Origin of the sequence: Marinomonas sp. SBI8L (assembly GCF_001624705.1) — a bacterium.
GTDB lineage: Bacteria > Pseudomonadota > Gammaproteobacteria > Pseudomonadales > Marinomonadaceae > Marinomonas.
The window spans coordinates 57672-168877 of the sequence record NZ_JSEO01000013.1 but is presented as its reverse complement, the minus strand read 5'-3'; the positions used below and the strand labels follow the sequence as shown (position 1 = coordinate 168877).

97 protein-coding genes and 1 riboswitch are annotated in these 111206 nt (G+C 41.8%); of the genes, 45 read left to right on the top strand and 52 right to left on the bottom strand.

All coding sequences use genetic code 11. The annotated features are described in order from the left end of the window. Positions 1 to 522: 522 nt before the first annotated feature. Both purL and tadA read right to left on the bottom strand, forming a co-directional pair. Positions 523 to 4428 (bottom strand): phosphoribosylformylglycinamidine synthase, encoded by a 3906-nt coding sequence (gene purL, locus OA91_RS18705; RefSeq protein WP_063339458.1) that lies wholly within the window; start codon positions 4426 to 4428, stop codon positions 523 to 525. Positions 4429 to 4525: 97 nt separating this feature from the next. Then, complete coding sequence (gene tadA, locus OA91_RS18700; protein ID WP_046016060.1) at positions 4526 to 5035, bottom strand: tRNA adenosine(34) deaminase TadA; 510 nt, start codon at positions 5033 to 5035, stop codon at positions 4526 to 4528. Positions 5036 to 5127: 92 nt separating this feature from the next. Here tadA and OA91_RS18695 point away from each other — a divergent pair, with 92 nt between their 5' ends. Then, positions 5128 to 5556: a CBS domain-containing protein gene (locus tag OA91_RS18695; RefSeq protein ID WP_052701892.1), complete on the top strand. Its 429-nt coding sequence runs from the start codon at positions 5128 to 5130 to the stop codon at positions 5554 to 5556. A gap of 48 nt (positions 5557 to 5604) precedes the next feature. Here the strand turns inward: OA91_RS18695 and OA91_RS18690 are convergent, their stop codons facing one another. The 10 genes from OA91_RS18690 to OA91_RS18645 all read right to left on the bottom strand — a co-directional run bounded on the left by OA91_RS18690 (position 5605) and on the right by OA91_RS18645 (position 18677). Continuing rightward, positions 5605 to 5844 (bottom strand): cold-shock protein, encoded by a 240-nt coding sequence (locus OA91_RS18690; protein WP_063339457.1) that lies wholly within the window; start codon positions 5842 to 5844, stop codon positions 5605 to 5607. Between the two features lie 77 nt (positions 5845 to 5921). Continuing rightward, positions 5922 to 7883 carry a Fe(3+)-hydroxamate ABC transporter permease FhuB gene (gene fhuB, locus OA91_RS18685; protein ID WP_082828009.1) on the bottom strand — a complete coding sequence of 654 codons (1962 nt, stop codon included), beginning with the start codon at positions 7881 to 7883 and terminating at the stop codon, positions 5922 to 5924. Beyond that, on the bottom strand, positions 7880 to 8815 hold the full coding sequence (locus tag OA91_RS18680; protein WP_063339456.1) for an iron-siderophore ABC transporter substrate-binding protein: 936 nt from the start codon (positions 8813 to 8815) through the stop codon (positions 7880 to 7882). Before OA91_RS18680 ends, fhuB begins: the two co-directional genes overlap by 4 nt. After that, positions 8809 to 9576: an ABC transporter ATP-binding protein gene (locus OA91_RS18675; protein WP_063339455.1), complete on the bottom strand. Its 768-nt coding sequence runs from the start codon at positions 9574 to 9576 to the stop codon at positions 8809 to 8811. Before OA91_RS18675 ends, OA91_RS18680 begins: the two co-directional genes overlap by 7 nt. Further along, complete coding sequence (locus OA91_RS18670) at positions 9564 to 10307, bottom strand: siderophore ferric iron reductase (RefSeq protein WP_063339454.1); 744 nt, start codon at positions 10305 to 10307, stop codon at positions 9564 to 9566. Before OA91_RS18670 ends, OA91_RS18675 begins: the two co-directional genes overlap by 13 nt. Positions 10308 to 10345: 38 nt before the next feature. Then, positions 10346 to 12478, bottom strand: a complete 2133-nt coding sequence (locus OA91_RS18665) for a TonB-dependent siderophore receptor (RefSeq protein ID WP_063339453.1) — start codon at positions 12476 to 12478, stop codon at positions 10346 to 10348. A gap of 106 nt (positions 12479 to 12584) precedes the next feature. Then, a complete protein-coding gene (locus OA91_RS18660; RefSeq protein WP_063339452.1) occupies positions 12585 to 13478 on the bottom strand; it encodes an AraC family transcriptional regulator in 894 nt (297 codons plus the stop codon). A gap of 146 nt (positions 13479 to 13624) precedes the next feature. Beyond that, positions 13625 to 16408, bottom strand: a complete 2784-nt coding sequence (locus tag OA91_RS18655) for a valine--tRNA ligase (protein WP_063339451.1) — start codon at positions 16406 to 16408, stop codon at positions 13625 to 13627. Between the two features lie 144 nt (positions 16409 to 16552). Then, on the bottom strand, positions 16553 to 16951 hold the full coding sequence (locus OA91_RS18650; protein WP_157203867.1) for a hypothetical protein: 399 nt from the start codon (positions 16949 to 16951) through the stop codon (positions 16553 to 16555). 268 nt (positions 16952 to 17219) lie between these two features. Next, complete coding sequence (locus tag OA91_RS18645; protein WP_046016050.1) at positions 17220 to 18677, bottom strand: leucyl aminopeptidase; 1458 nt, start codon at positions 18675 to 18677, stop codon at positions 17220 to 17222. Between the two features lie 121 nt (positions 18678 to 18798). Here OA91_RS18645 and lptF point away from each other — a divergent pair, with 121 nt between their 5' ends. Next, positions 18799 to 19926: an LPS export ABC transporter permease LptF gene (gene lptF, locus OA91_RS18640; protein WP_063339449.1), complete on the top strand. Its 1128-nt coding sequence runs from the start codon at positions 18799 to 18801 to the stop codon at positions 19924 to 19926. Continuing rightward, positions 19923 to 20984 carry an LPS export ABC transporter permease LptG gene (gene lptG / locus OA91_RS18635; RefSeq protein ID WP_063339448.1) on the top strand — a complete coding sequence of 354 codons (1062 nt, stop codon included), beginning with the start codon at positions 19923 to 19925 and terminating at the stop codon, positions 20982 to 20984. Before lptF ends, lptG begins: the two co-directional genes overlap by 4 nt. Before the next feature lie 88 nt (positions 20985 to 21072). Here lptG and OA91_RS18630 read toward each other — a convergent pair whose 3' ends face one another. Together OA91_RS18630 and OA91_RS18625 are read right to left on the bottom strand one after the other, a co-directional pair. Further along, positions 21073 to 21501: an RDD family protein gene (locus tag OA91_RS18630; RefSeq protein WP_046016047.1), complete on the bottom strand. Its 429-nt coding sequence runs from the start codon at positions 21499 to 21501 to the stop codon at positions 21073 to 21075. 112 nt (positions 21502 to 21613) lie between these two features. Continuing rightward, a complete protein-coding gene (locus tag OA91_RS18625) occupies positions 21614 to 22780 on the bottom strand; it encodes an aminotransferase class I/II-fold pyridoxal phosphate-dependent enzyme (RefSeq protein ID WP_063339447.1) in 1167 nt (388 codons plus the stop codon). A gap of 185 nt (positions 22781 to 22965) precedes the next feature. On the opposite strand from OA91_RS18625, the gene dksA reads away from it, so the two are divergent. The 10 genes from dksA (at position 22966) to OA91_RS18570 (ending at position 33322) form a co-directional block, all read left to right on the top strand. Then, positions 22966 to 23400 (top strand): RNA polymerase-binding protein DksA, encoded by a 435-nt coding sequence (dksA, locus tag OA91_RS18620; protein ID WP_438462854.1) that lies wholly within the window; start codon positions 22966 to 22968, stop codon positions 23398 to 23400. A 31-nt stretch (positions 23401 to 23431) separates the two neighbouring features. Further along, complete coding sequence (gluQRS, locus tag OA91_RS18615) at positions 23432 to 24283, top strand: tRNA glutamyl-Q(34) synthetase GluQRS (RefSeq protein WP_063339446.1); 852 nt, start codon at positions 23432 to 23434, stop codon at positions 24281 to 24283. A 67-nt stretch (positions 24284 to 24350) separates the two neighbouring features. Then, positions 24351 to 25763 (top strand): sigma-54-dependent transcriptional regulator, encoded by a 1413-nt coding sequence (locus tag OA91_RS18610; RefSeq protein WP_063339445.1) that lies wholly within the window; start codon positions 24351 to 24353, stop codon positions 25761 to 25763. Between the two features lie 502 nt (positions 25764 to 26265). Next, on the top strand, positions 26266 to 27699 hold the full coding sequence (pcnB, locus tag OA91_RS18600) for a polynucleotide adenylyltransferase PcnB (RefSeq protein ID WP_063339443.1): 1434 nt from the start codon (positions 26266 to 26268) through the stop codon (positions 27697 to 27699). Next, positions 27692 to 28168: a 2-amino-4-hydroxy-6-hydroxymethyldihydropteridine diphosphokinase gene (gene folK / locus OA91_RS18595; protein WP_046016040.1), complete on the top strand. Its 477-nt coding sequence runs from the start codon at positions 27692 to 27694 to the stop codon at positions 28166 to 28168. The genes pcnB and folK overlap by 8 nt, the downstream gene beginning before the upstream one ends. Before the next feature lie 24 nt (positions 28169 to 28192). After that, a complete protein-coding gene (panB, locus tag OA91_RS18590; protein ID WP_063339442.1) occupies positions 28193 to 29017 on the top strand; it encodes a 3-methyl-2-oxobutanoate hydroxymethyltransferase in 825 nt (274 codons plus the stop codon). Then, entirely contained in the window at positions 29017 to 29871 is an 855-nt protein-coding gene (gene panC / locus OA91_RS18585; RefSeq protein ID WP_046016038.1) for a pantoate--beta-alanine ligase, read from the top strand. Before panB ends, panC begins: the two co-directional genes overlap by 1 nt. 105 nt (positions 29872 to 29976) lie before the next feature. Then, entirely contained in the window at positions 29977 to 31623 is a 1647-nt protein-coding gene (gene pgi / locus OA91_RS18580) for a glucose-6-phosphate isomerase (protein ID WP_063339441.1), read from the top strand. A gap of 182 nt (positions 31624 to 31805) precedes the next feature. Next, positions 31806 to 32345 carry a heme NO-binding domain-containing protein gene (locus OA91_RS18575; protein WP_063339440.1) on the top strand — a complete coding sequence of 180 codons (540 nt, stop codon included), beginning with the start codon at positions 31806 to 31808 and terminating at the stop codon, positions 32343 to 32345. Then, a complete protein-coding gene (locus tag OA91_RS18570; protein ID WP_063339439.1) occupies positions 32342 to 33322 on the top strand; it encodes a sensor histidine kinase in 981 nt (326 codons plus the stop codon). The genes OA91_RS18575 and OA91_RS18570 overlap by 4 nt, the downstream gene beginning before the upstream one ends. Before the next feature lie 98 nt (positions 33323 to 33420). Here the strand turns inward: OA91_RS18570 and OA91_RS18565 are convergent, their stop codons facing one another. From OA91_RS18565 to OA91_RS18510, 12 genes are all read right to left on the bottom strand, one after another. Further along, complete coding sequence (locus OA91_RS18565; protein WP_063339438.1) at positions 33421 to 34536, bottom strand: response regulator; 1116 nt, start codon at positions 34534 to 34536, stop codon at positions 33421 to 33423. A 245-nt stretch (positions 34537 to 34781) separates the two neighbouring features. Then, positions 34782 to 35258: a transcription elongation factor GreA gene (gene greA, locus OA91_RS18560; RefSeq protein WP_046016034.1), complete on the bottom strand. Its 477-nt coding sequence runs from the start codon at positions 35256 to 35258 to the stop codon at positions 34782 to 34784. Further along, positions 35258 to 38473: a carbamoyl-phosphate synthase large subunit gene (gene carB, locus OA91_RS18555; protein ID WP_063339437.1), complete on the bottom strand. Its 3216-nt coding sequence runs from the start codon at positions 38471 to 38473 to the stop codon at positions 35258 to 35260. Before carB ends, greA begins: the two co-directional genes overlap by 1 nt. A gap of 17 nt (positions 38474 to 38490) precedes the next feature. Beyond that, positions 38491 to 39633 carry a glutamine-hydrolyzing carbamoyl-phosphate synthase small subunit gene (gene carA / locus OA91_RS18550; protein WP_063339436.1) on the bottom strand — a complete coding sequence of 381 codons (1143 nt, stop codon included), beginning with the start codon at positions 39631 to 39633 and terminating at the stop codon, positions 38491 to 38493. Positions 39634 to 39930: 297 nt separating this feature from the next. Continuing rightward, a complete protein-coding gene (locus tag OA91_RS18545; protein WP_063339435.1) occupies positions 39931 to 40536 on the bottom strand; it encodes a DJ-1/PfpI family protein in 606 nt (201 codons plus the stop codon). 3 nt (positions 40537 to 40539) lie between these two features. Continuing rightward, on the bottom strand, positions 40540 to 40998 hold the full coding sequence (gene rimI / locus OA91_RS18540; RefSeq protein ID WP_082828008.1) for a ribosomal protein S18-alanine N-acetyltransferase: 459 nt from the start codon (positions 40996 to 40998) through the stop codon (positions 40540 to 40542). A gap of 7 nt (positions 40999 to 41005) precedes the next feature. After that, positions 41006 to 41674 (bottom strand): TetR/AcrR family transcriptional regulator, encoded by a 669-nt coding sequence (locus tag OA91_RS18535; RefSeq protein ID WP_063339434.1) that lies wholly within the window; start codon positions 41672 to 41674, stop codon positions 41006 to 41008. 43 nt (positions 41675 to 41717) lie between these two features. After that, positions 41718 to 43070 carry a DUF1302 family protein gene (locus OA91_RS18530; protein WP_063339433.1) on the bottom strand — a complete coding sequence of 451 codons (1353 nt, stop codon included), beginning with the start codon at positions 43068 to 43070 and terminating at the stop codon, positions 41718 to 41720. Next, the gene (locus OA91_RS18525; protein WP_082828007.1) at positions 43070 to 43909 is read right to left on the bottom strand and encodes an outer membrane lipoprotein-sorting protein; all 840 of its coding nucleotides are present in this window, start codon (positions 43907 to 43909) and stop codon (positions 43070 to 43072) included. The genes OA91_RS18530 and OA91_RS18525 overlap by 1 nt, the downstream gene beginning before the upstream one ends. A gap of 36 nt (positions 43910 to 43945) precedes the next feature. After that, the gene (locus OA91_RS18520; RefSeq protein WP_063339432.1) at positions 43946 to 46312 is read right to left on the bottom strand and encodes an efflux RND transporter permease subunit; all 2367 of its coding nucleotides are present in this window, start codon (positions 46310 to 46312) and stop codon (positions 43946 to 43948) included. A gap of 338 nt (positions 46313 to 46650) precedes the next feature. Continuing rightward, entirely contained in the window at positions 46651 to 47484 is an 834-nt protein-coding gene (locus tag OA91_RS18515; protein WP_157203866.1) for a hypothetical protein, read from the bottom strand. 81 nt (positions 47485 to 47565) lie between these two features. Then, entirely contained in the window at positions 47566 to 49116 is a 1551-nt protein-coding gene (locus tag OA91_RS18510; protein WP_197477844.1) for a 2-isopropylmalate synthase, read from the bottom strand. A 232-nt stretch (positions 49117 to 49348) separates the two neighbouring features. Further along, positions 49349 to 49578, top strand: a riboswitch (cobalamin riboswitch). Between the two features lie 63 nt (positions 49579 to 49641). On the opposite strand from OA91_RS18510, the gene OA91_RS18505 reads away from it, so the two are divergent. The 8 genes from OA91_RS18505 to OA91_RS18470 all read left to right on the top strand — a co-directional run bounded on the left by OA91_RS18505 (position 49642) and on the right by OA91_RS18470 (position 56427). Next, positions 49642 to 50319 carry an energy-coupling factor ABC transporter permease gene (locus tag OA91_RS18505; RefSeq protein ID WP_046016027.1) on the top strand — a complete coding sequence of 226 codons (678 nt, stop codon included), beginning with the start codon at positions 49642 to 49644 and terminating at the stop codon, positions 50317 to 50319. A 108-nt stretch (positions 50320 to 50427) separates the two neighbouring features. Beyond that, a complete protein-coding gene (locus OA91_RS18500) occupies positions 50428 to 51204 on the top strand; it encodes an ABC transporter ATP-binding protein (protein WP_063339429.1) in 777 nt (258 codons plus the stop codon). A gap of 31 nt (positions 51205 to 51235) precedes the next feature. Further along, positions 51236 to 52204 carry an ABC transporter substrate-binding protein gene (locus OA91_RS18495; protein ID WP_082828006.1) on the top strand — a complete coding sequence of 323 codons (969 nt, stop codon included), beginning with the start codon at positions 51236 to 51238 and terminating at the stop codon, positions 52202 to 52204. Positions 52205 to 52210: 6 nt separating this feature from the next. Beyond that, a complete protein-coding gene (locus tag OA91_RS18490) occupies positions 52211 to 53281 on the top strand; it encodes a FecCD family ABC transporter permease (protein ID WP_063339428.1) in 1071 nt (356 codons plus the stop codon). A 110-nt stretch (positions 53282 to 53391) separates the two neighbouring features. Beyond that, complete coding sequence (locus OA91_RS18485) at positions 53392 to 53970, top strand: hypothetical protein (protein WP_063339427.1); 579 nt, start codon at positions 53392 to 53394, stop codon at positions 53968 to 53970. A gap of 167 nt (positions 53971 to 54137) precedes the next feature. Further along, positions 54138 to 54932 (top strand): substrate-binding periplasmic protein, encoded by a 795-nt coding sequence (locus OA91_RS18480; protein ID WP_197477843.1) that lies wholly within the window; start codon positions 54138 to 54140, stop codon positions 54930 to 54932. Positions 54933 to 55026: 94 nt separating this feature from the next. Continuing rightward, entirely contained in the window at positions 55027 to 55839 is an 813-nt protein-coding gene (locus OA91_RS18475) for an amino acid ABC transporter permease (RefSeq protein ID WP_063339426.1), read from the top strand. Positions 55840 to 55941: 102 nt separating this feature from the next. Next, the gene (locus tag OA91_RS18470; protein ID WP_046016023.1) at positions 55942 to 56427 is read left to right on the top strand and encodes a DUF1456 family protein; all 486 of its coding nucleotides are present in this window, start codon (positions 55942 to 55944) and stop codon (positions 56425 to 56427) included. A gap of 74 nt (positions 56428 to 56501) precedes the next feature. On the opposite strand, the gene OA91_RS18465 is transcribed toward OA91_RS18470, so the two are convergent. From OA91_RS18465 to OA91_RS18455, 3 genes are all read right to left on the bottom strand, one after another. Further along, on the bottom strand, positions 56502 to 56948 hold the full coding sequence (locus tag OA91_RS18465) for an NfeD family protein (protein WP_063339425.1): 447 nt from the start codon (positions 56946 to 56948) through the stop codon (positions 56502 to 56504). Between the two features lie 2 nt (positions 56949 to 56950). Next, positions 56951 to 57883: an SPFH domain-containing protein gene (locus tag OA91_RS18460; protein WP_046016082.1), complete on the bottom strand. Its 933-nt coding sequence runs from the start codon at positions 57881 to 57883 to the stop codon at positions 56951 to 56953. 127 nt (positions 57884 to 58010) lie between these two features. Next, positions 58011 to 58937: a DMT family transporter gene (locus OA91_RS18455; RefSeq protein WP_063339424.1), complete on the bottom strand. Its 927-nt coding sequence runs from the start codon at positions 58935 to 58937 to the stop codon at positions 58011 to 58013. Positions 58938 to 59101: 164 nt separating this feature from the next. On the opposite strand from OA91_RS18455, the gene OA91_RS18450 reads away from it, so the two are divergent. Further along, positions 59102 to 60001, top strand: a complete 900-nt coding sequence (locus OA91_RS18450) for a LysR substrate-binding domain-containing protein (protein ID WP_063339423.1) — start codon at positions 59102 to 59104, stop codon at positions 59999 to 60001. Between the two features lie 73 nt (positions 60002 to 60074). Here the strand turns inward: OA91_RS18450 and OA91_RS18445 are convergent, their stop codons facing one another. Together OA91_RS18445 and thiL are read right to left on the bottom strand one after the other, a co-directional pair. Then, the gene (locus OA91_RS18445) at positions 60075 to 60554 is read right to left on the bottom strand and encodes a phosphatidylglycerophosphatase A family protein (RefSeq protein WP_046016019.1); all 480 of its coding nucleotides are present in this window, start codon (positions 60552 to 60554) and stop codon (positions 60075 to 60077) included. 85 nt (positions 60555 to 60639) lie between these two features. Continuing rightward, on the bottom strand, positions 60640 to 61590 hold the full coding sequence (thiL, locus tag OA91_RS18440) for a thiamine-phosphate kinase (RefSeq protein ID WP_063339422.1): 951 nt from the start codon (positions 61588 to 61590) through the stop codon (positions 60640 to 60642). A 228-nt stretch (positions 61591 to 61818) separates the two neighbouring features. Between thiL and OA91_RS18435 the strand changes: the two genes are divergently transcribed. Next, positions 61819 to 62232, top strand: a complete 414-nt coding sequence (locus OA91_RS18435; RefSeq protein ID WP_231870407.1) for a DM13 domain-containing protein — start codon at positions 61819 to 61821, stop codon at positions 62230 to 62232. 130 nt (positions 62233 to 62362) lie between these two features. Here the strand turns inward: OA91_RS18435 and nusB are convergent, their stop codons facing one another. The 3 genes from nusB to nrdR form a co-directional block, all read right to left on the bottom strand. After that, on the bottom strand, positions 62363 to 62866 hold the full coding sequence (nusB, locus tag OA91_RS18430) for a transcription antitermination factor NusB (RefSeq protein WP_063339420.1): 504 nt from the start codon (positions 62864 to 62866) through the stop codon (positions 62363 to 62365). 246 nt (positions 62867 to 63112) lie between these two features. Then, complete coding sequence (gene ribD, locus OA91_RS18425) at positions 63113 to 64264, bottom strand: bifunctional diaminohydroxyphosphoribosylaminopyrimidine deaminase/5-amino-6-(5-phosphoribosylamino)uracil reductase RibD (RefSeq protein WP_063339419.1); 1152 nt, start codon at positions 64262 to 64264, stop codon at positions 63113 to 63115. Between the two features lie 17 nt (positions 64265 to 64281). Next, the gene (nrdR, locus tag OA91_RS18420; protein WP_063339418.1) at positions 64282 to 64767 is read right to left on the bottom strand and encodes a transcriptional regulator NrdR; all 486 of its coding nucleotides are present in this window, start codon (positions 64765 to 64767) and stop codon (positions 64282 to 64284) included. 229 nt (positions 64768 to 64996) lie between these two features. On the opposite strand from nrdR, the gene OA91_RS18415 reads away from it, so the two are divergent. The 3 genes from OA91_RS18415 (at position 64997) to OA91_RS18405 (ending at position 68852) form a co-directional block, all read left to right on the top strand. Continuing rightward, positions 64997 to 65920, top strand: coding sequence for a DMT family transporter (locus OA91_RS18415; protein ID WP_063339417.1), 924 nt, complete (start codon positions 64997 to 64999; stop codon positions 65918 to 65920). Positions 65921 to 66084: 164 nt separating this feature from the next. Then, positions 66085 to 67746 (top strand): energy-dependent translational throttle protein EttA, encoded by a 1662-nt coding sequence (gene ettA, locus OA91_RS18410; protein ID WP_063339416.1) that lies wholly within the window; start codon positions 66085 to 66087, stop codon positions 67744 to 67746. Between the two features lie 149 nt (positions 67747 to 67895). Then, positions 67896 to 68852, top strand: a complete 957-nt coding sequence (locus tag OA91_RS18405; protein WP_063339415.1) for an ornithine cyclodeaminase family protein — start codon at positions 67896 to 67898, stop codon at positions 68850 to 68852. Between the two features lie 98 nt (positions 68853 to 68950). On the opposite strand, the gene OA91_RS18400 is transcribed toward OA91_RS18405, so the two are convergent. Continuing rightward, a complete protein-coding gene (locus tag OA91_RS18400; RefSeq protein ID WP_157203865.1) occupies positions 68951 to 70141 on the bottom strand; it encodes an amino acid aminotransferase in 1191 nt (396 codons plus the stop codon). Positions 70142 to 70166: 25 nt separating this feature from the next. Continuing rightward, a complete protein-coding gene (locus OA91_RS18395; RefSeq protein ID WP_082828005.1) occupies positions 70167 to 71123 on the bottom strand; it encodes a DMT family transporter in 957 nt (318 codons plus the stop codon). A 207-nt stretch (positions 71124 to 71330) separates the two neighbouring features. Between OA91_RS18395 and OA91_RS18390 the strand changes: the two genes are divergently transcribed. Then, on the top strand, positions 71331 to 71792 hold the full coding sequence (locus tag OA91_RS18390) for an Lrp/AsnC family transcriptional regulator (protein WP_063339413.1): 462 nt from the start codon (positions 71331 to 71333) through the stop codon (positions 71790 to 71792). A gap of 64 nt (positions 71793 to 71856) precedes the next feature. Here OA91_RS18390 and OA91_RS18385 read toward each other — a convergent pair whose 3' ends face one another. The 5 genes from OA91_RS18385 to OA91_RS18365 form a co-directional block, all read right to left on the bottom strand. After that, a complete protein-coding gene (locus tag OA91_RS18385) occupies positions 71857 to 72222 on the bottom strand; it encodes a VOC family protein (protein ID WP_063339412.1) in 366 nt (121 codons plus the stop codon). A gap of 340 nt (positions 72223 to 72562) precedes the next feature. Then, positions 72563 to 73840 carry a GGDEF domain-containing response regulator gene (locus OA91_RS18380; RefSeq protein ID WP_063339411.1) on the bottom strand — a complete coding sequence of 426 codons (1278 nt, stop codon included), beginning with the start codon at positions 73838 to 73840 and terminating at the stop codon, positions 72563 to 72565. Between the two features lie 224 nt (positions 73841 to 74064). After that, positions 74065 to 75210: a TauD/TfdA family dioxygenase gene (locus OA91_RS18375; RefSeq protein ID WP_082828004.1), complete on the bottom strand. Its 1146-nt coding sequence runs from the start codon at positions 75208 to 75210 to the stop codon at positions 74065 to 74067. Positions 75211 to 75508: 298 nt separating this feature from the next. Next, positions 75509 to 76282, bottom strand: coding sequence for a type I methionyl aminopeptidase (map, locus tag OA91_RS18370; RefSeq protein WP_063339410.1), 774 nt, complete (start codon positions 76280 to 76282; stop codon positions 75509 to 75511). A gap of 22 nt (positions 76283 to 76304) precedes the next feature. Next, complete coding sequence (locus OA91_RS18365; protein ID WP_046016007.1) at positions 76305 to 76535, bottom strand: ParD-like family protein; 231 nt, start codon at positions 76533 to 76535, stop codon at positions 76305 to 76307. A gap of 493 nt (positions 76536 to 77028) precedes the next feature. On the opposite strand from OA91_RS18365, the gene bfr (OA91_RS18360) reads away from it, so the two are divergent. Beyond that, positions 77029 to 77493, top strand: coding sequence for a bacterioferritin (gene bfr / locus OA91_RS18360; protein WP_046016006.1), 465 nt, complete (start codon positions 77029 to 77031; stop codon positions 77491 to 77493). Positions 77494 to 77507: 14 nt separating this feature from the next. After that, positions 77508 to 77975 (top strand): bacterioferritin, encoded by a 468-nt coding sequence (gene bfr / locus OA91_RS18355; RefSeq protein ID WP_046016005.1) that lies wholly within the window; start codon positions 77508 to 77510, stop codon positions 77973 to 77975. A gap of 124 nt (positions 77976 to 78099) precedes the next feature. Here the strand turns inward: bfr (OA91_RS18355) and OA91_RS18350 are convergent, their stop codons facing one another. Beyond that, positions 78100 to 78822, bottom strand: a complete 723-nt coding sequence (locus OA91_RS18350; RefSeq protein ID WP_063339409.1) for a 1-acylglycerol-3-phosphate O-acyltransferase — start codon at positions 78820 to 78822, stop codon at positions 78100 to 78102. A gap of 325 nt (positions 78823 to 79147) precedes the next feature. On the opposite strand from OA91_RS18350, the gene OA91_RS18345 reads away from it, so the two are divergent. The 4 genes from OA91_RS18345 (at position 79148) to OA91_RS18330 (ending at position 84971) form a co-directional block, all read left to right on the top strand. Next, on the top strand, positions 79148 to 80842 hold the full coding sequence (locus tag OA91_RS18345) for a methyl-accepting chemotaxis protein (protein WP_082828003.1): 1695 nt from the start codon (positions 79148 to 79150) through the stop codon (positions 80840 to 80842). A 345-nt stretch (positions 80843 to 81187) separates the two neighbouring features. Beyond that, positions 81188 to 82765: an alkaline phosphatase gene (locus OA91_RS18340; protein ID WP_063339408.1), complete on the top strand. Its 1578-nt coding sequence runs from the start codon at positions 81188 to 81190 to the stop codon at positions 82763 to 82765. Positions 82766 to 82983: 218 nt separating this feature from the next. Then, complete coding sequence (locus tag OA91_RS18335) at positions 82984 to 84060, top strand: PfkB family carbohydrate kinase (protein WP_063339407.1); 1077 nt, start codon at positions 82984 to 82986, stop codon at positions 84058 to 84060. Beyond that, positions 84057 to 84971 carry a pseudouridine-5'-phosphate glycosidase gene (locus OA91_RS18330; protein ID WP_063339406.1) on the top strand — a complete coding sequence of 305 codons (915 nt, stop codon included), beginning with the start codon at positions 84057 to 84059 and terminating at the stop codon, positions 84969 to 84971. Before OA91_RS18335 ends, OA91_RS18330 begins: the two co-directional genes overlap by 4 nt. Positions 84972 to 85051: 80 nt before the next feature. On the opposite strand, the gene rlmF is transcribed toward OA91_RS18330, so the two are convergent. After that, positions 85052 to 86035: a 23S rRNA (adenine(1618)-N(6))-methyltransferase RlmF gene (gene rlmF, locus OA91_RS18325; protein ID WP_063339405.1), complete on the bottom strand. Its 984-nt coding sequence runs from the start codon at positions 86033 to 86035 to the stop codon at positions 85052 to 85054. A 265-nt stretch (positions 86036 to 86300) separates the two neighbouring features. On the opposite strand from rlmF, the gene OA91_RS18320 reads away from it, so the two are divergent. After that, positions 86301 to 86714 (top strand): CBS domain-containing protein, encoded by a 414-nt coding sequence (locus OA91_RS18320; RefSeq protein WP_046015999.1) that lies wholly within the window; start codon positions 86301 to 86303, stop codon positions 86712 to 86714. 29 nt (positions 86715 to 86743) lie between these two features. Here OA91_RS18320 and OA91_RS18315 read toward each other — a convergent pair whose 3' ends face one another. The 4 genes from OA91_RS18315 to OA91_RS18300 all read right to left on the bottom strand — a co-directional run bounded on the left by OA91_RS18315 (position 86744) and on the right by OA91_RS18300 (position 91722). Next, a complete protein-coding gene (locus OA91_RS18315) occupies positions 86744 to 87094 on the bottom strand; it encodes a DUF6164 family protein (RefSeq protein WP_046016076.1) in 351 nt (116 codons plus the stop codon). Positions 87095 to 87238: 144 nt separating this feature from the next. After that, positions 87239 to 88711, bottom strand: coding sequence for a catalase (locus OA91_RS18310; protein WP_063339404.1), 1473 nt, complete (start codon positions 88709 to 88711; stop codon positions 87239 to 87241). Positions 88712 to 88873: 162 nt separating this feature from the next. Continuing rightward, positions 88874 to 90403 (bottom strand): malonate--CoA ligase, encoded by a 1530-nt coding sequence (locus tag OA91_RS18305; protein ID WP_063339465.1) that lies wholly within the window; start codon positions 90401 to 90403, stop codon positions 88874 to 88876. An 11-nt stretch (positions 90404 to 90414) separates the two neighbouring features. Next, on the bottom strand, positions 90415 to 91722 hold the full coding sequence (locus OA91_RS18300) for a malonyl-CoA decarboxylase (RefSeq protein ID WP_082828002.1): 1308 nt from the start codon (positions 91720 to 91722) through the stop codon (positions 90415 to 90417). Positions 91723 to 91979: 257 nt separating this feature from the next. Here OA91_RS18300 and OA91_RS18295 point away from each other — a divergent pair, with 257 nt between their 5' ends. The 4 genes from OA91_RS18295 to OA91_RS18280 all read left to right on the top strand — a co-directional run bounded on the left by OA91_RS18295 (position 91980) and on the right by OA91_RS18280 (position 96191). Then, positions 91980 to 92471 (top strand): NYN domain-containing protein, encoded by a 492-nt coding sequence (locus tag OA91_RS18295; protein WP_063339403.1) that lies wholly within the window; start codon positions 91980 to 91982, stop codon positions 92469 to 92471. 102 nt (positions 92472 to 92573) lie between these two features. After that, entirely contained in the window at positions 92574 to 92951 is a 378-nt protein-coding gene (locus OA91_RS18290) for a VOC family protein (protein WP_046015988.1), read from the top strand. A gap of 174 nt (positions 92952 to 93125) precedes the next feature. After that, complete coding sequence (gene zapE / locus OA91_RS18285; protein ID WP_063339402.1) at positions 93126 to 94325, top strand: cell division protein ZapE; 1200 nt, start codon at positions 93126 to 93128, stop codon at positions 94323 to 94325. A gap of 144 nt (positions 94326 to 94469) precedes the next feature. Beyond that, positions 94470 to 96191: a lysophospholipid acyltransferase family protein gene (locus OA91_RS18280; RefSeq protein WP_231870406.1), complete on the top strand. Its 1722-nt coding sequence runs from the start codon at positions 94470 to 94472 to the stop codon at positions 96189 to 96191. Between the two features lie 309 nt (positions 96192 to 96500). Here the strand turns inward: OA91_RS18280 and OA91_RS24745 are convergent, their stop codons facing one another. Continuing rightward, positions 96501 to 96626 (bottom strand): hypothetical protein, encoded by a 126-nt coding sequence (locus tag OA91_RS24745; RefSeq protein WP_269447921.1) that lies wholly within the window; start codon positions 96624 to 96626, stop codon positions 96501 to 96503. A 262-nt stretch (positions 96627 to 96888) separates the two neighbouring features. Between OA91_RS24745 and OA91_RS18270 the strand changes: the two genes are divergently transcribed. From OA91_RS18270 to betA, 4 genes are all read left to right on the top strand, one after another. Next, positions 96889 to 97776 carry a bile acid:sodium symporter family protein gene (locus tag OA91_RS18270; protein WP_063339399.1) on the top strand — a complete coding sequence of 296 codons (888 nt, stop codon included), beginning with the start codon at positions 96889 to 96891 and terminating at the stop codon, positions 97774 to 97776. 293 nt (positions 97777 to 98069) lie between these two features. Beyond that, on the top strand, positions 98070 to 98375 hold the full coding sequence (locus OA91_RS18265; RefSeq protein ID WP_046015984.1) for an isoamylase early set domain-containing protein: 306 nt from the start codon (positions 98070 to 98072) through the stop codon (positions 98373 to 98375). Positions 98376 to 98977: 602 nt separating this feature from the next. Continuing rightward, positions 98978 to 100435: a betaine-aldehyde dehydrogenase gene (gene betB / locus OA91_RS18260; RefSeq protein WP_063339398.1), complete on the top strand. Its 1458-nt coding sequence runs from the start codon at positions 98978 to 98980 to the stop codon at positions 100433 to 100435. An 85-nt stretch (positions 100436 to 100520) separates the two neighbouring features. After that, positions 100521 to 102188: a choline dehydrogenase gene (gene betA / locus OA91_RS18255; RefSeq protein WP_063339397.1), complete on the top strand. Its 1668-nt coding sequence runs from the start codon at positions 100521 to 100523 to the stop codon at positions 102186 to 102188. A 54-nt stretch (positions 102189 to 102242) separates the two neighbouring features. Here betA and OA91_RS18250 read toward each other — a convergent pair whose 3' ends face one another. Further along, positions 102243 to 103127, bottom strand: a complete 885-nt coding sequence (locus OA91_RS18250; protein ID WP_197477841.1) for a LysR substrate-binding domain-containing protein — start codon at positions 103125 to 103127, stop codon at positions 102243 to 102245. Between the two features lie 77 nt (positions 103128 to 103204). On the opposite strand from OA91_RS18250, the gene OA91_RS18245 reads away from it, so the two are divergent. Both OA91_RS18245 and OA91_RS18240 read left to right on the top strand, forming a co-directional pair. Next, positions 103205 to 104233: a permease gene (locus tag OA91_RS18245; RefSeq protein ID WP_082828001.1), complete on the top strand. Its 1029-nt coding sequence runs from the start codon at positions 103205 to 103207 to the stop codon at positions 104231 to 104233. A gap of 187 nt (positions 104234 to 104420) precedes the next feature. After that, the gene (locus OA91_RS18240; protein WP_046015981.1) at positions 104421 to 106244 is read left to right on the top strand and encodes an acyl-CoA dehydrogenase; all 1824 of its coding nucleotides are present in this window, start codon (positions 104421 to 104423) and stop codon (positions 106242 to 106244) included. A gap of 530 nt (positions 106245 to 106774) precedes the next feature. Here the strand turns inward: OA91_RS18240 and OA91_RS18235 are convergent. Beyond that, positions 106775 to 107761: a TIR domain-containing protein gene (locus OA91_RS18235; RefSeq protein ID WP_082828000.1), complete on the bottom strand. Its 987-nt coding sequence runs from the start codon at positions 107759 to 107761 to the stop codon at positions 106775 to 106777. Positions 107762 to 108030: 269 nt separating this feature from the next. Between OA91_RS18235 and OA91_RS18225 the strand changes: the two genes are divergently transcribed. Beyond that, the gene (locus OA91_RS18225; RefSeq protein WP_063339394.1) at positions 108031 to 108318 is read left to right on the top strand and encodes a helix-turn-helix domain-containing protein; all 288 of its coding nucleotides are present in this window, start codon (positions 108031 to 108033) and stop codon (positions 108316 to 108318) included. On the opposite strand, the gene OA91_RS18220 is transcribed toward OA91_RS18225, so the two are convergent. Beyond that, complete coding sequence (locus OA91_RS18220; protein ID WP_063339393.1) at positions 108319 to 108993, bottom strand: GNAT family N-acetyltransferase; 675 nt, start codon at positions 108991 to 108993, stop codon at positions 108319 to 108321. Positions 108994 to 109158: 165 nt separating this feature from the next. Beyond that, positions 109159 to 111111: a bifunctional 2',3'-cyclic-nucleotide 2'-phosphodiesterase/3'-nucleotidase gene (locus OA91_RS18215; protein ID WP_063339392.1), complete on the bottom strand. Its 1953-nt coding sequence runs from the start codon at positions 111109 to 111111 to the stop codon at positions 109159 to 109161. Positions 111112 to 111206 lie beyond the last annotated feature (95 nt).

Genomic DNA, 111206 nt, shown 5'->3' with positions numbered 1-111206 from the left:
AAATCATTGCTCACTCAAATCTTTACTGCTGACTTTAAAACTCGATCCAATCTAATGAATCAAACATAAAGCGTTTTAGTATCGACTCTCGTAAGACTTCAATTTTTTTGTAGTCATTCGAACATCACTTAAAAAGCAATAACTCGAATAACTTGCTGAAGTCTCTAGCGAGTGCCCACACAAATTATCTGATTAACTATTTTAAAGAGCGTCTAACTTACTAAACAATGTTCTGTTTGTAATCGCTTACTTGGTAAGCTGTCGGTGTAAGCTTTGTTTGCTACCCCGTGTCAGTGGATGCGTATAATATACATCTCAGATTTTATGGCAAGCGCTTTTTTCAATTTATTTAAAATATTTTAATCCTTTTGAATTCAAGCTGATAAGTCACTTATGCAAAATTTCACTTATCTTTCCTGCACATCAAGTTCAAAGCAAGAAAAAGGCCTTGATGCTAACGCATCAAGGCCTTTTTAAAGAAAGAGTGATCACGCTGATTTAATCAGCCTTATCTCGTTCTTACTAACCAACCCATTTACGAGCGTTTTGGAACAAACGCAACCAAGGTGCTTGTTCGTTCCACTCACTTGGGTGCCAGCTATGCTGAACGGTACGATAAACACGCTCTGGGTGAGGCATCATAATGGTCACTCGACCATTCTCAGAAGTCAGACCCGTCACACCCGCAGCCGAACCGTTCGGATTGAAAGGATAGCGTTCTGTTGCTTCCCCTTTGTTATTTACATAACGTAATGCTAACTGAGCTTTTTCAACTAGCTGATCTAGATCTTCAGCTTGCTTGTACTCGGTTTGACCTTCTCCGTGTGCGACAACGATCGGCATGGTTGAGCCTTGCATTCCAGCAAACAAGATGGAGTTAGATTCTTGCACTTCAACCTGTACTAAACGAGCTTCAAATTGAGCTGATTCGTTACGTACAAATTTAGGCCAGTGATCAGTACCAGGAATCAATTCACTGAGGTTAGATAACATCTGACAACCGTTACACACACCAAGCGCAAATGTATCTTCACGGTTAAAGAAGGCTTCAAACTCTTGACGTGCTACTGGGTTAAATAGGATAGATTTCGCCCAACCTTCACCAGCACCTAATACGTCACCGTAAGAGAAACCACCGCAAGCCACTAAACCTTTGAATTCAGATAGCTTAGTACGACCCGATAAAATGTCACTCATATGCACATCAAAAGGTGCAAAACCGGCTTGATGGAAAGCAGCCGCCATTTCAACCTGACCATTCACACCCTGCTCACGCAAAACTGCAATCTTAGGTCGGTTTGAAAGATCAATACCAGCTAACACATCTTCTTCAAGATCAAAGGTAAGTGATGCGGATAAACCCGGGTCAGTCGCATCTAATAAATTATCAAACTCTTGAGCAGAGGTATTTGGATTATCTCTTAGTGCTTGAATTTCATAACTGGTTTGCGACCAAGTACGTTGCCAATCAATACGCTTACCAGCAACAACTTCTGCACCATTGAAAGAAACTTTGATTTCATCGCTCGCATTTAACTCAGCTACCTCAACAGCAGTAACACCCGCTTTCGCATAAGCCGCTTTAACATCAGCAAGATCTGCTGTTGCAACCTGAATAACAGCACCTAGCTCTTCATTGAAGAGTGCAGCAGCCACACCCGCTGTATCTTGTGCTGCATTTTCAACTAACTGAGAGACATCAACATTTAAGCCTTTATGGCTTGCGAAAGACATTTCAGCCAATGTCGCTAATAAACCACCATCTGATCTATCATGGTAAGCTAGTAGCTTGCCTTCTGCATTTAAGGCTTGTGTTGTATCAAAGAAGCCAGCCAATACGGCAGCATCATCAACATCAGGCACCTGCTCACCCAGTTTGTTATAAACCTGAGATAAGATAGAGCCTGCTAAGCGGTTCTGTTTATTACCCAAGTCCAACAATACAAGCTTGCTGTCCGTATCCTGTAGTTCTGGTGTCAATGTTTTACGAGCATCTGCAACGGGAGCGAAAGCTGTAATAACCAAAGATAAAGGAGAAGTAACGGCTTTTTCTTCGCCTTCTTCTTTCCATACCGTCTTCATAGACATGGAATCTTTACCGACTGGAATCGCAATATCCAGAGCAGGACATAACTCCATACCAACCGCTTCTACAGTTTTATAAAGCTTCTCATCTTCACCCGCATGACCTGCAGCGGCCATCCAGTTAGCTGAAAGTTTAATATGATTACGTTTAGTAATTTGTGCTGCTGCTAAGTTAGTTAGCGCTTCACCGACTGCCATACGGCCAGATGCCGGTGCATCCAACAAGGCTAAAGGTGTTCTTTCACCCATAGTCATGGCTTCGCCAGTATAACTATCAAGTGATGATGTCGTTACAGCAACGTCTGCAACTGGCACCTGCCAAGGACCAACCATTTGGTCGCGAGCAACCATACCGGTAATACTTCTATCACCAATAGTGATCAAGAAACTCTTACTTGCCACAGTTGGGTGGCTCAATACTCTTTGAGTTGCGTCAGCAAGATCAATTTGAGCACCATCAAAGTCATCACCTTGGATATCTGCTTTAACCGCTTCACGGTGCATTTTTGGTGGCTTACCAAACAAGACAGACATAGGAAGGTCAACTGGTTCATTGGCAAAGATTTTATCAGCCACTTCTAGGTGTAGCTCTTCAGTCGCTTCACCAACAACAGCAAATGGGCAGCGCTCACGTTCACAAATTTCAGTAAACTCAGCAACACGCTCAGGGGGAACAGCCATAACATAACGTTCTTGAGATTCGTTACACCAGATCTCAAGCGGAGACATACCAGGCTCATCATTTAGCACATTACGTAGTTCGAATTTACCACCACGATCGCCATCTTTAACTAGCTCAGGTAAGGCGTTAGACAAGCCACCTGCACCCACATCATGGATAAAGCTAATCGGATTGTTTTCACCTAGCTGCCAGCAACGGTCAATAACCTCTTGGCAACGACGCTCCATTTCAGGGTTACCCCTTTGTACTGAAGCGAAATCAAGGTCTTCATTACCATCAGCAGAGGCCATAGATGACGCCGCACCACCACCTAAACCAATTAGCATGGCAGGGCCACCTAATACGATTAGAGAAGCACCCACATGAATGTCATCTTTTTCGACATGATCACGACGAATATTACCTAAACCACCAGCCAGCATAATCGGCTTATGGTAACCACGTACCTCTTCACCTTGGCTTGAAGTGATTTTTTGCTCGTAAGTACGGAAATAACCTAATAGGTTAGGACGACCAAACTCGTTATTAAATGCCGCGCCACCAATTGGGCCTTCGATCATGATATCAAGCGGAGTCACAATACGGCTTGGCTTACCATATTGGCTTTCCCAAGGTTGTACAAAACCTGGAATTTTCAAATCAGAAACCGTGTAGCCAGATAAACCCGCTTTTGGTTTAGCACCAACACCGGTTGCACCTTCGTCACGAATCTCACCACCAGAACCTGTTGCCGCACCTGAGAAAGGCGCAATCGCAGTTGGGTGGTTATGGGTCTCAACTTTCATCAAGATATCAATAGGCTGTTGGTTAAAACCATATTCTTTCGATGCTGAATCTGGGTAAAAACGACCTGCTTCATGGCCTTCCATTACCGCTGCGTTATCTACGTAAGCTGATAAAGTGCCGTCAGAGTTATGCTCATGGGTATTCTTAATCATTTTGAACAAAGAACGCTCTTGATCTTCACCATCTAATGTCCAAGACGCATTAAAGATCTTATGACGACAATGTTCAGAGTTTGCTTGAGCAAACATCATCAGCTCAATGTCATTTGGATTACGGCCCAATTCAACAAAGGCAGTTACCAAGTAATCAATCTCATCATCGGCAAGCGCTAAACCTAAAGATTGGTTAGCGTCTTCAAGTGCAGCACGACCACCCGCTAAGATATCAACTTGTGATAAAGGTGCAGGAGTTGCTTGTGCAAAAAGTTGCTGAGCTTGCGCTTCACCAGATAAGACACTCTCTGTCATACGGTCATATAGCGCAGGAATAACAAGCGCTAATTCAGCTTCAGTTAAAGGCGCATCACTATGGATAAAATACTCTACGCCACGTTCAACACGAGCGATATCTTGCAAACCACAATTGTGTAGGATATCCGTTGCTTTCGATGACCAAGGAGAAATAGTGCCTAGACGTGGAACCACCAGCACATTTTGTGAAGAAGTATTCACTGTTTCAGACTTAGCACCATAAGTAAGTGCTTTGCTCAATACGGTTTCCTGCTCAGCAGAAAGTGATTGAGCATCTAGAAGTTCGACGAAATGCAAATATTGCGCATCAATATCAATTACGGCTGGTACTGACTTTTGAACATTGGCCAGTAACTTTGTCTTACGAAACGCGGATAGCGCCGAAGAACCTTGCAAGGTAAGCATGACGTTTATTGCCTCGATTTGTGGTTTGAAGTGATGGGGCGTATTCTAAATCAAGCCAGTAAACCTAAGCTATAAAAGTCGTGTTTTTTTAACAGTTTTATGACGACTTTTTTTGTTCTTGAGCTAATTTTGAGGCGGTTCTGATCTTTTTCTTTTGATCTCGTCGATATTGAAAAAAATCGCTCAGCTTTTGTGAAGCTAAAGGCCCTAAAACACCCGCCTCAACCTTGACTGAATGGTTAAGAAAGTTCTGTTCAAAAAATCGATGCTGGGACTCAACCACTCCACTTTTTGGCTCTGTCGCGGCGTAAACGACTCGCTCAATTCTGGCATGCACAATGGCACCTGCACACATAGAACAAGGCTCTAAAGTAACGTAAAGTGTTGCCTTTGGTAGACGGTAGTTAGCCACATTTTTACAGGCATTTCGAATGGCTTGAATTTCCGCATGAGCAGTCGGGTCACAGGTTGAAATAGGCGAGTTATAACCTTCACCAATAATTTCATTATCTAATACCAAGAGAGCGCCAACAGGCACTTCCCCTTCAGTTGCGGCTTTATCAGCCAAAACTAAAGCGCGTTCCATCCAGTATTCGTCACTGAACATTGACTTACCTCACGAAAAACTTGATTGTTTACAGGTATAAACTAACTATAAGTTAGGCTTATACAGAATTTTTTATGGAAGGAGTTCACCCTGTGCAGACCGTTTCTGATCTTATGGTTACCAACTTAGTCACTTTGGCTGAGACCGCCTCCCTTGCTGATGCTAAAAAAATCATGCAAGACAAGAATATTCGAAACTTGCCAATTATTGATGATGAAGGAAAATGCATCGGCATGTTAACCCAACGAGAATATTTAAAACATGCTTTTTACCTTGTGAGCCAGTTTGGAACTGGCATGTTGAGTAAGAAAGAAATGCAAACACCCGTCAGTAAAGCAATGAACACTGACATGTTAACGATAGAAAAAGATACTCATCTTGATACTGCGGCGGAGTTTTTTGTTGAAAACAAATATGGCTGCCTCCCTGTTGTAGACAAGGGCACCTTGGTCGGTATTTTAACACCTATAGATTTTGTGAAATTAGCACGTAACCTGCTAAGTGAGAAAACAGAAAATTAGAAGATAAAGGCCTAACACTATTTTAGCGTTAGGCCTTTTTTATGAAGATTATTCAGCCACTGACGTTGCAGCTTCTTTAGCGTATAGAGCCACTTCACTCGCTTGCCGTCCAAAATCGTTTTCAGTAATAAAAAAAGACACAGCTTGGCCTTTTTTCAAGGTTTTATGGCCTTCACTGACTATCGATTTGTAATGTACAAAAACATCGGTCTCATTATCTCTTTGAATAAAACCAACACCTTTGGCGTCATTAAACCACTTTACGGTACCCTTTAGCTTCTCTGTCATTGATCGCCTCTTTTTATTATTCTCAATCAATTCGACCCACCAGCCTTAGCTGGCGAGCTTAGCTGTCACCTCGCGCCTTAAGATACACTTCTGTTTCTCAATAACAAAAGCATAAAAAACACCCCACCTATAATGGCGGCCATGGTGCCAGCTGCAAGTTGATTAGGATAAATTACCATTTGACCCAGCCAATCTGCAAGTTGAAGGAAGCCAGCACCTAAAAGTGCCGATAGCAATATCTGAGTTGAGACTTGTCGCGCACCTAACAAACTTGCTAAATGAGGAGCAACAATACTGACAAACGCAATGGGACCGAGAATAGAAGTCACTAATGAACATAAACTAACAGACAGAATTAATAACAATATAAAGGCACGTTTTACATTCACACCTCGCGCGGCTGCAACTTCACGTCCCATGGACATTAATGTTAGCCATCTGTGTAAACTCAAGCTAATCAGAATAAGCACACTCACCCCTAACATCAAAACCCATGCTTGATCTGGTTTAACCCGATAAGTAGAGCCTGCGAGCCAACGCAAGATGTCATAAACCTCCTCCGTTCCTTTCATCAAAACGCCCTGCACCAGAGTTTCAATAAAAGCGGACAGAGCCACACCTGTTAAAATCATAGGAGCAGGTGCAAAACGAAAACGCGAACCCAATACAAGCAGAATAAGCAAGATTAAAAAGCTGCCAGAGAAAGCAACTAATGGACCTAATTCGCCAATGCGCCACCCCAAGAAACCGCTAGTTGCCACAAGCGCCAGAACCGCGCCAGCAGACACTCCCAATAAATCAGGGCTTGCCAATGGGTTATGAATTAAGCGTTGCATAATCACACCAGAAACAGCCATACCAGCACCAGCGGCAAGGCTTGCGACTATTCTTGGCCAACGAATCGGCCACGCAAACTCATCTGGCCAACGAAAATTTAATCCATCATCCATATGAGTCAGCAAAGCTAGCAATACAATAGCAAGCAGCGCTAAACCACTCACTAGCAATTTAGTAGAGGTGAATGACGCTTTGCTATAGTTAGTTAAATAGGCGATTTTATCTTGCTGAGAAAGGCGTTTTTGAATTAGCCAAATAAGTAGAGGCGCTCCTAAAAAGGCGGTAGTTAACCCAGTCGGTACCACTTCAAACGTGATCGTATTGAGATATAAGGCAAGACTATCGGCAACAACAAGTAGTATGGCGCCTAATAAGGTCGAAATATACAGCTCTTTACCTGCAGCTCTTGCACCTATTAGCCTAGCAAGATTAGGGGAAACCAAACCGAGGAAACCAACAATCCCAACCATGGTGATCGCTGCTGAAAGCATCCAAAGCCCAACAAGCATAAGTACCAGAAACAGAGCTGCAACATTCAAACCTCGACCAGAAGCAGCACTTTGCCCCATCTTCAAAAGATCTAACGGCTTACCTGCAAAGCCCAGTATTGCTAACCCAAGCAGGCAATGCGGCCATAACCAATAAACCTTCTCCCAGCCATTTTGGCTCAGATCCCCAGCCCCCCAGATAAAGAGGTTCTTGGCATATTGATCATTCATTAGAATCAATGCGATGGCGATAGCGCCAAATAACAGGTTAACCGCCATGCCAGATAGCACCACAGATAAGCCTGTCAGGTTTCGTACCCCGCAAATCATCAACACTAAAGCTAAAGCGATACAGGCTCCTAACATAGCGGCAAATACTTGATATTGGCTTTGCCCTTCTGGCCAAACCACAGCAAGTATAATTAAGCCTAGCCAAGCGCCACTGGAAGAGCCAAGTGTGGCAGGAGATAACAAGGGGTTGCGGGTCAGCTGTTGAATAATACTGCCAATCAACCCCATGCAAGCACCGACTAGTAAAGCCATTACCAACCTAGGCAAACGTGAATAAGCCCAATCTATTTGTTCATAACTTTGATCCAGTTCTTGGCTAAGCAGAATCTGCCATTGCTGCCATAAGGAAAGGTCACTATCAATTTGCAAAGATAAAACACAGATAAAAGGCAAACTTACGCACAAAAGCAAAAAACGCATCATTGCTGTTTAGCAACCTCTAACAAAGAGTCTGTCATTGCTTGAGCTAAGTATTGTAAAGACATAGCGCCACCATAAGTCCAAGTAGAGGCAACCGATGCTACATTCCCTTGTTTTACAAAAGGCATACTGCGCCAAAGTGGCGACTTAGCGAGCTTTTTCTCGAAATGGAATGGTTTAAAGTAAAGGACAACACCCTCTTTAATACCTCTAAGAGATTTAAGCCGCTTTTGAGTTACTCCCCATTGTGTACTTGCTAAAGGCATAGCTGCTTGCAAGCCTAAATGCTCAAGGGCATATTGCGGCATGGCATTATCACCATATACATAAGCAGAAGTAGTACTGGCAAAACGTAAGCTAGTAACTTTAGGCAAACCTGCTGGAAAAGCGGCATTAAGCTGACCTCTTAGCTGCTCAAATACCTGCTGCCTAGCGGCCAGTTTTGCTTGGGCATGGACCTCTTTATCCAAGAGCTTTGCCAAGGTTAAGAAGACTTGGTCCGCTTTTTCCTGATTATTATGATCACGCTGATAAGTATCAAAGAAGACAACAGGTGCGATTCTCTCTAACTTAGCTTGAATATCCTTAAGTGCTGCCCCAATCAGGATAACATCAGGCTTAAGTTGGGCTAGCTTTTCAAGATTAGGCTCTGCTCGCCCACCTATATCGACACTTGATGCGGGTAATACAGGCTGCGCCACCCATTCTTGGTAAGCTTCTCGCTCAGGAATCGCCACAGGCTCAAGACCTAACTCAATCACATCTTCAACCAGCTCCCAACTCAGTGCAGCAATACGTACAGGGGATTGAGAAAAGGCCTGTTCGCCCTGACTATCTTGGATTCTAACCTCCGCCAATACTGAAACCGAAAACACTAGAGCTAGGCAACTAAGGCTTACCTTGAACCAGCTAGACACTAAATTAATCATTAACATATAAGAGCCACTTTACTATCGTTTGAAGGGTGATCAATCAAAGACATAGGTACGCCGTACATGGCTTCTAGACGCTCTGATTGCATAAATTGGGCGGGAGTGCCCTGAAAGAAACATTGCCCTTGTCGCATGGCTAATATGTGATCCGCAAAACGAGATGCCAAGTTGATATCATGTAAAACAATAATCATACCTTGGCCTGTTTCACGATTTAATTGCTGCAACAAACGCATTAATTCATATTGATGAGAGATATCCAGCGCAGATGTTGGCTCATCTAATAAAAGGACGGGAGATTGCTGAGTAAGCAACATAGCAACCCAAGCACGCTGACGCTCACCACCGGATAAGTCATCAATAAACTGATTAGCATAATGGGCGATTCCCACCTGCTCAATCGCCTTGTCGACTATGTCGCCATCCTGTTTCGTAAAGCGACCAAATGCTCCATGCCACGGATAACGCCCCATGCAAATTAACTCCCTTACACTTAGACCTGCGGCACTGGGTAGCCCCTGAGGCAAATAGCCTATTTTTTGCGCCAGTTGTCGTTGCGATAAGGACTGTATATTTTGTGTATTGAGTAGCACTTCACCCTGATCCGGTACTAATTGATTCGCTAAACTTTGAATCAAAGTCGTTTTACCGGACCCATTGTGCCCCAACACGACACACACTTGGTCACTGGGTAAACTCAGATGAGGAATAGAGAGAATGGTGCGCGATGCCCGTTCAACTTTAATATTGTTTAATTCGAACATGAGCTCTTCTTTTTTGATTTATGACGAGGACAAGCAATACATAAATCGCCATCCTCTCTTTGATAGTGCAAACAGCAGGTATGTCGAATAAAGCGCACTTCATCTTGTTCATACTTAAGTCCACGCATCGACACTAAGGGTAGATTGAGTATTTTCGCCCACAAAGGCAGATCATCAATAAGCTGCTGAGGGGAGAGCAAAGAAAAGTGTGTTGCCTGCACAAGAGACTCAATGAACTGATCCGCAAGCAACGCCTGATACATCACAGATTTACCACCAAATAAATCCATGAATGCTTCTGTTGATGATGAAAAGATTTGATTCAACTGATACCCAGCTAGGTAAATGAGCTGATCACGATTACCTGCTTGCCAAGTATCATCTTCTAGTTCGTACCCTGCGACATAATCCTGTGCTCGAGTTTGCTTCATCCGACCTAGGCTTGTGGGCACATAATTAAGCTGATACACACAAATCAAAGCAAGATAGATAGGTTGCCAGTTAATAAGCCCCCAACTTCTGATGCGCCAATATGAAGATCCGGCTTCAGGGTAATTGCGAGCCAGATCAGTATGTAATTCAACTAAGTTTTGCTCAGATAAAGTTAAAGCCAATGCCTTATCAGCATTAGCTTCTCCTTGTGCCTGAGTGTTTACTCTTGTTTCTTTACCAGCCAATGCGGGGATACATTGACTGGCACTGAGAAACAAGCGCTCCACTAATCTAGCCATGCAAACCTCTCAGAGATTGCACTGCAAATAGCAAACACCTAGAACTCATAACGCCCACTTAGCTCAAACGCTCTTTCATCACCAAACCAACAATTACTTGCGTCATAACAGCTATAGTAGGTTTCATTAAGTGCATTTGAGACAGAAAGACGCACACTAGCACCCGCTAAAGAAGCCGAGGTATTTTCTAAGTCATAGGCCATAGATAGATCGACTAAAGTAGCACTAGGTACTGTGTTTGAGTTGGCTGCATCAAGTTGCATTTTACCGATATAACGCACACCAGCCCCCACTTGCGCACCTTGCATCGTACCCTCGGTGAGTTGATAGTTTAACCAAGTAGACACTTGCTGCTCAGGCACCCAAATTGGTGTATTACCTTGAATACCACTGTTATCTTTAGTCACTTCTACATCTTGTACAGTCACTGCAACACGTACATCCATTTGTTCAGACAAAGCTTTATGCAGATCTAACTCAACACCGCGAGAGCGAACCTCTCCCACTTGGATTTTGTCATAAGCCGTACCCGCTGGATCTCGCGTTAATACATTTTCCTTTAAGATTTGGTAAGTCGTTAGGCTTGCTTGAGTACCATTACCTTCATACTTAACCCCAAGCTCTAACTGATTAGCGGTTGAGGTGTCATAAGCTTTGCCATTTTTGTCACTGCCTGAAACTGGCTCAAAGCTTTGTGCATAACTAACGAAAGGCGAAAAGCCATTTTCCATTTCATAGAGGGCACCTACTCGACCTGTTAGCTGCGCTTGATCAACTTTGGTATTAGTATTCGAACCATATTTAACACCCTGCTCTTGCGAGTGGTAATCATCATAACGGGCACCAGCAATCACAACCCATTGGTCTATACGCATCTGATCTTGCAGATAAACACCTGTTTGCTCTTTTTCAATATCAAAGTCACTGGTATAACCAGAGGCTGAAAAGTTCAAACTGCCAGCAGAAATCTGATAGTGATTTGGGTTATATAAATCAATACTGGGAGCGACGGCATCTTCATACTTGATGTCTGATTCCAATTTAAAGTAATCAACACCAACCAACACATTGTGCTCAACCTCTCCTATATCAAAGGCACCTGAGAATTGGTTATCTAAAGTAATGCCCTTGCTATCTTCATCCGTTAAATAAGCACGACGATTCAACGTTCTTTCATCTGCATTTAGGCTTGTTGAATAGGTATTTTCTTGATAAGCCGAAGCATCCATCAAGCGCACATTCTGCAAGAAACTCCAAGTATCGTTAAACCTATGATCAAACTTATAACCGAGTAATAGCACTTCTTTTTCAAAAGCTTCCCAATTAGCGTCACCAGCATAAGCATCCGAATCTAGAGGGCCATTAATGTTGCTATAGACAGTTCCCTTAGAAGGTAAGGAACTATAAACCCCCATACTTGGGTCTTTCTGATAGTACATATTAAAATTTATAAGTGTGTCTTCACTAACCTTCCAATCTAAAGATGGTGCGATAACAATACGTTCTTCTTCTGAAGTAACTGCTTGCCCATCTTTGCTTCTAACTAGCCCAACAAGGCTGTAATTAAGAGTGTCACTTAAGGCCCCACGACTTTCAAATTCGACTTCTTTTTTACTATCACTTCCCACAGACACTTCAACACTATGGGCACTTTCTGCTTGTGGGGCTTTACCAATGACATTCACCATACCGCCAGGTGGCATAGCGCCATATAAGGTCGACGTTGGCCCTTTAAAAACTTCCACCTGATCAATAGCAATCGCGTCGATTTGTGGTTGCAAGTTCCAATCATTGAACAATAACTGCAATCCGTCGTAATAATTTTGGTAGTTGGTAAAACCACGTATATTAAAAAGATCCAAACGAGTTACCGCGCCACCACGAAGCTCAGTATTAATCCCTGACACATAGCGCACGGCTTCCGCCACGCTTTCTGTACCACGTACATCGAGTTCTTCTTCTGTGATATGAGAAATTGCCTGTGGCGTTTCTGCGAATTCCAGTTGAGTCTTGGTTGCTGTATTTCGATAGGCCTGCCCTTTAATCACTAAAGGGGACATGACATAGATATCTGATTCATCTGTCTGCACATCATTTGCAGATAACTGAGTGGATGCTAAGGCCACAGAAAAAGCGATTAATGTGGGGGTGAAACGCGCAGAGGTTTTCATTAAAGCTCCAAAGAATAAAAGAAAACATTGATAATGATTCTCATTTTATTAATTTGAGCTTTTAGAAACTTAACTTTTTGGTGCATCTTTATTCACTATATAAATATTATCGTGGCGTAATAGGAAGCCAAAATTCCATATAGCTTGAAGGAGAGTAAGGATCATATTGAGGTGAGTACATTTCTAATTCATAACCTGTGACACCATTATAATTAGATTCAGGTAACCAGTGGCGGATAAACCAAGAAACGGCTGATTCCAAAGAAGTCACCTTACCTTGCACAGGGATAACAGCATATTCCTGTGCTGGAACCTGTATAGAGGCATGGTTATCTAGGTTGAGACCTTGATAACCAGCCCAGTATTGTAACTGCCCTGGGTTTTGAGCATGACCATGGGTATTAATCACACCAATTGGGTTAGTACTAGATGCATCACACTCAGAAGGTAATTCAAGTGTTCGCCAGAGGTTAGGGACTCGTTCTAGAAAATTGGGTGCCGCTGAGAAAGGACCATTAATCCAATCAAATACCCCAGACAAGGCAAACGCCTCTTTGCTTTCAATGCGAATTTGCATAAAGCTTTTAGCATCTTGGGGCAGAGTATAGGCATGTTCACGATATTGAAGCGGTGTACGCAAACCTTGGCGCTTACCACGGTTACGATATTCTCTTGGAGAACAGGTGAACATTTGTTTGAAGGCTCGACTAAAGCTTATTTCAGAGTCAAAACCACACTCTAAAGCAATATCCAGGTGCCTTTGATTTGTAGAAAGCAGGTTTTCTGCTGCCTGACTCAACCTAAGTTCACGTACATATTGTGCAACAGTAAGGCCGGTTTCTTCACCAAAAATCCGCTGTAGCTGCCAGCGAGACCAACAGCTTTTTTCTGCTAGGCTCACCACACTCAAGGATTCATCAAGATGGCAATGGATATAATCCAAAACCGCTTCAATACGGGTCAATCTGCTATGCACTGTTGGAGCTGTAGAATATGTCATGATACTAAATGATAAACCTTAATTGAGAACGATTATCATTTATTTACATGAAGTTGTCAAAACTGAAGCTTATTACACAAAAAAGCCCCTTACTCCTTCTTAAAGAGTAAGGGGCCTTCAATCAACTCAGACGAAAAACTAACCTCTTATAGAGATTCGATACTCGCCTTTTGTTCATTTAGCTTAGCAACTGTCAGTGTCAAATCAGCCAATTTGGCTTGCTCTTTTTCAACTACTGCAGCAGGTGCTTTCGCAACAAAGCTTTCATTGCCAAGTTTACCTTGGATGCGTTGAAGATCTTTGCTGGCTTTATCAATTTCTTTTTGCAAACGAGCAAGCTCAGCATCTTTGTCGATCAAACCAGCCATAGGCACAAGCACTTCCATATCACCAACAAGCGCTGTTGCAGACATAGGCACTTCATCGCCTTCATTCAGCCAAGTAACGCCTTCTAGTTTGGCGAGCTTCTGCAAGAAATTCATATTGCTTTGTAAGCGTGATTTATCTTGTTCACTACCATTACGCATAAGTACGTTCAGGGCTTTCGATGGCGCTATGTCCATTTCTCCGCGAATGTTACGAATACCAAGGATAACGTTTTTGATCCACTCAACATCCGCTTCTGCAGATTCGTCTTGCTTAGCCGCTTCCGCTTGTGGGTAAGCCGCCATCATCACGGTATCACCTTCAACACCCGCCATAGGTGCAATCTTCTGCCAAATTTCTTCGGTCAAGAAAGGCATCATAGGATGTGCTAATCGTAGGAATGACTCAAGCACTCGAACCAAGGTACGACGTGTACCTAGAAGCTGTGCTGGTGTTGCATTCTCATCCCAAAGTACAGGTTTAGAAAGCTCTAGGTACCAATCACAGTATTCATGCCACATAAACTCATAAAGCGCCTGTGAAGCAAGGTCATACCTATGGGTATCAAAAGCTTGGTTAACAGCAGCTTCAGCTTTTTGTAAACGAGAAATGATCCATTTATCCGCTAAAGACAGTTCTGCATCACCACCATTCTGACCACAATCGTGTTCTTCCGTATTCATCAGAACATAACGTGTTGCGTTCCAAATCTTATTACAGAAATTACGGTAGCCTTCCAAACGGTTCAGGTCGAACTTGATGTCACGACCACCAGACGCAAGTGAGCACAAGGTAAAGCGCAACGCATCTGTACCATAAGCTTGAATGCCGTCTGGATAAGTTTCACGAGTGGCTTTCTCAACCTTAGCGGCTAGTCGTGGCTGCATCATACCTGAAGTACGTTTGCTCACTAGGCTTTCAAGATCAATACCGCCAATCAAATCCAATGGGTCAATAACATTACCCTTGGACTTAGACATCTTATCACCGCGTTCATCGCGAATAAGACCCGTAATATAAACCGTTTTAAAAGGTACCTTGTTAGTAAACTTCAAGGTCATCATTATCATTCTGGCAACCCAGAAGAAAATAATATCGAAACCGGTTACCAAAACATCTGATTCACTGAAAGCTTTAAAATCTTCCGTTTCTTCAGGCCAACCTTGGGTAGCAAACGTCCAAAGCGCAGAAGAGAACCAAGTATCTAGTACATCGTTATCACGATTCAAAGTTACATCAGCCGCTAAACCATATTTAGCACGTACTTCGTCTTCCGTGTTAGCAACATATACCTTGCCTTCTGCATCATACCAAGCAGGAATTTGGTGACCCCACCAAAGCTGACGAGAAATACACCAATCTTGTAGATCACGCATCCAAGAGAAATAAGTGTTTTCCCATTGCTTAGGAACAAATTGAATGTCGCCGTTTTCAACTGCTTCAATCGCAGGTTTGGCTAAAGTCTCAACCGCCACATACCATTGATTAGTCAGGTAAGGCTCGATTACCGCATTACCACGTTCACCACGAGGCACTTTTAGCTTGTGATCATCGACTTTCTCTAACAGTCCAAGCGCATCAAAATCTGCAACAATTACCTTACGAGCTTCGAATCTATCTAAACCACGATATTTCTCAGGTGCAATATCATTAATCGCTGCATCATCAGTAAAGATATTCGTTAAAGGTAGGTCATGACGCTTACCCACTTCATTATCGTTAAAGTCATGGGCAGGGGTAATTTTCACGCAACCTGTACCAAAGTCTTTATCTACATAAGAGTCAGCAATAATAGGGATACGACGATCAACCAATGGCAACATAATTTCTTTGCCAACTAGATCAATGTAACGCTCATCTTCAGGGTCAACAGCAACTGCTTCATCACCTAGCATGGTTTCAGGACGTGTTGTCGCAACGACTATATAGTCTTTACCATCAGCGGTTTTAGCACCGTCGGCCAGAGGATAACGGAAATACCACATGAAGCCATTTTCTTCTTCAGAAATAACTTCCAGATCAGAGATTGCAGTGTGCAATACTGGATCCCAGTTAACCAAACGCTGACCACGGTAAATAATGCCTTCATCAAACAAACGTACAAATACTTCTTGTACCGCAGCAGACATACCTGGATCCATGGTGAAACGTTCTTTATCCCACGCAACAGAGTCACCCATGACACGCATTTGATCAGAAATAGTACCGCCAGACTGAGCTTTCCAATCCCATACTTTTTCAAGGAATTTTTCACGTCCTAGGTCATGACGTGTAATGTCATCTGCAGCTAGCTGTCTCTCCACAACCATTTGTGTTGCAATACCCGCATGGTCAGTACCTGGCTGCCACAAGGTACGCTTACCTTGCATTCTTTCACGACGAATCATGGCATCCATTAGGGTATGCTGGAAGGCATGGCCCATGTGTAAGGTACCCGTCACATTCGGTGGCGGAATCATAATAGAGAAAGGGTCACCCTCGCCCTGAGGTGTGAAATAGCCATTTTCTTCCCAACGTTGGTAAATTGGCTGTTCAATGCTTTGCGGTTGGTAGGTCTTTTCCATTGTGATGTCTTAAACTTTTTTAAATTGCGTGAATTTGATATGAAACTTAATTGCCGACTAGTATAACGCGACAGACGTTGATAAAGAATATCCACGACGAATCGATGTTCACTGTTACTAATAAATTAACTAATTTATTCTGGCTTATTGTTTCTTAGGAGTCTTTGTAAGCTCTAATTCGTTAACCACTTCTTCAATCAAGCTTGGCAGTAATTTCGCAAAAGCCTTTTCAATGGCTTGCTGCAACCTTGCAGGATCTATTTCTAGTGATTTATCAGAGGGAGATTGAGGCTCTATGACACTCTCTGTTGCAGTCGAAGACGCTGCAATGAGTTCCTCCTTCTCTTGGGGATCGTCTAGCTCGGTATCTGCACCTTGCGCTAGAACTTGGGACAGGTGCCCTTCTTGGCTAACTTTTGGCGCTAATCCTTCACCAACCACATCCATCAAGATAGGAATATCGTCTTGATTCCTAAGTGCTGATATGAGAACACTCTCATCCGGCTCAGGAATAAACTCTTCTTCTCTTGTGTGGTTAGACATAAAAGCACCCAAAAACGCTAACAGAAAATACATGTCAAAAATAACCAAGCCGCTTTAAACTCACACTTGATTTAATTATCAACACTGAGCTAACACTTTCTCATTGGAGCAAGTAAATGTCTAGGTCAAGAAAATGAAAATACGATATTTGTTAAAAATAACAAAGATTCAGTTTCCATAAGCACCTAAAAAGCAAAAAGGCCGCAATCAATGCGACCTTTTATAATAAGCTTGCCACTAATCCATATTAGATTAGCAATAGCAGTGACTAGTTTGCCTTAGACAACAAGTACTGAGTTAGCAAAGCAACTGGACGCCCACTCGCGCCTTTTTTAGCGCCACCTGTCCATGCCGTTCCTGCAATGTCCAAATGCGCCCAAGGATACGACTTAGTGAAACGAGACAAGAAACATGCTGCAGTAACAGAGCCCGCTTCTTTACCGCCTATATTAGCAATATCGGCAAAGTTACTGTCTAGCTGCTGCTGATACTCATCATCAAGTGGCATTGGCCATACTTTATCTGCTGACACCTTACTCGCACCACGAAGATCATCATGTAATGCTTCATTGTTGGTATACATAGCAGAATTAACGCCACCCAAAGCAACCACGCAAGCGCCAGTTAGTGTCGCTACATCAACAACGGATTTAGGCTCAAAACGCTCAATGTAAGTCAGCGCATCACATAAAACCAAACGCCCTTCAGCATCAGTGTTAAGAATCTCAACCGTCTGACCAGACATAGTCTTAACAATATCACCTGGTTTTGAGGCATTGCCATTAGGCATATTCTCTGCTGCTGCAATTACCGCTGTAAAATTCAGCTTAGGCTTAAGTTCACAGATCGCCTTCATAGTACCGAATACACTTGCTGCGCCACACATGTCGTATTTCATTTCATCCATGCCAGGTCCTGGCTTTAACGAAATACCACCTGTATCAAAGGTAATACCTTTACCCAGCATGACATAAGGCGCTTCACCTTCATCACCACCTTTATAAGACATGACAATTAAATAACTTGGTTGATCACTACCGCGACCAACAGACAACAGGCAATCCATACCCAACTCAGACATACGACTTTCGTCAACTAGCTCAACGTCGATACCATAATCTTCACCTAGCGTTTGCGCTTTAGAGGCAAGATAGCTTGGCGTACAAACATTACCCGGCAGATCTCCTAGGCGACGTGCAACAGCAGAACCTGCAGCCGTTGCAACACCTACATCAAGTGCACCCTGATCTGAACCTTCAAACAAGATGCTTTCAATCGTTAGAGCCTGATCATCTTGCTTAAAGCCAGTAAATTGATAAAAGCCTTCATGTAGCCATTGTGACGTTAGGCTAAGCACTTGTGCTTGTGTATGTTCTGCAACTGCTAACTCAGCCCCCGCAAAAGCGATGCTTGCATATGGTAAGCTTTTCACTTTTGCCGCAATGGCCGCCATTACTTTACGTGCGCTAGCATCCGATAGGGTGTCGTCTTTACCAATACCCACAAGCAAAACCGCTTGTGCATAGTCTTGACTAGCAACGGGTAGCAAAAGGGTTTCAGCTAACTTACCAGAAAACACTTTTGACTCGCGTAGTTGCGAAATAAGTCCAGCTGTATTTTCATCGACCCAACTGGTTGATTGGGGTAACGCTGCTTCAGTTGGTACTAGGGTAACGACCAAATCAGCTTGGACCGCAGATAGGCGATCGAATAACGCTGTATTCATGAGTGTTTCCTTTAAAATTTATTATAAAAAAACTGGATAAAGCCCTTATTACCAAGGGATAATGGGTACAAAGCTTCAACAATCAACCCCAAGCACTATACAAAATACTTAAGAGGTACGTTTGAAATTATTCAGATACTTGGCGAAAGAAGTGTTGGTGTCAACCATGGCCGTCAGTTTTATTCTTTTATTAATTATAGCCAGTGGTCGTTTCGTCAGCTATTTAGGCCGTGCAGCTGAAGGAAAAATGTCATTTGAATTTCTTTTCATCATTCTTGGGTTCCATATTCCGAGCTTTTTACAAATTATCATCCCTCTATCCTTTTTCTTATCTTTGCTCCTCGCGTACGGCAGACTTTATATAGAAAACGAGATGTCTATTTTATTTGCCTGCGGCATTAGTAAAGTAAAACTCATGCTTTACACCTTAGGCATCGCCTTAATTGCAACCTTATTAAATGGCTTTATTAGCCTTTGGCTTGCTCCGACCAGTGAGTATCAATCAAAGCTTGCTGAGCAAGAGCAGAATCAACTGACTGTTTTTGACTTTATCCAACCCGGCCGTTTTCAAGGAAAAGGTTTTAATACAACCTATGTGGCTGAATTGACTCAAGAAGAAGGCTGGATGAAGGATGTATTTATTTCAAATACCGCCGTGGTAGACGGTAAAAGAGTCCCCACCCAAACCTTAGCTACCCATGCAGAGCAGCTTAAATTGGAAGATGGCAGCACTTACCTTGTCTTTAAAAATGGCAGTCGTTTTGAAGGGACTCCAGGAGAGAAAGACTACAAAATTACCTTATTTGATACCTATGCAGTTTTAATGGACGAAAGCGATACGTTTGCCATCAATAATCCAAACACCAAACCCTCTCATGAGATTTGGGCAAGTGATGACCTTAAGGACCAAGCTGAATGGCAATGGCGTATCAGCCTTATCATTATGATTCCAATTTTAGCCATCATTGGCACGTCATTAAGCCAAGTAAACCCAAGACAAGGCCGCTTCTTTAAAATGTTACCTGCCATTATTCTCATGATCCTTTATCTAGGCATGATGATTTGGGGTCGAACTGCCCTAGAAAAAGGCAGGATTCCGAGCGAAATTGGCCTTTGGTGGATTCATGGCATCTTTGGCTTTATCGCCGCTTTTTTATTTTTAAACTTTAACGAGGTTAAACTCTTCCAAAAAAAGCCGGTCACAAGTTCTAAATCAAACCTCTCAGGCACAGGTAAACAATCAGCATGAAGCAACTTGACTCTTATATAGGCAAAGGCGTTGTCTGGTCGTTTTTTGCTGTCGCATTTGTTTTACTAGGTTTGGATTACGCTTTAACTTTTATCGAACAAGTTAAGAAAATCAATGAGTTCTATACTATTTCAAACCTGTTAGAAGTACTTGTTTTAAGGCTTCCTGGCAAGTTTTCCGAATACATTCCTATCGCATCCTTAATAGGCACACTCGTTGGCCTTGGCGCACTGGCCACCACCTCTGAACTGACTGTTATTCGAGCTGCGGGCATTCCTATTTGGCGTATTGGCTGGTCTGCCATTAAACCTATCTTAATAATCTCGTTAGTTGGTGTAGGCATTTCAGAATTTATTGCGCCAGATGCAGACCAAAAGGCAGACCTCATTGAAAAGTTGAGAAAGCAGCGCTCCTCAGAAAACATTATCGCCGGCGGGGTTTGGCTAAGATCTGATAATAACTACATTTATATTGGTGCTGCAGATAAAGAAGGCACGCTTTATGATATGCAGATTTTTACATCTAAAGAGCAAATGCTAACCAATACACAGTTCGCTAAAACTGTTCATCATGCAGACCAAGACAATTGGATTCTGAATTCTGTTAAAAGCACGACCTTCCTTGAAGATAAGGTAGAGTCCGTTGAGCTTGAGCAAAAAGATTGGCAAATGGCATTCAAGCCAGAACACTTATACCTAGCCACACAAGAACCGGAAGCACTCTCTTTAAGCCAGTCGCTATCCTATCAGGATTACCTTACAAATCAGGACTTAAACACCTCACGCTACCAGCTAGAATTTTGGACCAAGGCCCTTAGACCTTTTGCTTCGATAGCCTTAGTTATTATTGCGCTATCGAGTGTTTTCGGCCCATTACGTTCCTCCACTATGGGCAGCCGCATTTTTTCAGGTGTCATCATAGGTATCGTATTCCAAAATGGCCTTAACCTCTTCGGTCGTATGAGCTTAGCTGCGGATTTCCCGCCTCTGCTCGGTGTACTCATCCCTATCGCTATCTGCCTTATCATAGGAACAATTCAGCTCAAACGAGCCAAATAACAAGCACAAAAAAGGGCCACATAAATTAATGTAGCCCTTTCTAAAAATCGACACCCTGCTGGCTAAACCTTATATAAAAGACTCGCCATTAGGATTTCTGCTGTTTTTTATGATCAATAAAGACAAGTCGACTCTGGCTTAATTTATCGTGCCAAGTCAGGCCTTCTTTATCAAACAGTGACCACAAAAAACCCAAGCCAAATACAGCCCAAGATAAAATAGCAAACACCATACGAGCACTGGCTTGCTTAACGGTTAAAGGACCACCTCTTTCATTGACGACTTTTACTTTCCAAACCTGCATCCCCAAGGTTTGCCCCGGAGCACACCAGAACTTCACAAAAAACGCCCAACTAATAAAAAGCAACACCCAGAAAAAGAGAGTACCGTCCACTGCCTCACCATCGTTTAGCATGACAGCAGCAAGGGTTGCCACAAAATACAGTGCCAATAAAATAATACTATCGTAAACAGCCGCTGCGAGGCGACGCCACAAAACCACTTGCACCTGATTCATTAACTCATTTTTCCTAATTTAAACTAGCTCAAGTTGAAAGAGGGGCAATAATGCCCGCTCCCCATCACAGCATTCAAGCTATTTTCTTCTATTCACTAAAATTTAACTCTGATTATGACTCAAGAGACATGAAGCGCTTAATTCTAGTCAAAGCTTCTTTCAGTCGATCTAAGTCACAGATATAGGCAAAACGCACATATTTATGCGCATCTTTTATACCAAAATCAGCACCTGGCGTCAGAGCCACACCTTCTGCTTCTAATAAAGCAAGACACCAATCCATCGCATTATCTGTAATTGAAGATACATCCACATAAATATAAAAAGCCCCTTGTGCAGGCACAGCTGGTGTCAATCCCATGTCACTTAAGCCTGCTAGCAAGAGTTGTCGCCTTAAATCCAACTCACCTCGACGCCTTTCAAACTCTTGCATTGATGTATCAGAAAAAGCATCTAATGCGGCATATTGAGAAACAGAAGGCGCTGAAATAAAAAAGTTCTGCGCCAATTTAGTTGCGCCTTCAATTGCCCACTCAGGTACGACAACCCAACCCAAGCGCCAGCCTGTCATGGCAAAGTATTTTGAAAAGCTATTAATGACAAAAATATCATCAGATAAGGAAAGTGCAGTAAAGTCTTCTCCTTGATATACCAAACCTTGGTAAATCTCATCCACCATTAGATGACCACCTAATTGATTCACTTCATCAAGCGCCGCCTGTAAATACTCTTTAGAAAGGACTGCCCCCGTAGGATTAGCAGGTGACGCTAGCCAAAGACCCGCACTTTGGTCATTCCAATGACTTTTAATATCTTCAATGGGAATTTCAAAATTTTGCTTAGGCTGGGTTGCTATCAAGTTTGCCTTCGCCCCGACCTGAATCAAAAAGTGTCGATTGCAAGGATAACAAGGGTCAGGCATCAGCACATTCTTACCCGCATCAACCATTAAACTGGCTAATAATTGTAAGGCTCCTGATGCACCTGGGGTGACAATAATGCGGTTAGGATCAAGCTCAACTTGATATTTATTCAGGTAATGCTGAGCAATTTTTTGTTTTAATTGAGGTAAACCTGTCGCCGAGGTATAACCCGTTAAGCCTTGCTCAATCGCATCTACACCAGCCTTCTTTACCGCCTCAGACGCCACAAAATCAGGCTCTCCCACCTCTAAATGAATTACATCAACACCTTGGGCTTGAATTTCTTTTGCACGTCCCAATATAGCCATGACTTGAAAGGGAGAAATTTGTTCAACACGGTTCGCCAATTGACTCATCTATACTCTCTTAACATAATTAATAAACTTAACTGGTTGCTTTATTGCATTCACTTACTAAAAAAGCCATTAAATAAGTGGTTTCATGACAAATAATTTGGTAAGTTTCCGGCCGCAATAAACACCACCCAAAAAATATATGTACAGGTTACCACACGGATTACCTGCGAAGTGAGGCGCTGCATATGCCAGATATGAGTTCTGAGTCGTTAATGAAAGACTTCACCCCTTACGAAGCGAAGGAAGGTGAAGAGTACATGAACGAGCAACAGTTAGACCATTTTAGAAATATTTTGCTTAACTGGAAGCAAAATCTAATGGAAGAAGTGGATCGTACTGTTAGCCATCTAAAAGAAGAAGCGGTTAACTACGCTGACCCTAATGATAGAGCCAGCCAAGAAGAAGAGTTTAGCCTTGAGCTACGTACTCGCGATCGCGAACGTAAGCTAGTGAAAAAAATCAATCAGACTATCGAGCTAATTGATGAAGATGACTACGGTTTCTGCAATCACTGTGGCATCGAAATAGGCATACGACGCCTAGAAGCAAGACCAACAGCGACCCTTTGCATCGACTGCAAAACGTTAGCTGAGATCAAAGAAAAACAGACTGGTAGCTAATTTCTTCTAGCTACTAGCTCTATATTTGATTATGCACTCTTCGTATGTAGGCCGGTTTGCACCTTCACCATCCGGCTCACTGCATCTTGGCTCACTTGTTAGTGCGTTAGCCAGTTACCTTGACGCCAAGCACAATGGCGGCAAATGGCTTTTACGTATCGAAGATGTCGACAGCCAACGCTGTAAACCCATTCACAGTCAAGACATCATAGATACCCTTTCTAGCTACCATATGAGTAGTGATGAAACCGTCATATATCAAAGCCAGCAAACTGACATTTATCAAAAGCACCTTTCTCAGCTGATCAAGAGTAATAAGGCCTTTCCCTGCCAATGCACTCGGCAAGCTTTAAAACAAACCCAAGGTAAACATACTCAAGTTTGTGATTCGAACACAGAACAAGCACACTCCTGGCGCTTTCTATCAAGTTCAGATGACATATCCTTTGTTGATCGCCTAATGGGTCAGCAAATTCAAAACCCTCTCGCGCAAATTGGTCATAGCATTATCAAACGCAAAGACCTTGATTACGCCTATTTGCTCGCCGTTGTCATTGATGACCATATTCAAGGGGTTAATCAGATAGTGAGAGGAACAGACCTACTGGAAACAACGGCTGCCCAGATAGATTTATTACAAACCTTTGGTTGGCCTCTTCCTGAGTATTGCCATATCCCTTTAGTTAAAAACGAACATTCATTAAAGCTCAGCAAACAAAACCATGCTCCAGCCATTAAAAAAGCAGATATCGATACATTTAAGTTAGCACTTAAACATCTGAATCAACCGATCCCTGACACAAACAACCTAGCTGACGCCATGCATTTCGCGATTAAACATTGGTCACTAAGACAGGTTCATCAAACCCAGACACAAACATAAAGAGGGTGCTAGCCCACATAAACTCTGTGTGTATAATGGTGACATTAGTAGTTAATGGTGATACCCAATGAAACACATCCTGTTCATTCATGATAATACGCCCTATTTCAACGACATAGCCAGTTGGTTACAGCAGATTGATTTTCTCATTTCTGAAGCTAGCTCGATTGAACAAGCCAAAAATTATTATCAGGTATCTAGCTTTGATGCGACCTTTATCATTCAAGACTGTTTGGGCCCTGAGTACGAACAAGAAGCCAATAGCCTTACTCCTTGCCCAATCATAGTACTTGATGACAAACCTAGTTTGAACAAAGCGGTAAGCCTCATGGCAGCAGGTATAAAATATTACCTCCCTTTACCGACTGACCCTGAAACTCTATTAGAAAAAACACTCACAACCATTAATAAGCAAGTGCAAGCAAATCACTTAGCGATTAACACCTCTACTAACACCAAAACTAAAAAGCACACAGGCAAGCCCCAGACAGCTCCGTTTAGGCGCCTTATCGGTAATAGCCCACCTATGAAGCAGCTATTTAAAGATCTAGAGAAGATAGCCTGTACAGATGTAACTGTATTAGTGCGTGGAGAATCGGGCACAGGTAAAGAACTGGTAGCACAAGCGATTCATGACCTAAGTGAGCGTAGCAGTGAAGATATGATCAGCGTTAACTGTGCAGCTATCCCAGAGAGTTTGATAGAGTCAGAACTCTTTGGTCATGAAAAAGGCGCATTTACTGGTGCAGCCTCAACACGTGACGGCCTCATTGCCGCCGCTGACAATGGCACACTCTTCCTTGATGAAATAGGCGAACTACCTATAGAAGCTCAAGCTAGGCTTTTACGCGTACTTCAAGAAGGTGAAATTAGACGAGTCGGTGCGACCCAATCTTCTAAAGTTGATATCAGGCTAGTCACCGCGACCCACAGGGATCTAAGGCAGATGGTTGCTGATGGCCTTTTTAGGGAAGATTTATATTATCGTTTATATGTCATGGAAGTTCTCCTTCCTCCTTTAAGGGACAGAGGACGCGATATCAGCTTAATTTGCCAATCACTCATCACTAAAGTGTGCCAAAGACATAATAAAACCGAATTTGCTTACACAGAAGAGTTTGATCAAGCCATCATTGCTCACAATTGGCCTGGTAATGTTAGGGAATTAGAAAACGCCATTGAAAGGGCGGTTATTCTAAGTGACGACTTTCTCGACCCAGACGCTCTAAAGCTTTATAAAAGTCAGGCAAACCCATTATTACCTAACGACCAAACACCCACAGAAAAAATAGTAAACACCAACCCTGAAACTCAGTTCTCACTGCAAGGAACCAGCCTTGACGACTACTTAAAAAGTTTTGTAAGTCACAATCAAAGCAAAATGACAGAAACTCAACTAGCATTAAGTTTGGGGATTTCTCGAAAAAGTTTATGGGAAAGAAGACAAAAACTCGGAATACAACGAAAAGTAACACCTTAAGTAACAATTGATACTTAAAGGAACACGAAAAAATCTTTAAAAAATCACTTTTTTGCCCTTTAAAAATAAAAAACGTTACTTTTCAACAAGATACAAAAACTGGCACAACAAATGCCTTATAGTGATCACAACGATAATAAGATTGACCCATAATAATAATAAGTTAATCATCGAGTGTAGGTTCCTAAAATAAAAATAAAATATTGGAACACTCTGACCTCTCAAAATAAAAATAAAATCTGAGGTCAGGGAAAGAAAAATTGCTTTGGATAATTGATTTTTTTTGATATGCAAGCCTTCGGGCAATGAAAACATTGCAAAAATAAAAATAAAACTTGAGTAGAACTGCAGCAGCAGCACCAACTTTGTTTTCGGAATTAATATCTTCATGTATCCAAAGCAATTATTTTGTTTTAACAAATCCCCTCTAGCAAGCCTGTGTAATAAATTCGTTTTCCCGTGTAGAATACTCACTTTCTTTAATTGAATAATTTGTACTCTAATGCTGACAAGTTTTAAGTCTCTGGTTCGAAAGGCAACTGACCTTTTCACCCCCAAAAACGCGCAAGAATATCCTTTAATCATAGCTCGTTCAGATCATACTCTGTCACGAAAGAACCTAAGCCCAAATGCGGTAAAAGTACTTTATCGTCTGAATAAAGCTGGCTTTGATGCATTTTTGGTTGGCGGTTGTATTCGAGACCACCTTATTGATTTAACACCAAAAGATTTCGATGTTGTCACGAATGCGACACCTGAAGAAGTACATGCTTTATTCTCGAATTCACGCCTTATTGGCCGCCGCTTCCGACTTGTTCACGTCACCTTTGGCCGCGAAATAATTGAAGTATCGACCTTTAGAGCGACAGCAAGCCAAGATCAAAAAGCCAACACGAATGACAAGCAGAACGACTCTGCTCGTTCAGCTCATGGCATGATTTTAAGAGACAATATCTTTGGTGATATAGAACAAGATGCTGAGCGTCGTGACTTCACCTTTAATGCCCTGTACTACGATATCAGTGACTTTAGTATCCACGACTATTGTGGTGGTTTAGAAGATATTGCCGCTCAACAGGTACGTATCATTGGTGATGCAAGATTAAGATACCAAGAAGATCCAGTACGCATGCTCAGAGCAATTCGCTTTGCGGCAAAGCTTGGTTTTGAAATTGAAGCAGAAACAGCCGCCCCAATTAAAGAAATGGCACACCTACTCGACCACATTCCACCTGCCCGTTTATTTGAAGAAGTACTTAAGCTGCTTGGCAGTGGCAATGGCGTCATAACATATAAGCTATTACGTGAATATGGTTTATTTCGTTATCTTTTCCCAGAGACAGATGAGTTGCTTGTTAGCAAGTGGCATAGAAATGATATCGATCCAGAAAAGTTTATTCTGCAGGGTCTAATCAATACAGACAAACGTATTGCCGAAGGAAAAACCACCGCACCTTATTTTTTATATGCCTTTTTACTTTGGCCAAAAGTACTCTTTCGTCACGAAGAGTTTATGGCGCAAGGCCTACCAGCAACACCAGCCTTACACCAAGCCGCTTCTTTAGTCTTAGATAATCAGGTGACAGCAACTTCAATCCCTCGCCGTTTTTCTACACCTATGCGTGAGATTTGGGATTTACAGTACCGTTTACCTAAACGCTTTGGCAAACGAGCTTATATTTTAGAGCAACATGCCCGTTTTAGAGCCGCATTTGACTTTTTATTGATTCGAGAAGAAAGCGGTTACGAAAGTGGTAACCTAGGTGAGTGGTGGCAAGCATTCCAAGATGCAAGTGAGAAGCAACGTCGTGAGCTCATCACACTAGCTGACACAAAAAAATCTGACGACAAAGGCCCCAGAAGGCGTCGCCCTAAACGTCGCTCAAAAAGCAAAACGGATAATGCTAAGCCGAGGAAGGAAATTGATAATGAATGAGGCTTTTATTGGTTTGGGTAGTAACCTAAATACCCCCATGGAGCAGCTTCAACAAGCCATCACTCAGTTAAAGCAACATGCAGAAATCACTAATGTAGAACTCTCAAAGTTTTACTCTAGTAAGCCTGTTGGCCCTCAAGATCAACCCGATTACGTTAATGCCGTTGCCATCATTACAACTTCATTAGCGCCTATCCCTTTGCTTGATGCTTTACAAGCAATTGAGAACAGTCAGCACAGGGTGCGAGAGCGCCATTGGGGCCCTAGAACCCTTGATCTGGACTTATTAAAATACAATAACGATAAAATAGACATGGATAGACTAACCGTGCCTCATCCTTTCATGCTTGAGCGCGGATTCGTCATTAAACCTATGGCAGATTTAGCGCCAGAAATGCTATTAGATAACGGCTGTACTGTGACAGAACAGCTGTCTAGTTTAGATACTTCTGACCTTATCCCGCTATAAAAATGTTATTTAGGAAGAGCACTTATGTATTCTGATACCTCGAAAAAATCATTGTCGCGCCCAGTTACCCTGAGCCGTTTACAAGAGATGAAACAAAGCGGTGAGAAGTTCACTTGTCTAACATCCTATGATGCCACGTTTACCCACGTGATGAATGAAGCTGGTATAGAAACAATTTTAGTTGGCGACTCTCTTGGCATGGTTATCCAAGGTCAAGATAGCACTCTACCCGTTTCTATGGATGATATGTGTTACCACATAGCAGCAGTAAAACGCGGTAATACAAATGCCTTCATTCTTAGCGACATGCCTTTCATGAGCTACAGTAAGCCAGAACAAGCGCTTGATAATGCAGCACGCTTGATGCAAGCCGGTGCTAGCATGGTGAAGTTAGAAGGTGGTAGCTGGTTATGTGACACAGTTCGCTTACTTTCCCAGCGCGGTATTCCAGTTTGTGCTCATCTAGGTTTAACACCTCAGTCTGTGCATAAATTTGGTGGTTACAAGGTACAAGGTCGTGGCGATAGCGCAGCCCAAATTATCAAACAAGAGTCTATCGAATTGGTAGAAGCCGGTGCTGATATTTTATTATATGAATGCATCCCAACTGATCTTGCAAAAGACATTACTGAATCAGTAAGTGTGCCAACCATTGGCATAGGTGCAGGTCCACATACAGACGGACAAGTACTTGTTCTACATGACATGCTAGGTATTAACCTAGGTCGTCGTCCTCGTTTTGTTAAAAACTTTTTAATTGGTGAACGCTCTATTCAAATGGCTTTTGAAGCCTACGTAGATGAAGTTAAAGACCAAACTTTCCCAGCCCAAGAGCATAGTTTCGAATAATGAAAACCATACACACAGTTGCCGAACTTAGAATCGCATTAAAAAGTATTAGATTAGCCGATAAAAAAATTGCCTTTGTCCCTACTATGGGGAATTTGCATGACGGCCATATGAGCCTAATTCGCCGTGCGACTAAAGAAGCAGATGTAGTGGTGTCTTCTATCTTTGTTAACCCTATGCAGTTTTCTGCTAACGAAGATTTAGAAAGGTATCCAAAAACCTTAAAAGAAGACCAAACATTATTAGAAGCAAATGGTTGTGACTTTCTATTCGCACCCGATGCACTAGAGATGTACCCAGATGGTCGTCGCAGCCAAACCCAAATAGAAGTCTCAGGGATTTCCGATATTTTATGTGGCGCGAGTCGTCCAGGCCACTTTGTGGGTGTAGCGACCGTTGTCACCAAATTATTCAATATGGTTCACCCTGACTGCGCCATTTTTGGCACAAAAGATTTTCAACAACTCATGGTCATAGAGAATATGACACGTGATTTAAGCTCAAGTGTACGCATCATAGGCGAAGACATTGCTCGCGCTGATGATGGTCTCGCATTGAGCTCTCGCAATGGCTACCTTTCCACAGAAGAAAGACGTATTGCACCTGTCTTGTATCAAACCGCTTTGTGGGCAGCCGATGCCATCAAGCAAAAGAAAATATCCATCGAAGATATTCGTGAACAAGCACAGCAAAAGCTCGAAGCAGCAGGATTCAAACGCGATTACTTTGAAGTCCGCTCACGAGCTAACTTATTGACACCCTCAGAGGAAGAAAGCAAGTTGGTCATTTTAGTCGCCGCCTATCTAGGTAGTGCTCGTTTGATCGACAATATTCAAATCGACTTAGATAACTAATACCTTTGTCATCCAGTTAACATTTAATCTTGATATGGTTTTCAAAATTAAAATGTAACTGGATAACTGGGTATAGCTTATCCACTTATAAAGTAGGAGATTAGCATGGGGTCACCGGTTCGTTTGCCAGCATGGCAAGCACTTACAAGTCATCACGACACTTTGACAGAGCTCAATATGTCAAACTTGTTTCAAGAGAATCCAAATAGAGCAAAAGAATTTTGTGCCACTGGCGCAGGCTGGACCTTGGACTTTTCTAAAAACAGAGCCACCCAGGAAACGCTTTCATTACTAACCAAACTAGCTGAAGAAGCCGGTCTAAAAGAAGCAACTGATGCACTTTTTAGCGGTGCTGAAATCAACAATACAGAAAACCGTTCGGTTCTTCATACTGCCTTACGTGCAAGCCATAAACAAACCAGCCTGATGGTAAATGGCAGTAATGTACTTGATGAAGTGCGTGCTACCTTGGCTCAAATGAAAGATTTTGTTGCCCAACTAACTTCTAAGCAATGGCGCGGTTTTAGCGACCAAGCCATTACCGATGTTGTTTCTATTGGTATTGGTGGTTCTTACCTTGGCCCTAAAGTGGCTACTGAAGCATTAACCCCTTATGCTAATACAGGCCTTAAAGTTCACTTTGTTGCCAATATCGATGGTTCAGATATTTCAGGAAAATTGGCCAAGCTAAACCCTGAAACCACCTTGTTTTTGATCTCATCAAAGTCCTTCGGTACTTTGGAAACCCTATATAATGCGAACGCGGCGAGAGCATGGTTCCTAGAAAACGGTGGACCAGAATCAGAGGTGCACCGTCACTTTGCAGCCGTTAGTTCCAATGTTGAAAAAGCCGTTGCCTTTGGTATCGCAAAAGAAAACATCTTTCCTATGTGGGATTGGGTTGGCGGTCGTTACTCACTCTGGTCTGCAATTGGTTTACCCATTGCTATCGCTGTAGGCATGGATAACTTTGAGCAATTACTTGAAGGCGCTCATGATATGGATGAGCACTTCCAAAGTGCCCCATACGAACAAAACCTTCCTGTTATTATGGGCTTATTAGGCGTTTGGTATAGCAACTTCTATGATGCACAATCCCATGCTCTAATTCCATATGACCACTATTTGAGAGCACTACCAGCTCATATTCAGCAACTGGATATGGAAAGTAATGGTAAAGCTAACTTCTTAAATGGTGACAAGGTAGATATTAATACTGGCCCTATCATTTGGGGTGGCGCAGGAACAAACGGCCAACATGCTTATCATCAGCTATTACACCAAGGCACTCGTCTTATTCCCGTTGATTTTATTGCACCGCTAACAAGCCATAACCCTGTTGCAGACCACCATGCTCAACTGTTTGCTAATTGCTTAAGTCAATCTCAAGCACTTATGCTGGGTAAAAGTTTGGCACAAGCTGAGCAGGAGCTAAAAGATGCGGGATGCAGTGAAGCAGACATAGCCAAGATAGCACCACATAAAGTGATTAAAGGTAATCGTCCAAGCAATACGCTATTAACCGAAAAAATGACGCCAAAAACAGTCGGCGCTTTGATTGCTCTGTATGAACAAAAAACCTTTGTTCAAGGCACAATTTGGGGAATCAACTCTTTCGACCAATGGGGTGTAGAACTAGGTAAAGTGCTAGGCACAGATATCTATAATCGTCTTGCTTCTGATCAAGCTAACGACTCTCTAGACAGCTCAACTCAAGCCTTAATAGCAGCGTTTAAACTAGGAAAGCTATAAAACTATAGCGAGAGGGAGCGCTAACTTAGCCCTTCTCGCTCACCATCTATCCTTCAAATGCGTCCTCAAAGTTAATACAACTCCTTTCACTTCCATATAAATTAACCAATACAAATTTTCACAATTTTCAATATTACAAAAGTAAGCTTTAACTCTATCTTTATAAGAAAAAGGAAAAGCATATGAAAGGCGTTGTTTTTAATATCCTCGAAGAAATGGTTGAAACCAATTACGGCATGGAAGTTTGGAATGATATCCTTGATGAAGCAGAGCAAAACGAAGGCATTTTTATCGCTGGGCAGAGTTATGCAGACGAAACCCTTTTTAGATTTGTTGAGATTATTTGTAAAAAACTAGAGCTACCAAGCGCAACTGTCGTCCAAGCCTTTGGTGAGTTTATGTTTGAAGGCCTAGTAAATAGACACAAGGTCTTAATGGAAAATATGACTGACCTAGATGGCTTTCTTAAGAGTATTGACTCCATTATTCACGTAGAGGTTGGCAAGCTTTACGTCGACCCTAATCTACCAACAATAGAATGCTTCGATCATGAATCAGGTAAGATGACAATGCGTTATCGCTCACCACGCAAACTATGCCCTCTCGCTGAAGGCCTTGTAAGAGGTGCTGCCGTACACTTTGGCAAAGAAATTAACCTAGAGCACAAAACCTGTATGCACAAAGGCTCTGATTACTGCGATTTTGAGATAGAATACCTATGAGTGATGATGCCTATAAAAGAGCCTACACCCGTGAAAAAATGGCACGTCTTGCTGCCGAGCAGTTGCTTGAAGACAAATCTCGTGAGCTATACCTAAGCAGCCAACAGCTCTCGGAAGCGCATGATGAGCTTAAAAAAAATCATGCTGAGCTAGTTACCCAGCAAAGCGCTCTCGTTAAAAATGAAAAATTAGCATCAATCGGTCTTTTGTCTGCTGGTGTTGCACACGAGATCAACAACCCCCTAGCATTTGTAAACAGCAATTTAGAAATGCTGAATGATTATTGGCAAGCCATGTTCAGTCTATATAGCGCCGTTGAGCAACTTTTAAAAAGTACAGATCTTTCTAATGATAAAAAGAGTGCTCTCAAAAAGCTAATAGATGAAGAAGATTTAGAGTATATTTCTTCAGATTTTAAAAACCTATTCAATGATACACAAGATGGGCTTATTAGAGTCACAAACATCGTACAAAATTTACAGCACTTTTCTAGAATCCATGACGAGGACTGGGACAATGTTGATATCAACGCCAGCCTAGAGAGCACGCTAAAAATAATCAATCATCAGATAAAAAACTCTCTTTGCGAGATTAAGCTTAACCTAACTTGCAAAGAGCTGGTTTGGTGTAATTTGGGAGAGCTTAACCAAGTCTTCTTAAACCTATTACAGAACGCCATTCATGCAATGGAAGAGACAGAAACAAAGACATTAACCATAAGCACTGAAGAAAGCGCAAATAATATCTTAATCCGTATTTCTGACACAGGCTACGGAATTAAAAAAGATAACTACCAGAAAATATTTGATCCTTTTTTCACAACAAAAACCGTTGGACAAGGTACAGGTCTTGGACTTTATATCAGCTATAAGATAGTAAAAGACCATAATGGCGACATAGATATCAAGAGCAAAGAAGGAAAAGGATCACAATTCACTATCACCCTCCCCCTTAAGAAAGCAGATGAAACACTTTAAAACTCATTAGGATACTGACTTTTTTATTAAAGATAATAAAAAAGTCAAAGTAATTAAACTCCCTCTAACTTTAGCAAACCAAACCCAATCAGTATCTGTTAGAGCCTCTTCTGAGTCACATCAAAGTGAAGCAGGATTTTCGATCCTTTAGGAGCATGGGTCGCTTTAATCTTCACCCAAGAGTTTTCTTTCAAAAGATGCTCATTAGCATCATCGTTAAACTGACTAAACTCTTCATACCAAGCATTTTGGTCCTCTGACGCATTAGGAAAAGCTCCGTTTTCTATACAAGAACCAATAAAATCCTGCAAAGGAGTATCCATATCGGGAAAATGAAAGTCACCATAAAGATCAACCAACTTTTGGTTGTAGCGCTTAATAACTCCTGCTTTATCAATTAAAAGATAGGGACCATGGATACTTTTTAAAATTGAATCTAAACCTTTTCTTTTCACTAAATCTTCACCCAACTTCATTGAGCAAATAAATTTTTCACTGGTAAAACAAACACTAATTTCTACAGAGAAAAGTTGCTGCTCCCTTGTTTGAGCAACTCGCTTTTTAACTGGTAACTCCCAACTCTCAGACCCCTTATCAAAGCCTAACATCAACTCTAGATGCTCTTCGTAAGAGTGATCTGCAAATAACGTTGATAACCCCTCTGTAATCAACTCATCAACATCATAACCAAACAATTCAGCCAACTCTTCAGGTATTGCTATAATTTCGTTATCTTCGGAAATTTCTATTTCAAAAATTTGGTCAGAATCACCTACTTTTGGCTCTTTACTTAATTCTTTATTGACTAAGGATGCTGCCGACTTATCACCCTCTTCTCCTGGATACACACCTAGCTCTAAAGCTTTGTTAATTTGCTCGATTAACACTTCATTAACCCAGGGCTTGGCAAGAAATTTATGAACAATGCCATGCTGAATAGACTGCAATACAGTTTGAAAGTCTGAATGCCCACTTAAAATAATTCGAACTGTATTAGGCTGGATATCTGCAGCCTTAGTTAATAGCTCAGTACCGTTTAGCCCTGGCATCATATAATCAGACATAATTAAAGCCACCTCATGCTGCTTTAATATCTCTAATGCCTCTTCTCCATTATTTGCAAAATGAATATTATACTTCTGTCTTCGTAGTGCCCGCTTTAAGGCATCGAGTATCTGAGGCTCATCATCTACAACTAATATACTTTTATCCATACATTCGCCATCACATCTAATTAATTTAAACTGCCAAGCACTCCTCTCAAAAAGTGCTTACATCGAATAACAACAAGTCTAATTTGCATTTAAATACAGTATAGTCACGCCCTCTCATTAAATAACGCCATTCTGCTGTATTTTAAAAAATACTTATCAAATGAAACATAAAAACATAGTTTTTATACAAAAAAAAACCAGCCTATTAAATAGGCTGGTTTTTAAAGTGCTTTATCTTGAATTAATTAAAGGTGCTCAACACTTTCAATTTCATAGACGACTTCACCACTTGGTATCTTGATGGCAACTTCGTCACCTTCTTGCTTACCAATGAGAGCCTTGGCAATAGGTGAAGCATAAGAGATTTTTTTATCTTTCACTTCTGCTTCGTCATCACCCACAATGCGATAAGTCACCGTTTCTTCTGTGTCCACATTAAACAAGGTAATAGTACTACCAAAAATAACCTTGCCAGTGTGTGCAATGGCTTTAACATCAATCACTTGAGAGTCTGAAAGTTTACCTTCAATCTCTTTAATACGACCTTCTGCAAACCCTTGTTCTTCACGAGCGGCATGGTATTCAGCGTTCTCTTTCAAGTCGCCATGTTCACGTGCAATCGCAATATCATTAATGATACGTGGACGCTCCACAGATTTAAGGTGACCCAGCTCTTCACGTAAACGTGCTTCGCCTTCTACCGTCATTGGTACTTTTCTCATTATTTCCCCTGGTGCAAATCTTGTAATCTACGAACTTTCGTTTCTTCATTCCAGCCCAGCGCATAGCTAGTCGCTTCAGCGCCCGTTAATGTTGTAGTGTAACAAACCTTACGCTGTAATGCTGTACGTCGGATCACAGAAGAGTCAGCGATTGCTTGAGTACCTTCAGTCGTATTGACAATGTAATCGATTTCGCCGTTTTTCAGCATATCAACGATATGAGGACGACCTTCGTTTACCTTGTTGATCTTACGAACTTCAACACCTTGCTCTGTCAAGTAGCTCGCTGTACCACTTGTTGCTACCAGTTCGAAGCCGTTTTCAATCAGACGCTGAGCAACAGAAACCAGTTTAGGCTTATCCATGTCACGCACACTGACAAATGCAGTACCGCCTGTTGGCAATACAGTACCGCCACCAAGAACCGCTTTACCAAAGGCTTCAGCGAAAGTATCACCCACACCCATGACTTCACCGGTAGATTTCATTTCAGGCCCAAGAATTGGATCAACACCTTGGAACTTATTGAATGGGAAGACAGCTTCTTTCACACTTACATAAGAAGGGATAATTTCTTTAGTAAATTCAAGTTCAGCCAATGTCTTACCAGACATAACCAAAGCAGCAACTTGAGCTAAAGAACGACCAATGCACTTAGAGACAAAAGGTACAGTACGTGATGCACGAGGGTTAACCTCAATCACATAAATCTCACCGTCTTGAATCGCTAGCTGAGTATTCATCAAACCAATAACACCAAGCTCTAGGGCCATTTTCGCAATCATTTCACGAATGTCGTCCTGCTGCGCTTGTGTTAAAGAGTGTGGAGGCAAGGCACAAGCCGAATCACCAGAGTGAACGCCCGCTTGTTCGATGTGCTGCATAATGCCGCCTATCACAACCTGCTTACCATCAGAGATACAATCAATGTCTATCTCGATCGCCGCATTTAGGAAGTGATCCAATAGCACTGGACTATCGTTAGATACTTTAACCGCCGTTGTCATATAACGGGTTAATTCTGACTCGTTATAAACAATCTCCATCGCACGGCCACCTAGTACATAAGATGGGCGAACAACTAGTGGGAAACCAATTTCAGCCGCTTTGATTAGCGCTTGATCCGTACTACGTACAGTTGCGTTGTTAGGCTGTTTGTAGCCTAGACGCTGGATCATGCTTTGGAAACGTTCTCTGTCTTCTGCACGGTCAATCGCTTCTGGTGTTGTACCAATAATTGGCACACCTTCAGCTTCTAAAGCACGGGCAATTTTAAGTGGTGTTTGGCCACCGAATTGAACGATTACGCCTTTTGGTTTCTCTTTACGAACGATTTCTAATACATCTTCAAGCGTTACTGGCTCAAAGTACAAACGATCAGACGTGTCGTAGTCAGTGGATACTGTCTCAGGGTTACAGTTAACCATGATGGTTTCAAAGCCATCATCACGCAATGCTAGCGCAGCGTGTACACAGCAGTAATCAAACTCAATACCTTGACCGATACGGTTTGGACCACCACCTAGGATAACGACCTTATCTTTATTGCTTGGCTCAGCTTCACATTCATCTTCATAAGTAGAGTAAAGGTAAGCGGTATCTGTTGCGAATTCAGCCGCACAAGTATCAACACGCTTGTACACTGGGTGCACATTCATCAAGTAACGACGTTCACGTAGAGACTTTTCTGTCACATCCATTAATTGAGCAAGACGTGAATCAGAGAAACCTTTACGTTTCAGACGACGAATATAGTCACAATCAAGATCCGCTAGACCCGCTTTCGCTAAGCCCATTTCTTCTTTAATAAGATCTTCAATTTGTACTAGGAACCAGTGATCTACACCTGTTAGCTCGTACAATTCGTCAACTGACATACCTAAACGGAATGCATCGCCTATGTACCAAATACGCTCAGCACCTGGAGACTTAAGCTCGTGAATCAGTTTATCTTTACTGTTTTCATCTGCAAAATTTAACTGTGGATTAAAACCATCCGCACCAACTTCAAGGCCGCGTAATGCTTTTTGAACAGATTCTTGGAAAGTACGACCGATTGCCATAACCTCACCCACAGACTTCATCTGTGTCGTCAGACGGTCATTCGCTTGTGGGAATTTCTCGAAAGTAAAACGAGGAATCTTAGTCACAACATAGTCAATCGCAGGTTCGAAACTCGCTGGAGTACGACCGCCTGTGATGTCATTTTGCAATTCGTCTAGGGTGTAGCCAATCGCCAATTTAGCGGCGATTTTTGCAATTGGGAAACCTGTTGCTTTTGACGCAAGAGCTGAAGAACGAGAGACACGAGGGTTCATCTCGATAACAACAAGACGACCTGTTTTAGGGTCCATACCGAATTGAACGTTAGAACCACCGGTTTCTACACCAATCTCACGTAATACTTCCAAAGAGGCATTACGCATGATTTGATATTCTTTATCTGTCAGTGTTTGAGCAGGCGCAACTGTGATTGAGTCACCTGTGTGTACGCCCATGGCATCAAAGTTTTCGATGGCACAAACAATAATACAGTTGTCTTTCTTGTCACGTACCACTTCCATCTCATACTCTTTCCAACCGATCAAAGATTCATCGATTAGCAATTCGTTGGTTGGAGATAAATCCAAACCACGAGTACAGATTTCTTCAAACTCTTCCATGTTATAAGCGATACCACCACCGGTACCACCCATGGTGAAAGAAGGACGGATAATACAAGGGAAACCAACTTCACGCTGAACACCGTGAGCTTCTTCCATATTGTGCGCAATACCCGCACGAGGACACTCAAGGCCAATCGATTTCATTGCTTGGTCAAAACGGTTTCTATCTTCCGCTTTATCAATTGCATCAGCCGTTGCACCAATCATTTCCACGCTGAACTTTTCCAATACACCATGACGCTCAAGGTCAAGTGCACAGTTCAATGCGGTTTGGCCACCCATAGTAGGTAATACGGCATCTGGGCGTTCTTTTTCAATGATTTTCGCAACCGTTTTCCATTCGATAGGCTCAATATAAGTTGAGTCAGCCATCGCTGGATCTGTCATGATAGTTGCTGGGTTAGAGTTAACCAGAATAACGCGTAGACCTTCTTCACGTAGCGCTTTACACGCTTGCGCACCAGAATAGTCAAACTCACAGGCCTGACCGATGATGATCGGACCAGCACCTAAGATTAAAACGCTTTTTATATCAGTACGTTTTGGCATAATAATTTGTTTCCTGCTTAGGCTTTAGTGGCTTTGATAGAGTCAATGAACTGATCGAACAAAGGTGCAACATCATGAGGACCTGGACTAGCTTCTGGGTGTCCTTGGAAGCTAAAGGCCTGCTTGTCAGTTCTTGCGATACCTTGCAAAGAACCATCAAACAATGATTTATGCGTTGCTTCCAAGTTACTAGGAAGGCTATCTTCATCAACCGCAAAACCGTGGTTTTGGCTAGTAATCATCACAGTGCCAGCCTTAATGTCTTGCACTGGGTGGTTAGCACCATGGTGACCAAATTTCATTTTCTTGGTCTTAGCACCACTTGCTAATGCCAACAACTGATGGCCTAGGCAAATACCAAACACAGGAATATCTGTGGTTAAAATTTCTTTTATTGCCGTGATCGCATAATCACATGGCTCTGGATCACCAGGTCCATTAGATAGGAATACACCATCAGGATTCATGGCTAAAACATCAGCGGCAGGTGTTTGCGCTGGTACCACGGTGACTTTACAACCGCGCTCAACCAACATACGCAAGATATTGCGCTTCACACCGAAATCATAGGCTACAACATGGAAGTCAAACTCACTTGGTGTTGTGTGACCTTTTACTAGGTCCCAAGTTGATTCAGTCCATTCACATTGTTCTTTAACTGTTACTTCTTTGGCGAGATCCATGCCTTTAAGCCCAGGGAAGGCACGTGCAGCGGCTAAAGCTTTAGCCTGAACTTCTTCAGATAGAACGTCATCACCCGCCATAATACAGCCAGCTTGTGCGCCCTTTTCTCGTAAGATGCGTGTTAATTTACGAGTATCAATATCTGCAATGCCCACAACATTTTTACGTGTTAGGTAAGCATCTAAAGTTTCTTGTTTACGCCAGCTGCTTGCAACAAGTGGCAAGTCACGAATAATCAAGCCGTTACACCAGATGCTATCTGATTCTTCATCTTCTTCTGTCACACCGGTATTACCGATATGAGGATAAGTAAGAGTAACGATTTGTCGAGCGTAGGAAGGATCTGTAAGAATTTCTTGATAACCGGTCATAGAGGTATTGAATACCACCTCGCCAGTTGAGGAGCCATCTGCCCCGATCGACACGCCTTTAAATATAGTGCCGTCTTCTAGAGCTAGAATCGCTGATGTTGCCAAAGGAGCCTCCCGTTTTATGCCTATCTGGTTGCAAAAAAGCGAGACGCTCCCGAAGGTGCATCTCGCTTTTTTGAATAGCGGTTTCATTGGACAATCCCGCAATTGAAAACTGCCCAAAAATCTGAACAATTTTACTCTTATCTAGCTCAAGCGTCTAGCAAATAACCGATTTAATGACAGTTATTTAAGCTCTTTTTTTAAGATTCTATTGACCTTAAGGTCAAGATTAGTATACGCCCCATTGCTTTAATAATGAACAGGACAAATACCCAGAGAAGTCCCTTCAATTCGTATGGATTAACACAAAAGCCCTGCTGCAACTTCTTGCGTTTCTTCATAACCAATCAAATTCGCTAACAAACTCAATGAAAACACCATAGCTGTGGCCGGACCTTGACTTGTCATAATATTGTCATCCATTACTACAGGCTGATCAGCCACATATTGAGCGCCAGTTAGACCTTCTTCAAAACCAGGATAGCAGGTTGCCTGCTTATCCATCACAAAACCGTGAGTACCTAGTACTAAAGCAGGTGCCGCACAAAGAGCCGCTAAAATTGCATCATGAATATCATGTTTTTCTAAAATATCCACCAGCAACTCAGAATCCCTTAAATGTTCAGCACCCGGCAAGCCACCTGGTAATGCAATAGCATCAAACATGACATTTTCATCCAAAGCCTCACCCACGCTATAGTGACTACCATCAGCAAAGGTATAGTTTTCTAATTCAGACAAAAGCACATCGGCTTCTATCTTACTGCCTCTTGCTGCTGTAATTTGCAGGCTGTCATGAACACTAGCGACAACAACCTCAACTCCACCACGACGTAATACATCAATAATAGTAATAGCTTCAATATCTTCACTACCATTAGCAATTGGCACTAATACTCTTGGCATAGGCTAATCCTTAGTTAAAGTTAAATTCATTAGCACAGCGGCTTCTTTACCACTGTCTGCTACATAATAGTTTTTGCGTAAACCAACCTGAGTAAACCCCAACTTCTTATATAAGGATAAGGCAGAGTGGTTAGACTCTCTTACTTCTAATAAGCAAAGGCGTACTGGAATAGGTCGAAAACTTGTTAACCAAGTTTTCATCAAACCCTCTGCTAAACCTTGTCGTCTCGCTTGAGGCGCAATCATAATAAGCTCTAACTCAGCTTCATCTAATACTTGGCTCGCTGTTAGCCAACCACAAAGGTTTTGTGACTGATCCAATACAACCAGATTAAAGCGAGAAGATTGTTCAATTGTTTGAGTAACTATTTTTTCTCCCCAAGGGTAGGGGTTAGCACTCAGATCAAGAGCAACGATGGCTGCAAGATCATCTAGTCTAGCTTGACGATAAATGTATTCCACTGAGTAATTATTCCGCGCCTTTTTTCAAGCAGGCCACCAGGCCTTCTACTAGAATGTATCCCATATTATCAAATATATAATCGATCGATTCTTGATTCTCCATGGCAAATACCATAGGCCAACGTTCGGTTATACAAGCAGATTGGTTCATTTTTTTTGAGGATAATGCGGTTATCCCGTGACTTAAGCTCCATGCCATAAAAGTCCCTAGGGCTTCGCTTTCTTTAGAAAGAGGAATATCTCTTTCTAGCAAGAGATCGCACACTACCTTACGAGTCGTTGCTTCTGCCAACATGCCAGCTTCAATTTGTTCTACATCCACGTACTCTGGCGGTATCACATAGTCAAATAAAACACCTGCCATATGAGGGAATTCACAAGTAAAGGAATAATAGGCTTTACCTAAGCTCACGAGCTGGTCAATTGGCTTAGCATTCTCGTCATGACCTTCTTCAAGGTACTGTGCAAAGCGCTTAAGACATTCAACAGATACTGCGGCTAACAAAGCATGCTTATCAGCAAAATGGTTATACACAGCAGTGGGTGTGACTCCCACATGCTTAGCCAGTTTGCGTAAAGAAATCTCTTCTAATGTTTGCTTTTCTAATAAAGACAACATTTCAACCACTAGGGTTTCTTTCAGATTTCCATGATGATAGGCGACTCTTTTGTTCACAATATTCCTTGCTTACCTTCTACGGGTAATGTCTTAAGTTGAGTTAAAAATGATATGAATAACGCAACTTTACCACATCTTGATCGCGATAAGCATATAAGTCATCTGACTCAGAATCCGCTCGATAAACCACATATTCTGACCCAATGCTCATACCATCCTGAATATCATAGTCACTACTGAGTCTGTATATTTGGCCCTCTCCTCCCAAAAGGTTTAATACACTAAATTGAGAGGTAAGCTGATCATTTAAGGTTGTCCATCTCGCGCGAGCAAAATATCCTCTTGTTTGCTCTTTAGAGGCAACTGACTCAGAGTAATCATGGGTATAACTAGAATCTAGTTCAAACGTCAGCACCCATTCATCAATACCTGAGTATTCAAGAATCAAGGCAGCTAAAGTTTGATCATATTCTTGCCAAGGGGCCGAAGTCACACTATCTGGCTGTAAAGCCTTATCCCAGTGTTGAGCAATATCATATTTAAATAAATAATCACCTTTTACCCAACTGCCAGAGACTCCCAACACCTTTACTCTAGAAGGCTGAAACACTAACTCATTAGTATTAATAAAAGCGGCACCACTTATTTCATCCCAGTTAACATCAGCCAAGGTAATGGCAAAGTCACCACCATTAAAGCTTTTATATAAACGCCCAACAAATTCGAGAGAGTGATCCGGCTCCTGCTCACTCACCCTTAAACCTGCATTGGTATAATTTATATAAGGATCAAACGCCTCCCCTCTGCCTGCCATTTCATTCGCGTCAGCATCATAAACAAAAGCAACTTCAGCCTGCATACCTAACCAAGGGTGAGAGGCGAATAACACAGGCGCTTGCAGCCGAATGTCTTCTAGATCAGCCTGCCCTAATTGAGAGAGATCCCTTGGATTCACCACATCTGTGATAGCCAAAACATCCGACTCCCCCCAAGCAAGAATTTGATTACCCGCCCTTATCCATAAATCCTCTTTGGCCCAATCTAGATATAAGTCACGCCACATAAAATCAGTGTCGTCACTATTGTAGCTAAGCTCGCCCGTCCGCCAGTTAGCCCAATCAAGAGACAAATCAAATGAGGCTTTTAGCAAAACCTCATCAGACACATCTTTTTCTAATGCCAAATAAAGACTGGTATCTAGCTCCTCTACCCCTTTGTCATTACGATCAAAGCCCGAAGTAGAAGGTTTTTGCACGCCATAACTTACACCCTGTTTGAAGTGCCCCGTGATTTGATAATCCGCAAGAGAGGACTCTTCTTCATCATACTCAACTTCAATATCCGCAAAAAAATCGTCATTAGCATAAAGAGAGCTTGAAGAAAGCAGTATTAAGGAGATAAAACCAGCCAGCGCATTTGCGCTGGCTGGTTTCTGAAATATCGGCTTCTTCATTATAAGCCTCTCTGCAAACGGCTATTTTCAAACATTTTGTCATCAACCTTGGTTTGATAATCTACCGCATTGATTTTTAATACGCTTGAATGCTCTAGCTTATTACGCTTGGTCGTAACCATCTGCAAGGTTTTCGCCGTCCAGATACCTTGAATCTGCTCTATATCCTTAGCCTGGAAATATTTAACTCGCTTGCCTTTTTTAACCTTAATGATGGCTTTAACCTGCATAAAGATATCTTTACGCACCCAAGAAGTTGTTGTCAGGTAGCCAGTTTCTTTAATAATGGCCTTACTTTTAGGAATCGATTCAATCACCCAACAATCATGGCCGTTTACTTCTTCACTCTCTTTGATAAGACGATAGGTGAAATCTTCCACGTCCACGCCATCTATATCAGCATAAGAGAAGTCACTCCCCATAAATGCGCCAGATTTATCACTGGCCGCGATTCGATTTGTTTTCTGTAAAGCGGGCAAATAAAGCCATGAATCATCTTCTTTGACATCATCATCCCAATCAAACGACATATAAGCTGTGTCTTTCACATCCGCTGGTGATAAGAAAAAAGACACACTTTTATCAACTTCATTGTACTCTTTCGAAAAAAGCTTTAATTCCCTCACTCGCTGACGCTTTTTCTTGTCGATCAAAATCAAAACACTTTCTGACACTATAGTTTCACCCGTGTCTCTATCATCTACTTTTTGCATAATTTGCTTAGCCGTTAGCTCTACTGCATGAGTAGGCAAACTCATAAAGCTTGCAGCCATTAAACCAAGACAAACAAAGGTAAGACCTGTCTTCTTTTGCATTGTTTTATAATTAAAGATCTTCATTTCAAATTACTCCTATTTAGCTCACGGGTGCTTACACTACTTAGATAAAGGTTGGCTCGAATTTGTGTGTGTCATTTTGGCAGCCAAAGAGAGGTCTTTTTTGCCATCTATCATATAAAGCAGAGCAGGTAAGACGATGAGATCTCCTACTAATGCCAGTCCCATGATGACGGCAGAAAATAGACCAGTATTGATGTAAGGAATAAAGGAACCTAGCAACATGACGCTAAAGCCAACGACCAGGATGACAGAAGTAAAGACAACGGCACGACCTGATTCATTCATAGCTCGCCCTATCGCCTGATTCACATCGGCACCTTGAGAACGTGCAAGTAGGTAACGGCTGACCACATGAATGGCATCATCTACTGCAATGCCCATGGTCATAGCACCCACTATCATGGTGCCAAGATCTAATGAGATTCCCATCAAGGTGACAACACCACCTGCCATCAAAATAGGCACCACACTCGGAACAAGTGCAATCAGTCCATATTTAACCGAACGGAACAGCACAAAAAAGCTCAAACCTATTAATAGAAGCGCGATACTAAAGGAATTAAACATGCCTTCATTAATGTACCTATCTTGCACGTTGTACATCACCATAGGCCCTGTAATTTCAACGGTAAGATCTGAATACTCAGCTTCTATCTCTGTATTAATTTGCTCTAATAAAAGTGTCATCTGGCTAGCTGACATATTGATTAAAGGAACCGTTAAACGCAGATGCCTTTGATCAAAATCTTTCAAATCAGAAAGATCTTCATCTGGACCAGAGTTTTCATATAAAAGCAGCAGTTGGGCTGTCATTTGCGCTGAATCAGGCAAGATAAAAAAATCTGGATTATCTTCGGATACGGCTTGGCGTATCTGCTTTAAAAAGTCGAGTAAAGAGTTAGTATCTCCCGCCTCTGGCAAACCCTCTAAGTAATCTTGTAGTGATTCAACCCGACGTAAGAATTCAGGTGCCTTAACGCCGTCTTCAACACCAGAATCAACCATGACTTCTAAGTTAGAGATTCCTTTAAAATGCTCATCAAAATAATGCATATCTTGGGTGATCCAACTGTCCTTCTTAAAGTAGGTAATAAAGTTGGAATCTACAGTAATCTTACTAACAAAGAATAAGCTGAAGAGTAAGGCAATTGCCCCAACAAAAACGATCGGCAAACGCTTACGATAAGTGAAAGCAGGAATGCTTTGAGTCACTCGCCCAACTAAATCATTTTTAAAAGCTGTTTGCGTTCGTTTGGGCATCCAAGGAATAAAGCTTAACAAGGCAGGTAGACTTGTCATGGCAACCAAAAAGATAATCAGTGGCCCCATTGCCGCTAGATAGGCATATTGTTTTACGGGCAATAGCTCGGTAATGGCTAAAGCAGCAAAACCCATTGAGGTAGTTAAAGCGGTAAATAAAACAGGTTGAAACAGGTGTGTAATGGTTTCATAAGCCGCTTCTTTTGGTACTAACCCTTTGCCACGAAAATGATAAAACTCCACCAACACATGCACACTGACTCCCATACCTATGATTATCAAGGTAGGCACTAAGGCAGAGTTCACCGCGGTAAAAGGCCAAGCAAAATAGGCTTGAATACCCGTAATACTGATAATGGAGATACCTATTACCAGCCAAGGGACTAAGGTTCCAGTAATAGAACGAAAAGTAAGTAAAAGGATAACCAACATGACAAGCGCCATTGTTGGATTAATCCAAGCCATATCTTCTTTGGTTAGCGTTTCAAAACGCTCACCTATTACAGGCATACCAGCGAGATGTAATTGATAGCCTTGTTCAGCAAATTTTTGCGTTTCAATAAAATCGAGTAAATCAGTCACAATCTGTACCTTGTGAGAATTATCACCCGCCCGATACTCGGTTCTAGCTAGTATCCTAACTTGCTGAAAATCCGTTGTTATCAAGGTATTTAGCGCTAACTTTTCCCCCGCCATAATCACTCTTGCCTTAGCAAGATCTTGTGCAGTGACGGCATCTGGCTCTTCAAATAAATCATCTGTTGCCAATAAACCATCATCGTTATGGGTATATTGATATTTCGAGAGGCTTCTAACCTGAGTCACCACCTCATGCTCTTCAAGCATCTGAGTTAATGAGTCGATCAGATGAATCGTATCTTGGCTAAAAACGTCTTGATCTTGTGCCCGTGCTTCAACCCCGATAGAGAGGTATTCCGAGTCGCCAAACAAATCCGTTAGTTCATTAAATGCCAATAAACTTGGGTCATTGGGCAAGAAGTACATTTCATTCGAATTGTCATAAGGGATCGGCCTACTAACAATCGATAAAATTGCAAAACCGAGCAACAGTCCTGTCAAAGCAAAAATAGGCCAAGGCCTTGTCACCACAAAGCGTGCCCAAGATAACTTAAAGCGATTCATTTCATTCTCCTTGAGAAAGTTACAATAAAAATATTTACACTGTTTATTTGTGCCGTATATTTACATCGTATATATAAAATTTACACTGTCAATATAAAGATTAGGAATAGCTTAATTAAGTTTTTAAGCACATCTTGAGCTTGATGAAAAGAAGTCAAATAAATCAATAATTTAGATTGATTTTCATGATAGAAAGGAGGCTTTAAATAAAGAAGATAGAAGTAAAGGCTCGGTGAACCAGCACCCAATACGGTGAATGAAGAAATGACAACAGGGTATTTTCTTTTTAAGAATGCTAAAAAGGAACGGTTTAATAACCGCTAACTAAGACCGAACACTTAGACAATTAAGCTTTGCAGTGCTTTCCATGCGTCTGCTTTAAGTTCAGGAATTCGGTACAGCTGAGGCAGGCTAACAATTTCTGCTTGCTTGGTATGGATAAATTGAGGTTTATTGGCAATTTCTGCAAACACTTTCTGAATATTTTGACCCGCTAGAACTATGGATAAAGGTGCATCTTTATCTTGATGACTTTCACCTAAACGCGCTTCTATATGGCTCTCAAGTGCCCCTAATAACCAATCACTTCTATCGTCAAAGAATGGATTTCTAAGCTGTCCAGGCCAGTTAAAAGTACCTGACTGCCATTCACTCAAAGCTTGCTTAAGTAAGGCTTGGGCCATTTTCAATGCCAGCTTTTCGATTTCGGCATTATCATGAAAACCCATAGGAACATCAGATAAAATAAGCAGTTTATTTTCAATCAATAGGCTAAAACAATGTAGCTGTTGTGGAAGACCTTCGACAATAACGGGAGCAGGCTCTATCGCAACCGATAACTCTTCAATTGGTTGCAAATCCTCAACGATAACTCCCGCTTCCGCTTCTAGTTCCTGCTTTAACCCTGCCACTGTTTTATTTTGGCTGGCAGAGTCTATTTTGGCACTCACTTGAGCAGGAGAAAAACCATCTGAGCGAGTTTGCTTTGAACTTATTTCATGAGAAAAAACATCGGATTGCTCAAGGCTATCATGTGCATTGTCTGTATGTGGAGTCTGCCAAGGGTTAACTGGCCTATGGATAACAAAGGCATGTTCATTTATCGGTGTTTGCCATCGAGAAATGCCCATCTGATCTAAGCAATAAGCCTGCTCTGACGATAAGTTTGCCACTGTTTTCATTCCACCTTAATACACACTATGACGTAAATGCCCCTGATTATCAGCCAGAGCCTTTAATCAGGGGCAAGTCTATCATAAATGGTGTGGCTGGGGATGCGCCTTATCGACTTCATTCCAAAGTAGGTTTAACGCATTAATATAAGCTTTTGCTGAGGCAGCAATAACATCAGTATCCGCACTCATACCATTAACAATTCGACCATCTCTTTCTAATCGTACTGTTACTTCCCCTTGCGCTTCTATCCCCTGAGTCACAGCATTCACTGAGTACAAGCTCAGCTTCGCATGGGAATGCGCTAAAGACTCAATCCCTTTAAATAGTGCATCAACCTGGCCGTCCCCTGTTGTCTCAACACTGTGTTCCTTACCATCCACATTCATCACTATGCTAGCTTTTGGTGAGGACCCTGTTTGTGATGAGGAGGTCATAGAAACAAACTTAAAGTGATCTTTGTTATCGCTAAAACTACGTTCAGCCGACATAAGCGCGGTTAAGTCTTCATCATAAATATCATGCTTTTTATCCGCTAGTTCTTTAAATCGAGCAAAGGCGGAATTCAGCGCTTCGTCATTTTCAAAGTTGATATCCAACTCTTCCATTTTTGATTTAAAGGCATTACGACCAGAGTGTTTACCCATTATGAGTTTGTTGTTTTTCCACCCCACATCTTCGGCCCGCATAATTTCATAGGTTTCCCTATGCTTTAAAATACCGTCTTGGTGAATACCCGATTCATGGGCAAAAGCGTTAGCCCCAACAATGGCTTTGTTTGGTTGTACTGGAAAGCCTGTCACGCTTGAAACCAAGCGAGATGCAGGCACAATAAAGCTAGTATCAATATTAGTATCAAGCGCTAATAAATCATGGCGAGTTCTTAGGGCCATTACCACTTCTTCAAGTGATGCATTACCCGCCCTTTCACCTAAACCATTAATGGTACATTCGACTTGGCGCGCCCCATTGGCAACCGCTGCAATTGAGTTCGCCACGGCCAAGCCCAAATCATTATGGCAATGCACAGAAAAGATAGCTTTATCAGCATTAGGAATATTATTAAGTAGGTATTTAATTTTATCGCCAAACTCATGAGGCAAGGCATAACCCACTGTGTCTGGGATATTGATAGTTGAGGCACCAGCATCAATCGCTGCTTCGATAATCTGACATAAAAAAGGAAGCTCTGAACGCCCCGCATCTTCACAAGAAAACTCAACATCTGCCACTAAATTACGTGCACGTTTTACCGCATGTACCGCTTGTGCAACCACGTCTTCTGGTTGCATTTTTAACTTGTACTGCATATGAATCGGAGAGGTTGCAATAAAGGTATGAATTCGCCCTGAATTGGCATTTTTAAGCGCTTCTGCAGCACGGTCAATATCTTTATCTAACGCACGAGACAAAGAGCAAATGGTTGAATCTTTTACACTATCTGCAATTGCCTTTACTGATGCAAAGTCTCCAGGACTTGCAATAGCAAAACCCGCCTCAATAACATCCACTCGCATTTTTTCTAATGTTTTCGCGATACGCAGTTTTTCTTCTTGCGTCATAGATGCGCCTGGACTTTGCTCCCCATCACGCAAGGTTGTATCAAAAATAATTAAATTATTATCTGCCATAATGCTCCACCTTCATCTAGCCTTTTCTTACCCGAAAAAAGAATAGCCTGTCTGTTTTTATTCTAGTGCGGTTTGGTTAACCCATGTCAGATTAAATCTAACACAATGAATAAAGTAATATTCTCTTTAACGTGAATTTTTATCTAGTTAGATAAGTTGCGATGACCATTACAAATGGTTACTCTCTCGCCTAATTAAACTCATAAACGAGTTTATCGCGTTAGGTGCTTTAAGTTTGAATTTAAAAATAGGTTTTATTATCTAATTTAAACAAAAGTTAAACGGGAAACAGGTGCACTTCAGGAAGAAGTAAAGCCCGTACTGCCCCCGCAACGGTATATAAGAGCAAGTAGCACTGTTCAATTTCACTAGCTAGATTAAGTAACCTCTATTTAATCTAAACTGGGAAGGAATGAACTTATCTTATTCAGTCCGGAGACCGGCCTATACGTACTTCAGGGCGAAATTCGCCACCCTTTTTAACGTCATACGGGTGTGTATGATCATAATAATTGGAGATGCAAAGTGCATATCGAACCAGAAATAGTAACAGGAGCCAAGCTTCTGCTTAGCTACGCAACCGCTACAGTATCCTTTGGCCTAGTCGCTAAATCAGCGTATCAAAGTATTAAAGAAAGTGGCTTAAGCACACTTATGATCAGAAGCATGTTAGCCATTCTTTCTGTTTTCGTCTTTTTTCAGGTCTTCCCGCACCATCCAGTCGGTGTTTCAGAAGTTCACCTTATTCTAGGCTCAACTCTATTTCTGATTTTAGGCCCTGCAGCCGCAGCCATTGGCCTAATTGGTGGTTTATTAGCTCAAGGTGTTTTCTTTGCCCCATTCGACCTACCTCAATTTGGCATGAATGTGACAACACTACTTTTACCTCTCTTTGCTATGTCTGTCATCGCTCGAAAAATTATCAGTGACAATACAGCCTATGTGGACATCAAATACTCTCAAGCATTCAAGCTGTCTCTCACTTATCAAGGTGGCATTGTCGCTTGGGTCGCTTTCTGGGCATTTTACGGTCAAGGCTTTAACGCCGAAAACCTAGCCTCTGTTGGCGCCTTCTCAGGTGCTTATCTAACCGTTGTTTTACTTGAGCCTCTTGTCGATCTCGCTATCCTCGCGGCGGCAAAAGCAATTAACGGATTGCAAGGTACTGGCTTGGTATATAAGCGCCTTTATCAAGCAAGCTAATCACTAAGTATCTACTTAATGACGAGTTGATGACCATTTATTGATTGGCAATTTTTAGGCATTGCAGTTTGCTTTGCCTAATCCACTATTCACCTTAGCGAAGCAATTATGTCCTTTATTAAAGCAGAGCAAATTAGTTTGACCTTAGATAATGGTAAAACCCTATTATCTGATGTCAGCTTTGAACTTGCTAAGCAGCAAACTCTAGGCATAGTTGGCCCTAATGGTGCGGGTAAATCATCACTCATCCATTGCATTCTTGGGCTTAACGCCAATGCTACTGGGCAAATCAGTATCCAAGGTAAAACACTGTCTTCTTTTAAAGAGAAATCACGGGCCAAACTTATCAGTGCCGTGATGCAAGAGATGCCAAGTGACATTTACCTAACGGTTGAAGAAGTGATTGAGTCTGGTCGAACACCCTATCGACATTGGCTTTGGGGACACGATGATGAGGCTCAGAAATGGATAAACTACGCCATAGATAAACTAAAATTGGATTCGCTTAGACATCAAGTCTTCCACACCCTATCAGGTGGTGAGAAGAAACGTGTCTTGATCGCTCGTGCCCTTGCTCAAAACACCCAAATTTTAGTGTTAGATGAACCCGCCAATCATTTAGATATACAACATCAAATAGAACTTATGTATTTACTTAAGTCCTTGCCTATCACCTTAATCATTAGCTTGCACGACATCCAGTTAGCAGCAAGGTTTTGTGACAAGCTACTGGTGATGAGCCAAGGCAAGGTAATACAGCAAGGTCCAGCAAAAGACATACTCACCCAGTCACTGTTCAAGCAGGTATTTAAAGTAAAAGCGACTACCTATACCAATCAACATGACTGTTTAAGCATTCACACAGAGCCATTAACAAGTTACTAACCATTGGCTCAGACCATAATTTGAGAAACATATGACGTCTTTAAAACTGATTAAGCACTCTTTTCTAACACTAGGTGTATTAAGCCTTGGGGCAAGCTTTCAAGTAAATGCAAGCGACTTTCCTGTCACTGTAACCAGCTGTGATAGAAGCATTACCTTTGACCAAGCACCCACAAGAGCCGTTATTCATGATCAAAACATGTCTCAAATGGCCTTCGCACTCGACCTTCAAGACCAGATTGTAGGCCTAACAGGCATTACGGGGTGGTATAAAACCTCTCCTAGCTTTGATAAAGATCGCCAAGGCATTCCAGAGTTAGCAAGCAAAAATCCAAGCTTAGAAAATATCTTATCTGCTAACCCTGATCTCTTTTTCGCAGGTTGGAATTACGGCATGCGTATTGGCGAAGATGTGACACCACAAGGGCTTGAACGCTTTGATATCAAAACCTTAGAACTAAGTGAGTCTTGTGTTCATTTAGATAAACAAGGAGAAGATGCAAAAATGGCACTTTTATACGATGACATGATTCGTTTAGGCGCCGTTTTTGGTGTACAAGAAAAAGCGGAAAAACTAGTTAACACTTGGCAGGATGAAATCCAAGAAATTCAAACGTCAGTAAAAGACAAACCACCAGTTAAAGTCTTTTTGTATGATTCAGGAGAAGATAAAGTATTTACTTCAGGAAGGTTTGGTATGCCTACCGCGTTAATCAGAGCGGCAGGTGGTATCAATGTGATGGATCACCTAGATACGAGTTGGGGCAAGGTGAGCATTGAAGCTATTATGGACACTAACCCTGACTTCCTGATTTTGGTTGATTATGACAAAGGTGGTTGGAAACAATCTTGGAACTTCTTACAAAACCACCCGTTACTATCTCAACTAAGTGCGGTTAAAAATAAACGCTTCTTACCGCTTGAATATGGGGAAATCACACCTGGGCCATTAAACATTGGCGCCATTAAAAAGCTTTCCCAACAAATGTTCGCAGAGTAACTTAGTGTGAGCTTAATTCAGTCTCAAGGATCTCACCCTAACACAACAGTAAGTAAACACCTACTTAGTATTGTGTTACTAGGACTGCTATTACTCGGGCTTTTTTTGAATATCAGTGAAGGTGTTTCTAATATCACCTTCATTGATATTGTGAATATTTTTAAGATCAAACTGTATCACTTACTTCAGATTCCAATAGACCCAGAACTTGCCTCTGCAGTTAGCCCAATACATACCAGTATTATTTGGCAACTAAGACTACCTAGAAGCATACTAGCCATACTAGCTGGCGGTGGTTTAGCAGTAGCAGGTGCCGTATTGCAAGCCGTTACACGCAACCCTTTAGCTGACCCTTTTTTATTAGGAGCCTCTTCAGGTGCGTCTTTAGGAGCGGTAATAGTCATAGCTCATATAGGCTTATTTGCAGGTATTTACTCTCTCACCATAGCAAGTTTTTTAGGCAGTCTATTATCCCTTCTCTTCCTCTTTGCACTACTTAGCAAAAAGACCAACCAATCACCAGATAAAATCATTCTAGCCGGTGTCGCTATTTCATTTTTACTCATGGCTGGAACTAACTTTTTGATCTATCTAGGAGATCAAAGTACGGCTAATTCTATTCTTTTTTGGATGCTAGGTGGCCTTGGTCGTGCTCAATGGGGGAACTTGTTATTACCCTGTATCACAGTCATTAGCACTTGCCTCTGGTTAATTTGGCAGGCCCCAGTACTTAACACTTTAATGATGGGTAGCCAAAGCGCTCATACCTTAGGCATTCCGGTAAAACGTTACCAGATCATTTTCTTATTATGCACAGGCCTACTTACCAGTGTTATTGTCTCTTTAACTGGCTCAATTGGCTTCATCGGGCTAGTCATACCCCATATTTTACGTCACTGGATTGGTGGCAATAACCGTACACTGATTCCTCTGAGTTTCCTCGCTGGTGCAGGCTTCTTACTTTATATGGATTTATTAGCCAGAAATCTCACAGCGCCACAAGAACTACCCATCGGCATCCTATCTGGCGGCATAGGTGGAGCCTATTTTTGCTACCTGATTTTAAAGAAGGATTAATTTAGTTTCAGGTTAATGAGTTAATAACAATTACCTTGACTTACACCTCTTTCTCTAGCAATGTCCACAAGTCAAAATAATGTCAAAAAAATGTATAGGATATACCTTTTATGAGATCGCTTTTTAATATTGCCTTAACCGCCGTTATTGCTATTACCCTAGTTGGTTGTAAAACTATTTTACCTAATCCAACCTCTTCTGACTCCACTTTAGTCCTAGCCCCTTATGCTGCTGATAATGCGACCAAGTCAAAAGGTGCTTGGGGGTATGGATATATTTTAAATAATGATGAAGATCTGTTAGTAAAAATTAACGCGCGAAAAGCAAACGACACCTTTACGGTGACAGAAGACCTACCTGCGGGTGAATATACAATTACAGGCATTAAATCTTTCCCTGTAAGCGGTGGTCGTACAAAAGCTGTGGGTAAAGGTAGCTCTTATCAGCTTGAAAAAGACGAGTATGTTCCATTTGAAACCAAGGCAGGTGAAATCACTATCCTACCTATCATAATGACTTTAACTCAAGAAACAGCTCCTGATGGCCAACGAAGCTACCAGAGCCACGCTTTGAACATTCTATCGGAAAGCGAATTAGATGAACTTTCAGCGGAAGCTAAAACATTAGAGGGCTTTGAAGGTTGGAAAATGAAGGTTGGACACAAGTTTTATACAAAACTAGCGATCTAATCCAAGCAAGGGCATGTTTCTTGGCATGCCCTCACCCTTCCCTAAAAACCAAACATTTAAAACCCTCAATCACTCTCATTTCATAGCAAATTAAGTGCAGAATTTTGCATTTCAGCGTATTATTCCTCACCAAATTTGAACCCTCTTACAATGTCGATAGGAAGATTATGATCACTATGCCATTTAAACGTCTTTTAGCACTTACTCTCGCCTGTGTACCGACTGTCTTGATGGCAAATGATTTGCCTGATTTGAATGGTCAAACCATAGTGGCTGTCACTGAAAATGCCTACACGCCGCTTAACTTTGCCGATCCTGAAACAGGCAAAGGCATAGGTTGGGAATATGACGCCTTTAATGAGATTGCACACCGCTTAAATGCCAAAGTAGATTGGCAGCTAAGTAGTTGGGACACCATGATACAAGCGGTCAAACAAGGCCAGTTTGATGTAGGAATGGATGGCATCACAATCAATGAAGAGCGTGAGCAGCAAATTGACTTTACTGATGCCTATCTTGTATCTCAGCAATACATGCTAGTTCGTGCTGATGAAGACAGATTCAATAATGCCGAAGAGTTTGCCAAAGATGATGACTTTTTATTTGGCGCCCAACCTGGCACAACTAACTTCTATGTTGCTGTTTATAATGTTTTAGATGGCAACGAAGCCAACCCACGTATCGTACTGTTTGATAACTTTGGCCCTTCTGTTCAAGCCCTTAAGACAGGTGATGTTGATTCAGTACTTATGGATTCCACTTCAGCACAAGGCTACATGGGTGCTAACCCGGGTATGTTTAAAGTCATTGGCGGTCCATTAGGTACAGAGGAGTTTGGTTTTATTTTAACGCCTGGATCTGAATTACGTGCTCCAATCAATGCCGCTCTTGCCAGCATGAAAGCAGATGGCACACTGGAAGCCTTAAATAAAAAATGGTTTTTTGACTATAAAAACAAATAGTGAAAGCACCCTTAAAATAACGCCCCATTACCTTAGGTAGTGGGGCGTTATTTGCTTAAAGCACATCTCTTAGCGACTACAAATTACATTTTATATGACCTCAAAATATTCATTCAATCGTCTGCCTTGGTGGCTACTCGCAATTATCGTGAGTGGTGTTTTACTGACATGGAATATTGCAGCGGATACGGGTTATCAGAAAATTTTCAACACCCTAAGTCAGGGGATAGTTACTACCATCACAGTGACTTTAATTGCATTTCTGATCGCCTGTTTGATAGGGCTTTTGATGGCTTTGGCTGGTTTTTCTCGCTATCGATTAATTCGAGAAATCGCTAGGTTTTACGTAGAAGTGATTCGTGGCGTACCGGTTCTAGTACTGCTTTTTTACATTGCCTTTGTTGGTGCACCTGAGCTTGTGGATTTTTACAACTGGGTCATGCAAAAACCGATCGAGTGGCAATGGCTTGATAAAGCTAGAACCCGTGACTTTAGTATGGTTTGGCGTGCTATTTTAGCGCTTTGTATAAGCTACAGCGCCTTTATTGCGGAAGTTTTTCGTGCAGGTATCCAAGAAGTCGATAAAGGCCAAATTGAAGCAGCTAAAGCGCTCGGTCTTAATGGTTGGCAGAGATTCCGCTTTATCATTTTCCCACAGGCCTTCAGAAAAATATTACCACCTCTGGGTAATGACTTTGTTGCCATGATCAAAGACTCAGCTTTAGTTTCAGCGCTTGGGGTACAAGATATTACCCAACTAGGTAAAGTCTATAGCTCTTCCAGCTTCCAGTTTTTTGAAACCTATAATGTAGTCGCCTTTGTTTATCTTTGTCTTACGATCACGCTTTCTTTGTTGATTCGTGGGTTTGAGCAATATCTGAATCGAAAACAGAAACAAGAGCTTTGACCCAATAGGTCCTATTTTAAATCCCTAAGATAAAATAGGACAATAGAACAGATACCCGTATAATTAACACTCACTTTCAACCACTATTTAGTAGACAATTTCATGACAAATAACGACGTACTTCGCCGTATCCGCTACATACTTGACCTTAATGACAAGAGTATGATTAAAATTTTTGCGCTTGCTGAACATACGGTAGATCGTGCTGAAGTAAGTAGTCTACTAAAGCATTATGCTGATAAAGACTTTAAAGCCTGTAACGACAAGTTGTTGGCCTATTTTTTAAATGGCTTAATCGTTTTTAAACGTGGCCAGAGAGACGGCCCTAAACCACCCGTTGAAAGTAAATTGAATAACAACATGGTATTTACCAAGCTAAAAATTGCTTTTAGCCTGACCTCTGATGACATTATGGAGTTAATGGCATTAGCTAACTTCAAGTTAAGCAAACATGAGCTAAGTGCTTTTTTCAGAAAACCCACCCACCAACATTTCCGTCCTTGTAAAGATCAAATCTTAAGACAGTTTGTTAAAGGCCTACAGATCAAACATCGTGGCCCCATGACAGATAGTGATTTTGAAGATTAAGAAAATTTAAAACTAGACCCTATCTCATAAGCTTCTCTAACTAAGCATTATTAGAGAAGCTAAAATGAGCCGTTTTATTTCACCTCACTCACCCAGAGCACGCCCACCTCGATTTTATCAACCTTGACCAAGGTGCCTTTGCTAATCTCATTCTGGCTTTTCAGCTGCCACATGATGCCTGAGTATTGATATTGGCTCTCGCCGTTAATATCCACATCATGCTCTAGCACAAACTCTTTATCGCTAAACTCTGTCTTACTTTCGCTCACTTCTACCTTGTTTTGCATTGCCTTAAGGGGCTTCCAAAATAAAACCGAAAGCAAAAAAGTAAAAGCCGTAGTCGCTGAGAAAGCCCAGATCCAACTCGTCTCTATTAATTCAATTACCATTAGGCTACCTGATAAAATCATGGCAACACCGGCAAAAAGTAAGACAAAGGTTGATAGACCTAATACTAAGACCTCAACCGTAATCAGAATAATCCCTAAGATAATAAAGCCTTGAGCTAGGTACTCGAGCATGACTAGTCCTTTTTATTTAAGGTATTAATAATCGTCATTGCTGATGCCACCATACCAGTCGCGTCTGTACTCGATTCGGGTAATAACACCACAGATGACTCTTTAGCAATCGCCTGTTTAGCTTCAATTGCTTTTGTTGCCAAATCAAGTTGGATCGCTTTTTGGCCCGGTGTGGTATTAGCAGACTCACCCACTAACTGTAGCGCCTCAGCTTGCGCTTGAGCAACCGCAAGAATCGCCTTCGCTTCACCTTCTGCTTTTAAAACTTGTTCGGCTTTATCCGCTTCTGCTGCGAGTACCTGAGCTTGCTTCTGACCTTCTGCAACATTAATCGCCGCTTGTCTATCCCCTTCGGATTCAAGAATTTGCGCACGTTTCACACGCTCAGCTTTCATCTGGGCTTCCATAGACTCCATGATGGAGTTAGGCGGCACTATGTCTTTGATCTCGTAACGCAGCACCTGAATACCCCAAGGTTCTGCCGCTTGGTTAATCGCTGTCACTATGCTGGCATTTAGCTGATTTCTCTCTTCAAAAGTACGGTCTAATTCCATTTTACCCAGCTCAGAACGCATGGTTGTTTGCGCAAGTTGTGTTACAGCAAAAGTATAATCATCAACCCCATAAGTTGCTTTGTAAGGATCGAGTACACGGAAATAGAGCACACCATCTACCGCTAATGAAATATTGTCTTTCGTAATAACAGATTGGCTAGGTACATCTTGAGCTTGTTCTTTCAAGCTACGATCCGCAGCAACCGAATCAATGAAAGGTATAATGAAATTTAAACCCGCTTCCTTGGTTGACTGATATTTACCAAAACGTTCAATCACCCAAGCGCGGTTTTGTGGTACAAACTTGATACCACTTTTTAGCACGACTAAAACAAAGATAAATAAACAAATACTGATAATTGTCGACAAAGACAAATACATCTCTAATTCTTGCACCTTAAGCTTCCTTTTATTAACTATCCATAGTTATATTTGAAGCCCAAGACAATACACCTTCTTCCTCTAAATATCTAACCAGATACGCTAGGGTGCCTAACTCAGCTTTTCCTTAAGTGCTTTTTCTTAAATGCTTGCCCTTCAATACTGAAGGCTCACTCTCACTCGCTTGTTTCTTGTTAATCAACAAAATGGCAACAAGAATCAAAGCGGTTGCAAACACTTCATATAAACCTATTGCTTCACCTAAAAAAGCACCTATTACTAAAGCAACTACAGGGGGAATATAAGTCACAGACGAGGCGACTACCGCTCCAGACTTAGCAATAATAAAATAGTAAATAAGATAGGCTAGCCCAGTACCAAGCAAGCCTAAACCAATGATTAAACCTAAGCTTGCATGTAGATCACCAGCAATCTGTTCAATTCCCTGAAAAGGGGTAATGATACTTAGCATAATCAGGCTTAAGGCTAATTGATAAGTGGTGAGCGCTGCTGCGGGAATATTTAAAGGTAAAACATAACGCTTAGCATAAATAAAAGAAGCACCCACACTAATTGAGCCTAGTGTCATATAAAGCACGCCTTCCAAATTAGTTGCACCAATATCACCGGCAAAAGGCTTAGCGATTAAAACGACACCAGTTAAACCAGAAAGCAGTCCTAACACTCGCATGAGGTTGGCTTTTTCTTCGGCCAAAAATAAGACACTAAATAAAAGAGCAAAAAGCGGTATGGTGCCACTTAGTGCCCCAGCGATACCCGAAGGTAACAAAGAAGCACCCTTAGCAAAGCTAAAGTAATATACACTGGTTGCTAACAAAGACATGACAACAAAGTGAGGCAAATGTTTAAAGTGCGAGCGCTTCAATACACCTAAAAAGTAGGCATAAATAAAGACTGGAGCAAAACCAAATGCCACTCGTAAAAAGACAATTTGCAATGGGCTAAGATATTCAGCAGCCATCTTCATATAAATAAAGTTGCTGCCCCAAACGATACCAAGTAACCAAAACGCCATTAGGGGTAAATACTTCATATTCTTTCAGCCTCATAATGAATTAGGCTCAATTACTTTGTGCCTATAAATACTCTATTCATTATTGAGATTAGCGCCTCAAGTACAAACGATTTATCTTGCCCTATAGAATAGATAAACTATCGTATAAAAAACTTTAAGATATTTTTTATGAAAGAGCCACTATGCAAAAACCACTACCTCCTTTAAATGCCCTAGTTGCTTTCGAAGCATCCGTGCGTTTTGCCAGCTTTAAGTTAGCAGCTCAAGAGCTTCATATCACAGCTGGCGCCGTATCTCAGCAAGTTAAAAAGCTAGAGGACTGGCTAGGTTATGCCTTATTTGAACGTCAAACTAGACAGCTAGTAGTAACAGACAAAGGATTAGCCTATTTCTCCCAAATCGCCCCAGCATTAGAGCAAATTGGTGCAGCAAGCAAAAAGCATAAGCTAAACGCCTCTAATTGTGTTTATTTGTCTCTTACTCAAACCTTAGCAGCTAAATGGTTAAGCCCTAGGTTGAGCACCTTCATGACACAACACCCTGATATAGAAGTACATATTAATGCCTCTAACAAGCCGGTCGACTTTCAAAACGACAACGCAGATTTAGCCTTGCGTCACTTCGATGGCAAAGATAAAAAGCTGAATGTTCAGCTCATACTTAATGATGAAATACGCTTATTTTGTGCACCTGAATATTTAAAACGCCACCAGCTAAAACAGCCAAATGATCTAACTAAAACAAGCCTTATCGTAAACACCTTGCACCCTTGTTGGGATGAATGGCTAGATCACTTCAGCGAAATTAGCCGAAGTGAAAGACAAGCTATACCCAAAATTCATTTTGACCAAACATTACTGGCTATCGATGCCGCTAAACATGGCCAAGGGGTGGTAATAAGCAATAGAGCATTGGTACAAAAGGAATTAGAACAGGATGAGTTAGTTGAGCCTTTCGGTTACAAACTCCCTAATAACAAGAATTTTTATCTCGTTCATCCGAAGCAGACAAAACTAAGCCCAGCAGCAAAGCAGCTAAAAGCTTGGTTACTAGATGAATTTGAAAGGTCGAGACATCTTTAGCCGCAAGAAAGATATAGCAGCAAAGAAGATAGCGCTGCCAAAGAGAGAAATCACTTTGACAGCAATGAAAATATTAAAGCCCCATTTGTATCAGGCCTTGTAAGGCAGCAAAGGCAAGAACACCTGCTAATACATCATCTATCATGATGCCAAACCCGCCATGCACATGCTTATCAACCCAGGAGATTGGCCAAGGCTTTAAAATATCGAAAATACGGAATAAGACAAAACCCACTATAATGTATAACCAGCCGGCTGGCGCTAAAAACATAGTAATCCAATAACCAACAAACTCATCCCAAACGATACCAGGGTGATCATGTACCCCTAGGTCTTTACTGGTTTTATCGCAAAGATAAACACCCACAATAAAACTAGCTAACAAAAGCCAAAAATAAACTTGATAATCGAGGTTCTGCATTAATAAGTAAGCAGGAATCGCCGCTAGCGTACCAAAAGTACCCGGCGCTTTATCAACCGTACCTGACCCACAACCAAACGCTAGAAAATGAATTGGGTTGCGCCATACGGACTTAGGAACATCATTTGCCATTTATTCTTTACCTTAAAAAATAATCAGTTTTTTTAATTTCTTTTTATTCGTGTCTTTCTTATTTGCACTTGAAACTTGAGGAAAGCTAGAAGTGCTGCCAACCTTCAAATTCACCTTCATAACCCTGTACCACAAAGCCAGAACTCGTGATCTGACCAATTTTTTTACAAGGTAGGTGCAAGGTCTGAGTGATTAAAGCAATCTCCTCTCGCGCAGATTCAGGTGCAGTAAAACAAAGCTCATAATCATCCCCACCCGTTAAAGCTAATTTGAGAGCAGAGTCCGGTTGCCATTGTAATAAAGCCTCAGACACAGGAATTAAACCCGCATCAATTTGTGCACCGACAGAGGATGCCTTAAGAATATGTTGAATATCTTGAACCAGACCATCTGAGACATCTAACATGCTGGAGACAACACGCTTGAGGGCCATAGCGGCAATGAGGCGTGACTCTGGTCGCCAATAAGCATCATAAAAATGCTCATATATGTCACCCTTCACCATCATTTCTCCCGTCATAATGGGAATCGCTGCAGCGGCATCGCCTAAAACACCAGTAACATAAATATCATCACCTTCTTTAGCCCCACCTCGGGTAATGGCAAATTCAGGCTCAATATAACCATGTACTTGCAAACTAATGGTTAAAGGCCCCTTAGTCGTATCACCACCAACGAGAACTAAACCAATTGGCTCAGCCAATTCAGACATACCTTGTGCAAAAGCAGATAACCACTGAGGGTCAGAGTCCGGCAGAGTCAGACCTAAGGTAAAAAAGGCAGGTTTAGCCCCCATAGCGGCAAGATCACTGACACAGGTCGCGACAGCACGATAGCCAATGGCAGCAGGATCCGCATCAAAAGGAAAGTGACGACCTTCAACCAGGGTGTCCATAGAGAAAACAAGATGTTGGCCTGTTGGGATTTGAACTTGCGCACAGTCATCCCCTATACCTAAAATCAGATCTTGGCGGCCCGCTATACTTGCCATTTGGGCATTCTTAAAAATATTTTCGATTAACTCAAATTCTTTCACTCATGCCACCTAAAGATCGAATCTGTTAAAGCACTAAACCAGATAAAAATTCATGACGCAGTATATTTTCTTTGAACCTAATTAACACCCTTTGTCATGGTAAATTGATGTGAATAAATAGAGTAAAGCCAAGATAAGCCACTAAACTTAGGCCGTGAAGGAACATTTTTACGATTTCAGCGTCTGATAAATTTATTAAGAATTTGCTTATTAATATAAGAGGTGAGTGTGAAACATTTAATTCTGAGTTTTATCCTGTTATTCGGTTTTACATCCGTTAATGCTGCCGACAAGGTGCTTTTTTGGGGAGAGCTAGAAGCAGACTTTCGCTCTTGGGGATCTGATGCTGTCGAAGGCGATTGGCGAATTAGTGAAAGGGGTGGCAAAAAATACATTCAACTATTAGACAACTTTGAAGCTAAGGAAGGTCCAGATGTTAAAATATTCTTATCTAAACAAGATGCAAATAGCATCAATGGCAATAACGCCACGGATGATGCCGTATTTATCTCTTTAGTAAATACCTTTGAAGGTAAGAGCGAATACGAAATCCCTGCAGGTATTGATGTGAAGCAGTTTAAATCTCTCGTTTTCCACTGCGAAGCCTATAGCAAGTTATGGGGAACTAGCCCTATACACTAAGGAAGCTGCGATTAATCCCACACGCTGTGGCGGGAGGACTTATTCGCAGATTCCTTACCAAGCATAGAGCATAAAAAAAGCCCCTATTGTCAGCAATAGGAGCTTTTTAACACCTTCGAGAAAATAAGTATTACTTACTTTCTCGACGTGCTGCAATCTCTTCACGGCGCACTCTTTGAGCAAGCTTGTCCAAAATACCATTTACGTATTTATGACTTTCAGAAGCACCAAAAGATTTCGCTAATTCAACAGATTCGTTAATCGCTACGCGGTAAGGGACATCCAAACGCTCAGCTAATTCATAAGAACCAATACGCAGAGTTGCTAATTCAATCGGATCTAGCTCAGCTAGCGGGCGATCTAATAGCTCTTCAAATAAATCATCCAAACTTGTTGCTCTAGCAGTCACACCTTGCAGCAATTCACGGAAATATGCTTTATCACATTTACCAAGGTCGTGGTCTACAGCAAATTGCGCTTCAATATCATTTACTGGCGCGTGGTTCATTTGCCATTGATAAACAGCTTGTAATGCGAAGCTACGGGCTGCACTACGTAGTTGAGAACGTGAAGGCTTCTTCGCTTTACGCTTAGGCTGCTTTTTCTGTTCAGATGTTTTATCCACTTCGCTCATTTTTGCCTCAATATTGCAAATAGATGTACGCCTAACGCTTTTTAAGCAAAGCTAGGTCCACATCAATACTTGTCTTAGTCTATTCGATTTTTCTGTTTGTGCTGCAAGAATTTACAGCCCAAGAAAGAAGATGCGCGATTGTAGCAATTTTCATCAGACATTTCTTGGAAAATTGCCACAAAAAACGATAAATCTGAGTAGATTTATGAATATTTTTTAATCTGTAGTGAAACAAAAGGTGTTAGCTTAACCTTCTCCCTCATCATCTTCATAACAAGGCTTAAGGGTTAATTTGATGTCTTTACCTAGCTGACTTAAATTAACCATTTCAAAATCAACTGCTTCCGCCATTGAGTCTAAAGGTAGCTGCATCAAAGGGCGCGCATTCGAGCCTAAAAGTTTAGGTGCCATGTAAAGTACAACTTCATCAACCAACCCTTCTTGTAAAAAAGAGCCAGCAAGCACTGCCCCAGTTTCAACTAGCACTTCATTGATACCTTGATCAGCAAGACTTTCCATCGCAGCAACAAGATCAATACCACCTTCTTCGGCAACTTGAGCATAAGTCACATTCACCCCTTTTTTTACTAACGCTTTATGATGATCGGCTTCAGCAAGGTCTTCAAGGCAAAAAATTTGCACCTGATTGCTTGGGTACAAGATCTTAGATTCAGGTAGGATAGACAAGGCCGTATCCATAACAACACGTTTAGGTTGGCGTACACTCTTACTTTGCGCAGGTTGGTTATTGCTATCAATTCGTACCGTCATACTCGGGTCATCAGCCATAACGGAACCAATGCCTGTCACAATCGCATCACTTTGTGCTCTCAGCTTTTGTACATCAAGACGTGCATCTGGCCCAGTAATCCATTGAGATTCACCCGATTCCATTGCCGTTCTACCATCTAGGCTCATAGCGAGTTTTAATCTCACATAAGGCAAGCCGTCTGTCATACGTTTAATAAAACCTGGGTTCAAAGCCAAGGCTTCGGCTTCCATAACTGGACCAATAACCTCAATACCCGCTTCTTTAAGCATAGCCAAGCCACGGCCAGCAACTTCAGGGTTTGGGTCCTGCATACCATAGACAAGTCGACTTACATTCGCCTTAATCAAAGCTTTGGCACATGGACCTGTTTTACCCTGATGACTACATGGCTCTAAAGTAACGTAAGCAGTGCAGCCTTGTGTATCGCCATTAGCATTCGCGATAGCATTAACTTCAGCATGCCCTTCACCTGCAAACTTATGATATCCCTCTGCGACTAACTGAGAGTCTCTCACCAAAACACAACCCACTCTTGGGTTTGGATGGGTGGTGTATAGACCTTTCTTAGCCAGTTGAATTGCCTTGGCCATCCAATAATGATGGTTGTGATGGTCTGCAGTACTCATAATTCACCTAATTGAGGTTAACTTTTTTTATGACTTGAAAGCGTCTCTTGGGAGTCATTTTCAAGTCGTTCAATTTCGTCTTTAAATTCACTGATATCTTTAAAGCTGCGATAAACAGATGCAAAGCGTACATAAGCAACCTGATCCAGCTTTTGTAATTGTTGCATCACAGCTTCGCCTACAGCACGAGAAGAAAGCTCTCGTTCGCCAGTCGCTTGTAACGCTTCTTTGATTCGAATAATCGCCGTTTCAATATTTTCGATACTGACAGGCCTTTTTTCTAAGGCTCTTTGAATACCTCGACGCAGTTTTTCCTCATCAAAAGGTACTCGACTACCATCATTTTTAATGAGTTTAGGCATTTGCAGCTCAGCGAACTCAAAAGTAGTAAAGCGCTCTTGGCAGGCATTGCAAGTACGACGGCGTCGAACTTGAGCTCCTTCAGACACCAATCTGGAATCTAAAACCTTAGTCTCTTGAGCGCCACAAAAAGGACATCGCATGACTCATCCTATCGATTTTATTGTAGAGGTCTGGTTGCTTAAAAAAGTGAATAACCACAACCATTTAATTAAGATTCATAATATCAACCCCAGCCTCAGATAGCTACTAGATGCCCGCTCCCACCTAGGTTAAAACCAGACAGATAAAAACCTAGAAATCCCCCTCAAGTATTGCTACCTTGGGCAGTCAAAAATCACTTAGCCTAGGCTTGATAATAAAGGAATATCTATGTCACTCATTGAGCTATCCGGTTTGATAGCTGCTTTATGTTGGACTGCAACCAGCTTAATGGCACCTAAGCTCATCGCTGAATTTGGTACCTTCCGCTTTAATACTGTACGTATTGTTATGGCGAGCAGCATGCTGCTTATCATTGCCGCTTTAGGACAAACATTTGAAGCCAATCTTTGGGAACATAAGGGACAGCTAATTGCCTCAGGTTTAATTGGTATCTTTATTGGTGACACCTTCTTATTTAGCTCAGTATATCGCCTCGGCCCTAGACGCGCTGGCGTCCTGTTTGCCACCAACGCCCCCATGTCTATAGTCATTGCTTGGCTATTATTTGATGAGGCTCTCAGTTATACAGAGCTCTTTGCCTGTGGTCTTGTTACCTCAGGTGCCATGATTGCTATTCTTTATGGCAAGCGAAAAAACCTATTAAGTAACTCTAAAGGGGCGTCATTAGAAGAAACCAAAGGCGCACTTTGGGTGGGCGTACTCATTGCTCTGACCGCCGCACTTTGTCAGGTTTTTGGCGCCATTTTAAGTAAACCTGCCTTATTAGCAGGAGCAGACCCCATTGCGGTTTCTGCGATACGGGTTTCCGCTGCTGGCGTTTCTCTTTTTGTCGCTTATAGCCTCTATTATCATAAAAAGAATGACCCCAACCTAGCTCCTTTAAGTGCTATTCCTCTTATGTCATACGCTCAAGTTCTCTTATTAGGCTTCATTGGCATGGTTGTCGGCATGAGCGTACTGGTGTGGGGAATAGGTAAAGGCAATGTCGGCATAGTCACAACCTTATCTGCGACTGTGCCTGTACTTATCCTGCCGATTCTCTGGATTACTACAGGCCAAAGACCTGCCATAGGCGCTTGGATAGGAGCGTCACTGGTAGTTGTTGGCGCTGCTCTTATTGTGCTTTATTAAGGTGCCTTCTAATTACAGGCTTTCACAGATTAATGCGGTTAAAATATTTTGACCGCATTGCCCCTGTGCTATCCTTAGTCCACTTTCATCTTTGTAGCGGGTTCTCGACCTTTCAGATAGCTTCGAGAACACATATCAACCCATTAAAAAGTAAGTATTCACTCATGGCTCAATTTGTATATAGCATGAATCGCGTAGGTAAGATTGTTCCACCTAAACGCGAAATATTAAAAGACATTTCTCTTTCTTTCTTCCCAGGTGCAAAAATTGGTGTTTTGGGTCTAAATGGCTCAGGTAAATCCACTTTACTACGCATCATGGCAGGTGTTGACCAAGAACACGTGGGTGAAGCTCGCCCTATGCCCGGAATCAAGATTGGTTACCTAGAACAGGAACCTAAACTTGATCCAACGAAAGATGTACGTGGCATAGTAGAAGAAGCATTTACAGATGTGATCGAAGCCATGGCTCGCTTGAATGCCGTCTATGCAGAATACGCAGAACCAGATGCTGACTTTGATGCCCTAGCTAAAGAGCAAGGCCAACTTGAAGCCCTGATCGAAGCAAAAGAAGGTCATAACCTTGATCGTGCCTTAGAAGTTGCAGCAGATGCTTTGCGTCTTCCTGCTTGGGATGCGAATGTCGAGCACCTTTCAGGTGGTGAGCGTCGCCGTGTTGCTCTATGTCGCCTATTACTAGATAAGCCAGACATGATCCTTTTAGACGAGCCAACTAACCATTTGGATGCTGAATCTGTTGCCTGGTTGGAACGCTTCCTAAAAGATTACCCAGGTACCGTTGTGGCTATTACCCACGACCGTTACTTCCTTGATAATGCTGCAGGCTGGATTCTAGAGCTTGACCGTGGCCATGGTATTCCATACGAGGGTAACTACTCTTCTTGGCTAGAGCAAAAAGATGCTCGTCTTGAAATGGAAGCTAAACAACAAGCATCCCACAAACGTGCCATCAAATCTGAACTTGAATGGGTTCGTCAAAATGCGAAAGGACGCCAGTCTAAATCTAAGTCGCGTTTAGCTCGCTTTGAAGAGATGAACTCTAAAGACTTCCAAGAACGTAATGAAACTAACGAACTATACATTCCACCTGGTCCACGCCTAGGTAGCAAGGTTATTGATATCGAAAATGTCAGCAAAGGCTTTGGTGATAGAGTACTCATCGAAGACCTAAACCTATCTATGCCACAAGGTGCGATTGTTGGGGTTGTAGGTGGTAACGGTGCGGGTAAATCAACCTTATTCAAAATGATCACAGGTCAAGAACAACCAGACTCAGGCACAGTAACGCTAGGTGAAACAGTACAACTTGCCTATGTAGATCAGATGCGTGAACTGGATGGTGACAAAACCGTATGGGAAGAAATTTCAGACGGTTCTGACATGATAATGATCAACAACTTTAAAGTGTCTTCACGTGCTTATATTGGCCGTTTTAACTTTAAAGGGTCTGATCAGCAAAAGCTTGTGAAGCACCTATCTGGTGGTGAGCGTAACCGTTTACACCTAGCAAAACTGCTAAAAGAAGGCGGCAACGTTTTACTATTGGACGAACCGACCAACGACTTGGATGTGGAAACATTACGTGCTCTGGAAGACGCCCTATTGGCTTTCCCAGGCGCAGCGATTGTTATTTCCCACGACCGTTGGTTCCTAGACCGTATCGCCACTCATATTCTTGCATACGAAGGTGACTCTAAAGCGGTCTTCTTTGAAGGTAACTATGCGGAATACGAAGTTGACTACAAACAACGTACTGGTAACGAAGCAACACCAACTCGTATCAAGTACAAGCGCATTGACGCTTAAGCGACACCCTGAATAACGTTTAAGTCGCCAGACTAGATTAAGCCCTCAAACATGATATGTTTAGAGGGCTTTTTTCATTTTAGCATTCAGTAAACAGCTGAGATTCAAATGCTTGAACACTCTAATTCGTCTTTTGAAAAGGATTTTGTATGCAGTTATCCGCGCAAGAAGTTAAAGCAGCTCTCCCATGGCAGGATCTCGTTGAAGCCTTAAGAGACATCTTTACCCGTAAAGTTACCTCCCCTGTCCGTCATCACCATGTTCTGAATGTTCCTCAAGAGAAAGACGCCATGTTATTGCTAATGCCAGCTTGGCTTGAAGGTGAATACTGTGGCGTAAAGCAAGTATTTGTATTCCCCAGCAATAATGACAAAGGGCTGCCAGGCCTTACCAGTAATTACTTATTGAGCTCAGGTAAAACCGGCGCCAACCTCGCCCAATTAGAAGGTAATGAATTAACCTCACGCAGAACAGCCGCAGCCTCGGCATTAGCCTCTTCCTATTTATCAAGACAAGATGCATCCCGTCTGCTTATGGTGGGCTCAGGGCGCATGGCACGTAATCTCATTGCCGCACATAGATCCGTTCGCTCTATTACCCACGTCAGTGTGTATAACCGCAATTTAGCAGGTGCAGAGAAGCTCGTTGAAGACTTGATAGAAGCAGGCATCACAGCCAGTGTTTGCAGACCTGATGAACTAGCCCAAGAAGCAGCAAACGCCGATATCATTAGTTGTGCCACCATGAGCAAAGAGCCAATCATTAAAGGTGACTGGTTAAACCCTGGCTGTCACCTTGATTTGGTGGGTGGTTTTACCCCAGAGATGCAAGAAGCCGATAACGCAGCATTGAAAAAAGCCAAGGTATTTGTTGATACCAGAGCAGGAGCGTTTAGCGAAGCAGGCGATATTATTATTCCGTTGAAAGCCGGTGTGATTCAAAAAGAAGACATTCAAGCCGAGTTTACTGAGCTTTGCTCCAATGCTCATAAAGGGCGAAACGCTTATCCAGATGCAGAGAAAATTATCACAGTTTTTAAGTCAGTAGGTGACTCAAGAGAAGACCTCGCCGCCGCAATATTAGCCTATCAAAGTTTAAGCAAATAGCAGTTTAAGTAAATAGAACCTAAAACCTCACCATAAAAAAGCCTGATTAAGTGACTTAATCAGGCTTTTTACTTTTCACGCAACACTACCAGCAGAGACTAAAAACCCGTGACCGCCAAAAGTTTCTCAGCGATGTAATCTATGTGAGTTTCTTGCATGCCAGCGATATTAATTCGACCGCTATCAACAAGATAAATAGCATGCTCCTGTCTCAAGGCTTGTGCATGCTCTGGGGTAATACCTAAAACAGAAAACATACCTTTATGCTGAGCAATAAAGTCAAAGTGTGGGTTACCACTCTTCTCTCGTAAAGCACCGGCTAGCTGCTCTCTTAAACCTTGCACACGATGGCGCATCGCATCTACTTCATCAAGCCAAGTCTGCTTTAGCGTTTGATCTCGCAAAATCATATCCACCAAGGCAGCACCATGGTCAGGTGGCATGGTATAGGTACTTCTCGCACACTCTAACATGCGAGATTTGATCTTATTACTTTGCTCAAGACTCTTGCCCACTATCACAGCCAAACCTGTACGTTCACGATAGAGGCCAAAGTTCTTGGAGCAAGAGCTTGCCACTAAATAAGACTCAACTCTTTCGGCCAGATATCTAAAACCCGTCACATCAGCATCCATACCATCGCCAAAGCCTTGGTAAGCAATATCAATAAAGGGTAAAAAGCCCTGCTTCTGAGCTAATTCAGTCACTGCTTGCCAATCTTCAAATGATAAATCAGCCCCTGTTGGGTTGTGGCAGCAGCCATGCAAGAGAACCACATCATTAGCACCCGCTTGGCTAATGTCTGCCAACATAGCTTGGCTATTGACCAACTTAGTTTCAGGGTCAAAGTAAGCGTAATAACGCACTTTAAGACCAGCCGTTTTCATAATTGGCGCATGGTTAGCGTAACTAAGATCCGACAGCCAAACGGTTGCATCTGGGGCAGATAGCTTAATCACATCAGCTAACATTCGAAGCGCACCACTTGCACCTGGTGTTTGAACGCCAACCGCACGCGCTTTACTCTCGCCCTCACCAATTAATAAATCCATCATGGCAGCATTAAAGGATTCGTTTCCTGGCATGCCGACATAGACTTTAGAGTTTTGTTCTTCAAGCAAACGTGCCTCAGCCTGTTTGATCGCCTGCATAACCGGAGTATTACCTTGATTATCGCGGTAAACCCCTATGCCTAAATCAATTTTATGGGCTCTTTCATCCGCGCGACAAGCTACCGACAAAGATAATATCGGGTCTGCGGCAGCAGCATCCAAGTTGTCTAAAATCATCTTATTACCTTAACAAGCTAATTATTTATTTTTTGAAAAACCAAATTTTATTTAGTTTTACACCACTAGCACATAGAACACCAAAACAAATCAAAGACATGGACAAAACACCATTGATAGATAATGTCTCCGCCAAAATAGGATAAGCAGCCACAGAGGCAATGACTGGGGTTAAAGAGCCAATAGCCGCCGTATTTTCTGCTCCAATTTGGCTAATAGCAAAGCCATAGCTAAAACCCGTCACCAAGCCCACCATGATTCCTTGAATCAAAAACTGTGTTCCAATCAAAGACATATCTAATGTTTGATTTGCTCCGAACACACCTGAATCTAGTAGCCCAAAAGCAAAAAGGAGCAGTAACAAACTACAAGAAACTAAGCCCAATAATCCAGTAGCAGCCAGTGGAGGCAGGCCGGACACACGCAGGCTAACAGTAAACAAAGCCCAGCAAAAACTTGCCCCTAAAAAGTATAAATCCCCCTTTAGAACCTGGCCTGAGCCTGCAAAAAATGACTCAGCAAGTAAGGTCAGTATGCCTATCGCAATGGCAGCAAGTCCCATAAAGCGTTGTGAGCTTAAAGGTTCCTTGTATATCAAAACCGCAATCCCAGTAACAAATAAGGGAAAGGTACCTGGAATTAATAGCCCAGCATGGGAAACGGGAGCGAAATGCATACCTTGTGAAGCAAGATAGAAAAAAGGTACTCCTGCACCCAAGCTTATTCCACCCAAAATATGCAATGGCACTTTACGAATTTGCGCGCGGGCTTGATATGTAAAGTAAGCAAAGATCAGAGCTGGCATGCCATATCTCATCATAGAAAGATCGAACATAGTCAGGCTTGAAGTCGCCCCCATTTTGACAGAAATAAGCCAACTGGCCCAAATACAGGCAGTCACTAGGGCTGACATTACTCCTAAATGGTACTGTCTTCCTTGGGCGAGGACGCGATAAGCAGGAACAGTATTTGAACTAGACATGGAACACCTCAAGATCGAAATTGGCTTAACAAAAGACTTAAGTAAACGTTTTTAAAGTAAACTGAATTAATCTCATTATTAATCAAAGTCGACGAGCATGTCCTTGCTAAGTTAGCCAATATAAAAGACATATTTAGCAGATATCACTCATTTTAAATGCTAATATTAACAAACATGCCAATATCAAACACATATGAGAGAGACGAGATGGATGCGATCGATTTTAATATCATTCAAGCGCTGCAAGAAGATGGCCGCTTAAGCAATGTTGAGTTGGCTGAAAGAGTAAATTTATCCCCTTCTCCTTGTTTACGTCGCGTAAAACGACTGGAGCAAGAAGGCGTCATAACCAGCTATAGAGCAAATTTAGATAGAGAGAAGTCAGGACTGCCCATGACTATCTTTGTTGACGTTACCTTAGACAACAATAAGGACCATGCCAGTACCGAATTTGAACAGGCTGTGCTTGAAAAAGACTATGTCATTTCTTGTTTTCTTGTTTCCGGCGTGGCCGACTATCGCCTTGAAATTGTCACCAAAGATTTAAAAGGTTATGAAAAGGCTTTGCATCAAACCCAAGCCCTGCCTCATGTGAAAAGTATCAATAGTAACTTTGCCATAAGAGCCGTGAAAACAGCCGCCAGCCTACCACTTGTTTTTGATGGCTAGCAGCTTGTTATATAAAGAAGCTTTTACCTGCTTGCTGAGGCGGAAAGGCTTATGCACAAACACCTCAAGCTTGATTATTAAAATTAGCTTCTAACTTGATACCTGACGGGTCATGAAAAAACACTTGGTATATTCCTATCTGAGATACTTCTTGAAGATGATACTCAACGCCAAGCGTTTCTAGCTTGTGGGTAAAAGCTTCGAGCCCTGTGAGGCTAAAAGCGATGTGATCCAGCGCACCTAGAGCATGCTTTCTGTCTTCATCCTGTGTTAAGTGCAGTATGGGTTTAGCATCAAAATATAACCAATACCCTTGGTTAGAAAAGTTAGGCCTAAACCCCACTTCCAGTCCAAACAGATGAATATAAAAGTCTTTTACTTCCTCTAACAAAGCCAGAGGGGCAGAGATATTAAAATGTGCAAACTGCATTTTTCTAGTCCATATAAGTTGTAACCAACACAATAAAATAGACCCATCAATAATGCAGCTTTTATTTAAGGAACCTGCGATTAAGTCACCTCTTCTCAGTCTTTTCAGAAAAAATATCACACAAGGCGTTACTTTGACGTAATGTAGGTACCTTTCGAGAAGTGACAACACAGGGGGTTACTTTTTCTGAAAGACCCGAAGGGCGTGGTCTAAAAGCCCTATCTTTATGTTGAGAACCTTATCAATAGAATCACTATTAAGTTGCGCTCCTCGCCATAAATCTAGCTGCTTTTATCCACACGCTGAGGCGGGAGGACTTATTCGCAGGTTCCTTAACCTTTTAACCGACACAAATTGTATTTTTACCCTCTTTTTTGGCCTGATAAAGTGCGGAATCAGCCACTTGGCACATTTGCGTAAAGTCCTGAAAATCGCAACACTTTGCCCAACCAGCACTAAAGCTCACATTGAATTGAATTTGATTATGATGAAATATGAGCTTAGAAAAACTTTCCCTAATCTCATTCATAAACTTAAGCTGCTGTTTATGGCTATCACTCTTTAATACCAACATAAACTCTTCACCACCGTAGCGGCCAATCTTGTCTGTTTTACTCAAACGACCTTTTAACAGCTGACTTAATGCAACAATCACCTTATCTCCCGCGGCATGACCGTAGGTATCATTCACAAATTTAAAGTTATCGAGATCAATCATCATGATGGAGGTAGACATTTGCGTCTGCCTAGAAAAATTAAAGGCCTTCAAAGCAGCTGCAACAATATTTTTATGGTTGAGAAGGCCAGTTAAACTATCTTGCATAGTCAGCCGCCGAATATTCAGACTGCGCTTTATACGGCTTTTGACTTGCAACACGATTGCCTCAATCGGTAGGTTTTTAGGTAATAGGTCATCACACTCACCCTTAATTGCCTCAAGCTTATTATCTAGCGAGTTATCCGAGCTCAAAAAGATAATAGGAACAGCACTAAAATGTTCAAATTGACGAATAATCCGTGCTAGCTCTATCCCAGTTACTTCAGGCATATTGATATCAAACATAAATAAATCGGGCTCAAATGACTGCATTTCCTTAATCAAAACAATAGGATTAGTTGTAGCAAAAACATCCAGCCCCTCATTTTCTAACGTTGATTTCAAATAGTTTAATACCGAAATTTGATCATCAACAATGCAAACCCTTGAGTTAGCACTCTTATCTAGTTTCAATTCTGTTCGTACATGATTTACCACCCGAGTAAGCTCAAGAGGCTTGACATAATGCTTTTTAAAGTGCGATCTCACACTCCTTAATCGACTATAAAAATCATCATGGGTTAAATATAAAAAGCAGGGGATTTTTTGCAGATACAAACATTCAGCCAAGGCGAATGCGTCTTCGTCTAGTCTATCTATAGCTGACTGGCCTATGATCACCAAGTCTGGTGTACGTTGCTGTATTTCAATATTCGCGACGTCAAACGAAGAAAACGCTTGAGCATCAAAGTTAAATTCCACAAGGGATTGGGCCAAACTTTGAGCTTCAGAAAAAATATTATCTATGATGGCAATAAAAGTAAGAGAGTCACTTACAGGTGAAGACGAGTCAATTTTCATTCAATGATCCTTTTGATAAACAAAACCATTCCCTATGTCTAAAAATATAGTCCTTCTATGCAGAACTGCAGAAAGTATTTAAAGATTAGTAAAATTTATAGCTTTGAGTATTTAAAAGAGAAAAAAACTGAATTGATTTACAAAAAATTTCACCCCAGTAGCGAAAAGAGCCACACCTTTATTATCTTAAAAGTGTGGCATATGGTGATTATTTCCAGACCTTTTTACTTAGAAAGTACCCTTAAACGGCTTTCAAACTCGCCCCTATCTACATAACAACCATGCAGATAACGCGCACCAGATTGAGGATCGAAGGCATCACGGCCATGTAGTACACGACGATTATCAAACACCACCATTTCCCCACCTTTAAGCATAACGGACACCTTATATTCTGGGTCCTTCGTCATTTTCATAAAGGTTTGATAAGCCCGATAGTAAGCGTGCATTAATTCAGGTGCGATATCCAAAGTGCTGGCTAAATGAGGGTTAAAACAAATTTCATTAACCTGCCCTTGATCATCAAGGTTGATAACGGCTTTACGACTACGTATGTCATAATCTTCGTCATGAAAACGACAAGGGATTTGGGTATTCACTAATAAATCAAAGGCGACGATATCCGCACGGCGTAAATCTTCTGCGACAGCAAAACCATCACAAAAAATAGAACCGCCCCCTTCTGCATCATTGGTCAAACAATGTAAGAATTGATAACCAGGCGGTAACTCCTGATTAGTTAGATCCGTATGTAATGGTAAAGCAATTGAAGTATAAGCAAGGTTATTTGGCTTAGGTTTTGATTTCACTTCAAACTCCACACCAAAGTTTGTCTCTCTTAAAAAGCCAACTTTTTGTGCCACCTGAGTACCCGCTTTAACATCATCAGCAAGTCCATCGACGATAGACAAACCATAGGCTTGGGTATCTCTTAACCAAGCAAGCAAGGCATTATCTTGCGTTAAAATGTCATTCGCATTAGAGCGAGGAATATCACCTCCTGTAAGATCACTACGCCACAAGGTCGCATCACTTAAAGCAGGATCAGGTACGGTTTTACCTGGCTGATTCGCAAATAACCAAGCCAAACTAAATTCTGCGGTATAAGACTCCTCTAGCCAACTTAGACGTATATGTTCTTGGTCTAGCGCAAAATCACAAATATCATCGTCCAAATTAATGCTGGTTAAATCAAACTGTCGCTCTTTTGTGTCCGGATGAAAGCCTGCAGGGTCATTATCTCTCAGCCACACATAAGGGAAGTAGCTAGATTCAGTGTTTGTCCAGTGAATCACTAGCATACGAAGTGACGAGTCAAGTTGGGCTTTTAATACAGTAGGCACAGCATTATTAAATACAGAAGTCGGCATGAAGACACCATTCATAAAATTGATTAATTTGAAAAATAGAAAAGATTCGCACAGGGGCGAATAAAGCAAATTAATGCTGTGGGGAAGGCCACCAATCGCTGGCTTTAAGATGAGGATGGCCTGCTCGTTGGCCAATCACAGTGATCATATCAATCCATTACTCTGTAATAAGGTATCTAAGGTTTTGAATGTAAATTTTCCCTGTAAACAAGTCAATCCATTAACCTAGATGATTTCACTTTTATGGCTAAATAACGCATGTATCATAATGAAGAAGCAAAGCCCGTCGAAACAATGTCTAAATTGGCGCTTCATCCGCTCTTAATGTCAGTACTTCATAGCCAGTTTCCGTCACTAAAATAGTATGTTCCCACTGAGCAGAAAGCTTTTTATCTCTGGTGACGACAGTCCAACCATCTTTTTTCGTTTTCACCTTAGCCTGACCTTGGTTAATCATAGGCTCAATTGTGAATGTCATACCTGGCTCCAGTACCAACCCAGTGCCAGATTGACCATAATGTAATACCTGTGGTGCTTCATGCATTTCACGGCCAATACCATGGCCACAATATTCTTTGACGACAGAATAACCGGATGATTGCGCATGAGCTTGAATAGCAGCACCTATATCACCAAGACGAGCACCAGGTTTAACCTGACGAATACCAAAACAAAGGCATTCATAAGTCTTTTTAACCAAGGTTTTAGCTATAGAGCTAGCGTTAGGCATAAGGTACATCTTGCTAGAATCAGCAATAAAACCGTTCTTTTCTAAGGTCACATCAATATTGACTATATCGGCACCTTTTAAGCGATATGTACTTGGCACACCATGACACACCACCTCATTGACCGAAGCATTAAGACTAAACTGATAATCATATTGCCCTTTGCTTGCGGGTCGAGCAGCAAGCTCATTACGAATATAGCTTTCTACCTTTTGATCTATCTCTAGCGTCGTAGTTCCAACCTTTATATAGCCATCGAGCATATCAAATACCTTAGCTAACAGTTGGCCAGATTCACGCATCAGATTGATTTCTGCTTCAGACTTAATGATAGCTTTATCCATTTTTTATTCCTTATGAGTGCCTTTAAGTTAAAGCCCGCAACTGCGTTTCCTCTACTTGATCAGTTTGGCTGATCTCATCTTCTAGCTTCAGCTGCATCTGAATAATGTCATTAAAAGTTAAAGTTGGATTCATCTCAGCTAAACGCCCCATTTTTAACCAAAATTCAGCTTGCGAGTTGATTGACCGTGACATGACATTGCTCGTTTTACGAATTTCATCATGTAAAGGGTCCGAAATTTTTACTATTCCCATAATTTAAACCTTATACGATTTGATATATTTTATATATAAAACGAATCATAACGCTATATTTTATATTTAGATATAGTTTTGCCCTTTTCTATTCACCTAACAAGATAAGTTGCAAAAAAGTTAACCTTTTTGTAAATACTGAACTAATCTTAAATTACACAGCTTAGCTGGCGCGATTAAGCTTTTGAGTTTGCCAATGATCTAACAGGGAAAAATAAGAGCTTTAATCTTTGATATGGTTTCCTTAGTTCACCTCTTCTTGCACCCTATATCACTGATATAGGGTGCTTTTTTATATTAGGCTGACAAAATATTGGCAAACTAACTATCGTTCTCATTAACAACTGAGAGCTTGCCTCATAATGATAACGAAAATCATTCGTAAGAGATTGAAAAATAACGTTTTTTTATTAAATTTCACTTTCTTTATTTATATTTAGCACTATAATTGCGTACAAACTTTAAACAATCATATCTGTGTTGCGAGGGTATTATGCAAGGTAGCAAGCAGGTCATTACGGCCTTAAACAAAGTTCTTAAAACTGAGTTAACCTCGATTAACCAGTACTTTTTACATGCACGCATGTGCAAGAATTGGGGCTTAGACGCGCTTAATTCTAAAAACTACAAAAAATCGATTAAGGACATGAAACAATCTGATGACCTGATCGAACGTGTTCTTTTTCTAGAAGGTTTGCCTAATCTTCAACAACTAGGCCACCTAAATATTGGTGAAACACCGGTTGAGATTATTAGTTGCAACCTTAAGTTTCAAACAGAGCAAATTGCCGAGCTAAAAGATGCAATTGCCTTGTGCGAAAAAGAACAAGACTATATTAGCCGCGACTTATTAGAAGATATTCTTGAATATGAAGAAGAGCATTTAGACTGGCTTGAAACACAAGAATACCTTATTGCCAATACTGGCTTAGAAAACTACTTACAATCTCAAGTTTAACAAGGAGAGCTTAGATGAAAGGCAACCAACAGGTTATCGATGCACTAAATAAATTGCTTGCCAATGAGCTGACAGCAATGGATCAGTACTTCATTCACTCTCGTATGTATGATGATTGGGGTTTAAGTAAGCTGTATGAGCGCATTGATCACGAATTTGATGATGAAAAAGGCCATGCTGCCAAATTGATCGAACGCATTCTTTTCTTGGAAGGCACACCTAACCTAGTCACACGTGAAGCTATCCGTGTCGGTAAAGATGTACCAGAAATGCTAGAAAACGACCTTAAAGTCGAATATGAAGTAGCAGCCATGCTAAAAGAAACCATCAAGATCTGTGAAGACGTACAAGACTATAACACGCGTGAAATGCTAGAAGTTTTACTGGATGACACAGAGATTGATCACGCTTACTGGCTAGAAAAGCAACTTGGGCTTATCAAGATGCTTGGTTTACCAAACTACCTTCAGTCGCAAATGTAAGCTGAAAGTTCGTCTTTTTTAGCGATTAGACAATAAAAAGCCACCTTACGACCTAGATTCATAAGGTGGCTTTTTTATGTCTAGTTTTATATCAAATTCTTAGCCGCGTTTCTAATCGATTTCCCTAAATAGGACGGCCTAAAAGGCGATTTAATTCTTGATGTTTTTGTGACATAAGCTCAGCGCATTTTGACATCAATGCAGGCACATCCCTTTCGGTTAACCCTTTAGTCGAAATAGGCGTCAACATCTCAACCAATACCTTGCCATTATTCCAGCGATGCCAATTCACTTGTTTATGAGTATTACTACACACCACAGGAACGATAGGAACCCCAGCTTGAATAGCAGCATGAAAAGCCCCTGCTTTAAAAGGTAAGAAACCACGCCCTCGACTCCTTGAGCCTTCTGGAAACATCCATATGGATAAACCTGTTTGGCGCATTTTATCCACCACTTGATCTATTGTGGCAATAGCCTCTTTACGGTTTGATCGATTGAGCAAGAAATTCCCAGTAATCCAATATAAAAGACCAAAGATAGGAATCCAAACAATACTTTTTTTACCAATCGTGACGGTTCTTTTAGGGACGGCATGCACCAGAGTAAAGAGGTCAAAGTTGTTTTGATGATTTGCAATATAAACGGCTTGTCCTACACTTTCAGCAACTTGGTCTTTAATAACATTAACCTTCAAACCAAAGACACGGCTCGCTTGATGGAACCACTTAGTGACAAGGTAGACCCTGTTTTTAGACTGATAATAGAAAGGAAATACCAATAGACCGTATAAAGTCACAGCCAATAATAATAGAGTGAGTAGAACCACTCTAGTAAGAAATAACATAAAACAACCTAATTAAACTATTAATACATTATAGCGTCATTCAGTTTTATAAATAAGTTTAATTGAATATTAACTAATAAAAAGTACAGGTTTGACACAAAAATAACACAAACTTGCATTAAACCTACCTTTCGCAATAAAAAGGTACATAAGATTTCAAACTCAAAAAAAAATACAATTATACTTATGACTTAATCATGGACATGGAGTTATGATTATTAACATAGTATTAATCATTTTTAGATGAAGTCTAAAATTCTATTATCAGTTATTTTTTTACAAAACCTTTAAGAAGTAAATCAATAATCTAATTGAGATATTAACCATGCTTAAACACATTAAAGTTGTTCATAAAATCTATTTTTTAGGTGCTTCTTTGTTAAGTCTTCTAATCTTAGTGGGTATGATTGGATTAACTCAGATGCAAAAAATCGGCTATGAAATAACGGATATCGCCGAAATTGATATCCCTTTAAACAACCTAATGACACAAATAACTGAGCACCAATTAGCTCAAGTAATCGAATTAGAAAGGTCTGTTTTATATGGTGTTCTAATCGAAACAAACACAGGTGATTATAAAAAAGACAGAGACAAGCACATCAAAAAGATGAAAGACATTTCTAAAAAGATTGAAAAAGAAATTGTCGAAGCTGAAGAACTAGTTGATAAAGCTCTGACTATCGCTCACTCAGAAGAAGCGATTAAAAAGCTTGAATCAATTGCAGTTACCCTAAAGAACATTGAAAAACACTTCTTACAAACAGAGAAAGAATCTTTCCAAGTTGCTGACTTATTGGTCGCTCATAAAATGAAGGAAGCCTTAACTCTTCTGCCCACCTTAGAAAAACATCAGGATGAACTTGATCAAGAACTTGTTGGTGTATTAGCTGATATTCAAGCTTTCACAGCTAAATCTGCATTAAAAGCCGAACATGACGAAATTGAAGCCATCAAGATGATCACGGTGGCATTAATCACGTCAATTATCTTTGCGATGTTAGTATCGATTACTATTTGCCGATCTATTACTAAGCCGATTGCACTGCTGCAATCACGCTTAAGCGAAATATCGACAGGTGATGGCGATTTAACATTACGCATCAATAATCAAAATAAAGATGAGATAGGGATGCTTTCCAACTCATTTGATAACTTTATTAGTAGTCTTGCTGACACAATCGGAAGGATTGCAGCTTCTTCAACAACACTTTCAAACTCTTCAAGTACGGCTTTGACCATAATGGAAGAGACCATGGAAGCTATTCAAAGACAACAAGGTGAAACAAGTATTGTCTCTGGTGCTATCTCTGAAATGAACACCGCAACACAAGAAGTTTCTGTTAATACAGCATCAGCAGCACAGATTGCAGAGAAAGTGAAAGAAAGTGTAGAAAAAGGAAAGCAGTCAGCAAATGAAACACAAGAAATCATTAGGGAAATGGCAGATGAAGTGACCCGCACTTCGAAGGACATAGAAACCCTCGCTAAAGAAACAGAAAGTATTGGTACTGTATTAGATGCCATTAGAGGTATTGCAGAGCAAACTAACCTACTCGCTCTAAATGCTGCCATAGAGGCAGCCCGTGCAGGTGAGACGGGTCGAGGCTTTGCGGTTGTTGCCGATGAGGTTCGCTCTTTAGCGCAAAGGACACAAGAATCAACGGTAGACATTCAAGAGTTGGTTGAAAAGCTTCAACGTGAAGCAAGCCAGGCGGTTGCTAGTATGCAAAATGGCAATACCACCACAGAAGCTTGCTTAGCGAAAAGCACTGAAACCAGCCATTCATTTGAAGAAGCGTATGAAGCTGTTAGTCAGATTTCTGATTTAAATACACAGATTGCAGCCGCTGTTGAAGAACAATCTCAGGTTTCTGCTGAAATTACTAATAACTTGAATACTATTCAAGAAATTGCATTAAGCACAACCAAAGGCGCCGAGCATACAGCAGAGGCGAACCAACAAATATCTAACCAAGTGATTGAACTAAATAATAATATTCACCAATTTAAAATTTAGTTCCTCTTACTACTCGAAGGTAAAATAGAAGCCAGCTATGTTTTGCATAGCTGGTTTTTTTATACTCTGCTTACCATTTCCTTTCTTACATCGCTTTTTAACTTCGGCTTTATCACCATAAAGTATCTAATTACGTCAATATGTTGCAGTATTGTGACAGCAACGACATAGATACTATTTATATCAAACGTCTTTGTTATGTAATAGAAGTGACATCTTTTGCGGTTTAAATAGCTTCGCTATTGAATGCAGCAAGATGCTAACCAAGAAAAGCGTTACCTGATATTCAATAAGCGTCATACAAAATAATCATAAAAAACAATCAAACGTTTGTAAGAGGGATATATGAATAAGCTCAGTAAAGCACTATTAACCGGAACATTAATAGCTAGTTTACCTATGACATCTGTCGCATCAGAGATCAAAAATGTGATCTTGATGATAGGCGATGGCATGGGGCCGCAACAGGTAGGTTTATTAGAAACCTATGCCAAACATGCGCCAAACTCCATTTATAAGGGACGTACAACCTCCCTAGCTCAATTAGCAAAAGAAGGCGTTATCGGCGCTTCGTTAACTAACCCAAGTGATGCCATAGTCGTTGACTCAGCCTGCTCAGCTACTCAACTTGCTACCGGCATCTACACAGGTTCAGAAGTGATAGGGATAGATGAAGACGGTAACCATGTTGAAACCATTCTAGAAAAAGCTCAGCGTCTTGGTAAAGCGACAGGGCTTATTTCAGACACTCGTCTTACTCATGCGACACCTGCTGCATTCGCAGCACACCAGCCCCATAGATCACTTGAAAATGACATTGCTGTCGACATGCTAGAAACAGGCGTAGATGTCATGCTATCTGGTGGATTAAGAAACTTTATTCCAAAGTCCACCAATGATAAGGGTGCGGTTTATAACGAATTGAAAGACATAACAGAAGGTAGTGTTTATCTAAAGTCTAAACGTAAAGATGAACGTAACCTACTAGTTGAAGCCGAGGATGCAGGTTATGACCTTGCCTTTAACCGTACACAATTAAATGCTCAAACAGGTGATAAACTACTAGGACTATTTGCTTATTCAGGCATGGCGGATGGTACTGAGCACCGTCTAAACAAGGATTCCGCGGAACGAACACAACCCACTCTAAAAGAAATGACAGAAAAAGCCCTATCTGTATTAGAAAAAGATGAAGACGGCTTCTTCCTCATGATTGAAGGTGGGCAAATAGACTGGGCAGGCCACTCAAATGATGCAGGTTCCATGCTCAATGAGTTAGTAAAATTTGATGAAGCTGTCGGCAGTGTTTACCAATGGGCTGCAGGACGTGATGATACACTCATCATAGTCACGGCAGACCATGAAACAGGCTCATTCGGATTTAGTTACTCCTCTGAGAACTTACCAGAAGCACAAAAACGATCAGGTAAAGCTTTTGAGAATCAAGACTACAAGCCTAACTTCAACTTTGGTGACTTTGATATTCTAGATGCGCTTTATAATCAAAAAATGAGTTTCTATGCTATGACTAGCAAGTTTGGAAAGCTGGATAAAGCAGAGCAAACACCTGCAAATTTGGCTAAGATTGTTAACGCTAATTCGGACTTCAAAATTAACGAAGCACAAGCAAAGCGCATTCTTATGGATAAGGAAAACCCTTACCATTCAGAAGGCCACAAGTATTTGTCAGCCAAGACAGTCCCTGCTATTACTGATTTCGATGCCTTCTTCCCTTACAACGATAGAGGCAACCTAATCGGTCGTGAGCTTGCTACCTCGCAAAACATTGTTTGGGGCACAGGGACTCACACAGCAGTGCCAGTGAATGTCTTCGCTTGGGGGCCTGCAAATAAAGTGCTACCTGTTTCTTCTATCATGCATCACTCTGAACTGGGCCAGTACATGAAGAATCAGATCAACTAAGCTTTTGGTTGCTAAGAGGCTTCACCCTCAGCACCATAAAAAAAGTCAACTTAGGTTGGCTTTTTTTATGGCTGAATGAGCATTTTATTAGCTAAATCAATAACAAAAGCTGTAACAAAACTATGTTAGTAAATCATATAAGCCTTGCTATTAAGGTTAAAGCTCGTTAGATTTATAATCATTGTTAATCATATAAACTTTTGTTAGCGAGATACTTTATGTCTGAACAAGAAAACAGAGTATTAATGGCTGTCAAAAAGAGCCCATTAGCCTCTCAACAAGAGCTTGCTAATCAGCTTGGCATGAGCCGTGAATCAGTGGCAGGTCACATAATGCGACTCACCAATAAAGGCTTCATTTTAGGCAAAGGCTATATCGTTCCTAAAGATAACAACATCGTTGTTATCGGTGGTTGCAACTTAGATATTTGCGGCCGTTCATTGACAGAGCTACGGCTTGAAGATTCAAACCTTGGCCAGATACACCAAAGCCCAGGTGGAGTAGGCCGAAACATAGCTGAGAACTTATCTCGCCTTGGGCAAGATGTCTCACTTGTCAGTGCGATTGGCCAAGATAAGTCAGGTGATTGGTTATTAGAACAATGCCGTTCTAGTGGTATCAATATGGATGCTGTCATTCGCCATCCTGATTTTAGTACCAGTACCTACTTAGCCATCAATGACCCTCAAGGTCAGCTTGTAGCCGCTGTATCTGATATGGAAATTATCGACACCTTAGATGGTGCTCAGTTAAGTAACAAACAGTCTTTGTTACTGTCAGCTCAGACACTCTTACTTGAAGCAAACTTAAGTGAATCCTGCATTAGTTGGTTAGCTCAGCTTAATTGCCAGGGCAAACTTTATGCGGATGCGGTTTCAGTACAAAAATCGATTCGCCTTAAGCCAATACTAAAAAGGCTGACGGGATTAAAGGTTAACCGTGACGAAGCAAAAGCCATCACAGGATTAACAGAAGCCCACGACTCAGCACTCATTCATGCACTTCTCTCGTTGGGTGTAAAAAACATTTTGCTTAGCCTTGGCTCTGAAGGTGTGATCTTTGCGAATGCTCATCAAAGCGTGTCTTATGGCGTATTTGAAATTGATGCAGTGAGTGACACAGGTGCAGGCGACGCGCTATTTGCAGGCTTTATTCACGCAGAGCTTAACGGATGGCCAATTGATAAGGCATTAGAGTTTGCCAGTGCATGCTCAGCCATGACACTAGAATCAGATGCCGCCAACAACCCAAATATTAGTCAAAAAAATATTGAAAAATGGATAGCCAAGAAATGAAACAGTATCTAGATATCAGCCCAGAAGTAACAGAAGCTCTTGCCAACAACAAGCCTGTTGTCGCCTTAGAAAGTACCATTATTTCACATGGTATGCCTTGGCCTCAAAATGCTGAAACAGCAAAAAAAGTAGAGCAGATCATTCGTGATAATGGCGCAGTACCAGCCACCATTGCAATTCTAGATGGTCGTTTAAAAGCAGGCCTTAGCCATGAAGAAATAGACACACTAGGTCAAGCAGGCCTTTCTGTTATCAAATGCTCTCGCCGTGATTTACCTTTTGTTGTAGCAACTAAGCAACATGGTGCAACCACAGTAGCAGCAACCATGATAGTTGCTGCAATGGCTGGCATTAAAGTCTTTGCGACAGGCGGTATTGGTGGCGTTCACAGAGGCGCTGAAACCAGTTTTGATATTTCTGCTGACTTGCAAGAACTTGCTAAAACCAATGTTGCTGTTGTCTGCGCTGGCGCGAAATCTATTCTGGACCTTGGTCTTACCCGTGAGTACTTAGAAACTCAGGGTGTCCCTGTACTAGGTTTTAACACAGATAAACTGCCTGCATTCTATACCCGTGAAAGTGATCACACAGTAGATTACAACCTTAGCAGCGCAACTCAGATTGCCGATTTCCTAAAAGCAAAATGGGATATGAAGCTAGAAGGTGGTGTGGTTGTCACTAACCCGATTCCACATGAGTTTGCTATGGATAAAGCGGCGATTGATCAAGCGGTTGAACAAGCTTTAGCAGAGTCTGTAGAACAAAACATCGGTGGTAAAGAATCAACACCTTTCCTACTAGCCCGTGTTGCTGAGTTAACGGGCGGTAACAGCTTAGCGAGTAATATAGAGCTCGTCTTTAACAATGCTAAACTTGCCTCTAAAATCGCTGCTGACCTGGTCACTGACTAAGTCATAAACGATCGTGTCAAAACTAAAAAGGCGCATCCTGCTATAGGATGCGCCTTTTTATTGGCTCTTAAACGGGTTGTTTATTTCCAGTAATTATCTGCCCAATAATCTCTTTGGTCTGGCATTAAGAAGGTCCAAGCGACAAACCGGCTAACCTTTTGACCTTGCGCCATTTCAACCGTTTTCACTTCCTTGGCACCCACCTGCTTTAGTTTGCGGTATATGCCAGATAAGTTTGCCTGTTTAGAGACTAAACTGGTAAACCAATAACATTGCTCACCAAAGTCGACACTTTGGGTAATCATGTCATTAATAAAGCGTTCTTCCCCACCTTCACACCAAAGCTCATTGTCTTGGCCGCCAAAGTTAAGGCCTTGCTTAGACGGTATTTTTTGCCCCTGATTTAAGCCTTTCCACTTACGCTGAGATTCAGCTTGCATCTTAGCATTAGAGCTATGAAAAGGAGGGTTACATAATGTCAGATCAAAGCGTTCATCTTGTTTCCAAATGCCTTCAAACATGAGCCTATTAGACGTCTGCAATCGACAATCTATATTGCCATTTAAGCAGGTATTTGAAGACACTATCGCGTTAGCTGTATCGATTGCGACCTTGTTAATGTCACTACCAACAAATTGCCACTGATATTCCCTATGACCAATAATAGGGTAAACACAGTTAGCACCAACACCAATATCCAAGGCTTTAATTCCCTTGCCTCTGGGAATGTCTCCTTGATTACTTGCAGCAAGCAGGTCTGCTAGATGGTGAATATAATCAGCACGCCCAGGAATAGGTGGACACAAGTAACCCTCAGGTATGTCCCAAAAGCTCACCCCGTAAAAGTGATTCAGAAGGGCTCGATTAAGTGCCTTTACCGCTTTTGCATCAGCAAAATCGATAGACTCATTACCAAACTTGTTGGTTCTGATAAAAGGTGCCAGTTCAGCACTAGAATCAGCTAGCAAGGCAAAGTCATACCTCGCCCTATGGGGGTTACGAGGATGTAACTCAAGCTTCTGATTACGTGAACCACGTTTTGGTTGATGTTTAGCTTTGGTCATAAAGGCATCAATAACAATAAGAAAGGCCTAGTATACCCCATCAATAGTCTCTCTGGCAGGTTATAAAAAATACTCGGTTTGAGCCCTGTCATTATATTCTCACCTCACTTTTACAAGGCTAAACAAGAGCAAGGCCTTAACAGTTAAAAACTATTAGCCTTATTTATAAAATTTTAGTTTTTGACAAGGCATTTTAAGCAGACACCCTCTAAACTTAGATTTAGGACAACTCTTACATATCAAGCTCTAAAAGGAGAAACAGTGTATGAAAGAGACATTGCAAATACGAGATATCATGTCTAGAGATGCTTATTATGTGACTCAACAGACCAGCATCAACGATCTAATACAAGGTCTTTCAAGTCATAAGTTATCGGGTGCCCCCGTGGCGGATAAGTACGGTAATCTAATTGGATTTGTATCAGAGCAGGATGTACTGCCACAACTTCTACAGAATGCCTATTATTGCAATCAGCCCAACTCTATCGAATCTGTCATGCAAACGGATGTGCTAACAGTGAAACCCACTGATACCGTCATGACCTTAGCTAAAATGATGTTAGATAGAAAACCGAAAGTTTATCCTGTCGTAGAAGACAGACGCATTATTGGCATAGTAACCAGGCATCAGATAGCGGTTGCCTTAATTGAAAGCCAAAAGAATTGTGTGCCTGTCTAGACCATCAAGGTCTTCTTGGCTTTAGGCAATCAAACTAGCCAAAAAGGCCAAAGGGTTAAGCCCAGTACAAAGACGATGGCAACTAGGGTAAAACCAAACTCAACCGGATTATGGCGGCATTGTCGCCATAAGGAAGGCAGCAGCCTCATATCAGGCATATTGGCTTGATAGGCTTCTCGCCTTTCCTTTTGATCCGCTTCAATTAACGCTCTAGCCTTGTCGAAATCTTCATTATTGCGAATCCAAATTGCCGCCAAGGAAATTTGCCAGCGACCTGCTGTGGTTTCATAAAACTCAATTTCATTCTCCATAAGCAACTGACGAATGTCATTCGCTTCATCCTCTTCCACATATTTTAGCGAGAAGATTATTTTGGCCATACTGGAGCTTCCTTCGAGTGTCTTTAAGGTGGCACATAATAAGCAAAAGCTTTTTATAAAGGTATCTTTTAGCTTAAACATTATTAAAAAAAGCCCATAGCCTAAAGGTTATGGGCTTTGCTTTTTCTTACTCGTCAACCTGATTTACTTTAGCAAGGCAGCAACAGCATCCGCATAAGCTTGATCCGCTTTGGCAAATTGCGCCAACATACGAGATTGAATCGACTCATTTGCCTGGGATAGACCACCAGCAATATTTTTTGCTAGCTGTGCTTTTTGATCATCACTCATCAAGCGGAATAAGTCCCCAGCTTGAGAGTAATAGTCTTCCTCATCTTGGCTGTGAGCACCTATCCAAGCATCTTCAAGCACTGGCATCATAGGCGCTTGTAAATTGGCATTTGGTTTAGGCTCATTAGCTCTGTCATTAGGGTAGAAGTTCACTTCAGGCTGTGACCCGTGACCATAAGGGCAAGCACTCGCCCCCGCATTGACGCCAGCAAACGCACCATCTCTTTGATAATGATTCACGGGGCATTTAGGGGCATTAACCGGAATATGACTTGCATGAGTCCCAACACGATATCTATGAGCATCTTGATAAGCTAACAGTCTTGCCTGTAGCATTTTATCTGGAGAGGCACCTATGCCAGGCACCAAATTACTTGGCGCAAAGGTCGCTTGCTCTGTCTCAGCAAAGTAGTTATCAACATTACGATTAAGCTCTAGCTTACCCACTTCGATCAAAGGCACATCAGCATGTGGCCATACCTTGGTTAGGTCAAAAGGGTTAATCGCAAAATTAGCCGCTTGGCTCTCTGTCATCACCTGTAACTTGACTGTCCAACTCGGGAAATCCCCCCTATCAATTGCTTCAACTAAATCCTGCTGAGCGCCATGGGCAGGCTTTAAAGCGGCCTCTTCTTCCGTTAATGTCTTCACCCCCTGATCTGTTTTCAAGTGCCACTTAACCCAAACTCGTTCCCCGTCTTGATTCCAAAAACTCAAAGTATGAGAACCAAAACCATGCATGTGTCTAAGGCTGGCTGGAATGCCTCGATCCGACATAAGAATGGTCATTTGGTGCAAAGATTGTGGGTGGTTCGCCCAGAACTCAAACATGTTTGCTGGGTTAGGTAAGTTGGTTCTGGCATCTTTTTTCTGAGAATGAATAAAGTCAGGAAACTTAATCGGATCATTTAGGAAAAAGATGGGGGTGTTATTCCCCACTAGGTCAAAGTTACCTTCTTGGGTATAAAACTTAACAGCAAAGCCTCTAGGATCACGTGCATAATCTGATGAGTCTTGACCACCGCCAACTGTCGAGAAACGAACAAAGACAGGCGTCTGTTGACCTTCGTTTTGCAAGAAGTTCGCTATCGTTAAATCCGCAAGGCTTTTCTTTAACGTGAAGGTACCATAGGCACCTGTGCCACGGGCATGTACGACACGTTCTGGTAATCTTTCACGGTTAAAGTGCGCTAGCTTTTCAAACAAATAATGATTGTCGAAAGTTAGCGGGCCACGGGCACCTACGCTAATACTGTTATTGTCATCTGCCACTGGCGCACCATTAGCAGAGGTTAGCTGTACATTTTGAGATTTATTATCTTGCATCTTGATTCCCACCTTATAGAAACGTTAATCCGCTGTAGCAAACCAGTTAAGCCCTGATACGCTGCGACAACTTCACTATAAGATGAGAGCAAAAATAGATAAAATTAATTATATAAATACATTCAATAGTAATTAACTAATGAGTTTACTAACAAACTTCCATTAACGCTGAGTTAAGGCAGATGAATATTCTGTTCTTAATTTTGCCTTTTGCACCTTGCCCATGGTGTTACGCGGTAACTCATCCACAAACAAGATAGATTTAGGTCGTTTATAGGCCGCCAAAGAGGCGCTACACAGGGCCCTGATTCCAGCTTCGTCATTATCCTCACCTTTAGCAACAACGATAGCCACAACCGCCTCACCAAAGTCAGCATGAGGCACACCAATCACAGCACTTTCAAGCACAGATGCATGCTCATCAATCACCAATTCAACTTCTTTAGGATAAACATTGTAGCCACCGGAAATGATCAGGTCTTTAGAGCGACCCACTATGGTCAAATAAGCGTCATCATCAAGGCAGCCAAGATCACCTGTGATAAACCAGCCATCAGATCTAAGCTCTTCGGCTGTTTTTTCTGGCATCTGCCAATAACCCGTAAATAAATTTGGGCCTCTTACTTCTATTTGCCCAACCTCACCACTAGACAAACTCAAACCTGTTTCTGGGTCTGTTATTTTGACTTCGACTCCAGGTAAAGCCAGTCCGACTGTGCCGGGGCGTCGCTCACCGTCATAAGGATTAGAAGTATTCATATTGGTTTCTGTCATACCATATCTTTCTAAGATGGCATGCCCTGTCTTTTGCTGCCAAACCTGATGCGTTTCCGCTAATAAAGGTGCAGAGCCAGAGACAAAAAGACGCATATTGGCGACTCTGTCTTTGGTTAATTCCGCATGCTTTAACAAGCGCACATAAAAGGTTGGAACCCCCATTAAGACACTCGCTTTAGGCAAACACGCTACTATCTCATCAAGGTCAAACCGGTTTAGGAAATACAAGGAAGAGCCAGCACACAAGGTAATATTTAAGGCAACAAATAAACCGTGAATGTGAAAGATAGGTAAAGCATGAATCAAACGATCTTGCGGGCTAAACTGCCAATGCTCAACCAAGGTAAGTGCGTTAGCGGCCAGTGCCCCGTGAGATAACATGGCACCTTTGGAACGGCCTGTCGTACCAGAAGTATACAAGATGGCGGCAAGATCATTTGCCTCTCTAGGCACGGCATCAAATCCTGCGCTTTCTAATTCCCTTTGCTCAAACAGGGAACCAGCCAAGCCTGAGGCATCAAGTGTCAATAATGTCTTTACCTTAGCATGGGACGCTATTGGGCCCATGTCCTGTTCAACGCCTTGGTCACAGACAAATACCTTAGGACTGGCATCCGTTAAAAAGTACTTAACCTCGGCTGCTGTATAGTCTGTATTTAAGGGGAGAAAAACACCGCCAGACAAAATACAGCCAAGGTACAGCTCAACAGTGGTGATGGACTTCCCCACCTGTACGGCAACCCTATCACCAGGCTCAACACCGGCTTTAATTAACGCCTTCGCTGTTTTTTCGGCATTGGCAAACAAGGTGGTATAAGTTACTTCTTCGCCCGATGTAAGATAGGCAAAGACAGCATCATCTTGCTTTAATGATGTCGAGCGCAAAATGCTTGCTAAGTAATTTGAATGATACAAGGTTCTCTCCATTAATCTGCTTTCCCTAAACGTTTCACCTCTGAAGACGCACTCACGATACCTTCACATAAGAAAGCCTCATGGTTTTTCTCGATATAATCGAGATCATACTCATAGTTCACCATCACACCCCAAGAGTTCGCTTGCCCTCGTTTAGATGGATCAGCCCAAACATTAATCTGCTGTAGTCTGGCACCATTTCCTAAATGGAAGTTAGATACGGGGTCATAAGGTCTGCCTTTTTTATTTTTCGCTTCTAATAAGAAACGCGCTGCCAAGTGAGAAACAGAAGCCTTTTGCTGTGTCATAAAATCAAGGTCAAACAGTGTTTCCTGCTGATCCAATGTCTCAATCAAATCTTTATATTGCTCAGTCAATTCATCATCAGAGTGAGCCCAGCGCCGTAAGCCAGGAACAGGCGACATGGTGACAAAACGCTTCAGCTCTGGCAGTTCACGTTTTAGCTCTTCCACCACCTGCTTAATTAGGAAGTTACCAAAGGAAATCCCTCTTAAACCTGCCTGACAATTTGAAATAGAGTAAAACACAGCCGTGCTTGCCTCTTGTGGCATCAAGCCCTCTCTTTCTTCCGCAAGGATAGCGCCTATGGTATCTGGCATGTCAGAGGTTAAAGCTACCTCAACAAAAATTAGAGGCTCGTCTACTAGTGATGGATGAAAGAAAGCATAAAGGCGTCTATCTTGCGCCGCGACTCGACGTCGTAAATCATCCCAACCCTGTATTTCATGCACGGCTTCATAGGCAATGATTTTTTCAAGAATATTGGCAGATGTAGACCAATCAATTCTTTCTAAACGTAAAAAACCTCGGTTAAACCAAGAAGAAAACAAGTGACGTATGTCTTTATCTAAGGCCGCTAAAGCTGGCTCTTTTTTCATATGTCGAATCAGGTCTTCACGCATACCCACTAAGGCGGCTGTCCCTCCTGGGGCAAGATTTAAGCGTCTGACTAATTCTTGTGATCTTGGCTCTGAAGCAAAATGAATATTGCGGGTGCGCTCATCATCTGGAGTCTCTTGCCAAGCATCAAGCGCCGCTTTCAAGGCGGCTTGATCAACACCAAACTCTTGGCAAATTGCTTGAAAGAAAGCCAGCTTTTGCGCTTGGTCTAATGTTTTGAAGTCATCCAAAATTTCTTTGGAACGGGCAAGTCCTGTGGCTTCCCCTAAGTTTGATAGCAGGGCTTCACATTTTTGTGTGAGTGTTTGCTCACTGGTCTGATTACTGTCTAACATGGCACTGCCGATTTCAGTCACTCTCGAGACTAAATCTTCAATCATATTGCTCCAACGTGGCATAGGCCCTACCCCTTTTTCAAACGTTTTATCACCAAACCTAAGTCTAACGGATTGTATCGCTATAGAGGCTGAGAATTAGCCATTCTTTAGAAATATTGGTTATCACTCTTATAACTTGGTAAAAAAGTAAGTTTAAAAGGTTTCAGTTTTTCTGAGTTTTCCTAACTAACCTCTTGTTATAACCAGTAATTTCACGGGCATATTAGTGAAACTTAATTAGGGTTATACTCATTATTCTTCTATTGAGATAAACAAGGTTGCTTGTGACAAACTCAACAAAAAAAATTGCCATCTTTGTCGATGTCCAAAACATCTATTACACCTCAAGGCATACTTTTGCGAAGCACTTTCATTACCAAAAATTTTGGGATGAGATAGCCGCCCAAGGTGATATTGTTGCAGCCTATGCCTATGCCATAGACAGGGGCGATACCAAGCAAGCTCAGTTCCAACAAATTCTTCGTGGTATTGGGTTCGAAGTAAAATTAAAGCCCTTTATTCAACGCCGCGATGGTTCAGCCAAGGGAGATTGGGACGTAGGTATTACCATCGATGTGCTCGCCGCTGCACCAGATGTCGATATTATTGTCTTAGCCTCTGGTGATGGAGATTTTGCCTTATTACTTGATGCTGCAAGAGAAAAGCATCAATGCCAAAGCCATGTTTATGGGGTTGATAAACTCACCGCAGCCGGCTTAATTGATGCTTGCGATTACTATCGCCAAATCAACAGCAGCCTCTTAATGTGAGAAGAAGGTAAGGCGAAAATCGATCTCGCTTCCTAACAAAATGGCCTATTATTGTAGAGAGTCACTCAGGCTTTGTTGCCGTATTTTATAGAGGTTTATCCTATGTCGAACCATGAAAAAATTAACTATGTCGAATTGCCTGCAAAGGATTTAGCCATAACAAAAACTTTTTTCTCGACGCTCTTTAATTGGTCTTTTACCGATTATGGCCCTGAATACACAGCTTTCTCTGATACCAGCGCTGGGTTAAATGGAGGCTTCTTTAGATCTGACCTTGCCAGCAACAGCCAACATGGCGGTGCCTTGATTGTGCTTTATAGTGAAGACTTAGAAGAGACGCTTGATAAAATACAAGCCTTTGAAGGCGGCAGCATCAATAAAGATATTTTTCATTTCCCTGGTGGCCGTCGTTTTCACTTTTTAGACCCTAATGGTAATGAGTTTGCGGTTTGGTCCGACATAGGTATCGAAGTCGCTTAACCCTAGTCACCAAATTAAGCCCTAATCTGATATCACTTATTCTGAACCTTGCTCATTAACACTTTATGAGCTGATTTCGCTCACTTGTCGATAAATACTTTAATCGGGTAAACTTCGCTTCCATTCAGGGATCCTGTCCCTCCTAGGAAACTGTTTCATCGACAAGAGAGCCTAATGACTGCCCCTAAACTTGCCTACCAAAACAAACTTCAACAAGCCGATTTCATTCTAGATGAAGCACAACAAGCGGCACTTGAAGCACTCGAAATACGCTATTGGCAGCTCAAAGAAGCAAAAGCTCAAGCACCCACAGGCACCAAATCAGAAGACTTGATGGCAAGTGAGGCTGAAGTCGATCAGGCAGAAACACAAAATACGCCAATTCAAGGCTTATATCTGTGGGGGGATGTGGGTCGAGGTAAAACCTTCTTGATGGATATTTTTTATCAAGGCTTACCCGAGCAAGGTAAGTTACGTTTGCATTTCCATCACTTTATGGCACAAGTTCATAAAGAAATGCGCGCGATTAGTGGCCAGTCGAATCCGTTACTTCAGGTTGCTGAGAAGCTGGCAAGACAATATCAGATAATTTGTTTTGATGAGTTTTTTGTTTCAGATATTGCTGACGCCATGATTCTTGGCCAGTTATTTAAAGGTTTGTTTGACCATGGCGTCACCTTAGTAGCAACGTCAAATATTCCTATCAATCGCCTGTATTGGGAAGGAGTACAACGACAACAGTTCGAACAAACGATCGACTTGCTAGAAAACCATTGTCAGCAAATAAACCTACGTGGCAGTGAAGATCACAGGTTACGCCATCTAGACCAAGCGCAGACCTATTTCGTCAAGGATGAGATCGACTTTTCAGCACTCTTTGCACAGCTCAATCAAAGCTCAGATTCCCTTGTTACCAAACAAGAAAGCATTAGTATCTGTAATAGAGATATTCCCACAATACAACATGCTAGCAAGCTAGTCTGGTTTGACTTTAATAGCCTGTGTAATAGCCCGAGATCACAGCTAGATTATATTGAAATCGCCGCTCAGTTTGACACTATAATGCTCTCTGGTGTGCCAGCCCTTGGCGGTGAAGTTAGCGAACAAATTAAAGCCAGAGGCACAGAAGATGGCAGTTTCGAGCCTAACCAGACCAGTGAAAGAAAGATTTCTTTTGCGCCAGAAGATGACTCTGCCCGCCGCTTTATCAGCCTAATTGATGAGCTTTATGACTGTCATAAAACCCTTTATTTAATGGCCGATGTTCCATTAGATGAGCTTTATCATGGTGGTGCTTTAAGCTTCGAGTTCCGTCGCGCCATTAGCCGTCTGGTCGAGATGCAAAGCAAGCAATACCTTTCTAATCAAACATAGATCAGACAGAGAAGCCTTACCCTTTTCCATGGAGCAGACAAGTTTGAGTCTGCTCTGTGACATAATTTAGCCATTAAACTGACACATTTTTGTCATCACCCACCGCTAGCCTAAAGATTCGTCTTTTTCGATAGTGCTAGGAGCATGACAGTGATTCAAGTTGAACAGATTTTAGAAACAAGAAATCCTTACTTGTTATCTAAGTCCCCTTTACTGAAAAGTTCAGCGGTCAGTATTTTGAAACAACTGCTCCATCAAGATGAAGTCAACGCCTTTCTCGATGAACACAAAGAGGCTTCGGGTTTTGAGTTTATCGATAAGGTACTAGAGCACTTTAATTTTGCTTATCAAGTTAGCCAATTAGATAGACCAAATATTCCAGCAACTGGCAGAGTACTTATCATAGCGAACCATCCTCTGGGTGCATTAGATGGCTTAGCCTTGGTTAAACTGATTAGCGAAATCAGACCTGATGTCAAAATCATTGCCAATGACTTATTAGCTGAATTTGATTCATTAAAACCTTTGGTTTTACCTGTGAATAACATGGAAGGCAAAGCGGGCCGCAAACAAATCCAAGAGATAATGCAGAGCCTACATAACGATGAAGCTGTCATTATGTTCCCCGCAGGAGAAGTGTCGCGTTTATCAGGTCGAGGTATTCATGACACCAAGTGGAATCAGAGCTATTTAAAGTTAGCACAAAAGACCAACAGCCCTATCTTACCGGTTCATATCAGCGGCCGTAACTCATTCTTGTTTTATACCAGTTCATTGCTTTATCGGCCTTTATCTACCATACAGCTGGCAAATGAAATGTTTAAACAGCAAGATCGCAGCATTAATTTCAAAATAGGCCAAGCAATCGAGATACAGCAGCTCGCTGGTATGCCTATCTCCAACAAAGAAAAGAACAAGCTGGTTAAGCGCCATTTATATCGTATCGCTAAAGGTAAAAAGCCTTTACTTCAAACTCAAAAAACCATCGCCCACCCTCAAAGCAGGCAGCAAATTAAGCAAGAGTTAAAGCAAGCAGAGCTACTGGGGAAAAGTAACGATGGTAAGCTTATTTACCTGTTTGATTACCACTCTCAGTCTGCCACCATGCAAGAAATTGGCAGACTCAGAGAGATATCTTTTCGCCAAGTTGGTGAAGGCACAGGCCAAGCCTACGACCTAGATAAGTATGATAAAATCTATCGTCATCTTGTTTTATGGGATGACGAAGAGTTGGAAATCGTCGGCGCTTATCGCATCGGCGAAACTGCGCGCTATTTAGAAGAAGGTTTAGAGTATGATATTTATAGCGCTGAGCTATTCAATTATGACAAAAAAATGGCCCCATATTTTGCCCAAGGCATAGAATTAGGTCGCAGCTTCGTACAGCCTAAATACTGGGGAAAACGCAGTTTAGATTACCTTTGGTATGGTATTGGTGCTTATTTAAATCGCCACCCCAATATACGTTATCTGTTTGGCCCTGTGAGCTTGAGTAACCATTACCCAGCTTTTGCTAAAGATCTAATCGTCAGCTTTTATCAGCGCCACTTTGCTGACAATGATAAGCTCGCGCACTCATTCACGCCCTACCACATCGGCAGTGAAAACAAGGCTGTCATAGAAGCTTTATTTAAAGGTGAATCTTACAAGGAAGATTTCACCACATTAAAAGAACAACTTAAGCACCTAAATGCCGTGGTACCTACTTTGTACAAGCAGTACAGTGAGATATGTGAAGAAGGTGGCGTCAGATTTCTAGATTTTGGTGTCGATGCTGAATTTGGTTATTGCATAGATGGGTTAGTATTAGTCGATATCAATATGATCAAAGCCAGTAAGAATCAGAGGTACAGAGGCGAAAAATAAACACCTACTGTGCCTTTAGGTCGGCCCGATATCTTGCTTCGGGCTGCTTTTTTGGGCCAACGCATCTTGCTCTGCTTTTTTAATCACACGCTTGTAGACCACATAAACAGCTAACTTAAGGAACCTGCGAATAAGTCCTCCCGCCTCAGCGTGTGGATAAAAGCCGCTAGATTTATGGCGAGGAGCGCAACTTAATAGTGATTCTATTGATAAGGTCCTCAACATAGAGATAGGGCTTTTAGACCACGCCCTTCGGGTCTTTCAGAAAAAGTAACACCCTGTGTTGTCACTTCTCGAAAGGTACTTACATTACTTCAAAGTAACGCCTTGTGTGATACGTTTTCTGAAAAGACTGAGAAGAGGTGACTTAATCGCAGGTTCCTTAATAACAATTAAAACAGCCACAACAATATAAGCAATCGTTTCAGGGTCCATGACCATCTCCTCTAAACAGATGCCTCAAACATAAAATATATTTATCTTTGAAACATTGACCTATAACAGACAAAGCTAATATAAACCTATCAGTTACTGAACCGGGTTAAAATAATACGCACTAAACTGACACGAATTACCGAATCATTACGTATCTTAAAGTTATTCGATATCAGCATACTTGTTATGATTAGAGCTTATTGGGAAGCTGAATTATTAATGTTTAAGCTGGTGAAAAAAATAACAATTAAAGAGAGACAAAATGAAAGCGGATTTACTTATTCAAGTCGTGCTCCCTGCAGCTCTATTTATCATAATGCTTGGTATGGGGCTGTCACTTAAACCTTTAGATTTCAAACTCGTCATAGCCAAACCTAAAGCAGCACTACTAGGGGTATTAGCCCAAATGCTGATGCTTCCCATACTGGCTTACCTCATTATTTTAAGCTTAAACATTGAAGGCCCTTTAGCTGTTGGCCTCATGATTCTCGCTTTATGTCCTGGTGGCACCACTTCAAATTTATACACTTATTTGGCCAAGGGAGATGTCGCCCTTTCTGTCACGCTCACCTCAGTGGTTAGCTTGATTGCACCTTTTAGCGTGCCTTTCATATTGCTTATTTTCATGGACTTACTATTAGGGGCTGGCGAGCAGGTAAATTTGCCCATAGTAAAAACCATCATTCAACTGCTTGTGATTACTGTCTTACCCATATGCTTAGGCATGTTGATTTTCCGCTTTAAACCCGGTTTTGCCATCGCAGCTGAAAAGTTTGTCAAAATATTTTCCGTCGCCTTTTTGCTATTAATTGTGGCGGGAATTGTCGCTAAAAACATTAACCACATGGGTAGTTACTTCGCACAAATGGGGCTTGCGACCTTGCTACTCAATATTGTTTGCATGCTTTTGGGCTTTACCTTGGCAAGATTGGCAAAGCTCAACTTGGCGCAGCAAAAGTCCATCGCCATAGAAGTTGGTTTTCAAAACGGCACCTTAGCCATAGTCATCGCTCTTACCTTGTTACAAAACACGGAAATGGCTATCGCTGCTACCTGCTACTCATTACTCATGTTTGTCACAGGTGCGGTTTTCACACTGATTTTAGGTAGATTTAATGGCGCTGAAACACCTGAATTAGTCAATAAATAATATTTATCATTGGCTAGTCCCAACGGCTAGCCAATGATTTTTTGTTAAAGTCTTTGCCTTATTTGTGGGCAATAAAACTAAAGCTCTGCCTTTTTGCCCCAGTTTTTTCCATTTCTTTTACCTAAGAAAAAAGTGCAAGCCTACTTTTCTATTAGCAATTCCCCGCTATCATAATATTGTCCCTTATCTGTCACATAGGCTAGATAACATAAGTAAGGATTGCCTTTATCTGGCGCGAGAATTGCAGTAAAGAATCAAGGTATTTCTTGTTTTGTCACGACATGGAGTTAAGCATGATTGAAAAAAAATATTTAAAAAGTAAGCCTGTTTGCAAAGTAAAATTCGCCCTAAGTAAAGAGCAAGTAGCTGATGCAAAAAGCATAATGCTAGTGGGTGAGTTTAATAATTGGGATGTGGCTGCCACTCCGATGCGCAAACAAAAGTCAGGCGTCTTTGCCTCTACTTTAGATTTGGCTATTGATCAGACCTACCAATTTCGTTATCTGATAGACGGTAATATTTGGATTAATGATGACAAGGCAGATGACTATGTCGCCAGCCAAGTCAGCCATGAATCCAACTGCGTTGTTCATGTCTAACGCATAAATTGGCTTAACTACACATTAAGGAACCTGCGAATAAGTCCTCCCGCCTCAGCGTGTGGATAAAAGTGCATAGATTTATGGCGAGGGGCGTAACTTAATAGTTATTCTATTGATAAGGCCCTTAACTTAAAGATAGGGCTTTTAGGCCACGCCCTTCGGGTCTTTCAGAAAAAGCGCCACCCTGTGTTGTCCCTTTTCGAAAGGTGCCTACATTACGTCAAAGTGACGCCTTGCTTGACGTTTTTTCTGAAAAGACTGAGAAGAGGTGACTTGTTCGCAGGTTCCTTAAGCCAAGCAAGTTTGCCTCTTAGTCGCCTAAGAATACATATTTAGAGACCACCTTTTAACCAATTAAGAGGTGGTTTTTTTTTGCCCTTAAAAGGTTAATCTGAATGACAAATTTACGACCTAAGCTTAGCTATTAACACCAAGATTTAAACTGGATTTTCATGCGGGACTTACCTAACGCAAAAAACCGTGTACAATGTTTTTATTAAATGAGCGTTTAATAAAAGACTTTTATCTTAATAATAGTCCAAACTAAAGCGTATCAACCTTATTTTTGTCGACTCGCAAAACTTCGTCAGGAGATTTTTATGACAACTCAACAACAGTATATTCACGGACAGTATCAAGCCTCTACCAGTGGCGAAACTTTCGATACGATTAATCCTGCCACTGGCGAAGTTATTGCTAGTGTCGAACTTGCTTTAGCTGCTGAGCTTGAGGCCGCCGTTGAATCAGCAAAAGCGGGCCAAAAAGTTTGGGCGGCGATGAGTGCTGTAGAACGTGGTCGTATTCTAAAACGTGCTGCTGAGCTGTTACGTGAAAATAACGAAGAGTTGGCTAAGCTAGAAGTGCTAGACACAGGTAAGCCAATGCAAGAAGCAAACTGTGTTGATATTCTAAGTGGCGCAGATGTGATCGAATATTACGCTGGTCTTTGCGACAAGATCCAAGGTGAATACCAAGACCTTGGCGATGGTAACTTTTACTACACTCGCCGTGAAGCATTAGGTGTGTGTGCCGGTATTGGCGCTTGGAACTACCCAATTCAAATAGCTTGCTGGAAATCAGGTCCTGCTCTTGCGGCGGGTAATGCGATGATTTTCAAACCTTCTGAAGAAACGCCTTTAACAGCCCTTAAGCTCGCAGAAATCTATACTCAAGCTGGTTTGCCAGATGGCGTATTTAACGTACTTCAAGGGGATGCGAGAACAGGTCAACTTATTACCGCTCACCCTGGCATTGCCAAAGTGTCTTTCACAGGTGAATGTGGCACAGGTAAAAAAGTGATGACTTCTGCGGCACAAACACTTAAGCAAGTGACCATGGAACTCGGTGGCAAATCACCTATGATTATCTTCCCAGACACTGCGGTAGATGTGGCCGTTTCTGGTGCTATGCTGGCGAACTTCTACACCCAAGGTGAAGTTTGTACTAATGGTACTCGTGTCTTTGTTCACGAAGATATGATGGAAGCGTTCAAAGCTGAGCTGAAAGAACGCACAGAAAAAATGATCGTTGGCGATCCACAAGACTTAGACACTCAAGTGGGCGCTTTGATTTCAAAAGATCACATGCATAAGGTGCTAGGCTTTATTGATGCAGCTAAAGATGCGGGTGCAACCTTGCTTTGCGGTGGCCATCAAGTGACTGAAAACGGCTTAGAGAAAGGTGCTTTTGTTGCGCCGACTGTATTTGTTGATTGCACAGATGATATGCCACAAGTTAAAGATGAGATCTTTGGCCCTGTTATGTCTGTTTTATCCTTTAAAGATGAAGACGAAGTCATCGCTCGCGCAAACGATACTAAGTTTGGTTTGGCTGCTGGTGTCTTTACTAAAGACTTTAGCCGTGCTCACCGTGTTATTGCGCAACTAGAAGCGGGGATTTGCTGGATCAATAACTGGGGTGCGTCACCTGCTGAAATGCCTGTAGGTGGTTATAAAGAATCAGGGATTGGCCGTGAAAATGGTGTAGAAACATTGCATCATTACACTCAAGTTAAGAGTGTGTATGTCACTTTAGAAGACATAGAGTCTCCGTACTAAGAAATAAACAGATTCATTCTCTTTTCGAGTCCCAAAAGAATTAGTATGCACTCATCTAGCAGGATGAATGCAAGTAGGTTAAAGCATGGCAAACGAAACATTTGATTACATCATAGTCGGTGCAGGCTCAGCAGGTTGCGTCTTAGCAGACAGGCTAACGGCATCGGGCGAGCATAAGGTACTACTGCTAGAAGCGGGCGGTTCTGATAAAAGCATTTTTATCCAAATGCCGACTGCACTTTCTTATCCTATGAACACAGAAAAATATGCATGGCAGTTCCATACAGATAAGGAACCTTATGTTGATAACCGTGAAATGCATTGCCCTCGTGGCAAGGTGCTAGGCGGCGGTTCATCGATTAATGGCATGGTGTATGTGCGTGGTCATGCGTGTGACTTTGATGAATGGCAAGAACATGGTGCCCAAGGTTGGGATTACCAGAGCTGCCTACCTTACTTTAAGCGTGCTGAAACTTGGGTAAAAGGGGCTGATACTTATCGTGGTGGCAATGGCCCTGTTGGCACCAATAATGGTAACAACATGAGCATGAACCCTCTCTACCAAGCTTTTATCAATGCTGGGGTTGATGCGGGTTATGGCAGTACCGATGATTACAATGGCTACCGTCAAGAAGGCTTCGGCCCTATGCATATGACAGTAAAAGATGGTGTGCGTGCATCCACTTCTAATGCTTATTTAAGAACGGCCATGAAGCGTAGTAACCTGACATTACGTACAGGTGTGCTAACTCATAAAGTGATCTTTGATGGGGATACAGCAACAGGTATTCAGTTCGAAAAGAATGGCAAAGTCGAAGTAGCGAACGCAAGTAAAGAAGTCATCTTAAGCGCTGGCTCTATTGGCTCACCACAACTATTGCAACTGTCTGGTATTGGTCCAAAAGATGTTTTAGAAAAAGCCGGTGTACCGCTTTTCAAAGAACTACCTGGTGTGGGTGAAAACCTGCAAGACCACCTTGAAGTTTACTTCCAGTATGAGTGTAAGCAGCCTGTTTCTCTTAACTCTAAGTTAGGTTTAATCAGCAAAGGCATGATAGGTACTCGCTGGATTCTATTTAAAGATGGTTTGGGTTCTACCAACCACTTTGAATCTTGCGCTTTTATCCGTTCTCGTGCGGGTCTTAAATGGCCAAATATTCAATATCACTTCTTACCTGCTGCTATGCGTTACGATGGTCAAGCTGCGTTTGATGGCCATGGTTTCCAAGTACATGTGGGGCCAAACAAGCCAGAGAGTCGCGGTAAGGTTTGGATTGAAAATGCCGACCCTAAAGCCAAACCTCGCATTGTGTTTAACTATTTAAGCACAGAGCAAGACAGACAAGACTGGCGCGATACTATCCGTCTTAGCCGTGAAATCCTTCAGCAGGATTCTCTAACCGAGTTTCGTGGTGAAGAAATTCAACCAGGCATGGCAGTTGAGTCTGATGAGCAAATTGATGCCTGGGTTAGACAGAATGTCGAAAGTGCTTATCACCCATCTTGTACATGTAAAATGGGGGCTGACTCAGACCCTATGGCAGTGCTCAATGCCAATTGTGAAGTACGCGGAGTTAACTCACTAAGAGTGGTAGATTCTTCAATCTTCCCGACAATCACGAACGGTAACCTTAACGGCCCTTCTATCATGGTGGCTGAAAAAGCCGCTGACATGATTCTCGACAAAGCACCACTACCAAGTGAAGATGTGCCTGTCTGGATTCATGATGATTGGCAGAATAGCCAAAGGTAAACCTCTAGTTTGTGTAAAGAAGGCTGATTTATCGGCCTTTTTTTATGCTTGGAATTAACTCGCAAACTTGGATAATGACAGGGCTTCTCTAATTGAATTCTCCATGGCATTGCACAATTCTGATTGCTTAGTATGTCGTAACAAAGCAATAGCAGAAGAAGGCAAAGGTGGAAAACCATCTACCTCTGTTAAGATTCTCATATTAGGCTCAACAGAGTTAACCGATAACATAGCAACCGCAATGCCGGCGTTTACCGCTGTTTTGATTCCGGCAATACTCTCACTTGAAAAGGTGACCTTGTAAGGACGATTTATATCTTCAAGGGCATCGATCGCCGCCTCTCGCCACCAGCATTCTCTATCATAAACGGCCAGAGGCACAGCTTGGCCATCAACTAGCTGCAACGACTCATGGGCGACCCAAACACTGTCTTCTTGCCAAAGCATGTCATCCTGCCCTTCTTCAGGAGAGGCCAGATACAAAGCGAGATCAAGCTCACCCGCTTGAATTGCTTGGGGGAATTGAGAGCTCAAACTACATCTCACACTTACCTCAACATCTGGGTTGTGCGCTAAAAAGTTACGTAAACTGGATTCTAAGATAGCAAGACCACAATCATCGGGAACACCCAAAGCTATTCTGCCAGACAGTTTATTACTAAAGAGGCCTGCGATTCGATTAACCTCTGCAATCAACTTACGAGCTTCAGGTAAAAGCCGATGACCTTCCTCCGTAAGCAACATGCCTCTTGGCTGTCGGTAAAACAGCTGGGTTGAAAATGACTCCTCCAGTTTTTTCACCTGAACACTGATCGCTGATTGGGTGCGATTTAGGTAATTTGCAGCCTGCGTCAGATTGCCAGTTTCGGCAATGGCAACAAAAGTTCTAAGTAGATCACTGTCTAACTGTGAGCGTTCGATATTTTTCATGTCAGCCATAATAATCATTCATTTTAAATATGATAATAACCTAGATAAGCTAATTATCAATCTCACTATTTAGGAAGTTACTTAAAATGATAAGCCGCATCAGCCACACCATGAGGCGAATAGATTTAAAGCCAGTTGCTGTGATCACCCTTTTCGCCATTGCCCTAATCCTGTCGCCGAACACCGTTTTTGGCGCCCTCCAATTTGCCGCCAATAATTTCATTAGTATCCTTCCTATGATGCTTGCAGGTCTATTACTCAGTGCCAGCATGACTGCCAGTAACGCCATAAGACTTCTAGTCAAAGGATTTGAAGGGAAAATGACAAGTATGATCATACTGTCTTCTGTGATTGGCGCACTCACTCCTGTTTGTGGCGCCACAGTCTTGCCCCTTATCGCAGGCCTATTAATAGCGGGAGTACCCCTGGCTCCTATCATGGCATTTTGGCTGTCATCCCCAATTACAGATCCAGCCATGCTCTCACTAACTGGCGCAACGCTAGGTTGGTCCTTTGCCATAGCAAAAACCTTAGGTGCCGCCCTTGCTGGTCTCTTTGGGGGCTTTATCACCCTAAAACTTTGCCAATTAGGTTTTATGTCTGATCCGATGAAGCAAACCCACTTGAATTCAACGAATAAGAAACAATGTAATGCTTCAGGTTGTCACAGTGACAGCCCTGTTTTATGGCGATTTTGGCAAGAGCCCAGCAGAGTAAAAGTCTTTTTTAATACCTTGATGACAACAGGCAAGTTAATGCTCATCTGGCTTTCGCTGGCTTTCATCGCCGAATATTATATTAATCAATTTGTGCCATTAGATTGGCTACCAAGCTTATTTGGTGCTGATAATGTTTGGGCTGTGCCGTTAGCGGCCTTAATCGGTGCTCCTATTTATCTAGATGGTTATGCCGCATTGCCTTTGATTCGCAGTTTAATGGATGCCGGAATGCGACCTGATGCCGCCTTAACTTTTTTAGTGGCAGGCGGTATCACCAGCGCCTGGGCTGCAATTCCCGTGTTTGCTTTAGTTAAAAAAGAAGTGTTTTTTCTTTACCTTGTTTTGGCGATAAGCGCATCAATCTTAGTGGGCTTAACCCTTGGTCACTTTTTATAAAGCTAGCGATTAAAGTTAAATGAAGTCCTGCAAGCTAAGCAAACATGTATCGCCCTTGCGCCAACGAGCGCCTCTCTTTTTAAACTAGGTACTAGCTATAGTGCCTAGCTTCATCATATGATGTGAGGTAATAATAAAATTAAAAATAATAACAAAAACACATTTAACCTATTCAAAAGGAAGCGCTATGTCTGACGTTAAATTAATCGATGATCGTGATATTGAATTTTTACTCTACGAATTTCTGGATACCCAAGCATTACTGGAACGACCTAGGTATCAAGAGCACTCACGAGAAATCTTTAACACCACATTAGACACAGCAAAAACCATAGCGCAAAAATACTTTGCTAATCACAACAGCAAAGGCGATGAGAACGAACCTAGCTTTGATGGAGAGAAAGTCCACCTGATTCCTGAGACGCAAGCGGCTTGGGATGCTTATGCTGAGGCAGGCTTTTTAGGTGCCGCTTATGACTTTGAAGAAGGCGGCTCGCAAATGCCAGAGATTATTCTGCGCGCGGCCATGGGCTATATTACGGCTGCCAATCCTTCTACTACCGTGTATCCTTTTTTAACCCTTGGTGCTGCTAACCTAGTGCGTAGTTTTGCTAGTGACGAGCACAAAGCAACCTACTTACCGCCTATGATGGATGGCCGCTTTGCAGGCACTATGGCACTGACAGAGCCTGGCCAAGGCTCAGCTCTTGCGGACATTACCACCAGCGCTAAACCACAAGCGGATGGCACTTATCGCATCTTTGGTCAGAAGATGTTTATTACTGGGGGCGATCAATCTCTCACCGATAACATCATACATATGGTTCTTGCCCGAGTTGAAGGTGCGCCAGCGGGCACAAAAGGCATTTCCATGTTTATCTGCCCTAAAGTACTCATCAATGAAGATGGAAGTCTGGGTGAGCGTAACGATGTGGCTCTAGCAGGCTTACTGCATAAAATGGGCTACAAAAATGCCACTTCTACCGTGCTTAATTTTGGTGAAAAAGACGGTGCTGTCGGCTATCTAGTGGGCGAAGAAAATAAAGGCCTGAGTTATATGTTCCAGCTGATGAACGAAGCTCGCATCAGTGTGGGTTCAGGCGCGAGTTTATTAGGCTATCAAGGTTATAACTACTCTCTAGAATATGCTCGTAACCGACCACAAGGTCGTCCACCAACAGACAGAGACCCTACCAGCAAGCAAGTAAATATTGTCGAGCATGCGGATGTACGTCGTATGCTACTGGCACAAAAAGCCTACTCAGAAGGCTCTCTCGCATTATGCTTATACGCTTCCTCTTTGTTTGAAGATAGCCAAACAGGGGCAACAGAAGAAGACAGAAAAGCCGCCTTTACCCTATTGGACCTCATCACACCTATCGTAAAAAGCTTCCCATCTAAATACGGTTTAAAAGCCAATGAACTAGCGATACAAATTTTAGGTGGCTCAGGCTATATCCGTGAATACCCAGTTGAGCAGTACTATCGTGACAACCGCCTAAATGCTATCCACGAAGGCACAGATGGTATCCATGGGTTAGACCTATTGGCTCGTAAAGTGCCCATGAAAGACATGGCGGGCTATCAAGCCATGTCAAAAGAAATGAAGAAGATACTCAAAACCATTAAGCAAGATGTGAACCTGCAAGAAGGTCGTATTCGCGAGTTTGCAGACGCACTAAAAGCCGCACTGAAAACCTTAGACAATACCACCATGATGTTGATGATGACCCTAGGCAAAGGCAAAATCGATCTAGGCCTTGCCAACGCCAACCTCTATTTAGACATGTTTGGTCGAGTACTAGTGAGCTGGGTATGGCTTAAACAAGCGGTACTCGCACAGCAAGCCCTTGACCTCAAACCGCACGAAGCAGATGAGCATTTCTATCAAGGTAAACTACAAGCAGCACAATACTATATTCGTTGGGAGTTACCTGAAATAGAACATCAAGCCAAACTCCTACAAGCCAATGATGATACTTGCTTAGCCATGCAGGACGATTGGTTTTAAACTTATTTTAATGAGTTATAACACGAGAAAAGCCGAACCAGATAAAGGTTCGGCTTTTTAATAGATACCCAAGATTCTTATATAGGTAAGTACCTAATAGACCCGATATTTACTTCTTCAGTGCTCACCTTAAGTCCAATAGTAATAAAACGTATTTTGAAGATTTATTCAGAATTTACCGTTAACTAAAAAGCCTATTAAACTCCTTATCTTTGAGTAAACTCAAAAATGCGAGATCATGGTTAAATAACGATTCAACTTGTCTGGGTGCCGGTGTCTTATTGTAATCCTATCAAGTTTAAAAAAGGGTAAAAATCAAAAGTGGTTAATAAGACAAAAGCACTTAATTATTATAAATAAAAAGTAGTGTGAGTAACTATTTCCTTATCGACACAAGAGCGTCCATATATTTATTGATTACTCATCGTTAAGTGGACAAAGATTGACTGAAGCCTTCTCTGACGCAGTTATACGAACCTCAAAATAGCCCCAGACTCTTTCTTAAAGGATCTATGTAAAAACCTCTGATATCAAATATTATTCAGGTCAACAGTTAAACCAGAGCCTTGCATTTCTTTTGCTAAGTCAAACTGCCAGCTGCTTGAATATGGCACATATACAACACCACCGATATCACCTTGAATCTCTATATTACCCTTGACGACAGCTGCAACTTTGTTCCGTCCAAGTTTTCCATTGAAGTAACCATGCTCAAACACAACATTTTGTCTTGCACGTTGATTTAAATAGTTATCTCCAATTTTACGCCCTTCGTCACAAGCGGTGTAAAGTATAACTGCGTATTTCACATCACTGTGCTCTTCAAGTTTTTCAATGATTGTACGACCACCGCTATGTTGATTCTTTAGAATTATAGGGGCAAGATTTAGCTTACGGCATAAGTTCTCAGTTTCACTCAGTAAGTGCTCATCGTGGCCATGAACAATAAAAACCTTATCCTTCATTGGGTATTGAGACGCATAGTTACTTTGAGCTGCCTGTATTTGATTCACTTGTGGTGAGATAAAGGTTGGCTTGGGTTGATCGGAAGACTGCTCTCTTGTTGGCCAAGTGTTATTTGATAGCTCAGACTGATAACTTGGTTGTGAAGATTGAGGTGCATATGGATTTTTGAATACATTACTATTAACCACTTGCGCTTGGTCTTTAGATATAACAAGTTCATTTGCAATATCTAAACAACGTTGACGTAAAGCGTCATTATGATTAGGGAGAGAGTACGATCGAGAATCACGTTCAATATCGTATTCTTCAATCATTGCTAACAACACTTTTCCGATTAGACTATCACTATGCTGATTAAAAAATGAACGGAACCTTTTAGCTTTCGAATCACCTATATCAGAGTATTTGTCGTCATAGATATCAATATCAAATTGCTCAAAAAACTCTGCAAAAGTACGATTAACGTAATGCAACACGTAGCCAGTACTCATATCGAAGTACTGCTCAATAAATTTTTGTTTCTTCTTGTCCAATGCCATTTTCAACCTCATAAATCACCCTATCTTATGTATGGTCAAATAACTGATCTTTCAAGAGCTTAAGATAAAAGTAGTTAGCTTGAAACTTAAAGGATTCTAGGTCTAAACCAAACCTGATAATTACGTATCGTTGCTTAGCTACGAATTAATTGGTGGTATTCGATCAATTTATTATTGGAAAAAGTCCGATGATGAAATTTGGATGCTAACCCTTTATAGTAAATCTGAAAAAGCCACCATATCAGGACATGTTTTAAAACAAATAGCAGAGGCAATTAGCAATGAATAACCGAGACATTGGTTTAGAAATCCTTGAAGGCCTAGAAGAAATTAAGTCCTTTAAAAAAGGTAAGACTCAGTTAAAAACATCTGAGCTATCTATGCCCTCACAACCTAAAGAAATACGCTCTAAATTAAACCTAACTCAATCTGCTTTCGCTGGTTTATTAGGCGTGAGTATGCGTACATTACAAGATTGGGAGCAAGGACGACGCTCACCTCAAGGCCCTGCCATCGCCCTATTACGCATTGCAGAACAGCACCCTGAAGTATTTTCAGACCTTCATTAATTACTTGTCTTTCTCTTTTCCGGCTTCGCCAGCCAGATTGGCGTTCACGTTATTCAGATCTGAACCTAAAGATATCGCATCGTCTTTATGTTCAATCCCTGACTGGGAAACTTCGGAAGCAGCTAGCGTAATCGGCTTTTGCTCTGGCATGTCATCTGTCACTAATACTGACATAAGCACCTTGTCATAAAAGCCTCCATGTCTAAAACCTGCTTGGCGTTGAATGCCTTCGTGATGATAGCCTGCGTTTTCATAAGCTCTGATGGCTGCCTTGTTATCCACAAAAGCAGTGAGCTCTACCCTGTGTAAACCCAGATCACGAAAAGCATAACGGGTTACCAATTGAGTCACATTGGTTGCAACGCCTTTGCCCCAATAATGTTTGTCGCCAATGAGGATAAAGTGTTCGGCACTGCGGTTTATTTGGCTCATAGACACTAAGCCTGTGTAACCCACCAACTTGCCTGTTTTAATACAGCAGATACCGAACAAGACCATTTTAGGATCTTGATTAACCTTGCTGAGCCAAACACCAATATCACTTTGAGATTGAGGATAGGCATAAGAAGAGGTACTGAACTGGGTAATTTCCCTGTCCTGTGACCAGAGATAAAATACTTCTGCATCTTCAGCTTCAAGTGATCTAAGTGTGACCGCTTGGCCTTTCATAAACATACTCTTCTCCTTGTGCTAACTAGATTTTCTCTAAATATCTTCTCTCTAAATTAGCTCGAAGCCAAGGTGAAGTCACGTTCCTCTCGAACTTTACGCCAATAAAAAAGCCTTATTGGGCATGATTACACCCAATAAGGCTTTTCTTACTTAACTATATTGTTTCGCTTATTTTAATAAGAACTGAGCAAAACCATCATCGAGGTCTTTATCAAATTCAACATTGTCTGACGCAACCGCTTTACCTTTAGGAGAAGTTTTAAACACGACTTTTGCATTGGCTAGCGTGTCTGCAAAGTGCCAGTTGCCATCTGCTTTAGGTGAAATCCTTGTTTGCGATAATAGGTAGTTAGCCACCACATCACGGTTCTTATCTGGCGCATCAATCACGATTGTTGAACCATCTAGATTAGGGAAATGACCGCCACCACCAGCACGATAATTATTAGTCGCAACCAAGAAGTCTTGGCTAAGGTCAATCGCCTTACCTTGGAAGGTAACATTCGTGATTCTGTGATTATCCGCGCTCACCATAGCACCTTTACTTTCATAACGAGCTGGCTGAGTCACATCGATTTGGTAATTAATACCGTCGATAACGTCAAAGTTATAAGTTGGGAAACCTGTGTTTATCAATTGCTGAGTAGTACTCGAATCACTCGCGTCAATCTGATTAAACTGACCCGCAGAGAACTCAAGCCACTCAACGATTTGAGCACCGTTTAACTTAACCACTTTAAGATCATTCGGGTAAATATAAAGGTCGCTGACATTTTTAAGGGCAATATCTCCTTTTTTCACATCCGTATAATAGTCAGCCCCACCTCGGCCACCCGCTTTAAATGGCGCACCAGCCGATAGGATAGGCAGGCCATCAAACGACGTGCCCTGAACAATATTTTTTACGTACCAAGTTTGCGCTTGGTTTACGACTTGAATAGAAGGATCATCCTGTACTAACGCAAAGAAACTATTGATATCTGATGTGGTTTCACCCACTTTTTTACGCATATAAGCCAAGGTGCCTTGGTGATCTTCTTCTACCACATTGTTAATGTCAGCTGCGGCTTCAACTAAAGAAATACTCTTACGCCCTTCACGCTTTGCAATTGCACGTACTGAACCAGTACCGTCAACCACTTCCCATTTGCCGTTTTCTTTTTCGAGAGTCAAATCAACCACACCTAGGTGACTTCCCCAGAAACCAGGCATAGTGGCAGCAACACCAAAGACGGTACCTTTTTCTGAATCAACACCTTCGTAAGCATCAAGGGCTTTATCACCAGGGAAAACACGGTGAGAGTGGCCAAACATGATGGCATCGATACCTTCAACCTTAGCTAGGTAATAAGTCGCGTGCTCATCCATGCCTTCACGAGGTGTGTCATACATACCAGAGTGAGGGATAGCGACGACGACATCTGCGCCCTTGGCTTTCATTTCTGGTACAAACTTTCTCGCTGTTTCCACGATATCTTTAGAAATCACCTTACCTGTCAGATTCGCTTTATCCCAAGTCATAATCTGTGGCGGTGTAAATCCGATATAACCTATCTTGATGGTTTGCTTATTGCCTTCAGAGTCGACTACTTCCTTATCTTTAATAATGTAAGGTTGGAAGTAGTTTTGATCGTTGCTAGCGTCATCATCACCATCATCAAAATAAACGTTTGCCACTACATAAGGGAAGTTAGCGCCATTCAAAGACTTCATCAAAAAGTCCAAACCATAATTAAATTCATGGTTACCAATATTAGCGGCGTCATAATCTAGTAGATTCATGGCTTTGAATGCAGGGTGGGTTTCACCAAATTTAAGCACCTTACCCTTAGCCACATAATCACCTAGCGGCGTACCTTGTAGTAGATCTCCATTATCCACCAAAACAGAGTTAGTCACTTCTGCACGTGCTTGGCGAATCAGGGTTGCCACTTTAGACAAGCCTACTGAGTTGCTTTGGCTATCTTTGTAATAATCATAATCTTGGATATGCATGTGAATATCCGTGGTTTCCATAACTCTTAACTCTACTGTTTGAGCTAAAGCACTCTGACTTAGCAATAGAGAGCCAGCAACCGCTGGACCCATTAAAAATGGTAAAGATTGACGCAACAAAGACATATGTGAGCTCCGATTAAATCGTGTTTATTATTATGTTAGCGATAGATTAATTCACGATTGATTCATTTTTATTAATTCTGACTAAAGAGACAGAC

Excerpts from the sequence above, each read along its gene's own strand:
- purL (WP_063339458.1), bottom strand. The coding sequence starts at position 4,428 with ATGCTTACCTTGCAAGGTTCTTCGGCGCTATCCGCGTTTCGTAAGACA.
- tadA (WP_046016060.1), bottom strand. The coding sequence starts at position 5,035 with ATGTTCAGTGACGAATACTGGATGGAACGCGCTTTAGTTTTGGCTGAT.
- OA91_RS18690 (WP_063339457.1), bottom strand. The coding sequence starts at position 5,844 with ATGACAGAGAAGCTAAAGGGTACCGTAAAGTGGTTTAATGACGCCAAA.
- fhuB (WP_082828009.1), bottom strand. The coding sequence starts at position 7,883 with ATGATGCGTTTTTTGCTTTTGTGCGTAAGTTTGCCTTTTATCTGTGTT.
- OA91_RS18680 (WP_063339456.1), bottom strand. The coding sequence starts at position 8,815 with ATGTTAATGATTAATTTAGTGTCTAGCTGGTTCAAGGTAAGCCTTAGT.
- OA91_RS18675 (WP_063339455.1), bottom strand. The coding sequence starts at position 9,576 with ATGTTCGAATTAAACAATATTAAAGTTGAACGGGCATCGCGCACCATT.
- OA91_RS18670 (WP_063339454.1), bottom strand. The coding sequence starts at position 10,307 with ATGGCTAGATTAGTGGAGCGCTTGTTTCTCAGTGCCAGTCAATGTATC.
- OA91_RS18665 (WP_063339453.1), bottom strand. The coding sequence starts at position 12,478 with ATGAAAACCTCTGCGCGTTTCACCCCCACATTAATCGCTTTTTCTGTG.
- OA91_RS18660 (WP_063339452.1), bottom strand. The coding sequence starts at position 13,478 with ATGACATATTCTACAGCTCCAACAGTGCATAGCAGATTGACCCGTATT.
- OA91_RS18655 (WP_063339451.1), bottom strand. The coding sequence starts at position 16,408 with ATGGAAAAGACCTACCAACCGCAAAGCATTGAACAGCCAATTTACCAA.
- OA91_RS18650 (WP_157203867.1), bottom strand. The coding sequence starts at position 16,951 with ATGTCTAACCACACAAGAGAAGAAGAGTTTATTCCTGAGCCGGATGAG.
- OA91_RS18645 (WP_046016050.1), bottom strand. The coding sequence starts at position 18,677 with ATGAATACAGCGTTATTCGATCGCCTATCTGCGGTCCAAGCTGATTTG.
- lptG (WP_063339448.1), top strand. The coding sequence starts at position 19,923 with ATGAAGCAACTTGACTCTTATATAGGCAAAGGCGTTGTCTGGTCGTTT.
- OA91_RS18630 (WP_046016047.1), bottom strand. The coding sequence starts at position 21,501 with ATGAATCAGGTGCAAGTGGTTTTGTGGCGTCGCCTCGCAGCGGCTGTT.
- OA91_RS18625 (WP_063339447.1), bottom strand. The coding sequence starts at position 22,780 with ATGAGTCAATTGGCGAACCGTGTTGAACAAATTTCTCCCTTTCAAGTC.
- dksA (WP_438462854.1), top strand. The coding sequence starts at position 22,966 with ATGCCAGATATGAGTTCTGAGTCGTTAATGAAAGACTTCACCCCTTAC.
- gluQRS (WP_063339446.1), top strand. The coding sequence starts at position 23,432 with ATGCACTCTTCGTATGTAGGCCGGTTTGCACCTTCACCATCCGGCTCA.
- OA91_RS18610 (WP_063339445.1), top strand. The coding sequence starts at position 24,351 with ATGAAACACATCCTGTTCATTCATGATAATACGCCCTATTTCAACGAC.
- pcnB (WP_063339443.1), top strand. The coding sequence starts at position 26,266 with ATGCTGACAAGTTTTAAGTCTCTGGTTCGAAAGGCAACTGACCTTTTC.
- folK (WP_046016040.1), top strand. The coding sequence starts at position 27,692 with ATGAATGAGGCTTTTATTGGTTTGGGTAGTAACCTAAATACCCCCATG.
- panB (WP_063339442.1), top strand. The coding sequence starts at position 28,193 with ATGTATTCTGATACCTCGAAAAAATCATTGTCGCGCCCAGTTACCCTG.
- panC (WP_046016038.1), top strand. The coding sequence starts at position 29,017 with ATGAAAACCATACACACAGTTGCCGAACTTAGAATCGCATTAAAAAGT.
- pgi (WP_063339441.1), top strand. The coding sequence starts at position 29,977 with ATGGGGTCACCGGTTCGTTTGCCAGCATGGCAAGCACTTACAAGTCAT.
- OA91_RS18575 (WP_063339440.1), top strand. The coding sequence starts at position 31,806 with ATGAAAGGCGTTGTTTTTAATATCCTCGAAGAAATGGTTGAAACCAAT.
- OA91_RS18570 (WP_063339439.1), top strand. The coding sequence starts at position 32,342 with ATGAGTGATGATGCCTATAAAAGAGCCTACACCCGTGAAAAAATGGCA.
- OA91_RS18565 (WP_063339438.1), bottom strand. The coding sequence starts at position 34,536 with ATGGATAAAAGTATATTAGTTGTAGATGATGAGCCTCAGATACTCGAT.
- greA (WP_046016034.1), bottom strand. The coding sequence starts at position 35,258 with ATGAGAAAAGTACCAATGACGGTAGAAGGCGAAGCACGTTTACGTGAA.
- carB (WP_063339437.1), bottom strand. The coding sequence starts at position 38,473 with ATGCCAAAACGTACTGATATAAAAAGCGTTTTAATCTTAGGTGCTGGT.
- OA91_RS18545 (WP_063339435.1), bottom strand. The coding sequence starts at position 40,536 with ATGCCAAGAGTATTAGTGCCAATTGCTAATGGTAGTGAAGATATTGAA.
- OA91_RS18530 (WP_063339433.1), bottom strand. The coding sequence starts at position 43,070 with ATGAAGAAGCCGATATTTCAGAAACCAGCCAGCGCAAATGCGCTGGCT.
- OA91_RS18525 (WP_082828007.1), bottom strand. The coding sequence starts at position 43,909 with ATGAAGATCTTTAATTATAAAACAATGCAAAAGAAGACAGGTCTTACC.
- OA91_RS18520 (WP_063339432.1), bottom strand. The coding sequence starts at position 46,312 with ATGAATCGCTTTAAGTTATCTTGGGCACGCTTTGTGGTGACAAGGCCT.
- OA91_RS18510 (WP_197477844.1), bottom strand. The coding sequence starts at position 49,116 with ATGGCAGATAATAATTTAATTATTTTTGATACAACCTTGCGTGATGGG.
- OA91_RS18500 (WP_063339429.1), top strand. The coding sequence starts at position 50,428 with ATGTCCTTTATTAAAGCAGAGCAAATTAGTTTGACCTTAGATAATGGT.
- OA91_RS18495 (WP_082828006.1), top strand. The coding sequence starts at position 51,236 with ATGACGTCTTTAAAACTGATTAAGCACTCTTTTCTAACACTAGGTGTA.
- OA91_RS18485 (WP_063339427.1), top strand. The coding sequence starts at position 53,392 with ATGAGATCGCTTTTTAATATTGCCTTAACCGCCGTTATTGCTATTACC.
- OA91_RS18480 (WP_197477843.1), top strand. The coding sequence starts at position 54,138 with ATGATCACTATGCCATTTAAACGTCTTTTAGCACTTACTCTCGCCTGT.
- OA91_RS18475 (WP_063339426.1), top strand. The coding sequence starts at position 55,027 with ATGACCTCAAAATATTCATTCAATCGTCTGCCTTGGTGGCTACTCGCA.
- OA91_RS18470 (WP_046016023.1), top strand. The coding sequence starts at position 55,942 with ATGACAAATAACGACGTACTTCGCCGTATCCGCTACATACTTGACCTT.
- OA91_RS18465 (WP_063339425.1), bottom strand. The coding sequence starts at position 56,948 with ATGCTCGAGTACCTAGCTCAAGGCTTTATTATCTTAGGGATTATTCTG.
- OA91_RS18460 (WP_046016082.1), bottom strand. The coding sequence starts at position 57,883 with ATGTATTTGTCTTTGTCGACAATTATCAGTATTTGTTTATTTATCTTT.
- OA91_RS18455 (WP_063339424.1), bottom strand. The coding sequence starts at position 58,937 with ATGAAGTATTTACCCCTAATGGCGTTTTGGTTACTTGGTATCGTTTGG.
- OA91_RS18450 (WP_063339423.1), top strand. The coding sequence starts at position 59,102 with ATGCAAAAACCACTACCTCCTTTAAATGCCCTAGTTGCTTTCGAAGCA.
- OA91_RS18445 (WP_046016019.1), bottom strand. The coding sequence starts at position 60,554 with ATGGCAAATGATGTTCCTAAGTCCGTATGGCGCAACCCAATTCATTTT.
- nusB (WP_063339420.1), bottom strand. The coding sequence starts at position 62,866 with ATGAGCGAAGTGGATAAAACATCTGAACAGAAAAAGCAGCCTAAGCGT.
- ribD (WP_063339419.1), bottom strand. The coding sequence starts at position 64,264 with ATGAGTACTGCAGACCATCACAACCATCATTATTGGATGGCCAAGGCA.
- nrdR (WP_063339418.1), bottom strand. The coding sequence starts at position 64,767 with ATGCGATGTCCTTTTTGTGGCGCTCAAGAGACTAAGGTTTTAGATTCC.
- OA91_RS18415 (WP_063339417.1), top strand. The coding sequence starts at position 64,997 with ATGTCACTCATTGAGCTATCCGGTTTGATAGCTGCTTTATGTTGGACT.
- ettA (WP_063339416.1), top strand. The coding sequence starts at position 66,085 with ATGGCTCAATTTGTATATAGCATGAATCGCGTAGGTAAGATTGTTCCA.
- OA91_RS18405 (WP_063339415.1), top strand. The coding sequence starts at position 67,896 with ATGCAGTTATCCGCGCAAGAAGTTAAAGCAGCTCTCCCATGGCAGGAT.
- OA91_RS18400 (WP_157203865.1), bottom strand. The coding sequence starts at position 70,141 with ATGATTTTAGACAACTTGGATGCTGCTGCCGCAGACCCGATATTATCT.
- OA91_RS18395 (WP_082828005.1), bottom strand. The coding sequence starts at position 71,123 with ATGTCTAGTTCAAATACTGTTCCTGCTTATCGCGTCCTCGCCCAAGGA.
- OA91_RS18390 (WP_063339413.1), top strand. The coding sequence starts at position 71,331 with ATGGATGCGATCGATTTTAATATCATTCAAGCGCTGCAAGAAGATGGC.
- OA91_RS18385 (WP_063339412.1), bottom strand. The coding sequence starts at position 72,222 with ATGCAGTTTGCACATTTTAATATCTCTGCCCCTCTGGCTTTGTTAGAG.
- OA91_RS18380 (WP_063339411.1), bottom strand. The coding sequence starts at position 73,840 with ATGAAAATTGACTCGTCTTCACCTGTAAGTGACTCTCTTACTTTTATT.
- OA91_RS18375 (WP_082828004.1), bottom strand. The coding sequence starts at position 75,210 with ATGCCGACTTCTGTATTTAATAATGCTGTGCCTACTGTATTAAAAGCC.
- map (WP_063339410.1), bottom strand. The coding sequence starts at position 76,282 with ATGGATAAAGCTATCATTAAGTCTGAAGCAGAAATCAATCTGATGCGT.
- OA91_RS18365 (WP_046016007.1), bottom strand. The coding sequence starts at position 76,535 with ATGGGAATAGTAAAAATTTCGGACCCTTTACATGATGAAATTCGTAAA.
- bfr (WP_046016006.1), top strand. The coding sequence starts at position 77,029 with ATGCAAGGTAGCAAGCAGGTCATTACGGCCTTAAACAAAGTTCTTAAA.
- bfr (WP_046016005.1), top strand. The coding sequence starts at position 77,508 with ATGAAAGGCAACCAACAGGTTATCGATGCACTAAATAAATTGCTTGCC.
- OA91_RS18350 (WP_063339409.1), bottom strand. The coding sequence starts at position 78,822 with ATGTTATTTCTTACTAGAGTGGTTCTACTCACTCTATTATTATTGGCT.
- OA91_RS18345 (WP_082828003.1), top strand. The coding sequence starts at position 79,148 with ATGCTTAAACACATTAAAGTTGTTCATAAAATCTATTTTTTAGGTGCT.
- OA91_RS18340 (WP_063339408.1), top strand. The coding sequence starts at position 81,188 with ATGAATAAGCTCAGTAAAGCACTATTAACCGGAACATTAATAGCTAGT.
- OA91_RS18335 (WP_063339407.1), top strand. The coding sequence starts at position 82,984 with ATGTCTGAACAAGAAAACAGAGTATTAATGGCTGTCAAAAAGAGCCCA.
- OA91_RS18330 (WP_063339406.1), top strand. The coding sequence starts at position 84,057 with ATGAAACAGTATCTAGATATCAGCCCAGAAGTAACAGAAGCTCTTGCC.
- rlmF (WP_063339405.1), bottom strand. The coding sequence starts at position 86,035 with ATGACCAAAGCTAAACATCAACCAAAACGTGGTTCACGTAATCAGAAG.
- OA91_RS18320 (WP_046015999.1), top strand. The coding sequence starts at position 86,301 with ATGAAAGAGACATTGCAAATACGAGATATCATGTCTAGAGATGCTTAT.
- OA91_RS18315 (WP_046016076.1), bottom strand. The coding sequence starts at position 87,094 with ATGGCCAAAATAATCTTCTCGCTAAAATATGTGGAAGAGGATGAAGCG.
- OA91_RS18310 (WP_063339404.1), bottom strand. The coding sequence starts at position 88,711 with ATGCAAGATAATAAATCTCAAAATGTACAGCTAACCTCTGCTAATGGT.
- OA91_RS18300 (WP_082828002.1), bottom strand. The coding sequence starts at position 91,722 with ATGCCACGTTGGAGCAATATGATTGAAGATTTAGTCTCGAGAGTGACT.
- OA91_RS18290 (WP_046015988.1), top strand. The coding sequence starts at position 92,574 with ATGTCGAACCATGAAAAAATTAACTATGTCGAATTGCCTGCAAAGGAT.
- zapE (WP_063339402.1), top strand. The coding sequence starts at position 93,126 with ATGACTGCCCCTAAACTTGCCTACCAAAACAAACTTCAACAAGCCGAT.
- OA91_RS18280 (WP_231870406.1), top strand. The coding sequence starts at position 94,470 with ATGACAGTGATTCAAGTTGAACAGATTTTAGAAACAAGAAATCCTTAC.
- OA91_RS24745 (WP_269447921.1), bottom strand. The coding sequence starts at position 96,626 with ATGGACCCTGAAACGATTGCTTATATTGTTGTGGCTGTTTTAATTGTT.
- OA91_RS18270 (WP_063339399.1), top strand. The coding sequence starts at position 96,889 with ATGAAAGCGGATTTACTTATTCAAGTCGTGCTCCCTGCAGCTCTATTT.
- OA91_RS18265 (WP_046015984.1), top strand. The coding sequence starts at position 98,070 with ATGATTGAAAAAAAATATTTAAAAAGTAAGCCTGTTTGCAAAGTAAAA.
- betB (WP_063339398.1), top strand. The coding sequence starts at position 98,978 with ATGACAACTCAACAACAGTATATTCACGGACAGTATCAAGCCTCTACC.
- betA (WP_063339397.1), top strand. The coding sequence starts at position 100,521 with ATGGCAAACGAAACATTTGATTACATCATAGTCGGTGCAGGCTCAGCA.
- OA91_RS18250 (WP_197477841.1), bottom strand. The coding sequence starts at position 103,127 with ATGGCTGACATGAAAAATATCGAACGCTCACAGTTAGACAGTGATCTA.
- OA91_RS18245 (WP_082828001.1), top strand. The coding sequence starts at position 103,205 with ATGATAAGCCGCATCAGCCACACCATGAGGCGAATAGATTTAAAGCCA.
- OA91_RS18240 (WP_046015981.1), top strand. The coding sequence starts at position 104,421 with ATGTCTGACGTTAAATTAATCGATGATCGTGATATTGAATTTTTACTC.
- OA91_RS18235 (WP_082828000.1), bottom strand. The coding sequence starts at position 107,761 with ATGAGGTTGAAAATGGCATTGGACAAGAAGAAACAAAAATTTATTGAG.
- OA91_RS18225 (WP_063339394.1), top strand. The coding sequence starts at position 108,031 with ATGAATAACCGAGACATTGGTTTAGAAATCCTTGAAGGCCTAGAAGAA.
- OA91_RS18220 (WP_063339393.1), bottom strand. The coding sequence starts at position 108,993 with ATGTTTATGAAAGGCCAAGCGGTCACACTTAGATCACTTGAAGCTGAA.
- OA91_RS18215 (WP_063339392.1), bottom strand. The coding sequence starts at position 111,111 with ATGTCTTTGTTGCGTCAATCTTTACCATTTTTAATGGGTCCAGCGGTT.